Source organism: Blautia sp. TM10-2 (assembly GCF_003480845.1).
In the GTDB taxonomy this organism is placed as follows: domain Bacteria; phylum Bacillota; class Clostridia; order Lachnospirales; family Lachnospiraceae; genus Fusicatenibacter; species Fusicatenibacter saccharivorans.
In genome coordinates this window covers 1-115,343 of sequence record NZ_QUJZ01000008.1, presented here as the reverse complement: position 1 = coordinate 115,343, position 115,343 = coordinate 1, and the positions used below count along the sequence as shown (strand labels likewise).

General features: G+C 47.8%; 105 protein-coding genes, 6 tRNA genes and 2 pseudogenes (1 of these 113 running past the window's edge). 17 read left to right on the top strand and 96 right to left on the bottom strand.

Translation table 11 applies throughout. From position 1 onward, the window contains the following. From DXD92_RS09720 to DXD92_RS09630, 21 genes are all read right to left on the bottom strand, one after another. Window positions 1–712, bottom strand: partial view of an iron-containing alcohol dehydrogenase family protein gene (locus tag DXD92_RS09720; protein ID WP_118594888.1) — the 5' portion only. 473 nt of this gene lie to the left of the window's left edge; the window shows 712 of its 1,185 coding nt (coding positions 1–712); the start codon lies at window positions 710–712; the stop codon falls past the left edge of the window. 78 nt (window positions 713–790) lie between these two features. Next, window positions 791–2,314, bottom strand: coding sequence for an APC family permease (locus DXD92_RS09715; protein ID WP_118594860.1), 1,524 nt, complete (start codon window positions 2,312–2,314; stop codon window positions 791–793). A 3-nt stretch (window positions 2,315–2,317) separates the two neighbouring features. Beyond that, window positions 2,318–2,938 (bottom strand): cytidylate kinase-like family protein, encoded by a 621-nt coding sequence (locus tag DXD92_RS09710; RefSeq protein WP_117509835.1) that lies wholly within the window; start codon window positions 2,936–2,938, stop codon window positions 2,318–2,320. Between the two features lie 163 nt (window positions 2,939–3,101). Further along, the gene (locus DXD92_RS09705; RefSeq protein WP_118594859.1) at window positions 3,102–4,319 is read right to left on the bottom strand and encodes an aspartate aminotransferase family protein; all 1,218 of its coding nucleotides are present in this window, start codon (window positions 4,317–4,319) and stop codon (window positions 3,102–3,104) included. A 4-nt stretch (window positions 4,320–4,323) separates the two neighbouring features. Next, complete coding sequence (locus DXD92_RS09700; protein WP_118594858.1) at window positions 4,324–4,563, bottom strand: hypothetical protein; 240 nt, start codon at window positions 4,561–4,563, stop codon at window positions 4,324–4,326. Between the two features lie 93 nt (window positions 4,564–4,656). After that, window positions 4,657–5,211 carry a helix-turn-helix domain-containing protein gene (locus tag DXD92_RS09695; protein ID WP_117509833.1) on the bottom strand — a complete coding sequence of 185 codons (555 nt, stop codon included), beginning with the start codon at window positions 5,209–5,211 and terminating at the stop codon, window positions 4,657–4,659. 193 nt (window positions 5,212–5,404) lie between these two features. Next, a complete protein-coding gene (locus tag DXD92_RS09690) occupies window positions 5,405–6,121 on the bottom strand; it encodes a SigB/SigF/SigG family RNA polymerase sigma factor (protein ID WP_055220004.1) in 717 nt (238 codons plus the stop codon). 33 nt (window positions 6,122–6,154) lie between these two features. Then, the gene (gene spoIIAB / locus DXD92_RS09685) at window positions 6,155–6,625 is read right to left on the bottom strand and encodes an anti-sigma F factor (RefSeq protein WP_270423031.1); all 471 of its coding nucleotides are present in this window, start codon (window positions 6,623–6,625) and stop codon (window positions 6,155–6,157) included. A gap of 38 nt (window positions 6,626–6,663) precedes the next feature. Next, window positions 6,664–6,987: an anti-sigma factor antagonist gene (locus DXD92_RS09680; RefSeq protein WP_022461763.1), complete on the bottom strand. Its 324-nt coding sequence runs from the start codon at window positions 6,985–6,987 to the stop codon at window positions 6,664–6,666. A 207-nt stretch (window positions 6,988–7,194) separates the two neighbouring features. Next, window positions 7,195–8,610, bottom strand: a complete 1,416-nt coding sequence (locus DXD92_RS09675) for a tetratricopeptide repeat protein (protein WP_022461762.1) — start codon at window positions 8,608–8,610, stop codon at window positions 7,195–7,197. Window positions 8,611–8,619: 9 nt separating this feature from the next. Further along, a complete protein-coding gene (locus tag DXD92_RS18725) occupies window positions 8,620–8,793 on the bottom strand; it encodes a hypothetical protein (protein WP_022461761.1) in 174 nt (57 codons plus the stop codon). 26 nt (window positions 8,794–8,819) lie between these two features. After that, window positions 8,820–10,115 carry a bifunctional folylpolyglutamate synthase/dihydrofolate synthase gene (locus tag DXD92_RS09670; RefSeq protein WP_055220006.1) on the bottom strand — a complete coding sequence of 432 codons (1,296 nt, stop codon included), beginning with the start codon at window positions 10,113–10,115 and terminating at the stop codon, window positions 8,820–8,822. 182 nt (window positions 10,116–10,297) lie between these two features. After that, on the bottom strand, window positions 10,298–12,514 hold the full coding sequence (locus DXD92_RS09665) for an LTA synthase family protein (RefSeq protein WP_070100823.1): 2,217 nt from the start codon (window positions 12,512–12,514) through the stop codon (window positions 10,298–10,300). Continuing rightward, window positions 12,515–15,166 (bottom strand): valine--tRNA ligase, encoded by a 2,652-nt coding sequence (locus tag DXD92_RS09660; RefSeq protein ID WP_118594857.1) that lies wholly within the window; start codon window positions 15,164–15,166, stop codon window positions 12,515–12,517. It abuts the gene before it with no gap. Between the two features lie 426 nt (window positions 15,167–15,592). Continuing rightward, entirely contained in the window at window positions 15,593–16,393 is an 801-nt protein-coding gene (locus tag DXD92_RS09655) for an MBL fold metallo-hydrolase (protein ID WP_055220012.1), read from the bottom strand. Between the two features lie 72 nt (window positions 16,394–16,465). After that, window positions 16,466–16,906, bottom strand: a complete 441-nt coding sequence (locus DXD92_RS09650; protein ID WP_226906325.1) for an SseB family protein — start codon at window positions 16,904–16,906, stop codon at window positions 16,466–16,468. An 83-nt stretch (window positions 16,907–16,989) separates the two neighbouring features. After that, complete coding sequence (locus DXD92_RS09645; protein WP_118594856.1) at window positions 16,990–17,949, bottom strand: hypothetical protein; 960 nt, start codon at window positions 17,947–17,949, stop codon at window positions 16,990–16,992. An 18-nt stretch (window positions 17,950–17,967) separates the two neighbouring features. Further along, window positions 17,968–18,540 carry a M48 family metallopeptidase gene (locus DXD92_RS09640; RefSeq protein ID WP_118594855.1) on the bottom strand — a complete coding sequence of 191 codons (573 nt, stop codon included), beginning with the start codon at window positions 18,538–18,540 and terminating at the stop codon, window positions 17,968–17,970. Window positions 18,541–18,697: 157 nt separating this feature from the next. Next, window positions 18,698–18,835, bottom strand: a complete 138-nt coding sequence (locus DXD92_RS18550; RefSeq protein WP_156327580.1) for a hypothetical protein — start codon at window positions 18,833–18,835, stop codon at window positions 18,698–18,700. Between the two features lie 22 nt (window positions 18,836–18,857). After that, entirely contained in the window at window positions 18,858–19,613 is a 756-nt protein-coding gene (locus DXD92_RS09635; protein WP_238046220.1) for a transglycosylase domain-containing protein, read from the bottom strand. Window positions 19,614–19,905: 292 nt separating this feature from the next. Next, complete coding sequence (locus DXD92_RS09630) at window positions 19,906–20,466, bottom strand: biotin transporter BioY (RefSeq protein WP_022461328.1); 561 nt, start codon at window positions 20,464–20,466, stop codon at window positions 19,906–19,908. A gap of 278 nt (window positions 20,467–20,744) precedes the next feature. On the opposite strand from DXD92_RS09630, the gene DXD92_RS09625 reads away from it, so the two are divergent. Further along, a complete protein-coding gene (locus DXD92_RS09625) occupies window positions 20,745–22,118 on the top strand; it encodes an MATE family efflux transporter (protein WP_118594854.1) in 1,374 nt (457 codons plus the stop codon). Between the two features lie 206 nt (window positions 22,119–22,324). Here the strand turns inward: DXD92_RS09625 and DXD92_RS09620 are convergent, their stop codons facing one another. Then, entirely contained in the window at window positions 22,325–24,754 is a 2,430-nt protein-coding gene (locus tag DXD92_RS09620; protein ID WP_118594853.1) for a glycoside hydrolase family 3 protein, read from the bottom strand. Window positions 24,755–25,159: 405 nt separating this feature from the next. Here DXD92_RS09620 and DXD92_RS09615 point away from each other — a divergent pair, with 405 nt between their 5' ends. The 3 genes from DXD92_RS09615 to DXD92_RS09605 are packed head-to-tail and all read left to right on the top strand — an operon-like array spanning window position 25,160 to window position 28,181. Continuing rightward, window positions 25,160–26,275, top strand: coding sequence for an MGDG synthase family glycosyltransferase (locus tag DXD92_RS09615; protein WP_055220026.1), 1,116 nt, complete (start codon window positions 25,160–25,162; stop codon window positions 26,273–26,275). 6 nt (window positions 26,276–26,281) lie between these two features. Continuing rightward, window positions 26,282–26,938 carry a glycerol-3-phosphate acyltransferase gene (locus tag DXD92_RS09610; RefSeq protein WP_243037969.1) on the top strand — a complete coding sequence of 219 codons (657 nt, stop codon included), beginning with the start codon at window positions 26,282–26,284 and terminating at the stop codon, window positions 26,936–26,938. 55 nt (window positions 26,939–26,993) lie between these two features. Continuing rightward, complete coding sequence (locus DXD92_RS09605) at window positions 26,994–28,181, top strand: pyridoxal phosphate-dependent aminotransferase (protein WP_118594852.1); 1,188 nt, start codon at window positions 26,994–26,996, stop codon at window positions 28,179–28,181. Window positions 28,182–28,452: 271 nt separating this feature from the next. Here the strand turns inward: DXD92_RS09605 and DXD92_RS18545 are convergent. The 31 genes from DXD92_RS18545 to DXD92_RS09465 form a co-directional block, all read right to left on the bottom strand. After that, window positions 28,453–28,571, bottom strand: a tRNA-Phe gene (locus DXD92_RS18545). 280 nt (window positions 28,572–28,851) lie between these two features. Beyond that, window positions 28,852–29,541, bottom strand: a complete 690-nt coding sequence (locus DXD92_RS09600; protein WP_117814101.1) for a hypothetical protein — start codon at window positions 29,539–29,541, stop codon at window positions 28,852–28,854. A 97-nt stretch (window positions 29,542–29,638) separates the two neighbouring features. Further along, window positions 29,639–31,126 carry a DUF2828 family protein gene (locus DXD92_RS09595; RefSeq protein WP_243030547.1) on the bottom strand — a complete coding sequence of 496 codons (1,488 nt, stop codon included), beginning with the start codon at window positions 31,124–31,126 and terminating at the stop codon, window positions 29,639–29,641. A 189-nt stretch (window positions 31,127–31,315) separates the two neighbouring features. Beyond that, window positions 31,316–31,438 (bottom strand) — tRNA-Phe (locus DXD92_RS18540). A 345-nt stretch (window positions 31,439–31,783) separates the two neighbouring features. Then, window positions 31,784–32,410: an HD domain-containing protein gene (locus tag DXD92_RS09585; protein WP_055228058.1), complete on the bottom strand. Its 627-nt coding sequence runs from the start codon at window positions 32,408–32,410 to the stop codon at window positions 31,784–31,786. A gap of 198 nt (window positions 32,411–32,608) precedes the next feature. After that, complete coding sequence (locus tag DXD92_RS09580) at window positions 32,609–34,675, bottom strand: AAA family ATPase (protein ID WP_055228059.1); 2,067 nt, start codon at window positions 34,673–34,675, stop codon at window positions 32,609–32,611. Between the two features lie 103 nt (window positions 34,676–34,778). Then, window positions 34,779–35,270: a DnaB-like helicase C-terminal domain-containing protein gene (locus tag DXD92_RS09575; protein ID WP_055228060.1), complete on the bottom strand. Its 492-nt coding sequence runs from the start codon at window positions 35,268–35,270 to the stop codon at window positions 34,779–34,781. Beyond that, entirely contained in the window at window positions 35,267–36,091 is an 825-nt protein-coding gene (locus tag DXD92_RS09570) for a hypothetical protein (RefSeq protein WP_055228061.1), read from the bottom strand. The genes DXD92_RS09575 and DXD92_RS09570 overlap by 4 nt, the downstream gene beginning before the upstream one ends. 14 nt (window positions 36,092–36,105) lie before the next feature. After that, window positions 36,106–37,416, bottom strand: coding sequence for a hypothetical protein (locus DXD92_RS09565; protein ID WP_055228062.1), 1,311 nt, complete (start codon window positions 37,414–37,416; stop codon window positions 36,106–36,108). A 49-nt stretch (window positions 37,417–37,465) separates the two neighbouring features. Then, the gene (locus tag DXD92_RS09560; protein ID WP_055228063.1) at window positions 37,466–38,032 is read right to left on the bottom strand and encodes a hypothetical protein; all 567 of its coding nucleotides are present in this window, start codon (window positions 38,030–38,032) and stop codon (window positions 37,466–37,468) included. Continuing rightward, window positions 38,022–38,612 carry a GNAT family N-acetyltransferase gene (locus tag DXD92_RS09555; protein ID WP_055228064.1) on the bottom strand — a complete coding sequence of 197 codons (591 nt, stop codon included), beginning with the start codon at window positions 38,610–38,612 and terminating at the stop codon, window positions 38,022–38,024. Before DXD92_RS09555 ends, DXD92_RS09560 begins: the two co-directional genes overlap by 11 nt. A gap of 54 nt (window positions 38,613–38,666) precedes the next feature. Further along, window positions 38,667–38,771: transfer RNA gene (locus DXD92_RS18535), tRNA-OTHER, on the bottom strand. 12 nt (window positions 38,772–38,783) lie between these two features. Continuing rightward, window positions 38,784–38,945, bottom strand: coding sequence for a hypothetical protein (locus DXD92_RS18530; protein ID WP_156327583.1), 162 nt, complete (start codon window positions 38,943–38,945; stop codon window positions 38,784–38,786). A 197-nt stretch (window positions 38,946–39,142) separates the two neighbouring features. Beyond that, the gene (locus DXD92_RS09550) at window positions 39,143–39,577 is read right to left on the bottom strand and encodes a hypothetical protein (protein WP_117814087.1); all 435 of its coding nucleotides are present in this window, start codon (window positions 39,575–39,577) and stop codon (window positions 39,143–39,145) included. Between the two features lie 103 nt (window positions 39,578–39,680). Beyond that, window positions 39,681–40,169 (bottom strand): HAD domain-containing protein, encoded by a 489-nt coding sequence (locus DXD92_RS09545; protein WP_118640475.1) that lies wholly within the window; start codon window positions 40,167–40,169, stop codon window positions 39,681–39,683. 128 nt (window positions 40,170–40,297) lie between these two features. Further along, window positions 40,298–40,579: a hypothetical protein gene (locus DXD92_RS09540; protein ID WP_117509814.1), complete on the bottom strand. Its 282-nt coding sequence runs from the start codon at window positions 40,577–40,579 to the stop codon at window positions 40,298–40,300. A gap of 90 nt (window positions 40,580–40,669) precedes the next feature. Beyond that, on the bottom strand, window positions 40,670–41,800 hold the full coding sequence (locus DXD92_RS09535; protein ID WP_158565894.1) for a WYL domain-containing protein: 1,131 nt from the start codon (window positions 41,798–41,800) through the stop codon (window positions 40,670–40,672). A 249-nt stretch (window positions 41,801–42,049) separates the two neighbouring features. After that, window positions 42,050–42,871 (bottom strand): hypothetical protein, encoded by an 822-nt coding sequence (locus tag DXD92_RS09530; protein WP_118640474.1) that lies wholly within the window; start codon window positions 42,869–42,871, stop codon window positions 42,050–42,052. Window positions 42,872–43,049: 178 nt separating this feature from the next. Then, entirely contained in the window at window positions 43,050–43,304 is a 255-nt protein-coding gene (locus tag DXD92_RS09525; protein WP_118640473.1) for a hypothetical protein, read from the bottom strand. A 45-nt stretch (window positions 43,305–43,349) separates the two neighbouring features. Continuing rightward, the gene (locus tag DXD92_RS09520; protein ID WP_173815206.1) at window positions 43,350–44,111 is read right to left on the bottom strand and encodes a hypothetical protein; all 762 of its coding nucleotides are present in this window, start codon (window positions 44,109–44,111) and stop codon (window positions 43,350–43,352) included. A gap of 276 nt (window positions 44,112–44,387) precedes the next feature. Next, on the bottom strand, window positions 44,388–44,909 hold the full coding sequence (locus tag DXD92_RS09515; protein WP_118640471.1) for a L,D-transpeptidase: 522 nt from the start codon (window positions 44,907–44,909) through the stop codon (window positions 44,388–44,390). 494 nt (window positions 44,910–45,403) lie between these two features. Further along, window positions 45,404–45,649: a hypothetical protein gene (locus tag DXD92_RS09510; RefSeq protein WP_118640470.1), complete on the bottom strand. Its 246-nt coding sequence runs from the start codon at window positions 45,647–45,649 to the stop codon at window positions 45,404–45,406. Window positions 45,650–45,684: 35 nt separating this feature from the next. Next, window positions 45,685–45,963 (bottom strand): hypothetical protein, encoded by a 279-nt coding sequence (locus DXD92_RS09505; protein ID WP_118640469.1) that lies wholly within the window; start codon window positions 45,961–45,963, stop codon window positions 45,685–45,687. Continuing rightward, window positions 45,906–46,259, bottom strand: a complete 354-nt coding sequence (locus DXD92_RS19680; protein ID WP_369123055.1) for a hypothetical protein — start codon at window positions 46,257–46,259, stop codon at window positions 45,906–45,908. Before DXD92_RS19680 ends, DXD92_RS09505 begins: the two co-directional genes overlap by 58 nt. After that, window positions 46,198–46,641 carry a response regulator gene (locus DXD92_RS18990; RefSeq protein WP_147399299.1) on the bottom strand — a complete coding sequence of 148 codons (444 nt, stop codon included), beginning with the start codon at window positions 46,639–46,641 and terminating at the stop codon, window positions 46,198–46,200. The genes DXD92_RS19680 and DXD92_RS18990 overlap by 62 nt, the downstream gene beginning before the upstream one ends. Window positions 46,642–46,956: 315 nt before the next feature. Further along, entirely contained in the window at window positions 46,957–47,805 is an 849-nt protein-coding gene (locus DXD92_RS09490) for a TIGR02452 family protein (RefSeq protein ID WP_118640467.1), read from the bottom strand. 24 nt (window positions 47,806–47,829) lie between these two features. Next, window positions 47,830–48,120: a hypothetical protein gene (locus tag DXD92_RS09485; protein WP_055228085.1), complete on the bottom strand. Its 291-nt coding sequence runs from the start codon at window positions 48,118–48,120 to the stop codon at window positions 47,830–47,832. Window positions 48,121–48,242: 122 nt separating this feature from the next. Then, window positions 48,243–49,985, bottom strand: a complete 1,743-nt coding sequence (locus tag DXD92_RS09480; RefSeq protein ID WP_118640466.1) for an AAA family ATPase — start codon at window positions 49,983–49,985, stop codon at window positions 48,243–48,245. Between the two features lie 239 nt (window positions 49,986–50,224). Next, a complete protein-coding gene (locus DXD92_RS09475; RefSeq protein ID WP_118640465.1) occupies window positions 50,225–51,250 on the bottom strand; it encodes a hypothetical protein in 1,026 nt (341 codons plus the stop codon). Between the two features lie 278 nt (window positions 51,251–51,528). Continuing rightward, window positions 51,529–53,448, bottom strand: a complete 1,920-nt coding sequence (locus DXD92_RS09470) for a hypothetical protein (protein WP_118640464.1) — start codon at window positions 53,446–53,448, stop codon at window positions 51,529–51,531. A gap of 124 nt (window positions 53,449–53,572) precedes the next feature. After that, window positions 53,573–57,421: a PEGA domain-containing protein gene (locus DXD92_RS09465; RefSeq protein WP_118640463.1), complete on the bottom strand. Its 3,849-nt coding sequence runs from the start codon at window positions 57,419–57,421 to the stop codon at window positions 53,573–53,575. Window positions 57,422–57,936: 515 nt separating this feature from the next. On the opposite strand from DXD92_RS09465, the gene DXD92_RS09460 reads away from it, so the two are divergent. Further along, window positions 57,937–58,128, top strand: coding sequence for a YlcI/YnfO family protein (locus tag DXD92_RS09460; protein WP_055220177.1), 192 nt, complete (start codon window positions 57,937–57,939; stop codon window positions 58,126–58,128). A gap of 111 nt (window positions 58,129–58,239) precedes the next feature. Here DXD92_RS09460 and DXD92_RS09455 read toward each other — a convergent pair whose 3' ends face one another. The 11 genes from DXD92_RS09455 to DXD92_RS09405 form a co-directional block, all read right to left on the bottom strand. After that, complete coding sequence (locus tag DXD92_RS09455) at window positions 58,240–58,929, bottom strand: metallophosphoesterase family protein (protein WP_118640462.1); 690 nt, start codon at window positions 58,927–58,929, stop codon at window positions 58,240–58,242. Between the two features lie 125 nt (window positions 58,930–59,054). Beyond that, window positions 59,055–60,884: a vWA domain-containing protein gene (locus tag DXD92_RS09450; RefSeq protein ID WP_118640461.1), complete on the bottom strand. Its 1,830-nt coding sequence runs from the start codon at window positions 60,882–60,884 to the stop codon at window positions 59,055–59,057. Window positions 60,885–60,902: 18 nt separating this feature from the next. After that, entirely contained in the window at window positions 60,903–61,958 is a 1,056-nt protein-coding gene (locus tag DXD92_RS09445) for an AAA family ATPase (protein WP_118640460.1), read from the bottom strand. A 136-nt stretch (window positions 61,959–62,094) separates the two neighbouring features. Beyond that, window positions 62,095–62,877: a metallophosphoesterase gene (locus tag DXD92_RS09440; protein ID WP_118640459.1), complete on the bottom strand. Its 783-nt coding sequence runs from the start codon at window positions 62,875–62,877 to the stop codon at window positions 62,095–62,097. 18 nt (window positions 62,878–62,895) lie between these two features. Next, complete coding sequence (locus DXD92_RS09435; RefSeq protein ID WP_118640458.1) at window positions 62,896–63,552, bottom strand: metallophosphoesterase; 657 nt, start codon at window positions 63,550–63,552, stop codon at window positions 62,896–62,898. Between the two features lie 195 nt (window positions 63,553–63,747). Beyond that, complete coding sequence (locus tag DXD92_RS09425; protein ID WP_118640489.1) at window positions 63,748–64,467, bottom strand: metallophosphoesterase; 720 nt, start codon at window positions 64,465–64,467, stop codon at window positions 63,748–63,750. A 62-nt stretch (window positions 64,468–64,529) separates the two neighbouring features. Beyond that, window positions 64,530–64,649, bottom strand: a complete 120-nt coding sequence (locus tag DXD92_RS19675; protein ID WP_416388126.1) for a DUF6783 domain-containing protein — start codon at window positions 64,647–64,649, stop codon at window positions 64,530–64,532. Window positions 64,650–65,123: 474 nt separating this feature from the next. After that, window positions 65,124–66,611, bottom strand: coding sequence for an FGGY-family carbohydrate kinase (locus DXD92_RS09420; protein ID WP_117509783.1), 1,488 nt, complete (start codon window positions 66,609–66,611; stop codon window positions 65,124–65,126). Between the two features lie 319 nt (window positions 66,612–66,930). Beyond that, on the bottom strand, window positions 66,931–67,863 hold the full coding sequence (locus DXD92_RS09415; RefSeq protein ID WP_117509782.1) for a transketolase family protein: 933 nt from the start codon (window positions 67,861–67,863) through the stop codon (window positions 66,931–66,933). After that, window positions 67,860–68,693 carry a transketolase gene (locus DXD92_RS09410; RefSeq protein WP_117509781.1) on the bottom strand — a complete coding sequence of 278 codons (834 nt, stop codon included), beginning with the start codon at window positions 68,691–68,693 and terminating at the stop codon, window positions 67,860–67,862. The genes DXD92_RS09415 and DXD92_RS09410 overlap by 4 nt, the downstream gene beginning before the upstream one ends. Before the next feature lie 5 nt (window positions 68,694–68,698). Further along, window positions 68,699–70,099 (bottom strand): L-fucose/L-arabinose isomerase family protein, encoded by a 1,401-nt coding sequence (locus DXD92_RS09405; protein WP_118640456.1) that lies wholly within the window; start codon window positions 70,097–70,099, stop codon window positions 68,699–68,701. A gap of 351 nt (window positions 70,100–70,450) precedes the next feature. Between DXD92_RS09405 and DXD92_RS09400 the strand changes: the two genes are divergently transcribed. The 4 genes and pseudogenes from DXD92_RS09400 to DXD92_RS09395 all read left to right on the top strand — a co-directional run bounded on the left by DXD92_RS09400 (window position 70,451) and on the right by DXD92_RS09395 (window position 73,396). Further along, window positions 70,451–71,464, top strand: coding sequence for a LacI family DNA-binding transcriptional regulator (locus tag DXD92_RS09400; protein ID WP_022462682.1), 1,014 nt, complete (start codon window positions 70,451–70,453; stop codon window positions 71,462–71,464). A gap of 10 nt (window positions 71,465–71,474) precedes the next feature. After that, window positions 71,475–71,564, top strand: a pseudogene (locus DXD92_RS19670) (DUF6783 domain-containing protein); the annotation flags it as partial. Window positions 71,565–71,586: 22 nt separating this feature from the next. Continuing rightward, window positions 71,587–71,712 (top strand): DUF6783 domain-containing protein, encoded by a 126-nt coding sequence (locus DXD92_RS19665; RefSeq protein ID WP_416822207.1) that lies wholly within the window; start codon window positions 71,587–71,589, stop codon window positions 71,710–71,712. After that, window positions 71,696–73,396, top strand: coding sequence for an ABC-ATPase domain-containing protein (locus DXD92_RS09395; RefSeq protein ID WP_118640455.1), 1,701 nt, complete (start codon window positions 71,696–71,698; stop codon window positions 73,394–73,396). The genes DXD92_RS19665 and DXD92_RS09395 overlap by 17 nt, the downstream gene beginning before the upstream one ends. A 109-nt stretch (window positions 73,397–73,505) precedes the next feature. On the opposite strand, the gene DXD92_RS09390 is transcribed toward DXD92_RS09395, so the two are convergent. The 7 genes from DXD92_RS09390 to DXD92_RS09360 form a co-directional block, all read right to left on the bottom strand. Continuing rightward, entirely contained in the window at window positions 73,506–74,915 is a 1,410-nt protein-coding gene (locus DXD92_RS09390) for a Sapep family Mn(2+)-dependent dipeptidase (protein WP_118640454.1), read from the bottom strand. 107 nt (window positions 74,916–75,022) lie between these two features. Then, the gene (locus tag DXD92_RS09385) at window positions 75,023–76,585 is read right to left on the bottom strand and encodes an ABC transporter substrate-binding protein (RefSeq protein ID WP_117804875.1); all 1,563 of its coding nucleotides are present in this window, start codon (window positions 76,583–76,585) and stop codon (window positions 75,023–75,025) included. A gap of 71 nt (window positions 76,586–76,656) precedes the next feature. Then, window positions 76,657–77,424 (bottom strand): ABC transporter ATP-binding protein, encoded by a 768-nt coding sequence (locus DXD92_RS09380; protein WP_243002065.1) that lies wholly within the window; start codon window positions 77,422–77,424, stop codon window positions 76,657–76,659. Further along, entirely contained in the window at window positions 77,417–78,253 is an 837-nt protein-coding gene (locus DXD92_RS09375) for an ABC transporter ATP-binding protein (protein ID WP_118640453.1), read from the bottom strand. The genes DXD92_RS09380 and DXD92_RS09375 overlap by 8 nt, the downstream gene beginning before the upstream one ends. Before the next feature lie 36 nt (window positions 78,254–78,289). After that, window positions 78,290–79,096, bottom strand: a complete 807-nt coding sequence (gene nikC / locus DXD92_RS09370; protein ID WP_118640452.1) for a nickel transporter permease — start codon at window positions 79,094–79,096, stop codon at window positions 78,290–78,292. Beyond that, the gene (locus tag DXD92_RS09365) at window positions 79,093–80,034 is read right to left on the bottom strand and encodes an ABC transporter permease (RefSeq protein WP_118640451.1); all 942 of its coding nucleotides are present in this window, start codon (window positions 80,032–80,034) and stop codon (window positions 79,093–79,095) included. Before DXD92_RS09365 ends, nikC begins: the two co-directional genes overlap by 4 nt. A gap of 10 nt (window positions 80,035–80,044) precedes the next feature. After that, a complete protein-coding gene (locus DXD92_RS09360) occupies window positions 80,045–81,706 on the bottom strand; it encodes a class I SAM-dependent methyltransferase (RefSeq protein ID WP_118640488.1) in 1,662 nt (553 codons plus the stop codon). Between the two features lie 144 nt (window positions 81,707–81,850). Between DXD92_RS09360 and DXD92_RS19660 the strand changes: the two are divergent. Then, a pseudogene (locus DXD92_RS19660) lies at window positions 81,851–82,006 on the top strand (electron transfer flavoprotein subunit beta); the annotation flags it as partial. 120 nt (window positions 82,007–82,126) lie between these two features. On the opposite strand, the gene DXD92_RS09350 reads toward DXD92_RS19660, so the two are convergent. The 4 genes from DXD92_RS09350 to DXD92_RS09335 all read right to left on the bottom strand — a co-directional run bounded on the left by DXD92_RS09350 (window position 82,127) and on the right by DXD92_RS09335 (window position 87,015). Beyond that, entirely contained in the window at window positions 82,127–83,401 is a 1,275-nt protein-coding gene (locus DXD92_RS09350) for a transglutaminase domain-containing protein (RefSeq protein WP_118640450.1), read from the bottom strand. Then, entirely contained in the window at window positions 83,298–84,089 is a 792-nt protein-coding gene (locus DXD92_RS09345; protein ID WP_330410121.1) for an N-acetylmuramoyl-L-alanine amidase, read from the bottom strand. Before DXD92_RS09345 ends, DXD92_RS09350 begins: the two co-directional genes overlap by 104 nt. Window positions 84,090–84,171: 82 nt before the next feature. After that, window positions 84,172–85,254: a hypothetical protein gene (locus tag DXD92_RS09340; protein WP_118594798.1), complete on the bottom strand. Its 1,083-nt coding sequence runs from the start codon at window positions 85,252–85,254 to the stop codon at window positions 84,172–84,174. 60 nt (window positions 85,255–85,314) lie between these two features. Then, complete coding sequence (locus DXD92_RS09335) at window positions 85,315–87,015, bottom strand: glycosyl hydrolase family 18 protein (RefSeq protein ID WP_022461618.1); 1,701 nt, start codon at window positions 87,013–87,015, stop codon at window positions 85,315–85,317. 695 nt (window positions 87,016–87,710) lie between these two features. Here DXD92_RS09335 and DXD92_RS09330 point away from each other — a divergent pair. Then, window positions 87,711–88,460, top strand: coding sequence for an adaptor protein MecA (locus DXD92_RS09330; RefSeq protein WP_022461617.1), 750 nt, complete (start codon window positions 87,711–87,713; stop codon window positions 88,458–88,460). Window positions 88,461–88,528: 68 nt separating this feature from the next. Here DXD92_RS09330 and DXD92_RS09325 read toward each other — a convergent pair whose 3' ends face one another. Then, window positions 88,529–88,699: a DUF362 domain-containing protein gene (locus tag DXD92_RS09325; RefSeq protein ID WP_022461616.1), complete on the bottom strand. Its 171-nt coding sequence runs from the start codon at window positions 88,697–88,699 to the stop codon at window positions 88,529–88,531. Window positions 88,700–88,905: 206 nt separating this feature from the next. Between DXD92_RS09325 and DXD92_RS09320 the strand changes: the two genes are divergently transcribed. Further along, a complete protein-coding gene (locus tag DXD92_RS09320) occupies window positions 88,906–89,109 on the top strand; it encodes a DUF1858 domain-containing protein (RefSeq protein ID WP_022461615.1) in 204 nt (67 codons plus the stop codon). A gap of 63 nt (window positions 89,110–89,172) precedes the next feature. Here DXD92_RS09320 and DXD92_RS09315 read toward each other — a convergent pair whose 3' ends face one another. From DXD92_RS09315 to srtB, 10 genes are all read right to left on the bottom strand, one after another. After that, window positions 89,173–89,769: a MerR family transcriptional regulator gene (locus DXD92_RS09315; RefSeq protein WP_118594796.1), complete on the bottom strand. Its 597-nt coding sequence runs from the start codon at window positions 89,767–89,769 to the stop codon at window positions 89,173–89,175. A 157-nt stretch (window positions 89,770–89,926) separates the two neighbouring features. Further along, the gene (gene dnaB / locus DXD92_RS09310; RefSeq protein ID WP_022461614.1) at window positions 89,927–91,261 is read right to left on the bottom strand and encodes a replicative DNA helicase; all 1,335 of its coding nucleotides are present in this window, start codon (window positions 91,259–91,261) and stop codon (window positions 89,927–89,929) included. A 4-nt stretch (window positions 91,262–91,265) separates the two neighbouring features. After that, on the bottom strand, window positions 91,266–91,712 hold the full coding sequence (rplI, locus tag DXD92_RS09305) for a 50S ribosomal protein L9 (RefSeq protein WP_022461613.1): 447 nt from the start codon (window positions 91,710–91,712) through the stop codon (window positions 91,266–91,268). Between the two features lies 1 nt (window position 91,713). Further along, window positions 91,714–93,759, bottom strand: coding sequence for a DHH family phosphoesterase (locus DXD92_RS09300; protein WP_118594795.1), 2,046 nt, complete (start codon window positions 93,757–93,759; stop codon window positions 91,714–91,716). A gap of 189 nt (window positions 93,760–93,948) precedes the next feature. After that, window positions 93,949–94,197, bottom strand: coding sequence for a 30S ribosomal protein S18 (gene rpsR / locus DXD92_RS09295; protein ID WP_022461611.1), 249 nt, complete (start codon window positions 94,195–94,197; stop codon window positions 93,949–93,951). Between the two features lie 20 nt (window positions 94,198–94,217). Then, entirely contained in the window at window positions 94,218–94,679 is a 462-nt protein-coding gene (locus DXD92_RS09290) for a single-stranded DNA-binding protein (protein WP_055220137.1), read from the bottom strand. 11 nt (window positions 94,680–94,690) lie between these two features. Continuing rightward, window positions 94,691–94,978, bottom strand: coding sequence for a 30S ribosomal protein S6 (gene rpsF / locus DXD92_RS09285; protein WP_022461610.1), 288 nt, complete (start codon window positions 94,976–94,978; stop codon window positions 94,691–94,693). A 147-nt stretch (window positions 94,979–95,125) separates the two neighbouring features. Next, window positions 95,126–95,317, bottom strand: a complete 192-nt coding sequence (locus DXD92_RS09280) for a DUF951 domain-containing protein (protein WP_022461609.1) — start codon at window positions 95,315–95,317, stop codon at window positions 95,126–95,128. A 32-nt stretch (window positions 95,318–95,349) separates the two neighbouring features. Further along, window positions 95,350–96,084, bottom strand: coding sequence for an NAD-dependent protein deacylase (locus DXD92_RS09275; protein ID WP_117761939.1), 735 nt, complete (start codon window positions 96,082–96,084; stop codon window positions 95,350–95,352). Window positions 96,085–96,110: 26 nt separating this feature from the next. Continuing rightward, complete coding sequence (gene srtB, locus DXD92_RS09270; RefSeq protein WP_117802324.1) at window positions 96,111–96,962, bottom strand: class B sortase; 852 nt, start codon at window positions 96,960–96,962, stop codon at window positions 96,111–96,113. A gap of 207 nt (window positions 96,963–97,169) precedes the next feature. On the opposite strand from srtB, the gene DXD92_RS09265 reads away from it, so the two are divergent. After that, the gene (locus DXD92_RS09265) at window positions 97,170–98,234 is read left to right on the top strand and encodes a PTS transporter subunit IIC (RefSeq protein ID WP_117509767.1); all 1,065 of its coding nucleotides are present in this window, start codon (window positions 97,170–97,172) and stop codon (window positions 98,232–98,234) included. A gap of 87 nt (window positions 98,235–98,321) precedes the next feature. On the opposite strand, the gene DXD92_RS09260 is transcribed toward DXD92_RS09265, so the two are convergent. From DXD92_RS09260 to DXD92_RS09230, 7 genes are all read right to left on the bottom strand, one after another. Beyond that, entirely contained in the window at window positions 98,322–100,190 is a 1,869-nt protein-coding gene (locus tag DXD92_RS09260; protein WP_158581775.1) for a serine hydrolase domain-containing protein, read from the bottom strand. Between the two features lie 177 nt (window positions 100,191–100,367). Beyond that, entirely contained in the window at window positions 100,368–101,990 is a 1,623-nt protein-coding gene (locus tag DXD92_RS09255; RefSeq protein WP_118640447.1) for an extracellular solute-binding protein, read from the bottom strand. A gap of 21 nt (window positions 101,991–102,011) precedes the next feature. Continuing rightward, window positions 102,012–102,911 (bottom strand): carbohydrate ABC transporter permease, encoded by a 900-nt coding sequence (locus tag DXD92_RS09250; RefSeq protein WP_118640446.1) that lies wholly within the window; start codon window positions 102,909–102,911, stop codon window positions 102,012–102,014. An 11-nt stretch (window positions 102,912–102,922) separates the two neighbouring features. Next, window positions 102,923–103,879: an ABC transporter permease gene (locus DXD92_RS09245; RefSeq protein WP_117509885.1), complete on the bottom strand. Its 957-nt coding sequence runs from the start codon at window positions 103,877–103,879 to the stop codon at window positions 102,923–102,925. Window positions 103,880–104,162: 283 nt separating this feature from the next. After that, window positions 104,163–105,875, bottom strand: coding sequence for a sensor histidine kinase (locus tag DXD92_RS09240; RefSeq protein WP_118640445.1), 1,713 nt, complete (start codon window positions 105,873–105,875; stop codon window positions 104,163–104,165). Next, the gene (locus DXD92_RS09235) at window positions 105,853–107,349 is read right to left on the bottom strand and encodes a response regulator transcription factor (RefSeq protein ID WP_118640444.1); all 1,497 of its coding nucleotides are present in this window, start codon (window positions 107,347–107,349) and stop codon (window positions 105,853–105,855) included. Before DXD92_RS09235 ends, DXD92_RS09240 begins: the two co-directional genes overlap by 23 nt. Before the next feature lie 66 nt (window positions 107,350–107,415). After that, window positions 107,416–109,047 carry a glycoside hydrolase family 13 protein gene (locus tag DXD92_RS09230; RefSeq protein WP_118640443.1) on the bottom strand — a complete coding sequence of 544 codons (1,632 nt, stop codon included), beginning with the start codon at window positions 109,045–109,047 and terminating at the stop codon, window positions 107,416–107,418. Window positions 109,048–109,148: 101 nt separating this feature from the next. Between DXD92_RS09230 and DXD92_RS09225 the strand changes: the two genes are divergently transcribed. The 3 genes from DXD92_RS09225 (at window position 109,149) to DXD92_RS09215 (ending at window position 110,408) form a co-directional block, all read left to right on the top strand. Beyond that, a complete protein-coding gene (locus tag DXD92_RS09225) occupies window positions 109,149–110,111 on the top strand; it encodes an AraC family transcriptional regulator (protein ID WP_022461721.1) in 963 nt (320 codons plus the stop codon). A gap of 150 nt (window positions 110,112–110,261) precedes the next feature. Continuing rightward, window positions 110,262–110,333: transfer RNA gene (locus DXD92_RS09220), tRNA-Glu, on the top strand. 3 nt (window positions 110,334–110,336) lie between these two features. Beyond that, window positions 110,337–110,408 (top strand) — tRNA-Cys (locus DXD92_RS09215). Between the two features lie 110 nt (window positions 110,409–110,518). Here the strand turns inward: DXD92_RS09215 and DXD92_RS09210 are convergent. After that, window positions 110,519–111,403, bottom strand: a complete 885-nt coding sequence (locus DXD92_RS09210; RefSeq protein WP_118640442.1) for an SH3 domain-containing protein — start codon at window positions 111,401–111,403, stop codon at window positions 110,519–110,521. A gap of 197 nt (window positions 111,404–111,600) precedes the next feature. Next, window positions 111,601–113,796, bottom strand: a complete 2,196-nt coding sequence (locus DXD92_RS09205; RefSeq protein WP_118640441.1) for an alpha-galactosidase — start codon at window positions 113,794–113,796, stop codon at window positions 111,601–111,603. 244 nt (window positions 113,797–114,040) lie between these two features. On the opposite strand from DXD92_RS09205, the gene DXD92_RS09200 reads away from it, so the two are divergent. Then, window positions 114,041–114,898: an AraC family transcriptional regulator gene (locus DXD92_RS09200; protein WP_117802316.1), complete on the top strand. Its 858-nt coding sequence runs from the start codon at window positions 114,041–114,043 to the stop codon at window positions 114,896–114,898. A 158-nt stretch (window positions 114,899–115,056) separates the two neighbouring features. Here the strand turns inward: DXD92_RS09200 and DXD92_RS09195 are convergent. Then, a tRNA-Asn gene (locus DXD92_RS09195) sits at window positions 115,057–115,128 on the bottom strand. Between the last annotated feature and the right edge of the window lie 215 nt (window positions 115,129–115,343).

The window sequence follows — 115,343 nt, the reverse complement described above, 5'->3', positions numbered from 1 at the left end:
CGAGATCGGTTCTGCGCGCCACGAAACGGCGGATATTTTTACCGATCAATTCCATCGCTTTTTCTGCCATGGCATCGGAAAACGGAGATGCAGCTGTAGAAATATAAGCCTCCTCCGCATGGATAAAAGCATCAATACCGCACGCTGCCGCAACGGATGCCGGAGCGGAAGTTAAAAGTTCCGGATCGAGAATCGCGTACTCTGGAAGAAGTTCATAGCTAAATACGGTCAGCTTGTAATCTCTGCTGTGGTCGGTGATCACGGAAAATGCGGTCACCTCGGAGCCGGTTCCCGCAGTCGTCGGAATGGCAATCAGCGGGACAATTTTTCCCGGCACTTTGTGTGCGCCTTCGTATTCCGTGATGCTTCCGCCGTATTTTGCCGTCACACCGACGGCCTTTGCTACATCCATCGGAGAACCGCCGCCGAGTGCTACGAGAAAGTCTGCGCCGGAAGCAAGATAGCTCTCGGTTGCTTTTTCTACTGTCGTCACAGACGGATTCGCCTCAATATCTGTGAAAATATCGGCTGCGATGCCTGCCACTTTCAGGCTGTCCGCTGCTTTGTCCACAACGCCCATTTTTTTCAGGGTAGGACCGGAAAGAATCATCGCATGGGTTCCGCCCATCTTCTTGGCACACTCCGGCAGTTTGGCAAGCGTTCCTGCTCCGACAATAATATTCTGTGGAATCGAAAATTCGAATGAATTCATCTTATTTTTCCCCTTTCTTTCAGAAAGCGTGCCGAAAATTTTTCTTTCCGACACGCTTTGTTTTATCCTATCTCAGCTTCAGCCAGCCATTTTGGCAAGGACACGGTCGATTGCTGCATCGATGACAACGTCGAGTTCCGCATCGTCTGCCTCCGGCATCAGGGACGCTGCGTCCTCGTCGGAGATCAGCTCGATCAGGCTGCCGAACTTCTCTTTATATTTGAACTTGCAGACTGCAAAGAATACAACACCGAGGAGGCTCCAGCCGCCTACCATCAGCCACTCCTGCCATACCAGCGTTCCGCCGGAACCAGGAATGCAGTAAACAAGCACCATGCATCCGGACATCAGAACCGCCATCGTTCCAACAAATTTGTATGCCGGAACACGGTACGGACGCGGCATATCCGGTTCTTTCTTCCGCAGGATCAGGAAGGAAAGAGATACCATACAGTAGGCAAGACAGCATCCAAAGTTACCTGCATCACAGATCCACACCATCATGCCTCGTCCTGCAAACGGAGCCAGCATAGTCAGCGCGCCGATCAGGAACAGGGCGTTGATCGGAGTTTTGTGCTGCGGATGAAGCTTTGCGAACATCGGCGGAATCATGTAGGATTCAGCCATAGAGTACAGAGCACGGGAACCGCCGATCATAAAGGAGTTCCAGGATGTGATGATACCGCACATACCGCCGACGATGATGACTTTTGCCATAACCGCTGTACCGAACGCTTTCGCCATCGCATCTGCTGTGACAAGTCCGGTTCCTGCTTCCGAGCTCAGGATTTCGGACGGGTTCAGCACATAGCCGACAGCCAGGATAACACAGGAATAGAAAACAACAGCGAGTACAACGGAGAGAATCATCATTTTACCGATTTTCTTTAACGGAACGTTGATTTCCTCTGCTGCCTGCGGGATAACGTCAAAGCCGATGAAGAAGAACGGGGTAACAACAGCAACTTTGATGATGTTCTGGAACATCGTTCCGGTGCTCTCGCCGACGAACATCTGTCCCTGCAGATTGCTGGAATCTCCGTTGATCACGGATGCCACAATCAGAAGGATACCAGCGCCGCCGATGATACAGGTAAGGACCGTCTGCAGAACGGCTGCTGTTTTTGCGCCCAGCACATTGATCAGTGTGATGAGGAACGCTACAATAACGGCTACGGCTACCCAGGAAGCATAGATATCAAATCCTGCCACGCTGTACATATAGCCTTTCAGGAATCCCGGCCACAGATACGTGATGATGGTTGGGAAGGCGCACGCCTCGAAACACGTAACACTGACATATCCTAAAATAATCGCCCAGGTACAGATGAACGAACCGTTCGGGCCCATCGCCTTGTAGCTGAAGACGTGCTCGCCGCCGCACTGCGGCATCGCTGCAGTCAGTTCTGCGTAAGTCAGTCCGATGAAGAAGATCATGACACCGCCGATCACAAACGCAATTGAAGCTCCGACAACGCCGCCCTTCTGAATCCAGCTTCCTGAGGATACGACCCAGCCCCAGCCGATCATGGCTCCGAAAGCGATGACGAGAATATCCCATGCACCTAATACTTTGTCAAATTCTGATTTTTTCTGTTCCATGGCTTATTCCTCCCCGCTTCCGTATTTCTTCTGAATCAGTTCCTCGAGATATTCCGCTGTGCCCTCCACACCAAGGAATGCACTGTTGATCAGAATGTCTCGGTTGTGCCGGTCTCCGCGGTTGCTGCCGGTCAGCGCCAGATGACGCTTGTGATACCGTTTGTCCTTCTCGAGCAGCAGAATTTTTGCATCGCTCTCGGAAAGGCTGTGGCTCTTCATGATATTCTGAATGCGGATCTCATCCGGTGCATAGATAAAAGCCCGGAGGAGCTTGATATCTTTGCTGTCCTTTAAGATGTAATCCGCGGATCGTCCGATGATGACGCAGGCCTCTTTTTCTGCCAGTTTCCGGATGATCTGCTTCTGTACATGAATCGCACGCTCGGTCAGGTCCGCATATTTTGAGAAGGATCCACGGACATCGCCCTCGGCTCCTTTTCCGGCAATCGTACCGCCCTCTTCTACACGGTTCATGATGTCTTTCGGAATTCCGACTTCTTCAATAATCTGATCCACCAGATCGCGATCGTAGAACTTAATTCCGAGATCCTCCGCAATTTTCCTGCCGATGGCATTTCCTTTGGCTCCGTACTCGCAGCCGATTGTGATAACCAGATGTCCCATACCGTTTTCCTCTCACATTTAATTTCTCTGTTTTACCTGTTGTTTCCGATTCACAGAATGAAAAGAAAAACAGGACAGGGGCGAAGCATGGTTCTTTGCTTTTTGACGTCCTTGTCCTGTTCTTTTCACGCTATGAGATTTTCTTTGTTTCTATAAGAATTCTTTATTTTTCCAGAGCTTTTACGGTTTCTTCGATGATAGCAACTGCCTTGTCGCAGTCCTCCCCGGTTACGATAAGCGGAGGGATCAGACGAATGATGTGCGCCCCGATGGCTGTGATCAGCAGATGGCGGTCAAGGCAGCCATGTTTGACTTCTACGCCGCTGATGGTATCATCAAACTCTACGCCGACCAGCAGTCCCTGATGTCTGACTTCTTTGACATGCGGCAGTTTTGCTAATTTTTCTGCGAAGTAATCACCGACTTTCTTTGCATTTCCGGCAAGGTCGCGGTCGATCAGTTCGTTGACTTCTGCCAGTGCTGCTGCACAGCTGACTGGATGGCCGCCGAAGGTAGTTCCGTGAGATCCCGGGGTAAAGGCTTTTGCTACTTCAGCTGTTGCGCAGATTGCGCCAATCGGCATTCCGCCGCCAAGACCTTTTGCCATGGATACGATATCCGGTTTGATGCCGTAGTTCATGTAAGACATTACCGCACCGGTTCTGCACCAGCCGGTCTGTACTTCATCAATCAGAAGCAGCATGTCGTTCTCATCACAGAACTTCCGGAGTCCCTGCATGAACTCTTTCGTTGCCGGATGAACACCACCTTCGCCCTGTACCGGCTCAACCATGATGGCGATGGTGTTTTCGGTACATGCATCTTTGAAGGCCTGCAGATCATTGTACGGTGCGTAGGAGAATCCGTAGGTCATCGGTCCGAATCCAACCTGGCATCCGTTGCCCGGCTGACCGGTTGCAGACATGGCACCGAAGGTTCTTCCATGGAAGCCCATCTTTGCGGTTACGATGTGGTAACGGTTCGGGCCGTATTTCTCGATGCCGTACTTTCTTGCCATTTTGATCATGGCCTCGTTCGCCTCGGTACCGGAGTTCTGATAGAAGATCTTGTCCATGCCGATGGTCTCGCAGACTTTCTCAGCAAGCAGTGCCTGCGGGATGGTGTATGGATAGTTGAAGGTATGCATGATATCGTCGAGCTGCTCTTTTGCTGCTGCAACAACTTTCGGGTTTCTGTTTCCGGCGTTGTTTACGGCGATTCCTGCGTAAAAGTCAAGATACGGCGTTCCGTTTTCGTCGTACATGTACATCCCCTCTGCGGTTTCTGCAAGGAAATCGAAACGCTCGTAGGTCTCGATCATGTACTTGTTTACTTTGTCTTTGATGTCCTGAACCGTTAATCCTGTGTCTTTTAATCTCATAGTGTTATCCTCCCATAGCGTTGAAAAGATTTTTTAAATAAAAAACAAAAAAGCAAAGACTACTCGTTGGTAAGCGTCTTTGCTTTGTTTTTCGTTTATTATTTTGTACAACCATACAATAGCACCACTCCCTATATTTGTCAATTACTTTTTTAAAAAAGTTTTTTATTTTTGCTTTTTCTTTAACACCCGCTTTTCCTATTCTTTTTTGATGTTTTTTCGTCTTCCACCGTATTTTTTTCATATCCGTTGTTTTTTATTCTGATGTTCCAGTGGACTTCTGTCCATTATATTGAACAGTTCATTCAAAAAAAGAAAGCCTGTTATTCTGCGGCTTTTAGTGATAGTCGAGAAAGAAACACATGCAGCTCGTCTTCTCCGTCCCTCTGTTGCGGTAGATGTGGGTCTGGTCTGTCTCGAAACGGAATGCCTGCTTCAAGTGGATCTCATGCTCTTTTCCATTGCACTCCACGGTCATCACGCCGTCTGTCACCACCAGGTACTCTCTTGTTTTCTCTCCGTGGCCGCCGCTCACATACGTTCCGCCCGGTTCGATGTCGATGCGGTAGATTTCCACAAGCCGCGTGTCCTCATACGGAAAGAACGTCCACACAGTGTACTGCCCCTCCAGCTCTTTCGTCGGAACCAGATCCTCCGGTGTCACAAGATAACTATCCACCAGCGGCGTTGCAATCAGCTCCTGAAATTCAATCCGCAGGCCGCTCGTAATCTTCCCGAGCACGCCAAGCGACGGGTTCGCCGTTCCCTTTTCGATCTGCGAGAGCATACTCTTGCTGACCCCGGTCTGCTCTGAGACCTGGTCGAGACTCATCCCTTTCGACTGCCGGATCCGTTTCAGATTGACCGCCACATTTTCTGTCAGATAATCCATGTTCTTCCACCTGCCTTTCTTCGTATTTCGCTCATTGTAGCACACCTTCCTCCGATATTCCAGTGAATATTTTTAAACTTTCTGCCGCCTTTCCCCGCTTCGCCTTTCTTTTCTTCCTTTATCCGCCCGGGTTTCAGGCACTTTTCTCTGCCTTTCCCAGGAAAAGCGCCCTTCCGCCGGATTTGTATTTTTGTCAGACCTTTTCCATCCGCATCTGCCGCAGAATCTTCTTTTCCATCCGCGACACCTGCACCTGCGAAATCCCCAGTTTTCCGGCGATCTGCGCCTGCGTCATGTCCTGAAAATAGCGCATGTAGATGAGCTGCCGCTCCTTCGCGGGCAGTCGTCCCAACAGCTCTTCCAAGAAAATCCGGTTCAGCAGCTTTTCCTGCCCGTTCTCTTTTTCCGGAATGCGGTCCATCAGAGAAATATCGTGGTTTTCCCCCTGATAGATGGTCTTCTGCAGCGATTCCACCTCCGCGCCGGACTCCATCGCCTCCACGATTTCCTCCACGGTAACATCAAGCTCCCCCGCTATCTCCGCCAGCGTCGGATCGCGCCCGTTCTCCCGCTCCAGCCGCTCCCGCACCGCATACGCTTTCCACGCCAGTTCCCGGATCGGGCGGCTCACCTTCACCATCCCCTCCGACCGCAGAAACCGCCGGATCTCCCCCGCAATCATCGGAACCGCATACGTCGAAAAACAGACTTCAAACGAAGGATCAAATTTATCAATCGCCTTCAACAGCCCAATGCTCCCGATCTGGCACAAATCCTCCATCTCCACCCCGCGGTTTGCAAACCGCCTCACCATGCTCCAGACCAGTCCCATATTTTCCTCTGCCAGTGTATCCCTTGCCGCTTTATCCCCTTCGTGTGCCTTTTCGATCAGGGCAAGCGTATGTTCCATGCATTCTGACTCCTATGACTTCCGATCCGGCCCTTACATTTCCGGATGCACACCGATTTTCCGTTTCATCACCACTTCCGTCCCCCATCCCGGATGCGACCTTACTTCCAGCTCATCCATAAACGCCTCCATAAACGAAAACCCCATCCCCGACCGCTCCAGCTCCGGGCAGGTCGTAAACATCGGCTCCATCGCCTTCTCCACATTTTCGATCCCGACGCCGGTATCTTTTACCGTCACCTGAAACACCTTCTCCTCCAGATCCAGCACACACTTCATCTGAATTTTCCCTTTTTCCTGCCGGTATCCGTGAATCATCGCATTCGTAACCGCCTCCGAAATCGCCGTCTTGACATCCGCCACTTCCTCCACCGTCGGATTCAGCTGCGCCAGAAACGCCGCCGCAGACACCCGCGCAAAACTCTCATTGCAGGGACGGCTCTCAAATTCCAGCGTCATCGTATTCCACCGCATCTTCTCTTCTGTTTTCATCCTTTCTCGCATCATCCCATTCCCCTTTCTGCCCACTCCCCGTCCAAAACCTACTTCCACGTCTTCTCCTCTTCCACCTCAATCACCCGCGTCACCCCCGACATCACCAGAATCCTCCGCATCCGCTCTCCCACATGCACCGCTCTCACCTTCCCGCCAATCAGCTCCATCTCCCGAAACCTCCCCATCACCAGTCCAATCCCCGAACTGTCCATAAACACCGTCTTCCGAAAATCAAACACCACCTCCCTCACATTCCTCTCCACCAAAATCTCCCCCGCCTCCTCCCGAAGCCGGTCAGCCACAAAATGATCCACCTCTTCCGGAAGCCGAATCGTCATCACCGCATCCTTCACCCAAACACGATTATCCATTTCCTATCCTCCCTCTTTCCTGTCATAAAATAAAAAACACAAAAGATTTTTCGCCGTAAAGCGAATTTCATCTTTTGTGTTTTATCTTCTCACTTTTATACTTTTTTGCCCTTCGTCCCACGCAACCTCCGCGTAGTCAGTGGTATCAGCCCGACGAAACAGCGCCGCATCTCCTGCGGCATTCTGCCCCGTGGGCATCCGTCCTCACTATTCCTCCGTCTTCACAGTCCCCCCCAGCGCCTCAATCTGCTGCTCGGCCTTAGTAGCCTTCTGGGTTCCCGGGAACTTATCGATGATCTCCTGGAACACCGAAATCGCATTATCGGTATCCCCACTCAGCCGATACGCATGCGCCAGATAGTTAAGCACCGTATAGTCACTGTCGTTGATATTCTTAGCCTTCGAAAGCTTATCAATCGCCTCAGTGTAATTCGCATCGTCAAATGCATTCACACCCGACTGCGAAAGCTCCTGGAACATAGACGACTGCATGCTCTTGTAAATAGTGTCATACACAGCCTTTGCGTCCACAGAAAGCACCTCCGGGTTGACCTCGGTCAGTGCGTTTGTTGCGTTGCTCGTGTTGCCCTGCTGCTGCGCTTCCACAGCCTTTAAAAGGTTCTCGTAGGAAGCCGCCGTATCCTGTGCCGTCTGGATCTGCTGCTGCGCAGAAGCCGTCGTTTCGTTCAGAGAATCCACCTGGCTCTGGAGCTGGTTCAGCTGGGCCTCCTGGCTCGCCATCTTGCCGCTGTATTCCACAACCTTCTCGTCCGCCTGCCGGTTAATTCGCTGCGTATTCGCAGGCCCGATCAGGAACCACACAACCAGTGCGCCAAGCACCAGCCCAATACCGATATTCAGCATCGTTGCCGCTGTAGACGTCTCGCGGAACGTCGGCGGAATAATCACCGTATCCCCGCTTACCACGCGCTCACGCTCGTCCTCGCGCTGCTCCTCCGTACGCTCCCTGCGGCCGAACCGCCGCGGCTCCAGCGACGTCTGCGTACCCGTCTGGAAATCAACCTCCTTCAGGAAACGAAGCGTCGTCGAGTTCGTCTTGTCAATTTTCGCCGCCTTTTTCAGAATCTTCCGCGCTTTCTCATACTCACCCTTGTGAATATAAATCAGCGCCAGCAGATGATATCCCTTGATCAGCTTCGGATTCTGGTTCAGAATCTTGCGCAGCTGGATCGCAGCCACATCCTCATTGTTCTCGCGGCAGCATTTCAGCGCACTGTTGTATTTCTTGATCGTCTGATTGATCATATCCAGCTTCGCCTGCTCCGCCTGCAGCGTCGCAATATACTCCGTCGCCACATTATTCTCCGGCATAATATTCTTGCTGATGATCCACTCACTTAACGCCGCAACCGCTTCACCCGTCTCAAAATAGACAAGGCCTAACAAGTTCCGCGCATGGATATTGTATTTGTTAAACTTCAGGCTCCGCCGCAGCATATCGATCGCTCCGGAAAGATCCCGGATCTCCGCCTTGTCGAGGCCCAGATTGTAGTACATATTCGAAAGAGAAAAACATTTTCTCTGTACTCTCAGGTTAAAACCACAGTTGGGACAGATCTCCATTCCGACGTCCACAACCGATTTACAATTCATACAGTTCATTCCGGCACCTTACTCTTCCTTTTCCGCTTCTGTCTCGTTTTCCTGTTCCGGCTTGTCGTTTTTCATCATTTCTTTCAAAATGTCGATCACATCCGTCAGATCACGGCTGTAAATCGCATCCTCCACCTCATCCACATCGAGACACGGTTTAAACTTCTTCAGTTCTTCTTCGTAATTTAACATAAACAAAAAATTCCTTCCTGTATTCACTAACCATTCCGCTTTGCAAGATATGCTTTCAGTTCGCCCGCCAGATACAGAGAACCCACGCAGAACAGCATGCCGCTGCCCTTTTTGCCCAGTGCCTTCTCATACGCTGCCCCGATCTCCGGTTCCGCGCAGACATCCGTGCATCCTGCTTTTCTGAAGTCCTCTGCAAGCACTTCCGCCGGTACGACGCGGCTTCCGTCGATCTGCGTTGCAACAACATGGGACGGATGAATTCCCTCGCAGATTTCACCGATCATCTCATGATAGTGCTTGTCTGCAACTGCCGTGAACAGAATCGTGATCTCGTTTTCTTTCGCAAAATAGCCTGCCGTGCTGACAAACTGTGCAATGCCGTCCTCGTTGTGCGCGCCGTCGATGATGACGCCCGGCGCAGCCATTTCCATACGGCACGGCCATTTGATCTTCGAAAGGCCTTCCGCAAGCACGTTCTTAGGAATGTCGTGCACGTCCTGCAGAATATGCATCATGTAGAACGCAAGGCTTGCATTCATCATCTGGTATTTTGCCACATACGGAATCGCAAGCTCTGCTTTTTCGCCGCCCGGATATGCAAAGGTAAAGGTGATACCCTCGCGGCTCTGTGTTTTCATCTCATAGAACGACGGCTCCATCGGCCATGCCGGGCTTCCCATCTCTTTCGCCTTTGCGGCAATGACAGAAGCCGGACCTGGCTGGCTGGCGTCGTAGATTACCGGGACACCGGCTTTGATGATGCCGGCTTTCTCTCCCGCAATCGCCTCGAGGGTGTCGCCGAGATACTCGGTGTGGTCGCGGCTGATGGACGTGATGATGCATGCCAGCGGCTTTTCGACCACATTTGTCGCATCCAGCCGTCCGCCAAGGCCGGTCTCCATGACCAGGTATTCCACGCCGGCTTCTTTGAAAATCAGCATTCCCATCAGGAACAGCGTCTCAAAATAGCTCGGATGGCCTTCGCCCTCCGCCTCGTATTCTTTGGCTGCTTTTTCCACTTTGAGAAATGCGTCGAGAAACTGCTCATCCGACACATCTTCCCCGTTGATCTGGAACCGCTCGTTGATGCGTACAAGGTGCGGGGAGGTAAAAAGTCCTGTCTTTTTGCCGCCTGCAAGCAGCATCGCATTCAAGTACGCGCAGACGCTTCCCTTTCCGTTCGTGCCCGCCACATGGATAATTTTGATCCCTTCCTGCGGATTCCCAAGGCGCGAAAGAAGCTCCCTCGTATGTTCCGGCGGATGCTTCACCGTAAATTTCGGTATTGTTTCGATATAATCAACTGCTTCTGTATAATTCACTTTATTTCACCATTCTTCAGTATTTTAGGGCTGCTTTCAAACCCTAGTATCATTATAATCGAGTGACCGGATATGTCCATAGCAATTTTCAAAATTTTGTCCCGACTTTTCGACTTTCCCCGTAAAAAGATACAGTGGGACGTCAAAATCCGCCCCACTGTATGATCTTTCGGACACTCTTTTTAATTCTGCAGACCGCCGTCTTCGGCCGGTTTATCGCTGTTTTCTGTTTTTGACGGCTCAATCTTGTCGCCTTCGCCCTCCGGCGCACCGGACGGCGCTGCCGTCAGTTCATCCTGCGGCGCAGTGCTCGTATTGGCATTTTCCTGCGTCACATCTGTTTTCGTGCTGTCCGGGTTCGGCGTCGGCGTCGGTGTAGATACCGTTTTTGGCTCTTCATACATCATCGGCTCTGTCCTTGTCAGCACCTTCTTCGTCGAGCTGTTGCTCTGCTGCGCGATTGTAATCTGATCACCGTCTTCCAGGGTCAGACTATGCACCATCAGAATCGACGGGCTGACATAAACGGTATCCTGTATCTCCTCGTTGACTTCCACACGGCTCGATGCCGTAAAGTTTTCTCCGTAAAAATACCAGGTATCTTCTCCGGATTTTTCGATTCGTTCCAGTGTTACCGGCAGAGCACCCATCTGCAGCTTCACACGCTCATACGGTGTCTCTCCGTCTTCTCCGTAAACGTACCGTTTTCCATACAGCATATCATACTGCAGCACCTCGAGATCCACCTGATAATTCTTCGTATTCCGTCTCGTCTGATGATACCGGAAAATGGTTCCGTCATGAATTCCCACACGGTTCATAACCTCTGCTGCAATCTGGTAGGAAGCAATGTTTTCCTGTTTTCTTTTCAGTCCCATATTATCCCAGATTACGTATTCGGTCTGATACAGATAGCGGTTCTCCAGATCTTCTACTTTCAGTCCCATCGTTGGCAGATGGTCCCCGTACATCACAAGTACCACCGGCTCCGGATAATCCGCAAGCTTTGTCGTCAGCTCTTTGACAAATTTGTCCATCTCATGGATCTGATTTACATAATATTCCCAGGAGTAATTATTTTTTTCCCGGTCTTCCGCGCCTGTCACTGTAATCTCCGGATCGTCAAGCACCGGCTCTGTCGGATAATCACCGTGGCCCTGTACCGAAATCGTATAGATATAATCCGGTTCGTCTGTCGCATCGAGCGTTTTTATGATCTCTTTTGTCAGAATATGGTCTTTTACCCATCCTGTCGCCGTCACATCCGAGATATCCGGCATATATTCCTCCGAGGTAAAGGTATCAAAACCAAGACGTGAGAATACACTTCTTCTGGAATAGAAGTTTGCTTCATTGTTGTGGATCGCATGGGTCGCATAGCCAAGATTCTTTAAAACATACGGCGCACTCTCACAGGTCTCCTCTGAAAGCACCGATTTGTACGGATACTCACCCGCTCCGAAATACCGGAGGCTCATGCCGGAAATAGTTTCAAACTCTGTGTTTGCTGTTCCGGCTCCCACCACCGGCACGCGGAGATAACCGGAAGAATAATCCTTCATCAGCTGCCGGTAATACGGGATCGGATCCTCGGAAATGTTGAGGAAATTAACCAGCTCCGGATCGAAAAAGGACTCCAGCTGCAAAAAGATAATATTCGGTTTTACCGTATCATCCTCTTTTTGTTCGCCTTCACTCGTCTCAATCTGTTTCACGAGCTGTTCGGAATAGCCGTTCGGCTCTGAAATTCCCGTATCAAACAGGGTGACTGCCAGACAGTACGGATAGCCGTAATCCTGGTAGGCAAATGCGATGTTGACGAAATAGCTGGAAAGCACACGCTTTGCAAGCGCCAGATTTGTTGCTCCCGTAAAGAGTACAATTACCAGAGCAATCAACGGCACATTCAGATACCAGCGGATTTTCCCCTGAAATTTCGGTCCTTTGATCCAGACCCATACAAAAAATGCCAATAATGCCACAAGGGCTGCTACGACGAGGATCATGGTACCTTTCGACAGATACTTCGTCACGACCTTTGCGCCGTCACTTAAATTCCGCAAGTCCGGTCCGGTAAACGGCGTGACGCGGTTTGCCAGAATCACACCGTTAATGATGCCGAGCAGCAGCCAGAAACAGCTCATCACCAGCCGTACCAGCACACGTCTGCGGAACAGATAAACTACCATAAAAGTAGTGAAGATCAAAAATGCATTGTACAAAAAGACCCATGGGCTTTCCACCATGTAGCTCCATGCAGATGCCAGCGAATGGCGGGAAAATGCTTCAATCACCAGATACAGAATACAGCATCCCAGGGCCTGCAGCGGCAAAGAGAGCCAGTTGCAGACTTTCACTACGGTTTCCTTGTTTCCATGCAGTTTTTTTCCTTTTTTCATTTATTTTTTCAGCTGCTCCAATCTTGTCTGAACCTGCTCCATCATCTGCTGATAGTTCGCCAGTTTTTCTTTCTCTGCCTGAACTTTTGCTTCCGGAGCTTTGTTAATAAAGTTCGGGTTGCCAAGCATGCCGTTGGAACGTGCGATCTCTTTTGTCAGACGCTCTTCCTCTTTTTCAAGGCGGGCGATCTCTTTTTCAAGGTCAACCAGCTCGGCAAACGGGATATAGATCGTCGCCTGCGGGATCACTGCGGATACTGCGTCGTCTGCAATACCGGCTTTATCTGCCTGTACGTGAACTTCGCTTGCACCTGCCAGTGTTCCGAAGAATACGGCGCCGTTTCGGAAGGTTTCCTGTACAGCAGCATCTTCCGTTACAACGAATACGCTTGCTTTCTTTGACGGCGGTACGTTCATACTGGTGCGGACACCACGGATGCTTCTTACCGCCTCTTTCATCATCTCAACGGCTGCCTCATCCTCTGCGTATGCAAAGTCTTCGGTCTCTTTCGGCCATGCGGCGATCATGATGGAATCCTCGTCCGGATTCAGTGTGCAGTAGATTTCCTCTGTGATGAACGGCATAAACGGATGCAACAGCTTTAATGCATTGCCAAGAACGGTTTTTAAGGTCCACAGTGCAGCGCCCTTCGTCTCGTCGGTCTCGCTGTACAGACGCGGTTTTACCATCTCGATGTACCAGTCGCAGAACTCCTCCCAGATAAAGTCGTAAACCTTCTGTACGGCGATACCGAGCTCGTAGCGGTCCATGTTGTCCGTTACTTCCGTTGCCAGCGTGTTTACCTTAGAAAGAATCCATTTATCTGCCAGTGTCAGTTTGTCTTTTGGCATTTCAGACGGAACTTCTGCTTTTTCCAGGTTCATCATGATGAAACGGGAAGCGTTCCATACTTTGTTTGCGAAGTTACGGCTGGCTTCTACACGCTCCCAGTAGAAACGCATATCGTTTCCAGGTGCATTACCGGTCATCAAAGTCAGACGGAGAGCATCTGCACCGTATTTGTCAATGACTTCGAGCGGATCGATACCGTTTCCGAGGGATTTACTCATCTTGCGACCCTGGGAATCACGAACGAGTCCGTGGATCAGTACGTGGTGGAACGGAACCTGTTTAGTCTGCTCCAGTGCGGAGAATACCATACGGATAACCCAGAAGAAGATGATGTCGTATCCGGTTACGAGTACGTCGGTCGGATAGAAGTAATCAAATTCCGGTGTTTTCTCCGGCCATCCTAAAGTGGAGAACGGCCACAGAGCGGAGCTGAACCAGGTATCCAGGGTATCCGGGTCCTGGGTGAGATGGGTGCTGCCGCATTTCGGGCATTTTTCCGGCATTCCACCTCTTACAACCGTGATCTCGCCACAGTCATCACAGGTATAGGCCGGGATACGATGACCCCACCAGAGCTGACGGGAAATACACCAGTCGTGGATATTGTTCAGCCAGTTCTGATAAATCTTGCTGAAACGATCCGGGATGAAGTTTACTTCCCCGTTCTTCTCTGCTTCGCTGGCAGCGGCAGCCATATCCGCCATTTTTACAAACCACTGTGGTTTGATCATCGGCTCTACGGTTGTCTTACATCTGTCGTGGGTTCCTACGTTGTGAACGTGATCCACTACTTTTACAAGAAGGCCAAGCTTCTCGAGATCCTCTACCATGGCTTTTCTTGCCTCGTAGCGGTCCATGCCGGCGTATTTGCCGCACTTGTTGTTCATGGTTCCGTCATCGTTTAAGATGTTGATCTCTTCGAGGTTGTGGCGTTTTCCTACCTCAAAATCGTTCGGGTCGTGTGCCGGTGTAATTTTAACGCATCCAGTTCCGAACTCTTTGTCTACGTAAGCATCTGCGATAACCGGGATTTCACGGTCGGTCAGCGGCAGTTTCAGCATTTTTCCTACAATATCGGTGTATCTTTCATCCTCCGGATTGACAGCTACGGCAGTATCGCCGAGCAGAGTCTCCGGACGGGTCGTTGCGATTTCTACGAAGCGGCCTTCTTCTCCAACTACCGGGTAGTTGATGTGCCAGAAGTGGCCTGCCTGCTCCTGATATTCAACCTCTGCATCGGAGATGGAAGTCTGGCATACCGGGCACCAGTTGATGATGCGGCTTCCTTTGTAGATCCATCCTTTTTCATACAGACGGCAGAATACTTCTTCTACGGCTTTGGAGCATCCCTCGTCCATGGTGAAGCGTTCTCTCTCCCAGTCTGCAGAGGAGCCGATCTTTCTTAACTGGCTGTTGATGCGTCCGCCGTACTCTTTCTTCCACTCCCAGCAGTGCTCCAGGAATTTTTCGCGTCCGATTTCATCTTTGTCGATGCCCTGCTCTTTGAGCATATTGGTAACTTTTACCTCGGTTGCAATCGCCGCATGGTCGGTTCCCGGCTGCCAGAGGACTTCATATCCCTCCATCCGTTTGAAACGGCAGAGAATATCCTGCATGGTGTTGTCGAGTGCATGGCCCATGTGAAGCTGTCCGGTTACGTTCGGAGGCGGCATCATAATGGTAAACGGTTTTTTGTTCGGGTTTACAGTGGCGTGGAAATATCCTTTATCCAGCCATTTCTGATACAGTCTGTCCTCGAGTCCCTTCGGATCGTAGGTCTTTGCGAGTTCTTTGCTCATGAGATCCTCCTTTTATGTTTGGTGTATTGTGGTATTTATTCCCGCAGAGGCTTGTCTTAAATCAAAAACGCCCTTCACATACACATAACATGCATGCAAAGGGCGAAAATTCCGCGGTACCACCTTAATTTGTATCTCGTTTCGGAGTCTGTAACGTGACTCATGCGTGAGAACCTAATCATCACATCTTCTGTGCTTTTCAGCTCTCCGGTTCAGAAGCTACCTTCCATGACCACCTTCCCGGACAGCCTTTCAGCCGGTGAACCATCCTCTCTTTTGGGGCCTGCCATGTACTCCTCTTCCTCATAACCTTTTCTTTTTCTGTTGGAATAGAAACTGCATTTATCATAATCGCGTTTTTTTATTTTGTCAAGCCGCCGCGGGCAAAAACCTTTCTTCTTATGGAAGTTTTAAGATTTCACGCGCTTATTTTCGGTGAATCCGCGATGCACAGTACTGCATTTCTGCGCGGCCGTACGACGCGTAGCGGACCTGTTCTTTCGAAAACGGCTTCGCATTGCTTGGCCGTCCCAGGTTTTCGCCGTGGATCACCTGATCCACAAGGTCGATGAGATCTGCGAGAACGCCGAGGCTGAGCGGATTGTAAACCGGATGCGCCGTCGATTCAAACACCTGCGTGTGATGACCGCCGAAGAATTTCATGCGGCCGCCCCTCTTCACAAGCCACACCATCAGTCCGACCAGCCCGTCGTAATACTCTTCCAGGCTCGTTCCGCCCGGCACCTGCATCCAGACACCGCAGCCGCTTCCGATCGCATCTCCGGTGAACAGGTAATTCTGTTTCGTCTCAAGCACAACGACGCTGCCCGGCGTATGGCCCGGTGTCTGACAGACGGCCAGCTCTGTGCCGCCGAGCGGAATCACGGAATCGGTACGGATGTCATGAATCTCCTCCCACGGTTTTAATTTTCCCGCTGTCAGCATCACAAGCGTCTCTGGATCCATCTTCTTTTCATCGTGGCACATGTACACCTCATCAAACTCATCCATGTGATACATGTGATCCGGATGCGCATGCGTGATGACCAGCAGAAGCGGCTTGTCCGTCAGCTCACGGATCACCGGCAGAATCTTTGTGCCTGCCGTAATGCCGGTATCAATGACAGCCGCTTTTTCTTCACCTTCTACTACATAGAACGATGAATTTCCTGCGTCCAAAATACAGTAAATTTTTTCCCCGATTTCTGTTACCTGAAAACCCTCCATGATGTAAAACCTCCTTAAAATAATAATGTACCCTCGGAGTCTTTCTGTGCTTGCTTTTTTCCTTTCGGCAATTCAGTGCCCCGCATTCTCTTCCCCGATGATAATCGAAAGCAGCGTATGATCCAGCATGATCGTGCGGTTCCACGGATTGAAAATCACACCGCTGATCTCCTTTGTTTCGGATGCCATGTGGATCAGCTGTTCCAGACTCACGAGAAACGTAGATTTCACGCTGCTGCTCCCCTTTAATTCCTCATCAAAGCTCGTAAACGCGGCCCACCAGACTTTTCCGTCTGCGCTCTTTACCGTTCCGATCCGGATCTGATCGTCGCCGGATGGCGGTTCCACGGAAAGAATCGCCTGTCCGCCCTCTTTCATTCTGCGGCGGATTACCGTCAGCACATGTGCCAGCAGTTCCGGCGTCGGCTCCTTTTGCAGTCCCAGAATTGCTTCCTCTATCGTTTCATTCCCCTGCAGCCCTTCGTCCTTTAGAGTTTCCATTTCTTTTGCCATTGCTCTTGTCCTTTCTTTTTCGCTTTTCCCACACAGAATCTGTGTACCATCATCCCCGGCAGCTTCGGCACTTCCGATGACCTTTACTCTGCGCCTACCCAGATGCCATCTTCCCCGCAGAATCTGCACTCTTTTGATACATCCAAAACGTTTTCCATCCGCTTTAAGATCTGATCGTACTTCCCTTCCCGCATCAATGCAATCGTCACCTGATCCGTTCCGATCTGCAGATGGCGGAAGCCGCGTTTTCCTTCCTCTGTCCACGGCAGAGTCAGCTCCAGTTCAAAGCCGCCGCTGCTTCCGTACAGCTCACCCGGCTGTTCGTCCGCAAACAGCTCGAAAAGCGGCTGATAATATGCTTTGAAATAATTCTCCTCTGGAAACCAAAGTGTCCCGTCCCCGGTCCGCTCCGGCTCTTTTACAACGGCATTCAGATAGCCTCTCTCGTAATACGTCATGCACGCCGCGCTCTTCGCCAACGGATTTTCATTGATCTTCTCGATCTCCGACGCCGCCCGGCATCCATTTCCAAAGGCCGCCTGGCTGTTCTCGCTCCTGCCGACCGGCTCCCAGACGCTCCATGCGTTCTGCTTTCCGTATCCGATCAGATCCTGGCGGTATGCACCGTTGTATTTTACAAATTTTTTCTCCCCCGGCTGCTCGATCAGGTTCAGCGGTACCATACAGTCAATTCCGTACAGCTTCTGCGCAATCAGCCGCGTGTAGATGATGCCGAGATAATGACAGATTGCACTGCGCTCCGCCGTGTCGAGATACATAATCTGCTCCGCTTTTGCCAGCTGGTCGCCGCGTGTTTCGAGCACACTCTCCACCATCGCAATCCGTGACTGCAGCTCCGCCTTCCGTTTTCCGCGGTAGCGCGCCGACAGACGGCCGTACGGCATCGTGCTTGCAAGAACCGCGTGCAGCAGCTCCAGATTCGTGTATTCGATCATAATATCTTTCTTATTTAAACCGAGCTCCGCGTCGGTATCGACTTCCGTCACATTGATGATATATGTTTTTTCTTCGGTCAGTATCATTTGTTTTGCCTCTCTTTTTCAGTACTCTCTTCCATGCTCCTTCAGCCAGCTCTGCCACACTTTGTAATCGGGCATCTGCTGTGCCACCACCGCGTAAAACCGTGCGGAATGGTTCATCTCTTTCCGGTGCGCCAGCTCGTGGATAACGACGTAATCCATCACGCGCTCCGGCATCAGCACCAGTTTCCAGTTGTAGTTCAGGTTTCCGGCGCTGCTGCAGCTGCCCCAGCGGGTTTTCTGCTCACGAATTGTGATTCTGCCATACGTTACGCCCATCTCTTTTGCAAAATGTGCCGTCTTTTCCGCCAGCATCTGCGCCGCACGTTTAACCACCGCTTTTCGCTCTGCTTCCGTCAGACGGTTCGCTGCTTTCTGCTCTGCGGCCGCCAACGCTTTTTCCCGGTGTGTGTGAATCCAATCCTGTTTTTCTTTTAAGAATGCTTCGATTTTGTATTTTGCCATCCGTTTCGGTGCGCGCACCACCACGCTTCCATCCGCTTTGACCTGGACGGCGAGCGTTTTGCGGGCGGAATACACGATCTCATAGGGAATCTGTTTTAAAATCCGTTCTGCGCTGTCTTTCTGTTCCATTTATTTTTCCTCAAAAGCTGTCTGTTTTACCATTTTTTTGCCTGTTTTTCATTATACCTTTTTCCCGGCGGAAACGCAATCGGATTGCTCACAGAAAAAAAACGCGAGCAGAATCACCGTTTTTCTTCCGGCAATTCTGCTCACATTTTTCTTTCTCTTATTTCAGCTCAATTTTTTTCTGCTTTCTTCGGATGCACAGCCTCACAAATAAAATCGCCGCCTGCACACAGAGAATCATCACCAAAATTCCAATCATGGACAGCGCTGTTGCCCCCAGTCTGATCAGTTTTCCCATTCTTTTTTCCTCACTTTTCTTTCTATCGTGCCAGAACCGGATCGGCTGCCGCATCCCACAGCAGGCTGTCCGTCTCACTTTGTTCCAGGTATCCATATTTTACCATTGCCGCCAGCACCTGCTTTTCCCGCTGCAGCGCCAGATCCGCGTGGCGCGACGGTGCGTAGGCGGACGGTGCATTCGGGATTCCGGCGAGGAGAATGGCTTCGCTGTCGGTCAGATCCTGCGGCTCTTTTCCGAAATAACCACGCGATGCTTCTTTGAGTCCGTAATAGCCATCCCCGAAATAAATAGTGTTGATGTACAGCTCCAGAATTTCTTCCTTGGAGAGCTGTCGTTCCACATAGAGTGCTGTCCACGCCTCTGCCGCTTTTCTGGCAAGTGTCTTATTCTGATCGTAATACATGTTTTTTACCAGCTGCTGTGTGATAGTACTGCCTCCCTGCTCCGGTTTCATCACGCGGATGTCATGTACAACCGCGCGCGCCATGCTGATCCAGTCTATCCCGTGATGTGTGTAATACCGGTGATCCTCGACAGCAAGCACCGCTTTTTTGTACAGCTCCGGCACCTGTTTCAGGGGAACCCACTGTGCTTCGCTTCTGATTTCCTCTACCGCCTGCGCGAGCGGCTTTTCCTTCACTGCCTTCTGATAGGAAACATATCCCTGGATTGCCCAGAACATTCCGGCCGTCAGCAGGATCAGGCAGAAAAATGCCAGAAAACCTCCAACCATTTTTCCCGCTGTTCCCCGGTGTTTTCGTGTTCTTTTTCTCATAGTTTCAAACCCCTTTGTTGTTCTTTCCTGCTTTCTATCCTACCATATCTCCCTTAACGCCTTCTTGCCTCTTTCTTAGGAATTCATTAAAATTTTGAAACTGTATGAAATGCATTTTGCACGTTTTTTCAAATAACCGCTGCTGCTGCGGAATACTTTAACCGAATCAGGCAAGTAGCGAAGCGGATTGCGAATATCCGCTTGACAAAACAGAAAAAGACAGACACCTGGCAGATTGTCAGGATGCCTGTCTCTTGTTTTTATCTTTTGGTTTTTCAGAAACGCTCTGTGATTATGCTGCGGTTCCGTAGTTCATTACATGAGCTGCTGACAGTGCTTTTCGAACGGCTACACCGAGAATTTCAGCTACTACAACGGAAATCACATCTTTTACGATGTACGGAACGGAAACTGCAAGGAACGAAGCCGGGATCGTGTTTCCTGTTACAATGGAAAACTGTACCACACCGAATGCGTGACATACCGCAAGACCTGCGATTCCAAGAACGAATGGTTTGCCCGGGAAGCCTTTTTTAATTCCGGCACCGCAGAGCATTGCCATCGGAATAAATCCGAAAATAAAGCCGCCGGCCGGTCCGAGAAGAGCGCCGAATCCACCGCTCATGCCGGCATAAACCGGAACGCCGATCGCGCCGAGGATCAGATAAAGAGCGGACGATGCACCTCCCAATTTCCAGCCAAGCACGTAGCCGCAAAATGCCATTGCAAAGGTCTGCAGCGTCACCGGAACGCCGGTCGGAAGCGGAATCGTCACAATGGACAGTACCGCAAGCACTGCCGTCATCATGCCGGTCAGTACAATCTGTTTTGTGGTAAGTTTTGATTTTTTCATGAATGTAAGTCCTCCTCGCAGGTTCTTGTATCCAATTCTTTCTGCTTTCGAATTGTTAACCTTGTTTCAATATAGGTTAATATTTCATTTTTGTCAATCCCTTTTTTAAAAATGCAGAGAGTTCTGCTACGATTCTGTTACACTTCCTGAAAATAGCGGTCACCCTCTTGTTTTCTGTTTTCTTTCTATGGTATACTATATAGTCTCGGAGTTTTTCCGGGAATGTTCACCCGATACAAACGATGAATTTTTATTCCATTTGAAAGGAGATACCCTCTATGAAACCTTCCGAAAATCCTCTCGGCTCGGAACCGGTCAGCTCTCTTTTGCGGCGTTTTGCGATTCCGAGCGTCATCGCGATGCTCGTCAGCGCCCTCTATAACATGGTAGACCAGCTCTTTATCGGTCACAGCATCGGCGTGCTCGGAAACGCAGCGACCAACGTAGCGTTCCCACTCAGCATGGTCTGCACATCCATCGGTCTGCTCTGCGGCATCGGCGGTGCTGCAAACTTCAATCTCTGCATGGGCAGAAAGGATCCGGAGCACGCGAAATCCTATGTTGGAAATGCCATCTCCATGCTGGCAATCCTCGGTGTGATCCTCTGCGTTGCCGTTCAGCTTTTTCTGCGTCCGATGATGCTTCTCTTTGGTGCGACGCCGGATGTCATTGATTACGCCTGTACTTACACCAGAATTACCTCCATCGGCTTCCCGTTTCTGATCGTCACAATCGGCGGCTCCAACCTGATCCGCGCGGATGGCAGCCCGAAATTTTCCATGCTGTGCAACCTGGTCGGCGCGATCGTCAACACGATTCTCGACCCGCTGTTCATCTTCGTTTTCCACATGGGCATGGCAGGTGCAGCGCTCGCCACGATCACCGGACAGATTTTATCATTCGCGCTCGTTGTCTTCTATCTGCGCGGTTTTAAAACGCTGCCGCTTTCTCTTTCCGATCTGAAGCCAAAAATAGCCTGCTGGGCACGGATCGCTGCGCTTGGTGCAACTCCGGCATTCAATCAGGTGGCAATGATGGTTGTTCAGATCGTTATGAACAACACACTGACCTACTACGGCTCCAATTCCGTCTATGGAAGCGACATTCCGCTTGCATGCGCCGGTATTATTTCAAAGGTGAATATGCTGTTCTTCTCCTTTGTCATCGGCATTTCCCAGGGACTTCAGCCGATTGTCAGCTTCAACTTCGGTGCACAGAAATATGACCGCGTGAAGGACGCTTATAAAAAAGCAGTTTTTGCGGCGACTGCCATTTCCATCGTCGCCTTCCTCTGCTTCCAGCTCTTTCCGCGCCAGATTATCGGCATTTTTGGTTCCGGTTCAGAAGAGTACCTGCATTTTGCAGAGCGGTACTTCCGTATTTTCCTGTTTTTCACATTCCTGAACGGTATCCAGCCGGTCAGCTCAAACTTCTTTACCTCAATCGGAGCACCGAAGAAGGGTATTTTTCTTTCGCTGACGAGACAGATTATTTTCCTGCTTCCGCTGCTGCTGATTTTTCCGTATCTCTTCGGCATTGACGGCGTGATGTACACTGCACCGATTGCAGACCTTGCAGCCGCATCAGTCAGCATCGTTATGGTCGTGCGGGAATTTAAGATCATGGCAGAGCTACAGAAGGCTACTGCCTGAAAACAGGTTTCTTTCCCGGAGCGTTTCTGCAAAAGACTTTTCGTGAGCTGCGGTCGCCAGAGTCTTGCTACAGATCATTGCCGTGTAAACAGGAAAGAATCCTGTCCGGAAAGTAAAAAATCGTATGCTGTTGCTTTTTCCACAACAGCATACGATTTTTTTATGCGTTATCTACACTTTTCTTTATTTATTCACATGCATCCACATCAGTCCATGCGAAGAATCATGGTCAGGATTCGTTTTGCACAAAGAGCGATTTCGTCGCGGGTGATGTATCCCTTCTCAAATGCCTCCTGTACGCGCTCCTCGTATCCGTTTGCCATCTTGATATCATTTCCGGCTTTTGTCTCGCGGTAATGCTCGCCGTGTGTCCACCAGTCGGTCGTTACCATTCCCTTAAAGTCCCACTCACCGCGCAGAATACCGGTCAAAAGATCCTTGTTCTCAGATGCCTGAACGCCGTTGATCAGGTTGTAGGACGACATGATTGTGTATGGATCTGCCTCTTTTACGATGATCTCGAAGGCTTTCAGGTAAATCTCACGCAGCGCACGCTCGGAAACGCGGGAATCGCTGTCTTTTCGGTTTGTTTCTTTGTTGTTGCAGCAGAAGTGTTTCACACTTGCCCCGATATGCTCGGACTGCATACCGCGTACCATTGCCGCACCGGATTTTCCGGCTACAAGCGGATCCTCGGAATAATACTCAAAGTTTCTTCCGCAGAGCGGGCTTCTGTGAATGTTGACAGCCGGGGTCAGCCAGATGCCGATGTTGTTTTCTTTGACTTCCTCTCCGCCGGCTTTACCGATCTCTTCGATCAGCTCCGGATCCCAGGTGCAGGCAAGCAATGTTGCGCACGGCCATGCGGTCGTGTTGACGCCACACTGCGGCTGAATGCGAAGGCCTGCCGGTCCGTCTGCGGTCATGATATTCGGGATGCCGTACTCAGGCAGATTTCCCATGCCAAACGTGTTGGCAACTCCTGTGTTCGGCTGACCGCCGAGCAGATGAATGAGTGCTTCTGTCGGAAGCTTATCTACAAACTCGTCGAGCGTTTCTTTTCCCTCGGCCACATTCATCAGGTTCGGATTCGTCTTTGCTGCTTCCATAAGCTCGCCAAAGCTCTTTCTCTCCTGTGCTTTGACTGCCGGGAGGAAACCTTCCAGAGTCAGCTTATCCTGACGCTCCAGTCCTTCTTCCTCGACAGGGCCGTTATCGGTCGGAAGCGCTTCGTAGGTTCCATCCGCAAGGAGACGTTTTTCCAGCTTATGCGGAGCGGCAAGGCTGGTGTACTGTGCAGTCACTTCTGCCTCTGCCAGATCGTAGGTGAAGTCCAGTTTCTTCGCATCTCTTACATTGTTTCCAACGTAGAAGACGTAGCTTCCTGCCTCAAGAACATAGGCAGATTTTGCAACCTTTCCAAGATCATCAAAAGATGCCATATCTTCCACTGTAAAGGAAAGAACGACTCTCTGTGTCTCGCCTGGCTGCAGCAGTCTTGTTTTCCGGTAAGCGCCGAGCTCTTTGGCCGGTTTGCCAAGCTTGCCCTGCGGTGCGCCATAGTAGAGCTGTACAACTTCTTTTCCGGCACGTTTTCCGGTGTTGGTAACAGCTGCTTTTACAACAATCTTTCCATCCTTCTCTTCTGCCCCCAGAACTTCTGTCTCAAAGCTGGTGTAGGAAAGACCGAAGCCGAACGGATAATTGACCTTCTCCGCTGCGCCCGGAATCGTCTCGAAATAACGGTAACCAACGTAGATATCCTCGTTGTAATCCACGTAATAAACGGATTTATGGAAGTTCTCGGTGGATGGATAATCCTCGAGGGTTGCTGCGTAGGTATCAACCAGTTTACCCGATGGGTTGACGTCGCCTGTTACAACGTCCGCTGCCGCGAGGCCGCCTTCCATGCCGCCCTGCCATGCCATCAGCACCGCCGGAATCTCTTTGCAGTCTTTGAACCAGCTGGTATCAACCATACCGCCGACGTTCATGACAACGATGACATTTTTAAAGTTTGCTTTTACTTTTTCTACCATGGCTGCTTCGCCGTTTGTCAGGCAGAAGTCGCCGTTTTCGAAGATGCTGGCGCTCAGCTCGATCTGTTTTTTCTCATCCTCAAACAGCTCATAGCCTTCCTCGGTGATCTGGCATTTGCGGTCCCAGCCCTCGCCGGAGAAGCGGCAGATGGTGATGATTGCGGTATCGGTATATGCTTTTGCTTTCTGTACCAGCTCGTCCGGTACTTCCGGCTCTCTTGTCATGCCCGGTACAGCACCTGCAGCATACTGTTCTTTTACATTTTTCTCATAGAATTCCGGAAGTTCATGGAACAGAGAAACCTCCCCCTCGGCCTCTTTGATCTTCATGCCTTCGTAGAAGTTGCGGATATACGCAACGGTAACGTCACCGCTTCCGCCGCCGCCTTTTACGTAATCAATCGTTCCTTTTCCAAATAAAGCTACTTTTGTGCCTTTTGCGAGCGGCAATGTCTCGTTCTCGTTTTTCACCAGAACCATACCCTCGCCTGCTGCTTTTCTGGAAAGTGCGATATGTTCCGCGCTTCCTGTTACCCTTTTTCCGTCTTTTCCCAGCGGCAGAACCGGCTGGTAAAGACTTCTCTGCCATTTACCCATTTTAAGCTTACCTCCTGTATTTTCCGGTGCGCAGATCGCTTTCCGAACGCGCCCCATTCTGTCTTTATGATACGAAGTTTTGGAATAGATGTCAATTGATTTTTCAGCATTTTATCCTGTTTTTCGTTTCTTTTTCTTTTGATTTTATTCTATTTTGCCAATTTTTCAGGCATCCGTTGTTTCTTTTCTTTCTCTCAATATCTTGATCCGCAGGTGGATGCTACCTCTGCGTCTCCCCGGTGTTTCTGCAGCTTGTCGCTTTTCTGTTATATCAGACACTTTTCTCATTTTGTGGATTGTCCGAAAAATAACAGCGTTCTATACTAAAGCGTGTCTGAAAACAAATCATCGGCATCCCCTTTTTCAGGTTCTCTTTGGGATACAACAAAAGAATGGAGTTTTCTTATGAAGGTACTGATTTTATCCTGCAATACTGGCGGTGGCCACAATGCTGCGGCCTCTGCATTAAAAGAAAGTCTGAATTTTTATCACCACGAAGCCGAGGTTCTGGATCTGATGAGCCTCGGACGAAAGCATACCTCCGCACTGGTCGGCGGAGCTTATGTGAAGCTCGTCTCCGTTTTTCCGGCCGGCTTCGGCGCACTCTATCAGCTTGGTGAGCTGGTACGGAAATTTCCCTGGAAATCCCCCGTTTACTATGCAAATGCGCGGCTTGGAAATGCGCTTGCAGATTATATTGATCAAAACCATTTTAATGCCGTTGTCACCACACATCTTTATCCGGCGGAAACACTGACCTGGATGAAACAGAAAGGACGGCTGACGATTCCCTGCGTTGCCGTTGCCACCGATTACGCGTGCATTCCGTTCTGGGAAGAGACGAACTGCGATTACTATGTGGTTCCGCACAAGGATCTGATCCCGGAGTTTGCATCCTGCGGCATCCCGGAAGAAAAACTGCTTCCTCTCGGTATTCCGGTGCGGCCCGCATTTGCGCGCCCTGCATCCAAAGAGGATGTGCGCCGCCATCTCGGTCTTCCCGAGAATGCTCCGCTGTTTCTCGTCATGAGCGGCAGTATGGGATTCGGCAAAGTGCATCTGCTCGCACATGAACTCGTTTCCCGGCTGGAAAACGGCGAACAGGCTGTGATCATCTGCGGAAATAATAAAAAACGGATGCGTTCGCTCCGGCTGCAGTTCCATAAGAACCCAAATGTACATATCATCGGTTTTACACGCCACGTTGCGGAATATATGGCCGCTGCCGATGTGCTGTTTACAAAGCCCGGGGGCTTAAGCAGTACCGAGGCCGCTGTGCGGCGCGTTCCGCTTGTCCACACTGATCCGATTCCGGGTTGCGAAACAAAAAACCGTGCTTTTTTTGTCTCACGCGGAATGTCCGTGACCGGCGCACATCAGAAAGAGCTGGCAGAGGCCGGTATTTCGCTTGCCCGCGATGATGCACGTCAGATTGCGATGCGCGATGCCCAGCATCAAAACAGCCATCCGCAGGCGGGAACGTCAATTACACACCTTTTGGAAAAATTAATTTCGGAGTAACTGCTTATGATGCTTACTGCTTATCTGTTTTATAGTTTCTTCGGGTACCTCTCGGGCAGCGTACTGTATTCGTACCTGATTCCAAAATACTTCTGCCACGTGGATGTCCGAACTGTGAATGAAGATCAGAATCCCGGTGCCTTCAACGCCTTTTCAGTGGCCGGACCGCGGATTGGACTGCTCTGCGTCCTGTGCGATATCGGGAAGGGATTTCTGCCGGTGTTTCTGGCGGCGCACAGTTCCGCTGTTTCGATGGGTTCCTGGATTTTCGCCCTGATTCTGCTCGCCCCGGTGGCCGGACACGCATGGCCGTTTCTGCAGCCTGCGAAAGGCGGAAAGGCGATCTCTGTCTCGTTCGGCGTGCTGCTCGGCCTCCTGCCGGATCTGCGGCCGGTGCTTCTTCTGGCGGCGTTTTATCTGACGTTTTCGTTGATTCTCATTATCCAGCCACACAGTCTGCGCTCGATCGTTTCGTTCTCCGGGTTTGCCGTTGCCGCACAAATTTCCCGCTTTCTTCCGTCCGTGCGGCTCGGCAGTCTGCTGATATCACTCGTGGTGTGCTTCCGCCATCTTTTCAGCCTGCGGGAGCATGAGACCGAAAATGCTGCATTTACAATTCAGTCTTTGTCTGCTAAAATAAGGAAAAAGCAGAAAAAAGAATAATATTTACAGTTCATTTAAAACAGCGGCAAACAATTTACTTCAGGAGGATTGACACATGATTTCAGAAAAAATGGTAACTCTCGGCACAAAAAAATCGGTAATCCGCGAGATTTTCGAATACAGTAAAAAACGCGCTGCCGAGATCGGATCAGAAAATGTCTTTGATTTCAGTATCGGAAATCCAAACGTCCCGGCTCCGGTCTCCGTTCATGAGACCATCAAGGAGCTGCTTGATTCCAAAGACGATTACTATCTCTTCGGCTACACCTCCGCGCAAGGCGATGCCGATACCCGCGCCGCCGTTGCAGCCGACCTGAACAAACGCTTTGGTACCGCGTTCCATGCCGACAACTTCTATATGACCTGCGGTGCAGCCGCTTCGCTCCGCATCGTCCTTGGCGCTTTAACCGTTCCGGGCGACGAGTATATCGTATTTACCCCGTACTTTCCGGAATACCGTGTTTTCATCGAATCTGCAGGCGCAGCCATGATCGAAACGCCGGCTGATTCTTCCACGTTCCAGATCGACTTTGACCGCCTCTCGGCCGCTGTCACAGCGCACACCAAAGGCGTTTTCGTCAATTCTCCGAACAATCCGTCCGGCGTTGTCTACACAGAAGAAAGCATTCAGAAGCTCGCTGCTTTTCTGGAAGCAAAATCTGCCGAATACGGCCATCCGATTTATCTGATCGTTGATGAACCGTACCGCGAGCTTGTCTACGGAGACGTGGAAGTTCCGTATCTGACAAAATATTACAAAAACACGCTGGTCTGCTACTCCTACAGCAAATCCCTCTCCCTGCCGGGCGAGCGTATCGGCTACGTTCTCGTTCCGGATGAGGTCGATGATGCAAGAACCATCTACGCAGCCGTCTGCGGTGCCGGACGCGCCCTCGGCTTCGTCTGCGCACCAAGCCTGATCCAACACGTCATCGCCAAATGCGCAGGACAGGTTTCTGATCTTTCGGTCTACAAGAAAAACCGCGATCTGCTGTATGATTCATTAACCGCCTACGGCTTCACCTGCGTTCACCCGGACGGCGCTTTCTATCTCTTCATGAAAACTCCGGAACCGGATGCGTATGCGTTCTGTGAGAAAGCGAAAAAGTACGAACTTCTTCTGGTTCCAGGCGACGATTTCGGTGCACCGGGATTCGTGCGGATTGCTTATTGCGTTACTACTGCGCAGATTGAGCGGGCACTGCCGGCGTTTAAGGAACTGGCGGGAGAGTATTTTGGATAATTTTTCAACTGTCAACTTTTCTTAAATAGATGTTGGGGTCAAAAGGCTTTTTGACCCCTTTGACCCCGGTATCTTACATATAGTAAAAAACAGACACTGCTTCATCTTTGAAACGCAGCGTCCGTTTTTCTTTTATTCTCCTACATCCTGTTTTCCAATCACAACTTTACATCTTTTCTTCCACATCCCTGTTCTGACACACGCATACCGCTCGCTTTCGATGATCTGTTCCATCGCTGCCGCTCCTTTCTTTTGAGCTATCTCAATCGCATAAGGCGGGCAGGACTTGAACCTGCATTCTGTGCCTTATCCTCTACGAAAAATTTGCTGTACGTTCCACAAACATGAAACATTTTTCTGCACAGGTTTTGCCCGTTAAACTACCGCCTTATTTTCAGCCACATTTTTTGTGGATACTGATGTGTATCAAATGCTGTTCCACTCTGACTTGCTTTATATCATCGGTGGAGATGCTATTTTCCTGCCTCAGCCTTCTCTCTAAAGCTCAGGATTTCCTTCAGAGACCTTGGTTCATAATTCATCCATGGCTTCATACATCCCACATTGTATGCCTGCGGTCTGCACTCATAAATGTGTCTGCTGCATTCCTGCTTTCTGCACGTCTCTGTTCTTTTTGTGAATGTCCGTGCTTTGTTCTGTATATACTATATTACATATTTTCGATTTTTGCATTTAACTTCTGGTTTAATTTTTCATGTGATATGTTTTCTGGTTTTTCCCAGCTCCACACAGTACTGTCCAGACCTGATTTCCCTTTGGACAGTGCCTTTAGCTCTTCCACGCAGAATTCCGTCGCGCGTACGATGTACTCGTTGGCCATTTGTCTGGTAAGGATGGACAATTTCTCTTCTTTTCTCTGGACGAATTCCCCGCGGACTTCTTTTATAAGACCTTTCACATCGAATTCAGCAAGCTGTGCCAATGGCTCTTCTGTAAGATCCAGCTCCTGGATCATTTCCTGGAAAAGTCCATATTTTTTCGAAACATATTCATTTAATATCTCGTAGTCACGATGCAGTTTTTCTACATTTCCAGGAACGCTCGAATTCCAGCCATGCTCCCCATACATAAATCTCCGATACAGCATATCCTGGATCAGATGAAGATAATAGCCGAGATATAAATCATCCTTCTCCATGTATTTCCCGTATCTGTCGCGGAAACATTCGAGATCGTATGTGTATCTGGTATTTTCGCAGATTTTCTTCTTTAAATGGCTATTTCCCGCCACCGCCCCATCCGGCAGAATCACCCCAAGGAACAGGCGGTTGATATCTCGAAACGAGACTTTCTTTCTCATCTCCTGTACAATTGCCAAGTGAATCATGCTTGATGCCATAGTGTCCTCTTTTCCTTTATTCTTCTGCATTCTTTTTTTCAATATCAGCTTTACATCTTTTGAAAGCTTTCTATCCATACTGCTAACTTTAACATTTTTATGCCGCATTTCCAATTCTGACGCATGCGTACCGCTCGCTCTCAATCACTTTTTCCATCGATTTAACCGGCGTGCTGTCAATATTGTTCAGGAGATTCTGGAATGTCGTAACCGACTGGCCGCTGTATAGCTGGACACCTTTTCTCCGACTGTCGGCATGGAAAATATCGTTTCGACTGTCTACATTCCAGAAAATAATATTCGGTAATTGGTAGCCGCAATACTCGTACTTTTCTTTCATATGATCATAAAACATCCAATTGCGGTCTCCGCATCTGTCGATCTCCATGTCAGATACAACGATCAGCGCTTTCGGCATTTCTTCCGGCGGTACATCGTGATCCATCGCTGTTTCCAGAACCCGCTCAAATGCAGCCTGAAGATTAGTATTCATCCCCCATTCCGTACGCTCGACGTATTTGATTTTCTGCAGCAAGGTTTCCCCTCTCAGAGAAACAAATTCCGGCTTCTGGCTGAACGTCATGAAAAGATTGTGGTAAGCGCCCCGGTTCCGCTCTGCAAAGTAAATAGCAAGACCAATGGATGTCGCCAAGGGTCTTCCACTCATGGAACCGGAAACATCTGCAATGACAATTGCATTCGTTTCCTGCGCCACATAATCCGGCAGCTGCCTCCACTGCGCCTCCAATACCTGATTCCATTGACGTCCATACAGAACTTTTTCCACGAGATCGTACGGGTACAGCGTCTCCGCATGAATCTTTTCTTTTCCATCCAGTGCCTTCGACAGATACTGGTTAAAACGCTTTTCATCATGTTTTCGAAATGCGCTCCTGTAAATCATCATGGCTCTTCCGGAGACCTCCGGGTAAACGATCTCCTCCCACTTTCTTTCTGACATTTTCACTTCCAGCACACCGATATATTTCCGCAGAGAACGGACGATTCTTTTGAAGTTGTAAACAGGATAGCCGAGTTTCTGCGCCGTCAGAATGCCGAGTTTTCTCGTCTCCGTATTTTTAGAGTCTGCCGTTTTGATCCATTTAGCAAGCAGGGAAACGCTTTTTCTCTCCTGAAAGTTTTTCAGATCTGCTTCCAGCTGCTGCTTCATGGCACTCCACATCTCGTCCTCAACGCCAGTTCCGATCAGGCAGTACCAGTCGTCAAAACGGCCGAAAACACCAATCAGATCAAGGTTGGCAATAACTGCCTGCGGATGGTACTCGGCAAGATACTGTAGTAGAATCCGAAAGACACGTCTCTCGCCGAGACCTTCCCGGATATCACGCGCATAAAACAGGATTTTCAATGCGAACAGCGGGTCTGCCTGATATGCTTCCGCAAACAGAAGCTCAATTCTTTCCGGATCCGCTCTGCGCAGGGATCCAATTGTCGCAAACAGATCCAGCCGCGCATCGCCGGTTGTGTTCCGTGCTACTGCTCCATTTTCTGTATAAGTTTTTGTCGCCTGCTCCCGTATCCATTCTGCAAAATCCATCGCTGCCGCTCCTTTCCTTCGTTCCACTGTTTTCTCCAGACATCCTTTTCTGGATCTATGGACTCCATTCTTTCTCGTTTGCTCTTCTGTTTTTTTCTGAGTGAGGGCCGGATTTGAACCGGCATCTTCGCCATTACCACTGGAAAAAAGTTTGCCGTTACGGTCACGCACATGACCGTTTTTTCGCGCTCTTTCTTTTAAGCTACCTCACTCGCGTAAGGCGGGCAGGACTTGAACCTGCATTCTGTGCCTCCCTATTCTCCTCAAAAAGTTGCTGTGTGTTCCACAAACATGAAACCTTTTTTTCTGCACAGGTTTTGCCCGTTAAACTACCGCCTTATTCTGTTATTTTAGTGTTTCTGTCTTCTGTCCCCAGCTCAGGATTTCCTTTCGGGATCTTGGTTCATAATTCATCCATGGTTTCATGCATCTTTTCCAGATCATTTTCTGTAATAGCATTTTTCCCAGTGATTTTTTTCTTCCCGATTCGGATTCCAGGATCTCTCACCGTAAAATTTCCAGTCGCAGATATCCCATGTCTCAGAAATTTTTCGAAATGCTTTTGATTTTCCCCACAGTGTTTTCGCCCGTCGAACCCTCTTATTTGCCGCGCGCTTTGCCCAACGGAAATTTTTGCATCGGCCTTTGCTGACGGGCGTTTTTTTACAGCTTCGGCTCATCAGCCTACTCCCCATCCAGAATTTTCTGATAGAGAAGTCTGCCTTCCTCCCCGGCAAGCCGTCCGCAGATTTCTGCCCGTTCGGCGATAACAGGGATCTGGATATGTGCTTTGGCATCTGCCAGCTGTAGCAGCATCAGGTTTTGAAACATCGCAAAGCTGGCCATTTTCGTATGGCGTCTGACGTGCTTTAATTTCACACTGACGTGGTCATCATGATACTTCACATAATACAGGAGCTCCTGTACATCGAAACACGGAATCACATACCCCTGCCGGTCCAGCTCCGGGATCACGATATCGCGCACGATTTCCATGCTTTTTTCGGGATGACCGTAGTAATGCATGTCCGGATCACCCTCGCGTTTTCCCCTGCACTGAGCTTCAGGCTTTCCGATATCGTGCAGCAGCGCCGCCAGATAGACCATATCATTTTCCATCCTCCGCGGAAGATTGCAGACCACATGGAGGGAATGCATCCATAAGTCATACTGATGTGCACTGTTCTTCTGATCATAGCCGAACATGGTTCGTACGGCCGGAATCAGTGCTGCGATTTCTTCTCGTCTCATATCCATCTCTTCCACAGTTTCTGCTGTTTTCAACACATTCAACAGCTCGCTTAACTTCATGTGTTCATTCCCCCTTTCTGGTCTTTTTATAAATATCCGTGTTTTGTTATGTATAGATGTTGGGGTCAAAAGGTTTTTTGACCCCTTTGATACCAGATTGCTACGTGCTTTGCACTCCCGCAATCTTCATGCATATACTGTATCACATGCTTTCGTTTTCTGCACTTAACCGCTGGTTTAATTTTTTTTGCTGATTTTTTATGCTGTTCGCCCGGCACAGAATCCGATCTGCCGACTCTGCGGTTTCTTTTTCAGTCCGATCATCTCGAAATCGTCCGCCGTCAGAAGACAGGCCTCCTCTTTTTCCAGCGTACCATTCTGATGTTCCCGAATGAGGCGGTCTGCCTGGCGCATGATAGCGTGGTCCAGCAGGTTTCTGACAAACCGTCCATTGCCGTAATTTTCTTCCCGACAGGCATCGGCGCAGATGGAAAAGCATTTTTCCCTTGTTCTTTCGTCCATCCGGTATTCCGATTTTTCCAGCATCAGATCCAGAATCTGCGTCAGTTCTACCGGTGAGTAATCCGGGAAATTCAGGTGAAAGGCAATGCGGCTTGCAAGACCTTCATTCTGCTCCAGAAACTCCTTCATCTTCTCCGGATATCCTGCAAAAATGACAATGACCTCATCCCGGTAATTCTCCATCTCCTGCACAATGGTATTGATCGCCTCGGCGCCATACGTGCGGTTGTCTTCTACAAGAGAATACGCCTCATCGATAAACAGAATGCCGCCACGCGCCGCCTGAAATTTACTCTCAACAATCTGTGCCGTCCAGCCGACATATTTTCCGACCAGATCCTGTCTGCCGCACTCTACAATGTGGCCATATTTCAGCACTTCCTCTTCCTTCAAGACCTGGGATAGCAGACGCGCCACGGTTGTCTTTGCTGTCCCTGGATTTCCGGAAAACAGCATATGCATGGATGACTGAACCCCCGGAAGACCCATCTGTTTCCGCATTTTCTGCATTTTGGCCGCCGCCAGAATCTCATCTGTCACTTTCTTTACATCCGACAGGCCTACCATTTTCTGCAGCTCCACATACGGCTTGTCTGTCTTCTTTTTCAGTTGAATTTTGACGAGGTCTTTTTGTTTGTAGGCCTTGTAAATATGCGTTTTTAATCCGCTTCCGTACCATCTGTTGTAGGCAGAAAAGATATCCGATACAGAATACAATTTCTTTTCTTTCGGAAGATACCGCGTCAGCTCTTCTATCGTGTAGTCGTGATACTCTGTCTTATCCGCCAGACGTTTCAAATAGCCCGTCGCCCGTTCCAGATCTCCCTGGCCTTCCTGAATCTGAATCAGATCCGCGTTGGAAAGAATTTCCGCTATCGTCTCATCCGATACGCTGCGGCTTCCGGAAATGTCCACAAAGATAAACAATGTAGAATTTCCATACTCATTCAGTTTCTTCCCAAGTGTTTTCGCCAGATCATAATTGCCGGTGGCATACATTCCTGTACTCTTTTCACCTTCCAGATTCAGAATCACTGTTCCGCCTCTAGCACTGGAGAAAATATTGTCAAAATTATCTTCCCGCTCTGCCTTGTATGTCATCTTCTGCACATCGTAAACTCTGCCGCTCAGCAATCGTTGATTCTCCAGCAGTGCCGGAATCAGAAGATCTATCATATCATCCGCAGCCGCTTTGTCACCGGCTGTGATCAGATAATGAACCGGATGCCCAACAAAACGTTTTTCATTTTCCGGGGCGTAAATCCGCTCCATTTCGTCATAGAAGCTTTCCGATGCCATAATTTCCTGCATCTGCTCCGCCTGCTTTTGTCTGGTCATATTTTGAGCGGTATAAATCCGTTCACTTACCTGATACGCAACAGGTTCAAAAAAACTGTGATGTTCTGGTTCTATCGCAAGTTTTAATTTTTCCTTCAGCGACCCGCTGTAACACTCCGTCCAGTTATTCCGTTCTGCCCGAACCAGTTCTTTGCAAAACGCATCATTTGTGATCTCCTCATACGCAAGCAACTCAATTTCCGGCAGTATCTTCTGAATACAATCCACACATACCCGGGGAACCACTTCCATCTCAAGTGCAGCCACAATCGTCATCTGACCATTCAGAATATCACTGATCATAATGAAAAACTTCTTTTCTGTACGGTAGGCAGTGTAAAACTTGCTGTTCCATTCCGCAGCATCACTCCGTCTGGAATAGAGACGCTCATATCCTTCCTTCGTTGAATCCTCCTGTTCCAGATTCAGTTTTGAACAGTCTGCTGTGTATTTGTAAAGAATCATTCGCTGCTACCTCCCTTGGAGCTTTTACTGGTAATCCTTCTGTTGTCTCTTTCTACCTGCTATCTTACCACCTGCCGTATCCCATATGTGGACAGGTTCTTGTCTATACGAAAACCAGACAATTTTCTGGTTTTTCTATTTCTCCATAACAGGTACTTACTTCTTTTTTCTTCTGCATTTCTGTACAGTATTTCGACACTGGAATAACGGCTACAATCACAACATGTTCTTTTTTCTCGCAGTTTCCCAGCAAGCCAATCATATACCGCAGCTCTTCTTTTCTGTCGGCAAAATTTTTTCTGCTTGTCATCATCGGCACTTCATCAATCACAAAAACAGAAATTGCTCCATTCTCTGCTTTCTGCGCTATGATTTCTGCCATTCTCTCCACCATCATCGCTGGTGTATCATCAATTTCTATCTTGGAAAGCTCCTCCTGCCCGTACATGCTCTGCAGAATCTTCCACATCTCCTTCTTTTCATGCTGCAGTGAAAAAAGGAGAACTCCATCCTCGCTGGTTTTTCGCTCTTTCCAGCCATATGCAACCGCTTTTTTCGTTTTTCCGCTCGCCGCAGATCCCGCCAGGAAAATCATCCTTCTGCCCCTCCCTCATCTTTCAGAAAAATTTCAAGCATACGTCCAATTACCATATTGTCTCGTTCTACCAGATCTCTGGCTGTTCCAAACATGAATCGAAATCTCAAATCGAAAATCATTCTGGCCTGCTGTTCATCCAGTCCATACTGCTTTTCCAGTGCCAACGCTGCAATCCCCTCATTTGGGTAGTCCGCTTTCATGATCTGGCAAAGTTCATCTTCATGGCATTGTGCCCAGCTTTGTGCTTCCAGCGTGTGTTTTCTTTCCAGAAGCATGTTCTTTCTTCTTACCAGATACTCTGCAAAATACTCCAGCTCTTCCTGGCTGTATCCGATCCACTGACCCGAAATATCCCAAAGTGGTTCTATTTGTTTCATTTCCCGAAGAAGATGCTCTTTTTCCTCCAGAAAAGCTTTCCATCTCCCCTGTTTTTCCCGTTCAAGCGGCTCTTTTTCTTTCTCAGGAGCTTTTTCCCACTTCTGCAGTATTTCATTATAGTCCTCCGCTTTTTCCACCATGGTAAGAAATACCTGTTTTGCTTCAGAATTTTTTCTCATAACAGAATACAGAATAGCCAAAAGTGCATCCAGTACATATATTTTATTTTGCCCGCACTTTTTCTCCAAATATTCCTGTTTCGAAACAAACAGCCTAATCACGCCATCTCTGTTGTTTGTGCGAGACGGAACGATGATATAGGCCTTATCCTTTTCTTCAGGAAAATCTTCTGCCCTTCCTTCAAACACGACTTCCGTGGCATCTTCAACGCAGATTTCCGTCAGTGGATCAAAACATTCCAGAAATTCTAAAATACCCATATTGCACCTCTCCTTTATTTCCCGATCTGATCTGCGGTTCTTTTCGTTTTCCCGGGTTTCCGCTTTTTGGCCTTTCGGATATAATTTTCACTGAACTGCTTTTCCCGTTCAATCCAGTCCTGCGTTCTCTTCTCAATCACAAATGGAAGTTCTCTCCAGATCATCCTGAGCTGTTCTTCTGTGATCTCCGGCACTTTCTTTAAAATTGCCTCCCGCAGATATACACCGCCTCCGCTGCAGGAATCCGGGAAACAGTTTTCTTCGCTGATAGCATCCAGAATTTCTTTATAATATTTTCGATACATCTGATATGCTTCGTAATGTGCAATACGGTTCACATGATCTTCGATTCTGGATTCCTCCTCCTGTTTCAGAATTGTTTTCTTGTTGATTCCGCCGCTGTTCACATTCGCATAATACATCGCATATGCTTTAGCTTCTTCCAGACTTTGGAATGTGCGGAGAAATCTGCCGAAGTTATGAATATCACCATCTGAAAACGTAATCCAGTCATAATATGCCAATTCCGGCGGAAAATGATTTTCTTTTCCGTAAAGCTCTGCACATTCCTGTCTGCTGACAGAATGATAATCCCACGGACCGATGATATCATCGTAATCCGCGTAGAAAAGAATATAGGCTTCCACCTTTGCATCACTGTATATCAGCATCGGGCTGTGCTCCTCGTACTGATACAGAATCGAGTATTTTACACCCTTGATTTTTCCGTCATTCCTTCTCATCAACAGTGCGTAAACGCCCATCTCAGAATTGTCCGGAATATTGTTCACATGCATCGGCTTCCAGTTAAATTCGTTCTCCGTCAGTTTCTCCTTCTCGCGTTTTTTCCGGCGTTCCGCCATTTCCCGATCCATTCTTTCCCTGTACAGAACGCTTCCGATGTAATCATATCGTTCCAGATGCTCCACGCCAATTGCCCGGCCGGCCAGATCGATGGCATAAAAATGCCAGAAATTTTCCTTTTCCCGTTTCGCCTCCGCAGCCGCTTTGCTGTACTCATCCAGAATGTCTTCCCGGATCAGTGCATTTTCTTTCTCCAGATATTTCCAGCCGTGATCTTCTGCTTTATATTTATGACGATAACCAATTCTTTCATCGGTCGTCTCAAAGATCGGGAAAAGCTCGGTACTTTTGTAAAATGGTGTCTCTTCAAATCCGAAAATATACTCTTTTCCCTCTTTGCTGAGCAGACATACACATCCCGGGCCGCCCATTCCAGAAGGGGGATCCTCCTGTGCAAACACAACGGTTTTCCAGAAGTCTTCTGTTAAATCTGGTAAATCAAACGTGTGATCTCTATCCATATCTCTGGCTCTCTTCCTTTCCTTTTTCCGTTGCATAAAAAGTTCTCTTTTATTCTGTTCTCAGATCTTCTCTCGGCTGATTGGAAAGCACAATCACCATCTGCTTTCTGTGAACCGTTTCATACTGAACATCCATCCACATTTTCTCAACATGTGGACACTCTTCCATTCCGATGCCGTACACATACATATCATCGTATTTCTCCGGTATCTCACTCCGATATTCATAGTATTCAGATGACCAGTCATTTCGATTTACGATAGAAAAATGTCTGCCGATCTGCAGATACGGTTTTAGATCCCGGAACAAAAGCTTCTGTTCCACACTCCGTTTGATATCCCGCGGTTCTTCCGAAATCATAAGTTCCATCGCCGGATTCATTGTATCATCTTTACTGCACCAACATTCTCCTTCCGGTTCCGGCAAAGCCGTATAGACATCTCTGTAAAATTCCACATCCACCATTCCGACTCCATAGATGTAAAAGCCGGCATATTTCTGTTCCGGAATGTCTGACATCATCAGATAATCGTGGTAATAACCATCCTCAAAACAGATGGATAAGCGGACATTGCGTGCAACATATTTTCTCAGTTCTTCAAATTTAATTGCCATCAGAAAACTCCTCCTTTGTCAGTACCAGTTTTACTACTTCGTGTGCGAAAAAATTATCTTCTTTTTCGAAAATGTTACCCAGCACAACCATGACCGGGCCGTCCTCTACTTCTCTGAACCCCAGCTTCCGCAGCAGGCTGATCGTTGGTTCATTTTCTGTCTGGGTTGTCACATACAGCTTATCGATGAAAAGATTCTTTCCGTTTGCAGAAACCCCATCACCAAAGAGCTGATTAATCAGCTCTCGGCTGGCTTCTTCACAGTAGCCGTTTCTTCGGTATTCTCTGGCGATATAAAATTCAATTTCGTATTCGTCTTCCATTTCTCTATGTACGCCTACGTAACCAATAAACTTGTCTTTCTGCTGTTTGGGAAAAATGGAATAGGTGCAAAGCTCATGATCGGTTCTCTCAAAGTAGTTGGCAAACCCCATCACATGTTTTTCGGATGGGCTGACTCCGCAGAATATGTAGAAGTCGCCATCATCCCGCAGCATTTGTAAAAATGCCTCGGAGTCTCTGTCCGTCCGGCTTGGGAGAAGGAATAATCTTTCAGTTTCGATTGCAGATCCTGTGTTCATTTGTGATCTCGTCTCCATTCTTTTGTACGTTGACTGTGAGTTTTCATGTTTCAGGAGTGAGGGCTGGAATCGAACCAGCGACAATAGATCTTTTGCTGTACCGACCACACCCATGATCGGCTTGGTTTCTCTGCTCTACCATGGCTGAGCTACCTCACTCATATTTCTCTTTTAACTTTTGTATTCCTTATGTGATTCCACTCTGTCAGGAACCAGCCTGCTCCGCCGGAATATCTCCGCCGGTTCTTCTGCGATCTCACTCCAGCCGGCTTTCAACAGGAATTCTTTTGTTACGTCTGCTTCCTGAATTGCGAAAAGTTCGTTCAACGTCATATCGAGTTGTTCCTCCTGATCTGTCCTGTATTCTGATGCATCCGCCGGAGCTCTTATGTACTCCTATTATTCCACGTCTCTCCGTCGTTTGCATTGAACTTGTGGTTTACTTTCCGGGTATGCCTTATCTTATCATGGAACCGTTCCTGCATGTGGACACTCTTTTGGCCACTTTTCTGTTTCACAGGATTTTACTTTCACTGTTCCCGAATCTTCAGATACTGCTCTGCCATGCAGCTAAGACTCTCTTCATCGATAATTTCAAGGAACGCATTTTGATTCCCGTACAGCGCTTTTCCAATCCGTTTAATCGCCTGAATTCCGACCACAAGCTTCTCATCTGGATATTCACAATAATTGAGTAATCTGCGAAGCGTCTTAAGACTTGGAATCTCTTCTTCCTCCACATACTCTGATAATTCGATGTCTCTCATCATGCTTGAAACTGTAAAGTTGTATTCTTCCGCTGTCCGCAGAAATCTCTCCGCATTGAACCAGTAATTTTTCCCATCCTCGCGGAGAATATTGGTGAATTTCTGAAGCAGATGCTTTTCCTGCAGGGTCACAGCACTTTCTCTCTTCACATCAGCTGGGATACGATAGACGGTTTCTTTTGTAATTTGATTTTTCATTTTGCTCCTCCTTCAGTATCTGGCGCAGAAAAACTTTTTTGTCACTTTACAATATATTTCCTATCATTCTGCTGATTCTCTTTCTCATTTGAGTACTCCTGTTTCAAAACAGCTTCAGATAATCCCTAAACACGATTGCCTCCACCGCCGGGGTTTCCGATGCAAATTGTGCGTTTTCGATTCCATTGGTGAGCAGCAGATGTTCCCAGAGTTTTCGGTCCTTTTGAAAGTCAAATCTGCAGTCATCCAGAACTACATACTCTTCAATCTCCGGATGTGCTTTCAGGTATTTCAAAATCCCTTCTCCCCTTTTGTACATCTGATCCTGTGTCTGCCCATCGATCGACAGCCCGCACAAAGCAAGTTTAGAAATGAGATACACATAATCATCATCTGTCGGTTTCACTTCTTTCCAGTCGGAAGACAAAACAAGATCTGCTCCACCAATTTTTTCAATTGTCTTTGCCAGGACTTCCACTCGTGCATCATCAATCCCCGTATATCCATCCGGGGTTTTCTGGACTGTGGTTGTGGTATTCAGCACTCCGTCAACATCCAGAAATATCACAAAACGTTTATGTCTTTTACACATGTATCTTTCCTCCCTGACCTTGGATCTGAAACAGCTTTTTGTTATGTGCCTATTCTATCCGCAATAGGCGTTGTTTGTGTAACGCTTCTTGCGGAACAAAAAAATAATTCATACTACAATTCCATTTTTCATTTCTGCAGATTTTCTTTTGACTGGAGATGGTATCGCCATCTCCCCGTCGTTTCCTCAAAGCTGTGAATCTGGATTTCTTCACGCATGGCAAGCTGCATAGCCCGTTCGCCAAAGGTTTCCAGATCTCTCGCCTTTTCTCTTTCCAGCGCAGCATGTTCTCTCTCATATGCAGCAATTGCATTTTCCCAAGTGGAATAAATTCCAAGCCACTCATCCTCATCATGAAATTCCTCATAGCCACGCACCAGTAGATAATGAACCTTACCTTGTTCTGTCATCGTAACAAACGCCTCCTTACGCACCCTGCAAAAATTTTTATATTTCCCTATTTTTACACACTTTCCAGAATTTTTCATTGAACTTCTGGTTTATTCATTGGTCTGATAAAGCCCTTCCAGTTCTTTCATTTTATTTCGGATCAGTTCCTGTACAGACGGCGTCTCCACGATGACATCCCTTGAATTCATCATCGCCCAGTTTGCCATAAAATACGCGGTTCGATATACCAGCACCCGATCATATTCCTCTGTTCCACCCTTTAGGAAATAAAACTCATCATCAAACGTATGATACATGATCGTATAAGCATTTGGCGTTTTCCGCACCCGTAAAATGATGGGTTCCACACTGCCATAGCTGCCACCCTGGTGTTCTGCTACATAACGATACTTATCCAGCTTCTTGTTCTCGTCTTCCAATTCAGACATCGGACGGTATCTTCCCTCTCCCGGCTCAAGCACCTGAATTTCGTCCATGCGTTCAATCGGATAATTGGACAAACCCTGATACGGCTCATGGTTTCCAACCAGCCACAGTTTCCCATTTGAACTGCTGATGAAATAAGGTGAAATGACATAGACCTTTCCACCATCGACATAAGCACGCTCCCCTGATTTCGTATACTGTATGAGTTTAAATGAGATTTTCCGAAAAAACTGTCCTGTCTGATTGCTCAGTGCTTCAAAGATTCTGCTCATATTCTCATGCAGATTTGTATAGTGGCACGGTTCTGCCCGGCGGACGACCTCTTCGCCTTCCATCTGCGGTATTTTCGGATATTTCCGTTCTTTTGAAACCTTCGCTTTTCCCACATCATCTAATAAATATTCCGGGGAAAACCTTTCCAGATAGCAATGATATTTCTTAATATTTCCTACTCCGGCACAGGTGATCAGATCTCGAATAATTTCCTGTTTTTCCTCCATCGTTGCTGTCATGGTAAAAATATGTTCAATCAGAAATGGCAGTTTTTTCTGACTCAATGGATGATTGTAATAGATAATATTCTTTTTATTATCTATCTTTCCATCCTCATCCATCTCGGTGATCGTAACAATGCCTTCCGCTTCCAGTTCAAAGACATCCTTTTTTACAGTTCTGATCTGGTTATCGCGTTTGTTCTTTTTCTTCTCTTTGTCTCCCTCTACGGAAATTTCCCCATAAACAGCATCGCGCAGTTTCCAAATGGATATTGGTCTTTCTATATTTGTCTCTTGCATTAGCTCCTGTAAAATTTTAAATTTTATATCGTTCTTTAAGCCCATTGTTTGTATTCCTCCACTTAATCTGAGTATCCAGTTGCTGGATTTTTCCCTGGCTACATTTAATTTTCGATCTTTTCCTTTGTTGAGGTCATTCTAGCAGTTATAAGCGTCATTTGTATAACGCCTTATACATTTTAAAAAAAATCATGCTGCCCATTCATTATCTGGGCAGCATGTACAGCATCGTCAGATCGCTTTTTCATATTATGCAATATGGTTACTAAAATCCTCTTTATATTGTTCTTTTTGTATTATCCATTTATTAGATTTATCATCATAGTAATTAGGTCCACACCCATTAATACCGTTTCCCAGTTCAAATGCTACTTTTTCTCCATCATATTTTGTAAAAAAACCTATGTTTGTAATATACATTGTTTTATAATATAAATAGTTTTCTTTGTACTCGTATTTGAGTAAAGAATATCGCATATAATGTCCCGATCTCCCATGTGATGAATAATCTTTTACATTTTTATAAAATTCATTACTATTCATAGTATTTTTAACACCTTGCACAGTGTTATTTTTAATATTATCAATAAAATTATCTAAGATTTTGTCATCATAAAACACAGGTGTTTCAATTAATGGCATCCACCCATATTCGCAATATGGTTTTCCTCCAATCATTTTATACTCGACGATTCCCTCTTTATTTCTATTAGATCTACTCAAAGTTTTTTCACAAAATCCAAAGCAATCCCAACCATCTTCTTCTATTTTTTTCCATACCTGAATCGCTCCTGGTAGAACATGTATATTACCAGATCCACAGTCGAAGTCTTTATAAAACATGGTAATTTTAAATTGTTCATTTTCTATTTGATATTCACACCAATAATAATTTAAATAATCATGTTTTTCTTTATCTTCCAAATTCATTATATTAAATGTATTATTTTCATTTTCAAAATAGCCCACATAATAATGCTTTTTTTTTGCTTTTTCCCCTAATTCATCAATTATTTTAATCAAACTTTCTTTTTGCTTACAATTAAAATTTTTCACTCTATCTTCTACCATTTTTCTCTTTCCCTCATTTCTTGCATTTAATTATACAATCTCTTCTTCGATTTAGCACTTTACTTAAACTTTTTGCTCTCACTATTCAAGCTTCTCAATTAGTTACATCTATTCCGACTGGTCCATTTCATTCACCTCAGATATTCGAAATCTCTCTAAATTTTTCTGCAACAACTTTTTAATTTTTTTGCTTGAAATACAATACTAAGCTAATACATAAAATACCACTCACAGCACCAATAAATCCCCCAATCATCACCCCTCTCCCTGAACTCAGGTAATCTAATATCTGTAACGCCGCCGCGATAATGGAAACGAATCCAAATACCGCAATAATCATACTCACTCGTGATTCCCGCTTGCTGTCGATGTGATCCTGTTCTTCGTTTAACAGTTCAATTTTTTCTTTGATCTCATCCAGTGCTTCATTCACGCCATTTTCTTTCTGCAGCGCTCGATATGTCTCACAGACATTATTTCATTTTGACACCTGGGATGGTGTCAATGTTCCGTATGCGATGAATTCTAATGCTTCTTTTTTCAGTCCTCGAATACTCTGAGCTGAAATCCCCTGAAATCTCTCATGGATTTTTTCGTTCAACAGCATACAAGTATATTTTTGATACATTACAATCATCGTTAGTGCCAGATCGTCTTCTGCTCGTTCTAGCAATGCTTCCGCTGTAAGTGGAACTGTTTTCCCCGGTTTGGGACCATACGCATAGGCAATCTCCTGTGATGTAATTGCACATGCCCATCCATAATGGCTGTCATTTACATCCCTTGCCCCAGATGCATACTCAACATCTTTCTCCGATAAATCGGAAAACTCCTTCGTTACATCAATCAGCCGATGTTCATTATAGGCAATTTTCTCCGCAATCTTCCGTTCTTCAAAACGTTTCGGAAGTGCCGCCACATTCAGTCGGTAAGCTTCTTTCATCATGTAGATTTTTGTTTTTTCGCTTTGTCCGAACCATTTTAACTGAACGCCATATTCCTTATGCCATGATTCAAATACTTCCTGTTCTAAAATTGCTAACAGGCTGTCCTGAATTTCCTGTTTTTTATCATCTATGTATCCCGGATTGATTAACTGATAAATTTCCTGGACGTCTTTATTTTTATATGCCAGATACACGGTTAAAAAGGCAATTCCATTGTTGAAAGAAAATACCTGCAATTGCGTCAGATCATACGGAAAGGAGATCTTTACTGCTTCTTTCCATTTTTTCTGCACCGTTGCAGCCTTCTCCTCCAGCATACACCTTTTGACAAATTCGCCAGAACGGCATTTTATGGATAGAATTTCCAGAAAATCATCGGAATCAAATCCGGAGCGATCCTTTTCTTCATCGGATTGATCTTTCTGGTTTGTATTCATTTTTTTCGCACTAAACGGTATCTACTGAAAATCCCCTTGATATCGAAGAGGAAGTATGATATACAAACCTCGATCTATTTCTTCCGTATTTTTAACGTCTTCCCAGTATTTTTCCATCGCTCCCCCACTTCATCAAAGGATTACCGTAGTTCCTACTTCTATATTTTCCAGCAACCACTCTACATTTTTCTGGCTGACCCGAATGCAGCCTGCCGTGCCGGTATCTCCGTTGCTGATTGGCTCTGCCTGCTCAAATGTTTCAGATGTCACTCTGTCCATATAAAGATCACTGTGAATAAAGTAGTCTTCGAAAATCACCAGATAGCCAAAAAATTTTATCCGTTCATACTTTTTATGATAGCCGCTGATATATTCTTCTTTTACCTTTGATTTTTTTACAATATCAAACACACCATAAGGAGTTGGGGAATCTTCGCGGCCGAACAGGCATGGCATTTCCTTGATTTTTTCATAAATCGTATATTCACACGGGACAAAATCCTTTCGGATGCTGTAGTTCTTCCGCAGAGCCTGCCCATCTGCTTTTTTATAAACTTCAAGCTGATGTGCCTGTCGATTCAGTTTCAACAAAAAATTTTCTGTACTGATTCTCTTTTGGGCGATATAAATGTCATTTTCCATTACTTTTTTCATTCTCTTTTATACTAACTTTATTGATTTTTTGTTACACATTTTAATTGTTTTTATTATAACGCAATCCACTTTCTTTTACCATTCTTTTTTATTATTTTTGATATGAATTTGCTTTTTTTCTTATTTGTTTACCTATTATCTGACAATTCGTTTTAGCCGCAACCATGCACTTTTGAAAGAACTATCTATATTCTTGCTTTCCATCTTCTACCACAAGAATTTTTCCAGGCATGTCATACACAAAAACATCATGGATAAACTGTGCCAGCCCGCACTCTTTAAGTTCTGTCAAAATCTGCTGCCACCCCTCCTGTGTCATTTGTCCATGATATAGGTATCCAATATGAACCTCATAAGAAAATCCCCTCTTCCGGAAGAAATCCAGCAGTCTCTTCTGTACTTCCCGCTTTTCTCATCTTTGCTATATCTACATTCATCTTTACTCTTGATCGTTTCTGGCTCATTCGTATTCCTCTTTTCTTTGAAGATTTTCCTTACTCCGCTGTAAAAACTTCATCTTTGAAAAGTTCCGCCCATGCGACAGCCTCTTCCTCTTCAAGAACCATTCCTCCCATGCCAAAATTGACATAGAACTGATGCTCCGCTTCTTGATAGCCTCCGATGGCCCATTCATATTCGCCTGTGCAGTTTTTCCATGCCACAAAACACCAGGTTCCGTCCTCCGGCAGTCCTTTTTCTGATACAAGATTCCATTTATCTAAAATCAATTTAAAATTCATTTTCATACTCCTCCCTATTTCGTTCTTTACAGCATTTACCGTGCATAATATTCTTCCCCGGTATCCAGACAGATTGCCGCCAGTCTTCCATTGATTTTCCCTGCTCCACAGTCGATCGCAATGTGATGGTTTGCTTTAAAAATATACCCTGGGTGGCTATTCCCAAGGATATTCTGTGTCGGTGTATGTCCGCTGACTACAATGATATCATCGAAATATGGAATTTCGTAGTCAATCCGCGTCCATACCAGATCATCTACCGAATATTCTTCCAGATGTTTTGTTTCTGAAAAATGATCCAGTCCGGCATGCACCAGCCAGTATTCCTGCCATTAACAATTTCCTTTCCGTATGGGCGGAATGATTTCATGTATTCTACTACCTGGTGCCGTTCTTCCTGCGGCAGTTTGCGAAAATCCTGGATTGTACTGGTACTGCCGTTCTGCGTCCAGTTGTCAAAATCCCGATACACCTTCGGCGGCAGTTTATCCAGAAAATTTCTCGAAACTTCCAGCACCAGAAGTTTGAGATTCGGTAGCGCCATAACTTCATGATTTCCTATGATCGGAATGATATTGGAATGTGCCATCATGTATTTCAGGATTTTCATTGGCTCTGGTCCACGATCGACTACATCGCCTAAGATATAAAGAGTATCTTCTTTCCGAATACCAGATACAACCATACACTCCGGGAAGCTTCATATTTCTGGATGAGCATACGATAACCTTTGTCTGTTTGCCCTGCTCCTGCAGGAGCTGAACCAGCTTTTCTCCCGCCTCCGTATCACTGACAGCTCCCTGCTTCATGGGATAATGCATATCTGTGATAATCAAATCGAACGGTGCCCCAGCGTCTTCTGCATTCTTCAGCATCTGCAGACCATCCTCGACATTTGACACCAGTTCAATTTTAGCCACGCCGCATTGGTTCAATACCTTGCGGATTGCATTTGCTTTGTAAACGCTGTCTTCAAAGTTCAGAACCTTCATTTATCCTCTTCCCCTCTCCTGTTTGTCATAGCCTATTCTACTTATTACAGGCGATATTTGTATAACGCTTTTTATTCTTAAAAAATTAATCTTGTCTGCCTTTCATGAAGTCATATTTTTTGTTCGCTTTTACGTTCTTTCAGAGCCCAGCTTATAGAAAAGCCCGAAAATAATGAAAAAAAGACAATGCTGCAAAATGCGAATCGCAAGGAACAAATTTTAAAGCGTACCAGGGTACGACGAAAATCTGTGACACAATAATTCACACTCTGTGGTACTGAATTTTTTGCATTCTTTTCGGGGTTGCTATAAATTTTATTTTCTACCTCCAAGCGCCTGATTGAATGTATCATAATTTAACGTATCATTTTTGCCGCAGAACACCGCATATTCTATCGTTTCAAAATAGGATGCATATTTTTCCTGTACGCTCCGAAATGCACGTGCTACAATTCTCGGCGGGTTACAGAAAGCGCCACAGCCAAACGCGCCTAAAATCAGAACTTCCGCTCCGTTCGATGCTGCCGCCTGAAAAACACGTTCCATCCTTTGCATCTGAAGTTCGTACAGTGCTTTCTCACTAATCTTAACCGGCGCATTTCCTGCGGACGGATTCATGGCATTGCTTGGTTTCTTTCGGAGATTCGGGGCCGCGCAGGTAATGATGTCTACCTGATACCAGTCTTTTTCTTCCATTCGTTCCGGCGCAGAGGTATCGGTCTTAAATACGACGACTTCTGGTGTATATAGCAGATCATCATTATAGCGTGGATCGCCTGCTTTCCGGTGCGGTTGATAGAACTGATGCCACATCGTTTCTGTGTCCAGGCATGGATAAAGTGTGCTGCATCGGCAAAGACATTCTTCCTGTGCTGTGCTTCCCCGTGTTACACCGCCGCCGGGGTTGGTTGCAGAGGCGAAATTCAGGACACAGACTCGTTTTCTGGCTTTTGCGTATGCAGAGGCGGCTTCGAAGCTTCTTTTGGATGAAACAATCGTTTTGCAAGGTGATTTTCCAGATTCAGGAAGTGCAATCGCCTGAGATGGAACATACAGTTTTTGGTTCTGAATTGAAAGCTGAACTGCCTGCTGAAGCTTCTGGCTTGCTTTTATCATATCCATGGAATCCTGAAATATCGCGATATTATTACTTCTTCTATCCATTACACTTCTCCTCCCGTATTCCTATCATACAATGCTGTTCTGTTGAAAATCATACACCTTATCCTCCAGCTTCGTCCAGGCTTTTACATAGTCCGCATCGATAAAGCAGCCCCTTGCCTGTCGGAATGCACCTGGCTGCTTGCCGCCTTCCGTGGCATACAATCCTGTATCCCAGCAGCCTGCTGATAAGCTGTTGTCTTTCAGGATCAGTAAGCATACCTCGAAGTCATTTGGATAATCGCCATCCTTTATGTAGTGAAATCCGGTGAATGTAACGCGAATATTCTCTGCCATGTTTGCTGTCTTTTCTTCCATCTTTTTCTCCTCATGGTAGGCTTTTTCTTTTGAATATTACCATTTTATCTCATATCGAACGGAAAATATTGACAGAAACTTGTCCGTATATAAAATTCAGGGCAATATCTCTGCCCTGAATTTTATAACAAATTGTAACTATTCAGAGCCCCATTCCGATTCCGCTTACGCTGCATCTCTTCTTCCATCACACAACACTGTTTTAAATGAAATGCAATCCCATACTGCACCATTTTTTTATAGCCCTCCTGCCACAGTGTCTGCGTATAATCTTTATCCCGAATCTGCTCCAATGCCTTCCGGCAATCTCTTTCCAGATCTTTTTTCTCATCTGTATACTTCACTTCTATCACAATTCCTGTTTCTGCATTTCCCATTTCAATCACAATATCGCTGAATCCTTCTCCCGATTCTCGATTGGAAGATGCACGCCAGTCATTTTTATAGCTTAAGATTCCAAGCAGAATTCCATGATAGAAATTTTCTTTCAGTGATTTCCTCACAAAGGTATCGCGTACGCTAACTGTCTTCTGCAAATACAAATTCAAAAGGCTTTCCACCTCTGCTGCTTTTCCGTCAAAGAGTGCCTGGCAGAACTGTTCTGCCATTTTCCCGTCTTTTTTCACTTCCTGCTGAAACAGTGTAAGAATCCGTTCTGTTATGATATTTCGAATTTCCCGGTTTGGAATTGCAAGGCAATAGCGGCCATCGCTTTCTCTTCCGCGCTGTGTCAGGTATCCAGTCATGAAAAGTGTACTCCACAGATGATCCATGGTCGAATACAGGTCATTGTAGGTAACCATTTCATCGATTTGTTTGATCACTGTTTTTCCATTTACCAGCCATTCCAGTTCTGTTTTTGTGAGCATATCCGGTTCATTGATGCTGTCGATAAAATGATGAATCACACTGTTCCCGCTTGTATTCATCCAGTAATTTTCCGGCTCGGCCTCTGGATTATGGATATGATCATTGCAGTAATTCACAACATCCCATGGACAGTACACATCTGCTTTTCCGAATCGGTATCCGTCATACCATTCTTTTACCTCGTCATATCGGTCATCCATTTCATAGTCATGCAGCATGGTCTTTACTTCTTCATCTGTAAAACCGAAGGTTTCATCAAATTCTGTATTTGTAATCGAATATACTTTGAAATTGTTCAGTCCGGTAAAGATGCTTTCTTTTGCAATTCGCAGGTAGCCCGTCAAAACAGCAAAGGCAAGACTGCTGTTTGTCTTTAAAACATTTCCGAACATATTTCGAAGCAGCAATACCATTTCATCATAATATCCATTTTCATGGGCTTTTGCCATCGGAACATCGTATTCGTCAATCAGGACAACCACTTGCTGTTCATAGTGAACTTCCAACAGTTGTGTCAGTTCCTGAAGACTGCTGGTAATGGTGTCTTCTTCCATATTTCTTGTCAGAAGTTCTGAAAAAAGTGCTTTATCAACCCGGCTCAATTTGTCGCTTTCCAGAAGAAATTGAAATCTTCTTGCCTCACGATTGATTGTTTTTATGAGCTGCGCACGGGCTTTTTCATAGGAATCGGCATCAATTCCTTTTAAGCTGATGGAAATAACGGGATATTTTCCCATATATTGTTCACAAATCTCTGTATTCTTAGAAATCTTCAAGCCGTCAAAAAGTGCTGGATCCGTTCCAATTTCAAAGAAATGCTGAATCATACTCATATTCAGGGATTTTCCAAAACGGCGTGGGCGCGTAAAAAGCGTGACCTCACTTCCGTTATTTAAAATCTGTTCTATGAGGGAAGTTTTATCTACATAATAGTAATTTCCATTGCGAATCTTTTTAAAGTTGTCAATCCCGGTCGGGAGTTTTGGATTTCTCATCTTGAAACCTTCCTTTCCAACTTTTGCGGCTTTTGACACCAGCAGCTGTGCTTATGTTCTGATCTCTATTTTAGCTGGTTTTATTTGCTTTGGCAATGGTTCTTATCGGTTTCTAATCTATCCAATTTTTTATGATCTTATATTGGCTCCTGTCACTAAAAAGAGCTGAATAGGAAAGCAAAATAAAAGCATTAAACTTTTCCTATTTAAATAGTTTAATTAATATTTAATTTAAAATATTAATCCCAAAGCCAATCGTTCATATTTCCTTGATAATTTCCATTGGAATCATATGAATTTCCTGTATTTGGATCGTAATAATCATTATATTCATTGCCTTTTTCATCAGTCCATCCACCATACCATTCATTATGAATATCACTTGAGCTTCCGCCAGATGAGCTTGACCCACCACTGTAATCATTTCCAGAACTAGAAGATCCAGAATCACTATAGCTAGAACCACCTGAATAATCAGAGCTTGAACTTCCACTACTATAACTATAATCATTACTATCATCATAACTATAGCTAGAACCACCTGAAGATGATCCAGAACTCTGTTCAGCAGCTTTTCTTTCTGCTTCTTCCTGTGCAGCTTTAGCAGCAGCCTCTTCCTCAGCCTTTTTCCTTGCTGCTTCTTCTTCAGCCTTCTTTTTAGCCTCTTCTTCAGCTTTCTTACGAGCTTCTTCCTCGGCTTTTTCAATAGCAGTTACTCTATCATTGTATTTTGTTACATAATCATCAATCGTACTGTTATATTTGTCAAAGCTGTCCTGCTCAACGGTATTATAATTTTCGAAGTCATTTTTCAAGGTATCTTTGAATGTCGTAAATTCGCTGGTAGCGTTTTTGAGTGCTTCCTTATCATCCACTTTTTCAACATCATCACCAATTTTATCCGCAATTATTTTGATCGTGTCGTCATATTCGGATACAAAGGAATTCTTCATCTGCGCAATGATTTTTTCATAGTGTACAGAGCATTCCTTATAAGCGCCTTCTGTCTTTTTATATTTTTCCGCACTCTCCATCTCTTGTTTCAATGCTTCCAGTTTTTTATCTCTGTCTTCTCCTTTTTCAAATCTCTGATATTCCTCATCAATCTCACTGTTTTTTGTTTCAATCGCCTGTAAACGAAGCTCCTCCTGATGGCGGTCATACGCTTTCTTTGCAAAAACTCCGATGACACAAATGCAGACAATCGCAATACCAATTACAGCAAGCATGATGGCTTTCTTTTTGTTTTTGTTCTTTGTTTCCATCTCGAAACACTCCTCCCTTTTTCTTTTTGTTTCCCGAAAAATCCATGTTTTCTATGTTCTTTTCCATATTTTTATTGATTCTTCGTTACTCATTTTTCATCACATTCATTATATCGCAGCTCGTTTCTCTTTACTATTTCTTTTTATGTAATTTCCAAAAAATCCCCACTCTTTGATCTCACAAGATTTTAAAATAGTACTTTCCTTCCATCTTATCTTACGTGATGTTGAAATACCCCGGAACACAGTTCATCTCTTCCTTCCCTCCGGGGTACCTCTTAATCTAATTCAGCCACTTTAAAGCTCTTCAAAATGCGAATCACCTGTTCTTCTTCTTTTTCTGTAAATGTACCGTCTGGTGCTTCTGCGATAAATGCAACTGGTGTCGGATAGTCAAAAGAAAATTCGTCTACGTCCCCAGCCTGACCTGCAAATTCAATCTCGCCAAGACGGGATGTCGGTATCACTGCGAACAACGTGCTGTCTACAGGAACATAATCATCATCAATACCAGCCATCATCTCGCCTGTGATATGTACTCGTGCTACCATAAATTCGCCAAGATCTGAACAGTCACGATCGGTTCCCCATGGATATCCAGGCACAAAATTAGAAGTGTCTGCCTGTGAAACCTGTGCCTTCAGCATATCACGCGAATAGCCGCCAAGCGCGCCTTGGCAGTACCAAAACGAAACGGTAACACCTCTATCGTTTGTCAGAACAACGTTTTCTCTGACCGCATCCATGGAACCGCCAACTTCCTCCGTCTGAATTTCCCAGCCTTTTGGGATTTCAAACTGGAATGCCGTGCTGTCACACTGATTTACTTCTCCATACCGTGTAACATAGATATCTCCCTGCTCCCCAGTTTCCGTCCATTCCATATCCTTCTGCCAGTCTGCACTTGACTCCCAGTGTTTTGACCAGATTGGATCAAAGGTCCGGTCAAAAAGATCTGTTTCCTGCATTTTTTTATCAATGACCGGGATATCAACCACTGCTTTTCCTTTGATTCTCGGGCTGATGGAAAGCTCCAGTGAGCCCGCATATCCACCCAGGTCGTCCTTCATGGATACCTTTGCCTGGCCTTCTGCTTTTCCAACTGCTCCGCCGGAAAGATTCAGGCCAGCGCTGTCATATAATTTTGCGCTCAGCCGGATGGCAATGTATGCTTCCAGCCTACCGTTCACCTCAACCGTACTCCACTCAAGTCCGTCTGAATTCAGATTTCCTTCTTTGACTTCTTCTACTTTGCCTGTTCTGCTGTCATACTGGAATCCCAGGGTGCTGTCGGCTGTTGCACCGTAAGAGCTGTGAATGCCGCCCTCCAGACTTCCCGCTGCCCCGACAACGGCTTCCAGATGATTTGTAATAACAATCGGTACAATACCGGCGTTGAACTCGATATTCGGCAGTTTTCGTTCGTAAACGGTTTTTTCCTTTTCAAATTCTTTCTCGCTGTTTGCGCCGCATTCCAGGGCAATACCGGCTTTGCTCCTTACTGCAATTCCACACTGGACTTCACCGTCTTCGATATCAATCTGAAGTTCCAGCCAGCATCCCCATCCTGCCTCTCCGGAAAACTGAACGGGTTCTTCTTCAACATTGATTGAGACACTGTAATCGTAATCACTGTTTTCTTCCTCTGTCTCTTCTTCCGCTTCATCTTCGGACAGTCTTTTAATGGTATAAGCGCTGTTATTTCCTGTTTCACTTGCACCATCCTCCGTCAGCCGGAACTGTTTGATAATATGTGCCTTTTCGAATACATCCAGCAGGGTCGCCGGCTCTGTTTCTACCCGGTAACCCTGATTCGTTTTTTCTTTCTGCACTACTTTTCGAATAAATCCAGAAGGCGCTGCACTGATTTCTCCCGCAACAAGAACATCTCCGGTCTGGTAACCAGGATCTTTTTCAAAGGTGAGACTGTTGTCAGAAACTTCCGTTGGCTGATCTTCTGATTTCATCTCATTGGTAATCACCTTTACATTGTCTTTTACAATGATGTCAGGATCATCCGTACTGTTTTCTGCTGTGTTCTCATCCGATGTGCTGTTTTCCGATACACTTGTATTCTGTTCTTCCGGATTCTGTTCCGGCTTTGTACTCTTCTGTGTATTTTGAGCAGCAAAAATTCCAAACAGAATCAATGCCAGAATGATTGTGCCTGCCAATACTGCGCGGATCCATTTTTTCATCTGTACCTGCTCCTTATTCTGCCTGTCAAAGCGAATATTCGCAATCCGCTTCGCTACTTGCTTGATTCGTTTAAAATGTGGTGCACCAGATTTACTGATTCACCACATTTTAAGCTTCTTTGTATTACGGAGTTACCGTTTCATCTTCTGCCACGTTTTCATCATCTGGCTCTGATTCTGATTTGGATACTGCTTCACCAGGTTTTTCTGCTTCCGACTCTGAAATCACGCTCTCTGATGTTGTTTCCGGTAATGGAGTTTCCTCAACAACCACTTTCTGCTCTGGCTGTTTTTTGTTTCGTACCTTTCCAGCGTACATTTCAATCTCTTCTGTGTCATCCACATCATCCATTTCCTGATCAATTCCGCCGATGGTGTATGGGTCATTCTGATATTCAAGCGTGTTTACAGATTTAATGGTTTTGGTCGCTCCATCGAAATCGAAAACATGCCATAAGGTTCCTGGCTGATTTGTCGGAATCGTGTATGTTACAATGTTTTTGCCTTCGAGGTAAACCTGAACTTTTGCTCCGGAAAGAGACATTTCATTGGCCACTTCACTGTAACTGTTGGTATAATCGTGTACGAAATAGCTGAACTTTTCGTCTGCTTTTACGTTACGTACTGTAATGGTTTCCGGACCATAACTACTTGTATCATCTACGTCTAAGTTTCCAACAGAATTTCCTTCGAAATCTGTCTGTCCGAACCAGATATGATACGGTTTGTCCGACGAGTAGCATGCAAGATGAGAATCCAGATCCCACGGCTCTTCGCCCCAGGTTAATACGATGCGGAATTCTCCTGCGGTTTCACCGTCCCCATCTCCCGGTACAAGAACAATATTTGCTGTTTCAATCTGGTCTCCCGCTACTGTGATATTTTTGTAATTCGTCACATAGCCTTCTTTGCTGATTTCAAGCGTATAATTTCCATTTTCCATTGAAAGAGTATAGTCTGCATTTTCAAATACTCCTTCTGTCACAGCATCACCCGTTTGATTGTTCCAGCCTTTGCGTACAATGTAGGCTGTTTCTGTAATACCATCTCCCGTGACTGCATCGGTTATCGTTCCCTCTACAGAGCCTGTATTAAAATCATCATGGCGCTCCACCATATAGATATCTTCTACATATCTGATTTCACTGTTCTGAACCAGAACTTCCGCAACCTTGTACGTCTGATAAGACGTTGCGGATACTGTAATTTCATAAGTTCCATCCTGCAGATTTTTGGTGCTGTACTTGCCAAACACATCGGTATAGAGAATTCTTTCTGTTTCTGTTCCTTCCTCTCTCCAGGCTCCAGCTCCTCCTGAAAAAACAGCAATTTCATTTTCTTCTGTTTCAAGGCTCCAGGCTCCATGGCTTCCGCCTCCACTGCCGCCTCCGGCTACGCTGTTTCCACCATTGCCGCTGCCTGCTCTGACTTTTCTGGAAATTCTGACTCTCGCGTTTTCTATCGGCAAACGTGTTTTGCCCGAGTAAACATATCCTGTGATACCGCCGCTGGCGTACGTACATTTTTCAACGCGGACTCCATTTTCCTTATGCATTTTTATTCTCAAGTTGTTGTTTTCATCATTTTGAAGCGGTTTGAATTCCAGATCAAAATCGAAATATTTCTTCAATACATCTCCAAGCAGGGAATCTGTATCGAGTCCATTTGTTGAGTATGGATATACCTTGATATCCTCGCATGCGAGACTTCCATTTTCTAAATCATGGTATGCAAATTCTGCCTCAACGCCTAAGCCTAAATCTGCATAATAGCCTGCTAAATCAAAAACACTGTACAAAGTCAACAGACCTTTTATGCCAATACCGCCTTCCATATTTCCCTTTACCTCAAGGGTATCAACACCATGATGAAAATCGAAAATGCCTCTCCATGTTCCATCTTTATATTCAAATCCCTGTGTTGATTCAACGCTATATGAAATATGTAAGGATCCATCTGCTTTGTATGAACAGAAAAGTACAACATCAAAGGTAAAACCGGTAGCCCCTATTGTAATTGGAAAACGCATTAATTCTACCTGACCACTGTCAGCAAATTCTTTTTCCGCCGTAATATCTTCATTTGCATTTTCCGTGACAGCAAGTTTAAGTTCATTTACCGAAACACCATTTACTCCAACGTCAACATTTACAACACACAGAATTTCAGGAATTTCAAAATCAATTTTTCCTTTTCCTTCATCATTCGAACCAATATTAAATTCAAAATTCTTTTCGTAGCCAACATCAATAACACCACCTGCTCCTATATTAGCCTGTGTTGCAATTCCGTATTCATCCGTGTCAGCAGCTCCTCCGATAAGTGCTGTACCGCCTCCGACAAAATCAATTTTGCTGACCACTTCCCATAATTCTGGCTTTATGCATGTCAGAATCAGTTTCTCGCCATCCTCTGTTACCGTAGTTGCTTTGAGCGCGATACCTGAAATATAAACTTCATTCGCAGGAAGGATCATAACACTTCCTTCTCCGATTTTTTCTGTCTCGGTTGTTTTCGGAAGTGTAACTGTATAGGTTCCATCCGCATTCTCTACAACTGTATAATCTGTGATATTTTCCAGTTCTTTTTTCAATACACCATCTACGTACTGTGTATTATCATGCGGCTCTTCACCAATTGTTGTGTCTTCCTGTCTGATTTCATCAATTTCATAGAAAATCGATTTAACATCTTTCTTGGAAAGCAACGCATGCGGCTGGAACTGGTTTTCTGTATTTAATTCCAAAAATCCTTTCCCTACTGCAATTGCTGCTTCATTTTGATATGTAATACTATCCCAGTCCGTCCAACTGTTCGTATCATACGAATGTATTCCATTGAATCCCATTGCATGTACTGCCGTATAAGCCGCAAATTCGCGTGTTGCCGGTTCATCTGGATAGAAAAACGGGATATCCTGCTCCAGATCTTCGATATCCGGTGGCGGCAGGATTCCATATTTCTCTGCGATTTCGATTGCTGCTTCATACGCATTTCCTGCCGTATCCGCATAATAATGGTTTAAGGAATCCGGATCTGTATCCAGGTTCATTTCAACCTTTTCAGCGAGCATCTGCACCCACTCACCGCGTGTATATGTTTTGGTATCGTCCGATGGATCATCTGACTTCACGTAGGTATATTCAACTTTTGCTTTCAGCTCCGCGGTAGTCTGATCCACAAGAATATTCTTGGAAAGCTCCATGACCTTTCCTATGTTTACACTTTGTGCTTCTGCTCTTGCCCGTTCCGGAAATACGCCTGCAACAGTACTTCCCGTCATAATCAGGCACAGAAACCACGCCAACATTTTATTTCTTCTGTTTTTTTTCTTCAGTGCAACAACAATGGCTGCTCCTGCCAGCACCAGCAGTACAACCCAAACAATAATTTTGGTGTTGTCACCCATTTTCGGTGCAGATTTCAGTTTCTCAGCCTTTAAGGACTGGCCATTTTGCTTTGCGTTTCCAGTTCCCTGATCTTTTGTTAATGTCGTTCCGGAATCCTTGCTGCCCGTTGTCGTACCAGGATTCTTCGTGTCATTTGCTACGTTTCCATTTCCTGGCTTTTCATTATCTGTCGGATTCTTTTTGTCATCTCCAGAAGGATTTTCCTTATTTTCATCATCCTTCTTGTCATCTGATGCTTTTACCGTACAAACCGTTGTCAACGTAACGGTTTCTCCAGCCTGCAGAGATTCCATCTTTTTTGTTGTCTCCGCATTTTCGGCCAGCACAAAATTTTCCGGCAAAATATTTTCCAGTGACAGATTCGTTACTGCTGTATCATTTGTATTGGTTACAGTTAAAGTAACTTTGATTTCTTCACCCTGCTGGTAAGTTTCTTTGTCTGTTGTCAAGGCTGCTTCGATTCCATCCTGAAGCAGCGATGCTGCAAGAGCAGGCTGTGTCATCATTCCGGTGCATAAAAGCAGTGCCAGAAAGACAACTTGTAATTTCTTCCACACTTTCATACGTCTTCTCCCTCGTAAATGTAAAATTTCGATCCTTTTTCTCTGAATATCTGCCGCTTATGCTGTCTTCAGGATCCCTGGTGCCTTCCGTCAATGGAAAGGCGGCTTTTCTTGCTCTACATCTCAATCATTAGCCGAGCAGAGCAACGAACATTTCATTTTCCTCCTTCTTCTATTGTATTTCTTTTAGTGTAATACATCCTCCCTTTATTTGCAATATATTTTGTCATGCATTTTGCAATGCATATTTCATTATCATTATGCAATACAATAAAACAGACTGGGCTTCCAGTACTCTTTAAAATCAGAATACAGCCAGAAAAAAGCGCACTGAAATAAGCTGTCCCCAAAACAGCTTTTTCTTCATTTTTCGATTTCGCAGATTCGAAAAATTTATTTTTTGTCGAACTTTTTTTGAAACACCTTTGTTATGTTTTATGCTGCCCGTAGTTTCCACATAAGATCCGGAAGCATGCTCCGTTCTTATATTCTCCGGCAGCAGAATGGAGTTTGATATGGCATTTCAGTTAAAAGGCAACCGCAAGGAAACGGAAAACAAAACCATCCGTTTCCCCATTCACCTGATCGATCAGATCGAACAGGCAATTTCCGATTCTGACCAGGACATTACCTTTTCCAGTTTTGTGATTCAGGCGTGTGAGTATGCGCTGGATCACATGGACGCCCCGTCAGAAGAACACAATTAACTTTTCTTTTTTCAAAGCAGATTTTTATGGTTCGACGTGCATTTTCTGGCTGTTCTCTGCTTCTATTTTATCTTACCATGCTTCTTATTTTTTTCAGGACAAGATCCTGTCCTAACTCAACTCCACAACCTCATCATACAGACACACAAACACCTCTTCCACTTCCGCATCTTCATGAAAGTGTCCGAAATACCATTTCTGAAATTCTGTCTCATCCGCCACGCGCTGCAGGTACTGGCGAAGTTCCACCTCATCGTCAGACAGCTCTCCATACCCCATTGCCGCGGTCACATCTCTTGGGGCTGTGTGGGTCAGTATGTAGTCCACCTGAAAATCTTCTTTTTCCATATTTTTCCATCCTTCTTCGTACTCTTCCCGTGACGGAATTTCTTCCGGGAACCACGAAATTCCCTCCGCGCGGGACATTTTGTCGATGCTGTAAGCACCTCCGAAGGTAAAGAATTTCAGCCCGTCAATCGTAAAGATCTGGCCGCGCATCAGATGGATCATGTTGTCCTCAATGATATGCACCTTTCCGCCGTTCCACTGCTCCACGGCGTAGGAGTTCAGCTGTTCGAAGTTCTCATGATTTCCGTCGATAAACAGTGTCGTCACCGGCAGACTTCGGAAAACGGCTCTCGTATTCGCTTCGTATGCTGCAGAAAAGCCGCAGATGCCGACATCTCCGCAGATGATCAGATAGTCATCCCGGGTGTACTCGTCTTCGTGCTCGTTAAAATAGCGTACAACTTTTCCAATATCAAAGGTGCCATGGGTATCGCCTGTAATGACAATGCTCATTCTCAGCGTCTCCTCTCGTGTTCTCTGTTTCTGTTCTCTAAAGTATCGCAAAACATCATCCGCAAATTCTGTCCGCTTTCTCTGCCGCTGCTATCGCTTCTTGCAGAGACACAGACTACGCCGCACTATTCCCGAAAATAAAACACTTCTCCCCGTGCCCGGAACGGCAGCCGGTTTCCTCTCGGAAGCAGAAATGCATGCTCTCGTCTTACCTTCAGGTCATTCTCAATCTCCCCGTCCGTAATAATCAGAATCGGCCCGTCCTTTGGAAAATCGTTCGCCTGTTCCAGACAATCCACGCCCGGCTGCAGTATGGTTCCTCCTCGTCCCGTGACTTTTACCCGTCCGGCAATATCTTCCGGTGCCAGATATCCCGCATCCGTCGCTTTGGCATCACAGAAAATGATTCTCACGAACGGAACATCTTTCGCCGCGGCATAGCTGGCGATGGAGCCAAGTGCCATACCGATCTGTTTTGCACTCATGGAACCGGACGTGTCCACGACCACACCGAAGGTCCGGCTCTCCAGATCCTGCTCGTAATACGCATATCCTGGTCTTGGAATGTCCGGCGTGGCACCCTGCCGTCTGCTCGGCCGCGCATAGGTACGGTGTTTTTCCAGCGGTGGAAACTGTACGTCAAACCACTTCGTCAGCGCGGCATCCCAGGGAATGACCGGCATCGCAAGCGCCCTGATTTCCTGCACCAGCCCGGCCGGCAGGAAACCACGATTGTGCTCCTGATGGTAATCCAATCCCTCCCGCAGTGCATTTTTCAGCAGTTCATCCAGGCTGACCCCGTTTTCTCTTCCAGTAAAATGCGGTCTGTTTCCGTTAAACATATCACCTCTGCCAAAGCCCCGGAAGGTGTTTAGCTTTTTGTACTTTCGGATCTCTTTCACGATCAGATCATAGATACTTTCTGCCGATTTGTTGTGAAGTGTTTCATCATACAACAGCCCATCCGGCGGCATTCTGCCGATCTCCATTTCGTGCAGCCAGTCGTTGATGACGTAGTCGCAGGCGATGTTCCACAGAAAGAAGTCACGCCCATTGCACCGTTTCTGGTGCTGCAGTCCGGCATGGAGATATTCATGCGCGAGAACAAAAATCCACTCTTCCTCCGAAAATCCGCACGACGGATTGGCATAAATGATTCCCTGCTCTGCGTCAACCGCTGCAATATGGATTTCATACCGATGGCACATTTCAATGTCCTCCACAATTTTAAATGTAGCTGCAAGACCTCCAAGCAGCGGATAATGGGACAGGAACCATTCTGCTGCTCTGGAAATGACGGTATTCTTTTTCGTTTTAAGATCGTATCCTCCCGCATCGCAGAGTGCAGATTTGATGGAATGAGTGACTGCATAGGAAAATTTTTCAGCATATGCATTTCTTTCTCCCTTTTTATAAACGATCGGCCGTTCTACCCCGATCATATCCTTTAATTTTTCAGAGTTTGTCCCGCAGATCTGCGCACCATTATCCTGGTGCTTCAACAGATATTCATAAATTTTCTGCTCGCTGTTCAGTTTGATCGGATATGCTTCCGCCGGATCTGCGCAGATCGGCTCGCCGAGGCGGATGTCATAAAGGAATCTGGTGATGTAGATATCACAGGCTTTGTTCCAGAGTGCCGGGACAAATTCGCAGTCGGAAGGGATGCTCGCTTTGTCAAAGTGGCCGAACGCCAGGTGCAGAAGGTTGTGTGCCATCACATAGCACCATTGTTCCGGCGACAGGTTCGCCCGCATGTTGACGTAGATATCTCCATCTTTCGTAACACAGGCCAGACTTCCTTTTGCATTCAGATGGGAGGGCTTTGCAGTGATGTACCCATCCAGTTGATGGAACAGTGTATTTTTTTCCAGCAAACCAAAGCCGGCCTCCACTCTGCGGTACCCGGCCGGCTTTTCTTCTTCGCGGTAATACCTGCTTCGAACGTATGGCATCCTTTTCTCCTTCCTTTTTCATCCGACGAGCCGCGGCAGATCACGGATGATTTCCATCATAAACCAGTCCGGCAGTGCCTCCGCCCCATCAGCTGCGACGATCATCTGGGCGATTTCGAAATTGATGACTGCGAGTTCTTTGATCATGCCCTTGGCGCGGTACGCAAAGGAAAGCATGCCGCCGGAAATTCCCTGCTTGCTTTTCGGCAGTTCTGCAAGCAGTCTGGCGCGGAAGGACTGTGCGAGAAAATACAGCACATCCCGATTTTCCGGCTTGTCCGGCCATTTTGCTTTCTGCGCGATAATGTCATCCAAGAGATGTGTGTTGCGCAGTGTTTTTGTGTAAGCAAGAAACATCCCCGCATGCTGTTCCAAGAGGCAGGCGTACGCCATCATTTTTAATGTTTCCTGCGAAATATCCTGCTCCCCGGCCCGGTATTCCTTCAACGCATCGCTCAGCATGTGCCAGGAACGCGGGGTGGAAAACGGTTCTTCGGTTTTCGGCGGTTCGGAAAAGAGGTGATCCGGCCGCTGGATGATATAGTCAATGACCCACGGATGGAGTCCTTCTGCCTGCGCCCACTTGATCCACTGTCCCACATCCGCTTTCAGCTGCACATGGAACATACGGTTTAAAAGGGCGGACGACATCGTTTTTACGATCGCGCTGTCCTCGGCACGGTTTCCTGCTCCGATCACAATGCTTCCCTCCGGAAGATGGTATTCTCCGATCCGCCGCTCATGGATCAGGGAATAGAAGGCTTTCTGCACTTCCTGCGTACAGGCGTTGAGTTCGTCCAGGAACAGGACATATGGCTCTTTTCTGGCGATCATTTTCGGCGGAAGGAATTCCGATGTCTCGCCCCGGATCTGCGGAATGCCAATGATATCCTCCGGCGCGAGCTGGCTTCCGAGGAGCGACACGCACGGCAGGCCGACTTCGTCTGCGAATTTTTCCACTAACGCGGATTTTCCGATGCCGGGTGCACCCCAGATAAAGACCGGCCGTACCGGCGCAACCTGAAGCAAAACTTCTAATAATTCATCCTGTGTCACACTGATTGGTAAATGCATCTGATGTACTCCCTTCTGTTTCGATCCTGTATCTTTTCAAAGCGGATATCCGCAATCCACTTTACCACTTGCTTAATTTGACTAAATCACTTTTTCTGCCCTGCCGTGATCTTACTGTACTGCATTACAACGTGTCTCACCATATTTCTCTGTATTTTTCAGTTTCACTGTCATATTCCAGCACCGGAATTTTTCCGCTCCGCCAGGTGGTTCCATCGAGATAATAGTGGCTCTGACCGTCGTGCCAGATACCGTCATATGTCCTGTTTCCGCTGATTTTTGCCGTGGAAATGTGGCCTGCAATCACATCCTTATGGAATGCTCCGCGGCTTACCGTTCTTTTCCCCACCATCAGCTCCCTGCTGGTCACGCACAGCCAGTCTTTACCGCCCCATTCGGCAATTCCGGCGTGCACCAGAATCTGGCGCTCTGTTTCATAAAAATAAGGAAGATGGCACATCCAGGTAATCAGTTCCCACGCATCTTCGAGCATCAGCCGTACTGCTTCTGCATTTCTGGAATCCTCTGAGAGGTGTGCTTCTTTTTCCAGAAACTCTTGAAAATGTTCTTCTTTCAGAAAGCTGTGCAGCGTTTCATAGTCTCCATCTGCATCCGATGCCAGCCATTCCCGGCTGCGATATTGTTCCACACTGCCGATATGCCGGTTGACATCCGCATATTCTTCCAGCCAGTCCAGCAGTGCTTTTTCATGGTTTCCCATCAGGGCAATGACTTTTTCCGAACTATATTTTTCCTGCAATGCCCTGACTTTTTCCAGCACCGCCCGGCCATCTGGCCCATAATCTATGTAATCGCCCAACAGAATCAGCTGGTTTTTCCCCGAAAGGTCTGTTTTTTTCAGAGCTGCCTCGAATGCCTCCAGAAATCCGTGAATATCTGACATCATATATCGCTTCATTGCTTTTCCTCTGTTTGTTTATACATAGAAAGTTTCCTTCGTTTCCAGGCAAAGGCATCCCAGTCTTCCATTCTCAAAACCGCAGCCGCAGTCACACAGATAAACGTTTTCTTTTTTATTCTTCCAGATGGATCCATTTCCCATGTTCTGATGGCCGCAGACGGAAATATATCCATGCACTCCCTCATGAAGAAAAACCTTGTACCACAAATCCCCCATCAGATAATAGTTGTCCAGTTTCCATTTTCCCGGTTCTGCCGTACAGGCATGGGCAAGCAGATACGGCTGACCGTCCACCTCGATTTCCACCTGTACCGGCCAGGAAAGGATGCGCTCTGCGAGCTGCTTTAAATCAACTTCCGTCAGGCGTTCCTGTAAAAGATGGAAGGAATTGTACGGATACGACTGCAGGAGGACGCGGTCTCTCTCATCCATCCCGTAATAGCGGAAAATGTAATTGGCAAGCCAATGATCGTGGTTGCCGCGGATCACAGTACATTTTTTCCCCAGCTTCAATACCTGAAAATACACGCCCGCCGGGTCTGGATGATCCATGCAGCGGTCAAACAAATCACCAAGCAGATACAGGTGATCCTCCTCTTTGAGATCAATTTTTTCCAGCAATTTCATGAACCGCCAGCTGTCGTTATGTATATCGGTAATAATATAGTGCATCCAAAATCTCCTTTTCTTTCGCAGCTTTCATGTCTGCTCCTGCAATCTTCAAAGCTTTCGTTATCCGCTCATTTTTTCCAAAACGGCTTTCCTGCTTGTGTTTTGGCATGTCCTGTTTCAAAAATCTTCCCGCTTGTTCTGCTGGTTCCGGATCCCGGTCTTCTGATGCTGGCATCATGGAACGTCTAAAATCTTTCACCCATTGTTGTCCGAACTGTAAAACTCTTCCCCCGTTTCCAGACAGATTGCTGCCAGCCGCCCTCCCGGGAAGCATGCGCCGCAGTCGATCGCAATGTGGTGATATTTTTTATAAATATACCCGGGATTGTCATTGTCAGGAATCGTCTGCGTCGGTGTATGTCCTGTTACCAGATTTGTATCCGCAAAGTATTCCTTCTGATAATCTGGTCTGGCCCATACAAGATCGTGCAGGGAATATTCCTCGATCCTCTTTTCCGGTGTAAATCCCCCCAGCCCTCCATGCACCAGCAGATACTGTTTTTCTCCCACTGTAAGCTCCTCATACAGACTGAAATCCTCCAGAAAATTCAGTACTTCCTCCCGCATCTCGGGATCCAGCGCCCGAAATTCCCGGATCGTAGCATCACCGCCGTTATACTTCCAGCGAACCAGGTTGTCCAACAGTTCAGCATCCACTTCCTCGATGGCAAGATCTGTGATTTCCTGACAGAGAAACCGCAGACATTCCAGCGCCATCACCTCATGGTTCCCCACGATACAGAACGCATTCGGCATTTCCATCAGTTTCAATACCACCTTAATCGGATGCTCACCCCGGTCTAAAACATCACCCAGAACATAGAGCGTATCTGTATCTTTCAACTCAATTTCTTCCAGCAGCTCCATAAATTTCTCATACTCACCGTGAATATCAGAAATAACGTAAGTAGCCATAAACAGAATCCTCCCTTTTTCATCCATACGAATCTGCATACGTTCTCCATTACCAGCTTATCTTACCATACTTCCTGTTTTTTACCGGACAAACTCTTGTCCCTCCTTTTTTGCATAATGTACACTCTAGAGCGTGTCTGAAAAAGGCTTTTCGCAAGCTGCGAGTCCCAGTTTGTGGAAATGATTTTTCAGACACGCTCTAATACATCTTCTATTGAAATTTCCTTCATGCGAAATCCCTTTTTCTTGATACTATACCACATCTATTTTTTTCTTCATTGAACTACAAGTTTAATCCTCTTTTTCTTGCTGTTTTCTCGCATTCTATCAGCATTACGCGCTGTTTATACAGCGCCTTTTATTTCTGTACAATTTATTCTCTATATGCAAAAAAGGAACGTTCTATCCAAATCGTTCCTTTTTGTTTGTAGATTATTTTATTTTTCAAATTTCTCAATCACGCACGTATGCGTCTTCGTTTTCTTATCGCAAACGCGTATTTGCCGAGTGCACAGTAATGCCCGCGTCCCCCCTTCGTCATCCCACCGTCAGGCGCAAAAAATCTCCCGCCGCACAGAGCCTCTTGCCCTCCGAAACAGTGCCTGTCCGGGGACTTGTGCTCTGTGGGGCGGGAGGCCTTTTACACCGTCCGTCCCCTATTTACTTAATACCCCGTCGACCGCCGCTTTCCATCCGGCATATTTTTTCTCCCGGATTTCATCGTCCATCTTCGGTTCATACACACTTCGTTTCATATTTCCCGCGAGCTTCTCCAGATCATACACACCTGCCGAAATACCCGCCATATAAGCCGCTCCAATCCCGGAAAGCTCCTCCGCGTCCGGAATATTTACGCGTTTATTCGTAATATCACTCTGGAACTGCATCAGATATCCGTTTCGTGTCGGGCCGCCGTCTACACGGAGTTCCTCGATCCGCATGCCGGTATCCTGCTCCATCGCACGGACAAGGTCGGTGATCTGGTAGGCAATGCAATCGAGTGCCGCTTTTACCACCTCAGCTTTTCCTGTGGTGCGGGTAATTCCGCTGATCGATGCCGTTGCTTTCTCATCCCAGTACGGCGCGCCAAGCCCGGTAAATGCCGGAACCAGATACGTGCGGTCTGCCGGATTTGCCTCCCCTGCCAGTCCTTCCGTCTCTTTTGCCGAAGAAATCAGCTTCAGGTCATCCTTCAGCCAGGTAATCACAGCTCCGGTGTAGTTCAGGTTGCCTTCCAGCACATAGTCCACCTTGCCGCCTCTTCCCCACGCAAGCGAAGTCACAACGCCGTGGCTGCTCTGAATCGGCTTGTCTCCAATGTTCATCATCAGCGAAGAACCCGTTCCGTACGTCGCCTTGATCATGCCCGGTTTTAAACAGCCCTGTCCGAACAGAGCCGCATGAGAGTCGCCTAATACACCACAGATCGGAACCGGCTCGGAAAACAATCCTTCCATCGTCGTGGTTCCATACACCGCATCGGAATCACACACCCTGGCCAGCGCACAAGCCGGAATCCCGAACATCTCGCAGATCTTCTCATCCCACGCCAGTGTTTTCAGATTAAACAACTGCGTTCTCGACGCATTTGAAAAATCCGTCTTAAATGCATGATCCCCCGTCAGCTTGTAAACCAGCCAGCTGTCGATGGTGCCAAGGCAGAGCTCCCCGTCTGCAGCACGTTTCTGTCTTTCTTCTCCGCCGTTTCGAAGCAGCCACGCCATCTTTGCAGCAGGAAAATAAGCCGAAAGCTGCAGACCCGTCGCCTCGCGGATCTCCTCTGCGTGCCCCTGCTCCGCAATCTCCTGCGCAATCCCGCTTGCGCGTCCGCATTGCCATACAATGGCCTCTTCCAGCGGTTTCCCGGTCGCCTTGTCCCAGATCGCCGTCGTCTCACGCTGATTGCTGATGCCGATTCCGGCGATTGTTTCCGGTGCAACACCGGACTCTGCCACCAGCATTTTTACCGTCTGTACGGTATTCCGGTAAATCTCATTCAGATCATGGGACACCCATCCCTTTTCATTGACAATCTGCCGGTGCGGCAGGTCGGTACGGCGGAGTAAATGTCCCACCCCGTCAAAGAGCAGCGCTTTCGTTCCCTGCGTGCTCTGGTCAATTCCGATGATATACCTTTTCTCCATTTTTTCAGCTCCATTCCTAAAATTTTATAAATATCCAGATTCCCATCTCGAATAACGCTGAATACACCCTGTTTTTCAACACACCATGCGTCATTTTCTATTGTCGCAGCATTCACCCTGCCCCTATAGGCAAGATCTTTGGCGATTACCACACATTCCAACATCTTCCGCAGAACGATTTATTCCTGATTATATAGAAAAAGTTCCTGCGTTCCCGGATTTTCTTCCGCCCGGGCACGCAGGAACATGGCATACGCAGACCTGCGGCAGTTTACAGTTCCCTGCGGGCTATCACATTCACCGCTGATTCCATTTCTGGTTAAGCCAGTAATTCTTTCGCTTTTTTTGCAATGCCCTCGGCATTCAGTCCATAATAGTCAAATACTTCTTTGGAAGTTCCCGTGATCACCGGCGCATCCGGCAGAGACATAGGAACGACTTTGCGCGGGCACTCCGCACCGACCACCTGGCTCACCATCGATCCAAGACCGCCGAATGGAGCGTGCTCTTCGATCGAAATGACAACTTTTGCCTTCTTTGCAGCCTCTACCAGACCCTCTTTGTCCAACGGCTTCACACAGTACATATCGAGCAGTCCTACGCTGATTCCCTCTTCTTTCAGCATAGCAGCTGCATCGAGCGCCGGGCGGACCATCTCACCGCAGGCTACCAGTAAAACATCGGTGCCTTCCGAGAGAGCCGTTGCCTTATCCATCTCAAACGGGGTATTTTCTTCGCTGTAAATATCCGCAACGGCATTTCTTCCCACTCGGATATAAGCCGGTTTTTCATCGGTAAGGAGCGCCTCAACCAGTTTTGCTGTCTGGAAACGGTCGCTTGGCAGATACACACGCATATTCGGAATGGCTGCCATTGCTGCGATATCCTGTGCAGAATGATGGCTCATGCCAAGCGCACCGTAGCTCACACCGCCGCTGATACCGATCAGCTTTACATTGGTGTTGGAGTATGCACAGTCAATTTTCGCCTGCTCATAGCTTCTGGTGGAGAGGAAGCACGCCGGAGATGCCGCAAATGCTTTCTTGCCGCATTTTGCAAGACCGGCAGAAACGCTGACCAGATCCTGCTCCGCAATACCCATCTCCACAAACTGCTCCGGATACGCATTTGCAAACGGTGTCAGGGAAGCACTTCCCCTGGAATCGCTGCAGAGCACCACGATATCTTTATCCGTTTCGGCATGTTTCATTAAAACCTCGCAAATGGCCTGTCTGTTTGGAATCTTATTCATGACAGTGCCTCCTTTCTCTCATCCAGATCCTTCATAATCTGTTCTACTTCCTCCGGTGTCGGCACTTTATGATGCCACTCCGCCTTATTTTCCATCACGGAAGAACCACAGCCCTTCGTTGTGTTTGCAATAATAACCGTCGGTTTTCCCTTGCAGTGTTTCGCCAGCTCAAACGCATGAACGAGCGCGTCCATATCGTTGCCCGGTACGGAAAGAACATTCCATCCGAACGCTGCCCATCTCTCCTCCTGGCTGTCCTGTTTCATGACATCCTCGGTATTTCCGGAGATCTGCAGACGGTTGCGGTCTACGATCGCACAGAGGTTGTCCAGCTTGTAGTTTCCTGCGGACATTGCGCCCTCCCAGACAGAGCCTTCTGCCAGCTCGCCGTCACCCATAACGGTGTAGACACGGTAATCTTTTTTATCCATTTTTCCTGCCAGCGCCATTCCCACGCAGACCGGAAGTCCGTGGCCGAGAGAACCGGAATTCATCTCGATGCCCGGCAGTTTATTATTCGGATGGCCGATGTACGGGCTGCCGAATTTGGAGAATTTTTCAATGACCTCTTCCATCGGGAAGAACCCCTTTGCCGCAAGTACTGCATAATATGCCTCAACGGAATGACCTTTACTCATCACAAAACGGTCGCGGTCCGGGTCGTCCATGTTCTTAGGGCTGATGTTCATCTCTTTAAAATACAGCGCTACAAGCACATCAATGACACTCATGTCACCGCCGATGTGGCCGCCCTTGCCGGAAACTACCATTTCCACTACTTTCTTCCGCAGATCATACGCCAGACAACTCAATTCCTTGTATTCACTCATGATTTTCATTCTCCTCTTAAATATGCTTTGACATCTTCCTCGATCGGATCATATAAATCCGGGGCAATGCCGATGTATTTGCATGCTTCATACAGAACCGGCACAACGTTCTCGTGGATACCGACACAGTGGTGGATGTACGGTCCTTCCACGATTTTTGCCTCCAGGCGTTTCAGGTTCTGTACCTCAACCCATACGTAGGTTCCCTTCGTGTAAGGTCCCTCGACACCTTTTGCATTTCCAAGCAGCAGAGAGTATTCTCCGTTGTCTCCGTCGAAACGTGCCAGTGTCATCTCGCCTAATTTTGCCTGTGCCTCTACAGCGCCCGGATGGCTGAATGCCAGAGGATAACCGATCGTCGGTTTTTCCTGTGCAACAGAAATCGGCCACGGTCCGCAGTGCTGCAGCAACTCGCCGTTCTCGTTGTCCGGGTGGCGCACCGTCCAGTCGGCAAAGAAGCTTCTCTTATCGTTTCTGCCGGCAGCCTCCACCATCAGAGCGGTGATGGCGCCATGGATATCGGTCTCACAGACAACCGGAATTCCCTCTTCGTTCAGCAGGGAGTTTGCCGCACACGGCATGATGCCGATCTCACCCTGCAGTGCGTTCCAGCACTGGATCGCGATAGCATTGCAGGAATATTTTGCAGCCAGATTCTTCATCGCAACCTTCAGAGCCGCTACATTTTCCAGCTCTTCCGGTTTGATCTTTACACACATATTGGTGTTGCAGTAAGCAACGACTTTTTCCACCTCGCTACCCTCTGCTTTTACTTTTTTCATCTCCGCAGTCAGTTCCGGAAGCGGAATCGGGGAAAGCTGAATGTTGAATTTTTCCAGCAGCTCGCCCTCATTGCACATGGTGGACCAGAAGTCGAACGGACGCGGTCCGATCTGAAGGATTCTGGTGTGACGGAAGGTATCTACCACATTACATACGGCGAGGAAATCCTTGATGCCGCGCTCAAATTCCGGATCGGTCAGGCGGCAGTTCGTCATGTAGGTGAACGGAACGCCAAAACGGCGCAGCACTTTTCCGGTTGCGAACAGACCGCACTGGCTGTCACGGAGACGCACACCGTTCTCATCCGGTCTCTCATCGCGCGGTCCCCAGAGGAGTACCGGAAGCCCCATTTCCTTTGCCAGTCTTGCACAGACATATTCCGTTCCGAAGTTTCCGTGCGGGAAGAAAATTCCCTTTACGTTCTCACGGCGAAATTTCTCCTGGATTTTCTCACGGTCCGCCTCATCGTAAAACAGACCCTCCTCGTTGATATCTGTGATGTCGACAAATTCAACACCGAGCTCTTTTAAATGCTCTCTCGTCAGGTTGGCGTATTTTACGGCATCCGGGGCACTGAAAATGCTTCTTCTCGTAGGTGCAAATCCGATCTTAATTGATTTCATATTCATTTCCTCCACTTAATTTTCTTTAAATTCCGCTAAATTATGTCTTGAATTCCCCTGCTCTTTATGGCTCTTATATTACTAAATTCTTTTGAACTTGTCAACATCTATTCAGCTTTATTAAATCTTTTTTAGTAATTTATACAAAAAAGAATGGATGTTTTTATGCATTTCTTCATATTTCATTTTTTTACAGTTCAGAAGTTGACTTCTTTTTTAATTCATATTAAAATCAATGCATAAGTTTAATATTTTTCAAATAAATACTGAAATAAATTTCAACACCCCGCATGCACAAAACAAACGAAAGCACCGTGCGGGCTGATTTTATCGAACAGGAGCTGAACTCTTATGAATATTTCTGCGAAAGAACTGGCAAAGCTGATCAACGTATCGCCTGCCACGGTTTCTATGGTTTTCAATAACAAACCCGGCATCAGTGATGCCACAAGAGAGCTGGTTTTAAAAACTGCAGCCGAGTATGGCTATGCGCCGAAAAAAAATGAAGCCTCCGGCGCTTCCTCCCGCATTATTCAGCTGGTCAATTATAAGAAGCACGGAAAGGTTGCTGCCGACACGCCGTTTTTCTCCCAGCTGACCGAAGGAATCTCCACCGAATGCACCCGCCAGGGCTGTGCGCTTCATATCTCCTATTTTTATGAGACCATGGATATTGACAGCCAGCTCGATGCACTCCGCGCTGTGGACTGTGAGGGCATTCTTCTTCTTGCAACCGAAATGGCTCCGTCCGATTTCCGCAAGTTCCGCGATTTTTCTGTTCCGATCGTTGTCGTGGACTGCTATTACGATGAGCTCGATTACGACTGCGTTCTGATCAACAACATCCAGGGGGCGTTCAACGCCACGAATTATCTGATTCAGTGCGGACACAAAAACGTGGGCTACTTTCACTCGAGCCTCGACATCAGCAACTTCTCCGAACGCGCCGACGGCTACTACAAAGCGCTCCGTGCAAACGGTATCAGCACCTCACATCCATATGTCCACCCGGTTTCCCCGACCTCGGACGAAGGCTACCGCGACATGCTGCGCCTTCTCGAGTCGAAAGCGCCGATCGCGGATGCTTACTTTGCCGATAATGACATCATCGCGGCGGCCGCCATGCGTGCACTGCGTGAAAACGGCTACCGCATCCCGGAGGATGTCTCCATCATCGGCTTTGATGACGTTCCGATGTGCGATATGATGGTTCCGCCGCTTTCCACCATGAAGGTCAGAAAACGCGAGCTTGGCGCCACTGCCGTCCAGCGCCTGCTTGACCGCGTGGCCGATCCGAAACGCGAATGTCTGAAAATGTGCATGGCAACCAAACTGGTGAAGCGCCAGAGTGTTTCCAGACGTTAAAGCTTTTTGGATGAGGCTGTCGTCCAGCGCGTGTCTGAAAAATCATTTCCGCAAGCTGCAAGCCCCACTTTGTGGGAGATTTTGCCCTCATTCGGTTGCCGTAGCGGGTTTAATCCGCCCTCATTCGGACAAAATCTCCCACCACCTGGAACTCGCAGCTTGCGAAAAGCCATTTTCAGACATGCTCTGTACGGCAGCCTCACCTTTTTTATTTTGAAAGGAGTTTTTTTCATGCAATCTGCAAATGACCTGAAACAGCTTTTATTCAGTATCAATCACAAAAGCTATCCCGCCTATAAATCTACCCGCGGTGCCTATCAGTTTCCGCGCTACACACTCTCCATCGACCACGTGCAGGGCGATCCGTTCGCCGCTCCATCGCGCGTCAGCGTTCATATCAGCGGCAAAACCGCTGCGTTTCCGGCTTTTCTCTACGACACATATGAAAAGCGCGTCGCCCTCCAGGATTACCTGCTGCGCCAGTTTGCGCGCGCCATCGCACCGTATTCGTTCCGCGCAAAGGGTTCCGGCAAAAGTGGTCTGCTGGGGATAAGCCGCTGCGGACAGGAAATTCTTGAGCGTACTGCCTATGTTCTGAATCCTTCCGACGGCAGTCTTATCGTCAACATGGAAATCGGCTTTCCGGCTAACGGCCGCACCATCGCCTCGCAGGAGCTGATCCGCATTCTTTTCGACTTTCTTCCCGGCTGCGTAGAAAAATCACTGTTCTACCGTGCTCTGGATCCAAAAGCATGTGCCAATGTCGCCTATCTCTGTGAGGATCAGCAGGCGATCCGTTCCGCATTAAAAGAAAAAGGGCTTACTGCCTTCATCGCCGACGGCTCCATTCTCCCGCGCGAGACCGGTGTTTCCGATCTGCCGATGAAGCACGCCGTTCCGTTTACCTCACCGGAATCCCCGCGCGTTACCCTCGATCTTCCAAACCGCGGACCTGTTTCCGGCATGGGAATTCCACTCGGTGTCACACTGATCGTAGGCGGAGGCTTCCACGGAAAATCTACCCTTCTGCAGGCTCTTGAGCGCGGCGTATACAACCACATCGCCGGGGACGGCCGTGAATATGTCATCACCGATGCAAGCGCCGGAAAGCTCCGCTCCGAGGACTCCAGAAGCATCAGCAACGTCGATATCTCCCTCTTCATCCACAATCTTCCCGGAAAGAGTGATACGACTTCATTCTCGACCGCCGATGCCAGCGGAAGCACCTCGCAGGCTGCCAACGTGATCGAGGGCATCGAATCCGGCACGAGCCTCTTTCTGATCGACGAGGACACGTCCGCCACCAACTTTATGGTGCGCGATGAGCTGATGCAGCGCGTCGTTGCCGACAGCGAGGAACCGATCACACCGTTTATCAGCCGCGTGCGGGATCTGTATGAGAAGCTCGGCATCTCGTCGATTCTCGTTGCCGGAAGCTCCGGTTCTTACTTCCACGTGGCAGACACTGTCATTCAGATGAAAGAATACGTTCCTTATGACATTACGGATCGCGCAAAAACCACAGCCGCGGAATTTCCGCCGTTTACTGCCTCCGTACGCCCTTTTTCCGTTCCAGCCTTCCATCGCTGCCCGCAGCCGGGCAAAGGCCTGACGGGAAGTGACCGCACGAAAGTCAAAGTGATGGGACGGGAATCCATCCTCATCAACAAATCTCTGACGGATCTGCGCGCCGTGGAACAGCTCACGGACAGTGAACAGCTGAACGGGCTGGCTGCGCTTCTTTTAGAAGCAGCGGAGCACAAGATGGACGGTAAGAAAACACTGGTGCAGGTAGTGGATCTGCTGGAAAAACAGATGGATGAAAAAGGCCTCTCTTCGCTTCTCGCCCCGGGAAGGCCAGGCGACCTGGCACGGCCAAGACGGCAGGAAATCTTTGCATTCCTGAACCGGTGCAGGGAACTGCGGTTCTGAGAAAATTTGTAACAATTCAGAGCCATAAAAAATCTTCAGGCAAACCTTGTTCTTTTCAGAATCTATCGGTTTGGCTGAAGATCTTTTTTATCTTTTATTTTTCAATTATTTATTCCCCGCAGATCCGCAGAATCGCCTCCGCGAAGATCACAACGCATTCTTTCAGGCATTCGATTTCCACGAACTCGTCTGCTCCGTGCATACAGTTGTCGACTTCAAGGTCTGCGCATCCAAATGCAACACCGTTTTTCAGATGATGCACATACGTTCCGCCGCCGATCGCAAATGGTTTGCCTGGTTTTCCAGTGACATCCGTGTAGCACTGCAGCAGGGTCTGGACAAACGGGCTGTCGGCCGGGACGTGGTGTGGTGGGAACATTCCGCTGCCTTCCATGGAGAAGCCGCCTTTTTTCATGTTCTGCCCGGCGGTATCGTACAGGTTTTCTTTTGTCGCGCAGATCGGGGCGCGGCAGTCGTAGGAACCGGTCAAGGTTTTACCGTCGTAGTTCATAAGGTCGAGGCTTAAGGTGAGCTCGCCGGACTCTTCATCTGACATGGCGACACCGAGGCCTGCGCCTTTGCCGTCGCCGTGCGGGTAAACTTTTGCAAGGAAACTGATGTCGTTTTTCAGTTCACTCTCTTCCATTCCAACGGATGCGAGAAGCTGCAGCAGTGCGGTCAGTGCGTTGTTACCCATTTCCGGGGTGGATGCGTGGGCGAAGGCACCGCAGGCGGTGATTTTTATATTGCCGTTTTCGGTGTCTTCCAGAACGAAGGAAACGCCGGTCTTCTGCTCAGTCTCGTCAGCGCAGGTTTTCAGGTCTTCTTTTGCCATGCCGGCAAGCTCTGCATATGCTTTGCCTGGTACAACGTTCAGTTTGGTGCCGGCCTGTAAGGATACGAGGCGCACGCCTGTCGTTCCGGCATCGGATGTTTTTTCGAAGTGGCCGCGCATGCCGCCTTTTTCAATGTTGATGACCGGGAATTCGGCATCCGGTGAGAAGGTGCATGGTGCTTCCACTTCTTTCTTATAATAATATTCGAGGTCAGAGCTTCCACACTCCTCGTCGGAACCGAGGACAAGACGGACATTTTTCTTTAATGGGTAACCGAGTTCTTTGACAGCGCGCATTGCGTAGATAGCTGCGATCGCCGGTCCTTTGTCGTCTGCGGTTCCGCGGCCGAACATTTTTCCTTCTTTGATGAGCGGGGTGAATGGATCGGTCTCCTGCCAGCCTTCGCCTGCCGGTACGACATCGAGATGGGCGAGAATATCAAGGCCCTTTTCTTCCTGATTAAAGTCAGCTGCAATCGCGTAGTTGTCGTAGTTGGTTACGGCAAAGCCGTATTTTTCCAGAATTTCGATTCCCTGCGCCAGTGCTTCTGCCGCCGGTGCGCCGAATGGTTTGCCTGGCTCTACCGCCTGTTTTTCGCTTGGAATCCGGATCAGGCTTTTCAGGTCTTCGATCATTTCGGATTCGTGGTTTTCAATATATGTTCTTAATTCTTCTTTCCGCATCGTAACTTCTCCTTTTCTCTTCTCTGGCACCGTCGCAGTGCCGTTCTTTTCCTATCATAGCGCAAAAAGAGCAGAAAATCCACATTTTCTGCTCTTTTTCCAAATAATCATTTGTTTTTGTCCAAATTGACTGTAATTTCATAATAATCACACGGATGCGCCGTAAGCCCCGTCACGCCCTCGCCGGATACCATCGACATTTTGAGGTGTGATGCGAAGAAAAACATGTGGTCATCCAGCAGCGTCTGCGTCATCTCGATGGCCAGTTCGGTTCGTTTTTCGGTATCAAACTCGCCGCTTAACTGCTGCTCCAGCATCTCGAGTGTCTCACTGTAATAACCGCCGCGGTTCTTGGAGGAATCCTGCAGGCAGTGCGTTGTAAAGAAATACTCGGGATCGCCCGTCGGTGCGCTGACAAATGCGCTGACATAAACATCCCAGTTTCCTTTTTTCAGCAGTTCCAGATGATTTGCCGTGCACTGGATCTGTACTTCGATTCCGATTTTCTTCAGCGATGCCTGTGCACTCTCCGCGAGAAGCGGCAGTTCCTGGCGGCTCGGATACGTGAGCCAGCAGATGGTCAGGTGTTTTCCGTCTTTTTCCACGTAGCCGTCGCCGTCCTCATCGGTCCAGCCTGCTTCAGCCAGCAGTTCTCTGGAATACTCAAGATCATAGGACTCCTCCTGCACTTTGCTGTCGCCGAATGCAAAGTAAGAGGGGAACGGGCCTTCCGCCACGCTTCCGTTTCCTTCCATCAGCGTATTCACAAAGCCCTCCCGGTCGATCGCTCCGATGACTGCCTCGCGCACGCGGTCGTCCTGCAGCACCTCGGATGATCCGTTGAACTGTCCGAAGAAGGTACGCGACGTATCCGCCGAAGAAATCGTGTATGGTTCATCGCGGAACAGGATCAGATTGGAATATGGCAGGCCGTACGCCGCGTCGAGCTCGCCTGACTGTAACGCCATCGTCATCGTATCGCCGTCGCGGATCGTTTTGACTTCGATCCGGTCGAGCTTTGGCGTTCCGTTCCAGTAATTGTCATTTTTCATGAGCGTCAGTCCCTGATCCGTCTCCACCTGTACTGCGCGGTACGGGCCGGTTCCGGCGACATTGCCGTCATCCGTCACACCTGCCTGCATATCAATGATGCATCCATATGGGTCAGACAGATAATTCAGAAGCGCCGGGACAGGCTGTTCGGTGTGAATCGTTACGATCAGGCCGTCTGCCTCGATGCTCTCAATTTTCAGATCCCCGCGTGCACGGTCATGTACTGCGATCAGATCCTCGAGACATTCTTTGACCGCCTCTGCGTCGAGAGTGCGCCCACTTGTAAAGGAGATGCCTTCATGCAGTGTAATCCGCCATGTTGTATCGTCCACAATCTCATAGCTTTCTGCCAGCCATGGCTCGATCTCCATAGAATCGGAATAATGAAACAGCGTCTCACCGATCCCATAGCGGATACACGCCCAGCCGGAATAGCCGTTGTGCGGGTTGACATCGGACTCGTCGTTTTCGGCGTTGAATGTCGTGTCGCCGTATACGAAAACTTTTTCATCTGTACCATCTGCCGCTGTGCTCTGACAACCGGAAAACAGTACCACCGCCAGAATGCCGCACAAAACATATGCAATTTTTTTCCTTCTGCCGTTCTTTCTCTGCATTCTGTACTTCTCCTGTTTTCGCAAATGGCACCACCATTTCCGCTGTCTGATTTTCTGTTTCAACAGTTTTCTCACAGACTATACTCCATCAACAGTTTCGTATATTCCTCTTTCGGGTACTCCAATACCTCCCGCGTCTCCCCCTGCTCCACGATTTTTCCCTGCCGCATGACAATCACACGGCTGCAGAGTTCCCGCACCAGCGCAAGGTCGTGGCCGATCCACAGCATCGCAAGTTCTTCTTCCCGCTGCAGTTTTTTCAGCAGTTGAACGATCTGCGCCTGTACCGCCGCATCGAGCGCACTCGTTGCCTCGTCGCAGATCAGAAGAGACGGCTGCACAGCAAGAGCCCGCGCAATTGCGGCTCTCTGGCACTCTCCGCCGCTCGTCTCGCGGGGATAGCGTTTCGCCGTTTCCGGGGCAAGCTCCACTTTTTCCAGCAGTTCCGGCAGACGAAGACAGGCTTCTTTCCGGCTCATTCCCTGATTCCGAAAAGCTTCCAGAATCCCGGTTTCGAGCGTCTGCATTGGATCGAAGGAATCCTGCGGGGTCTGGAAGACCATCTGTATTTTCCGGTAAACTTCGCGCTGCCGCCTGCCTTTTCTTCCGAGGATTTCCTCGCCTTCCAACAGAACGCTGCCTGCATCCGCCTGGACCAATCCGGTGATCAGACGGGCCGTCGTGCTTTTTCCGCATCCGCTCTCCCCGATCAGGCCAAGACATTCCCCCGCATCCAGTGTGAAGCTGATGCCGTCCACGGCGGCAAATTCCGTTTCCCGGCCGGTTCCAGCAAAGTTTTTGCTTAAGTTGTTTACTTCCAGCATGTTATGATTATGCATCGTTCTTCCCTCTTCCCGGCACAGCCGCAAGGAGATTTTTTGTATATTCGTCCTTTGGGTGATCGAAAACCGTCCTTGTCTCCCCCTGCTCCACGATGTTTCCATCCTTCAAAACAGCAACCCTGTCTGCCATCTGCTCGAGAACCGCAAGATTGTGCGTCACCAGCACCATCCCCGTCTGCTCTTTCTGCTGCAACGCCTGAAGCTCCCGCAGCACCTGCGCCTGCGAAACCACATCGAGTGCACTCGTCGGCTCGTCCGCCAGAAGAAGCGACGGATGCAGCAGCATTGCGAGCGCAATCCCGACGCGCTGGTTCATGCCGCCGGAGAGCGACGATGGATAGCTGTTCCAGATCGTCTCGCCATCCGAAAGCCCCATATCCGCAAATCGCTGGAGCGTCATATCTTTGATTTCTCTGCGGCTTTTTCTGCCAGACATTCCCCCAGAAATCGGGGTGATGAATCCGCAGCGTTTCTCATGGGCGCGCACGCTTTCACAGATCTGTGCTCCGATTTTCCGGGTCGGACAGAGTGATGCCCCTGTATTCTGGAAAATCATACCAATTTCTGAACCGCACAGACTCCGCAGCTTCTTTTCGGACATGCCCGTCAGCTCCTCTCCGCGAAATGTGATCTGCCCGCCGGTGATGGAACCATTCTTTCCCATCAGCCGCAGGATCGCTCGCAGCAAGGTACTTTTTCCACTGCCCGACTCCCCGGCGATGCCGACGGTTTCTCCTTTTTCGACGGAAAAACAGATGTTATTTAAAATTTGCTCCCCTTCATAACAGACAGAAAGGCCGCTGATTTCCAGCAGTTTTTCGCTCATGTTTTTGCTCCCTTTGTTTCCATTTTCGTTTGCCCCTTATCCCTGATCCACCGTTTTCCGTACCGCCTCACCAAGCAGATTGCAGACAAGAACGGTCAGAAAAATCGCCAGTCCCGGCGCCAGAATGACCCAGGGCGCGGTCTGCAGCATACTTCTTCCGTTGCTCATCATCGCTCCCCACTCCGCCGACGGCGCTTCCGCACCAAGGCCGAGGAAGGACAGACCTGCGATTTCCAGCATCATCGTTCCGATATCGAGCACCGCTGTGACAATCGTCTGCCCCGCAAGATTCGGCAGAATATGGCGTCCGATCATCTTCCATGTTCCGTTTCCTGTAAGGCGCGCCGCCGCGATGAACGGCATGTGTTTCAATGCCAGCACACGGTTCCGCGCAAGCCGTGCATATTTCGGCCAGGAAACAAGGATCAGCGACACAACGGCTCCCGTCATGCCGCTCTGCAGAACGCCGGAAAATGCGATTGCAAATACCATACCCGGAAAGGCCAGAAAAATATCGGAGATCTGCATCAGAACCGTATCCGTTTTGCCTTCCAGCCAGCCGCTGAAAATTCCGGCGAGTGTTCCGATCAGAGCGCTTGCCGCAACGACAAGAAGTGCTGAAAAAATGCTGACCCGCGCGCCGGAGAGAATCCTTGAAAACAGATCTCTTCCATAGCGGTCCGTCCCCATCCAGTGCGCCGCGGACGGCGGAAGAAGGGACAGTTCCAGATTCTGCTCATACGGATCGTACGGTGTCAGATGGGCCGCACACGCGGCAAACAGCAGCAGCGCACCGGCGAGGATGCCATAAAAAAGGATCTTTCTTTTCTGTTCTTTTTTCATCGCATTCCCTCCAACTTCGCCCGCGGGTCCAGTGCACCCATCATCAGATCAGCAATGAGATGCAGCAGCAGATAGATCGCCGCCATCCACACCAGATATGCCTGAATCACGGGAATATCGTGCATGGAAACGGCATCCACGGCCATTTTTCCGACACCATTCCACATGAAAATCGTCTCAACGATGGCGGTTCCTCCAAGCAGCGAACCGGCGGATAAGAATAGCAGCGTGACCATCCGAAGCAGCACGGATTTTAATACATTTCCGAGCAGAATCCGGTTTTCACTTAACCCACGTGCCCGTGCACCCGCCACGTACTCCTGCTCCAGCTCTGCAAGCACGGCAGAACGCACCTGACGGGTGTATTTTGCCGTCATCGAAACCGCAAGCGTCGCCGCCGGAAGCACACAGCTTTTCCATCCCTTTCCCATACTGAGAACCGGAAAAAGATTCCATTTCAGCGAAAAGAAATACAAGAGAAGAAGTGCAGTGAAAAACCCCGGAAACGAATTACCTGCAAAGCAGAACAGGCTGATACCGCGGTCCGCCCACGTATTCTGATATTTTGCACTTAAGATACCGAGCGGAAACGAAAGACAGACCGTCATGGCAAGCGCCAGCGCCGCAAGTGCAATCGTTGCGGGCAGTTTTTCGCAGAAGCTTACAAGCACCGGTTTGCCGGAAACGTACGACTCCCCGAAGTCACCGCGCAGGGCGTTTTTCAGCCATTGCAGGTACTGGACAGCTTTCGGCTCATTCAGTCCCAGCTCCTCCCGCATCGCTTCTTTTTCCGCCTCCGACATCACGCCGCCGCTGCTGCTCTCTTTTAAATCCACCGCATCGACCGAGGAAAGTCCCGTCAGCAGAAAAGCGAGAATCGTCACGCCGAGGAATACCGGAATCAGGCGAAGCAGTCGTTTTAACAGATATGTTTTCACAAATACTCCTTTACTGCTTCACGGCACAAATCGAAAACATCGGTGCCGGGTTATAGAACTCGTCTTTTTCCAGATAAATGCGTTTTCCAAGGCTCGTATCAATGCGGATTTCTCCCTCTGTGTTTTCGCACAGCACCGCCACATCGTACGCCGGCCGGTTTTTGCGGCTGATCGGAAGCTGTGCTTTGATCCGTTCGCACTCTTCAAGCATTTCATTTCCAACTTTAAAATGGGCATGCTGTTCCGGCAGATCTTTCGCGTCAGAAGCATCGTCTTTTCCGTAATTGGCATCGAAGTTCAGCAGCACACCGCCCGTTTTCAGCACACGCATCCATTCGCCGTAAGCATGCTCCGCATTCGGCAGCGTCCACGTCAGGTTTCGGGAAATGACAACATCGAACGTTTCATCCGCAAACATCGGATTTTCCGCGTCCATGACCTGGAAGCAGCAGTCGGCATTCTCTTCTTCGGCAAGCTGGATTGCATTCTCAATCATCTCCGGTGTCAGGTCGATGCCGAATACCTCGTGGCCCTCTTTTGCCAGCAGGATCGAGAAAAATCCGGCTCCGCAGCCGACATCAAGGATTTTTAACCGTCTCTTTTCCGGAATCTGTTTTTCGATCTCTTTCATCCAGCGCTTCGCAATCGGGTTGGCAAGTTCGGAGCGTCTCTGCTCTAAAAAGCTCTCGCTCCGTTTCTCCCAGTAATGGACAATCTGCTCTTTGCGGTCGTCGTACTCCGGCTCGCGCACAATTCTTCCGTAAGCAACGACAGGGCCCCCTTCTGTTACCATATCGCCCGGTTTTGCCGCCGGATACCAGAGGCCGTCTTCGGAAGCCGCCTGATATTTTTCGCCGCGGCGGACGGTCACATCACCAAGCTGGAAGGGCTGCTCTGCGCTTTTTTCCGCGCGCACCAGAAACATCGGTGTCGATGCATAGTTCAGTCTCTCTTCCTCGCTCCAGACGCGCTTCCAGATTTCGGAATCGGTCTGGATGGAACAGACGCCGAGGGATTCGAGCACCTTCGTATCCCACGCCGGCCGTTCCATCGCAGAGAGCGGCACCTGGCGCGCAATGTTTTCCATGCGGTCAATGTCCGTGCACAGATAATGGTCGTCGAGCTGCTGCTCTTCCACTTTCTTCCGGTCTGCCTCGTACGCTTCTTTTTTCTCCTCGTCATAGAGATAACCGTACCAGTTCGCATCAAAATTGAGCAACACGCCGCCCGGTTTCAGGACACGCATCCACTCTTGGTATGCCTGCTCCGGCTTTTCCAGATTCCAGGTCAGATTTCTGGAAATGACAACATCAAAGGTCTCATCCGCAAACTCCAGATTCTGTGCATCCATCCGCTGCAGCGTCACGCGCTCCAGACCGTATTTCGTATATTTTCCCAGATTCTCTTTCGCCTTTTCCAGCATCTCCTCCGTGTAGTCAACAGCCGCCACCGTATAACCTGCCTCCGACAAAATCATCGGGAAGAATCCCGGGCCGGTTCCGATATCGAGAATCTTCATCTCTTCTTTCTTTTTCTCTGGAAACTGCTCCTCTAATACATGCAGCCACGCTTCTCTCTGGCTTCCCGCCAGTTCTTTTTCATTGACCTCAGAATACCCCTCCGCACGGGTTCCCCAGTAGGAGGCAATTTCCTGTAATAATTCCTGTTCCATATCTTCCGCTTCTTTCTTCTTTTTCTTAATTTTCCCGGCGCGGTCGTTCTCCAACCGCTCAAATATCCCTTTACTCTACCAAAAATCGGCCTTTTTCACAAGCCCCCACGGGGGATATTCTTAACGCCGGCGCAGGGTATTCAGGTGATCGGCGGCGCGGATCTGATTATCTGCGGACGTCAGACAACCGACGGCGATACCGCGCAGGTCGGCCCTTTGATTGCGAAACATCTGACGATCCCGCATGCCGCCTGGGTCGCAGAGGTTACCGATGTCACGGATCATTCCATCACCGTCCGTCAGGATCTTGTGAGTGTTTCCCAGGTTTCCGAACTCCCTTATTCGTGCCTGATTACCATCGAGTTTCTCGAGCGCGAGCTGATCGACATTTTGTTTCCGGATATTTTTAAAGGAGAACCGTCATTCACTCGGTTCTCCTTTATATTGCCAGAATACCATCAGCTTTCTTGTCGCCGTATCCTCGCTGTATGTATATTTTACGGACCCGAGTCCGTAATAGCTGCAAAGATAGCCGGAAGCCTTATCGAGAAGCTCCGGTCGGGCTTCCATGACCTGTGCCATCAGATCATCGGTGGCAAATTTAAATTCGGAATACTCTTTCGTCTCTTCAATATCCGTCTCCATTTCCCACAGAATCTGTTTTGCATCAAATGTATCCATGTACCGGCCGATCTGGCGGTAATACTCGAGGTCATCTGCATTGCACGCCGGGAGCGGCAGATTCGCATCCGCCTGATGCGTGTCCGAAAATTCCGCATCGGAAACGCAGAGAAAATCGTAGTAGATCAGGTCGTCCGGCAGATTGTACTCGCCGCTCTCGCCCTCTGCGAATACCGGATCGCCCCAGGTTACATCGACGTTGTAATAATTGTCTCCGCACTTTACGATATTCCAGCCGTGCGCCTCGCCGGTGTCTGTCGTTCCCGTCACATAAATGACCGGGATGTCCAGGCGGTTCATCAGATACTGGAACGTTCTGGCATAGCCTGCGCAGACCGTCTGTCCGTTCACAAGTCCGCTGTAGAGTGTCTGATTCTCCGGCGCATCTTTCACATAATCAATCTGCCGGATACATTTTTCAAAGACAGCCTTGATCTTCCCATAGTCATCCATCGAACGGTCGATATCACTTAAGAAATCGTTTCCCGCCCCTTTGATCTGGGTCTGGCGGCCTGTGATCTCCTCCGCAGGAATCGTGTATTCCGGAACTACCTCGCAGTAGTTCTTCGGCTCGCCGTATCCCGTGACATGTGATGCTCCGTTGATCCAGCAGTACTCCGGGTAATCCATATAGACCCATCCGTAAACCTCCGCCGTCACATCGGGATCGCCGCCTTTTGTGATGATGGTTTCCTGGTGTTCCGCGATTCCCTGCACCAGTTCGCGGTAAATCATCTGTCTGTTTTCATCGAGCTGGCTGTAATAATACCGCTTCGCCAGCTCCTCCTCATCTGTATTTTCCGCCTGAAACTGTGTTGCGCCATTCTCTGACAGACCATTGTTTTCGTCTGCCGTCTGTGAAGCAGTGCTGCTGTCCGCTCCGCTTCCGTTCTGCGCGGGATCGCTCTCATCAAATTCTCCGAATACCAGATAAGCCGCCAGCAGGGCAAGCATAAGCGGAAGCAGCGCCCGCAGCGGTCTCTTCCGTCTTCGTCTGTGTCTTCTCTTTGCCATTCTTCTTTTCTCCCAGATACGTTAAAACGCCGTCACACAGTGCATCCGCCACCTTTTTCTGGTACTCCTTTGTGTTCAGGAGCGCTTCCTCCTCCGGATTTGAGAGGAATCCGCACTCGCAGATCACCAGCACTGCGTCTGTCTTCTTCAGCATGTAATACGTTTTGTTTCCCTTGGCTTTCCTGTGATTCGCCGGATCGAGCCCCGCGACCAGTGCAGCCTGCATGCAGAGCGCCAGTTTTTCGCCTTCTTTTGAATCCGTATAATAAAACACCTGCGCCCCTTTGACCGCCGCATCCGGGTAGCTGTTCTGGTGAATGCTGATCACACAGTCCGGCTTTTTTTTATGAATCAGCTGCACGCGCCGCTGCAGATCCTGCACTTTCGCATTCACGGCTCCCGGATCGGAGAGATCATCCTCCCCTTCCCGCGTCATCACCACAAGGATTCCCTGCTTTTCCAGCTTCTTTTTCAGCAGACGGGCAATCGCAAGGTTGATGTCCTTTTCTTTGACACCGTTTGCCCCGATTTTGCCGGGATCGTCGCCGCCGTGGCCGCTGTCCAGCACCACTACTTTTGTGGCTGCCTTCTGTGCTGCCACCAGCCGTGCGCCCTCGCGGGACAGAACATACGCCGCCGAAAGCAGAATCACCGCCATCAGCCATTCCAGTTTTTTCCCTTTTTCCAAATGAAAAGCCCCCTGCTGCAAATTTCCTTTCTTGGTCATTTTATGCAGCAGCGGGGCAGGTTACAACTCTTATTGCTTCCGGTTACTCTTCCTCATCTTCTTCATCATGCGCGCGATTCGGGATTTCATCCTCTTCTTCGTCGTTGTCATCATCGAGATAATCCGGCTCATTTTCGAAATCGATGACTGCGGAATTTTCGACGATTTCGTCTTCTTCCTCTGCTTCTTCTGCGGTATCTTCACTGCCTGGCTCTGCGGCTGTTTCTTTTGCCTCTCCGGGAAAGATACTTTTTACCGGATCTTTCATGAAGGTTTCCACTTCCGACGCAGAACGTTTCATCTCCTCACGCATTTTTTCGATGCCGGCAAAGGTCTCCTCAAAAATTCTGCGGTTCTTCTCGAGTACACTTGTCATGGTTTCCATCTCGGCGTAAATCTTCTGGTATCTGGTGTTGGCTTTCTGCAGTTCCGCGTCCATATGGCTCTGGATTTCTTCTGCTTCGGCCTGCAGTTTTTCTTCATAAACAGCAGCCAGTTCCTCGCCCTTCTGACGTGCGCTCTCTACCATGTATTCGCACTGTTCCTTCGTCTCGCGGCGCTGCTTTGCACAGGATTCCTTTGTCTCCTCCCTCTGTTTCCGGCAGGACTCGTTTGTCTCCTCTTTCTTTTTGCAGCACGCCTCATCCGTTTCCTCCGTTTTCTCGCGGCAGGACTCGTCCGTTTCTTCGTTTTTCCGGCGGCAGGCTTCCTCGGTCTCTTCTTTTAGCTTTCTGCAGCTCTCCTCCGTTTCCTCCGTCAGCTTTCTGCACGCTGCATCGGTCTCTTCCGTTTTCTCGCGGCAGGCATCTTCTGTTTCCTGTGTCAGTTTTTTCGCTTTCACCTGTGCCTCAAACACAAGGCCGCTGATGCTGTCATAATTGTCGATATAGCTCTGGTATTTCTCATGAATATTTTTTTCGAGCTCCTCGATTTTATCCTCACGCTCGCGGATCTTGCGGTTCAGCTTCTCGATTTCCTGCTCTTTTTCCTCGATCTTCGCTTCCAGTTTCTTCTGAGCGGCATACGCCTGATCTTTCAGGTTCTGCACTTTCGTCATGACATCGTCCTTATCGAAACCGCCCATCAGCGTTGTTTTAAATAATTCTTCGTGATTGTTTTCTGACATGTATACTCCTCCTTCGTGCCCGGGCTTTTATCATTCCCCTTATCCTTCCCGGACTCCTCGTCAACTGTTTGTTTCAATATATTCTGAAATCAGACTCCAGACGTCTGCGCACTCGAATCCGAGCTTCCACTCTGCCACTCCGGCGAGATCAGCGCTTTGGATCACTTTCAGTTTTTCCTCCATGGACTGCTCATCCTCCATCCAGATCGTGTATCTGGCATCGGAAGTTTCTACCGTTGCCACATTCTGGCCAAGGGATGCATCCCAGGTTTCTGTCATCTGATTCTCTTTGGCATAGTTTTTGGCGCCATCCATGCCCAGCACCTCGCTGGTAATGGCGCTCTGTCCGAACTTTTCCGTCCAGACACGGGTATAAAACGGGATTCCGCAGATCACCTGATCGGCAGGCATCACCCGCGTCATCTCCTCCACGGCCTGCTGTACGAACGGGAGGGATGAAACAGAGCCTGCCTCCTCGCTTCCCGCGAAATGCTCGTCATAGGCCATGACAATCATATAGTCCACAAATCTTGCCTGCTCGCCGCGCTGATAATACATCGTGTAAGCCTGCGGTACCGGCGTATCGACCGACACCACAAGATTCTGTGCATGCGCCGCGCTCGTCAGTTCCCGCAGAAACTGCAGGTAATGCGGGATTCCGGCCTCTTTCAGATTCTCGAAATCCACGTTGATGCCGTCCATGCCGCACGATGCTGCCTCGGCGAGCAGCTGCTCAATGATTCTACTGCGCACGGATGCGTAGGCAAGATCGGTTGTTTCGTCAAATGCTTCATTAAAGTTATCAATCAATCCCCAGACTTCCCGTCCCGCTTCATGCGCCAGTTTCACGTAATCGGCGCTCGCAAGGCTGGAAATCGTACCGGTTTCGTCTGTCACGGAAAACCAGGTCGGTGAAATCACGTTCACGCCGGTCATTTCTGCTGTCATCTCTGCCATCGCGTCGTTCGACTCGGTCGATGTGCTCTGATGCCAGACCAGATTGATTTTGTGATCCCGTGTAATTCTTTCATAGGAATCTTTCTTTGCCGTCCGCGCTTCGATGGCCTCCGGCTCGGAGATATCCTCTGTCTGGATGTAGCCGGTATAGCCGTCCGCCGTCATGACTTTGCACCAGTTGTCCAGATTTTCCAGATACAGCAGGGTGTCACCCTTCTGTACATCCGCAAGAATCAGACTCTTGATGCCGCCTTTCTGGCGCACCTGCGCGGTGTCTGACTGTACCGTCGCCTGTTCCACGCCGTCCCATTCATTCCGGATTACAACACGGTTGGGATCGCTGTAATATGCATAGTCGAGATCTGTGTATTCTTTTACGACATCCAGCGAAATGTAAACCGTTCCGTCGCTCTCCTGCTGTACGGCAGGCTGTCCGCCCGGTGTTTTGGCAACGGCCGCATCGCCCGGAAGCAGTGTCTGCACGCCGCCGCTCGTTGTAAGCAGGATTCCTTTTGTTTCTTCATCCCAGTAGAAGCAGCTGTTCAGCTGGGATTCTACATATGTGTACGCCGCATACGGCTCTCCTCCGATAAGGACGGCCTGCTCTTCCAGAAGTTCTCCGTTCTGGATCAGCGCAACGCTGTTTTCGTCTGTCAGGTTAAAATATTCGTTCCCGGCCATGTATTCGGTTCCGGGTTTATATCGGTTTATCAAAAATGAAACAACGCCTGCTGCACCGACTAGCACGATCAGAATCAGTACGACCAGTACCGGCGCTGCTTTTTTCTTCTGTTGCTCCTTCATGTGTTCTTTTCCCCTTTTCTTCGCTCTGAAGATCTCCCCACTTGCGCCCATTATAACAAAAAAAATACCCAATAGCAACCGTTATGCGCAAGGGAACCGCATGCGAGTCAGAAAGTATCGTTACAGTTCACTGGTTCCCAGCGAACTGTAACATTCGCAGCCCTCATTTAAAGTTTTGCTTCGCAAAAGGAGGGCTGCTCACACCTGAATCATGTTCTTACGCAGCGAAACAGCAGGTGTTTCACTGCTGATTGAACAGTAACGAACGTATCGTTGCTTTTTGCTATTGGGTATTTTTCAGAAAATCTGTTTAAAAAGTTTTGTCGATTGTTTGTTTCATGGCTTATTTGCAGTTGTGACGTACAAAAAAGAAAGCCCCATAGATCCGTATGAAATACTTTTGTTTTTAGTTTCAATGATCATGTTTCAAGGGGACGCCTTCTTATCCGATCCGTTTTTTCTGTGCCTGCTTCCGGCCGGAGTATGCACCCTCCGGGCAGAAGCAAAGGTTTCCCCAACTCCTATTATACTTCAAACCGGGGGAATTACAAATAAAGTTTGTCCCTTCATTTCTGAAAAAATTATGCGAAATGTAAAAAAAATCTTAAGTTCTTTACTTCTTTCCGTGATGTGTTATACTATATCGTAAGCAGCCCTATTTATATAAGTAAAGAGTAATTAAGGACGTGAGAGTTATGAAAATAGAAAAAATCAATGATAACAAGATCCGCTGCACACTGACCAGCGCCGATCTTGCCGAAAGAAATTTAAAGCTCAGCGAACTGGCTTACGGCACGGAAAAGGCCCGCAGCCTGTTTCAGGATATGATGCTTGAAGCCAACCAGCAGTTCGGCTTCAATGTGGATAATGCCCCGCTCATGGTCGAGGCCGTTCCGGTGGCTCCGGACAGCATTGTCCTCATTATCACCAGAGTCGAGGATCCACAGGAGCTCGACACCCGCTTCGCCAAATTTGCTCCATCCGGCGACGATACGGACGGACCGGAACCGGTACAGTATTCCGGCGCGGACGACATCATCGACCTGTTCCACAAGCTCTGCGATGTGAAGAACAAGGCACAGGAAATCGCAAAGAAAGCGGCACAGAAGGAAAACGAAAAAGAGCCTGCAGCATCCGAGGAAAAGAATGTGGATCTGGTACGCACCTTCCACTTCTCAACCCTCGACGATGTCATCAGCTCCGCAAAAGCGCTGAACCAGTATTTTACCGGCAGCAATTCCCTCTATAAGAACACGGCAGATGCCAACTATCAGCTCGTTCTGCACCAGTCCGGCTGCAAACCGGAGGAATTCAACAAGGTCTGCAACATTCTTTCCGAGTACGGCAGACAGGAATCCTTCTCCCTGGCCGCTGAAGCATTTCTGCTGGAACATGGAAATGCAATGGTAAAAGAGAATGCTCTGCAGGAGCTGGCTTCTCTGTAAGTTTTGAAACGTATGCATAAAAAAAGGAAGTCTGTGAAAGACTTCCTTTTTTGTACGTTCCGTACAAATTACTCTTCTGTGATAGCCTCGGTTGGACATACGCTTGCGCATGTTCCGCACTCAACGCATACATCCGGGTTGATTTCGTAATGGGAATCTCCCTCAGCGATAGCCTCTACTGGACATTCTCCAGCGCAGGTTCCGCAGCTTACACATTCGTCTGTGATTACATATGCCATGATCTTATCCTCCTTGTAGATTTTTTGGCCCTTTCGGTACTATCCACATTGTAAACGATTGCCCCCTGAAATACAAGTACAAAATTATAAACATTCTATAATCTTATGAATTTGTTCTTGCATTCCCCCCGGGGGTACGCTATAATCAAAATAGCCGTCAAAATCGGAACGACGGGTATATACACATTTAAAGGAGGAACTTTAAGATGGCAAAGATCTCGAAAGACATGACAATCGGCGAGTTAATCGCAATGGATACAAATATCATCGGAATCCTGATGGGAGCCGGCATGCACTGCATCGGCTGCCCTTCTGCACAGGGTGAGTCCCTGGAAGAAGCAGCTATGGTTCACGGCCTGGACGCTCAGGTTCTGGAAGACCAGATCAACGATTATCTGGCTGCAAAATAAGCCGGATTTCCGCGTGGATCCAAAAAGAACGCCTCTCACAGGCGTTCTTTTTTTCTGTCCAATTTACCCTTTGGTTCGATGGCTCCGTTTTGCTTTCGTCCGTTTTCCTTTCTGCTCCAGCGTCGCCGCTGCTTCTCTCCGGCTCTGCTGGTGGCGGCGGATCGCCTCGTCCACGCGGCGGCTCCGTTCCTCCTGACGCCTCTTCTGTATCATCTGGTCAAGCAGACGGCCGAGCACGCGGTAAAATTCCGTCTGACGCTCCTCCTCTTCCTGCCGCATCACGGTGTCCGCCAGCTGTTCTGCTTCCCGCTCGGGCAGAAGATCGACAACCACCTCCGGCACTTCGTCCGCTTTTCCCGGTATTGCCGGATCCGGCTTCTCCTTTGCCGTCTCTGCCGCTTCCGCCGGAAACGCTTTGATCTCCGCCGTTGCCTGCACCAGCTTCGGCATCAGCTCGCGGATCGCTTTCAGATGAAGCCCCTTTTTCTTCAGTTCCCGGATTCCCAGAAAAATCTGAATGTCCTGCGCAGTATAGCAGCGGTGTCCCAGCGAATTGCGGTGGATTTCCATGCCGAGCTCGTCCTCCCAGTACCGGAGCACATGCGCTTTCTCCCCGGTCAGCTTCTCCGCCTCCGTGACCAGATACGTTCTATTTTCCATACGGCAGCCACTCCCTTCTTCCCTTTATTATAGGATCTGTTATCCCCTGCCGCAAGAAAATCTCATCGTAATATTCCGACAATTTCATACAATTATACACAAAGAACGTGCCGCAGGACTATCCCACGACACGTTCTGACACATAAAATATTTTCTTTTATCTCTCTGCATTCGCAAATTTCGTATAATCCGGCAGCCAGACCAGATTGACAGTTCCGATCGGGCCGTTTCGCTGTTTGGCGATGATGATTTCCGCGATTCCCTTATTCTCGGAATCCTTATTATAGTAATCATCTCGATAGATAAACATAACAACGTCGGCATCCTGCTCGATCGCTCCCGACTCACGCAGGTCGGAAAGCATCGGACGGTGGTCGGTACGCTGCTCAACAGCCCGGGAAAGCTGGGACAGTGCAACAACCGGCACATTCAGCTCTCTCGCGAGTGCTTTTAAGGAACGGCTGATATCCGAAATCTCCTGCTGACGCGATTCCGAGGAGCTCTTTCCGCTTCCCGACATCAGCTGCAGGTAGTCAATGATGATGATATCAAGACCGTGCTCCAGCTTGTATTTGCGGCATTTCGACCGCATCTCTCCGATCGAGATACCAGGTGTATCGTCAATCATCAGTCGGGATTCACCGATCATGCCGGCGCTCTCGATCAGCTTGCTCCATTCGTCGTCTTTCAGGTTTCCGGTTCTCAGATGCTGGGAATCTACTTTCGACTCCATCGAGAGCAGACGGTTCATCAGCTGCTCCCGCGACATCTCGAGACTGAAAATCGCAACGGCTTTGTCTTTCTTAAACGCCATATACTGCGCAATGTTGAGGACAAACGCCGTTTTACCCATAGACGGACGTGCCGCAATCAGGATAAAGTCAGAGTTCTGCAGACCCGATGTCTTGTAGTCCAGATCCGTGAATCCGGTCGGAATACCCGTGACATTTCCCTTCGTCTTCGATGCACGCTCGATGTTCTCCAGCGTATTGATGACGACCTGGCGGATCGGCATGAAGTCTCCGGAATTCCGCTGGCCCAATAACTGGAACATCTTCTTTTCCGTCTCCTCCATGATGACTTCCACCGGCTCTTTGTTCAGATAGCAGTCATTCTCTATCTCTTCTGTCAGCTTAATGAGACGGCGCAGCACCGCTTTCTCGCTGACGATGTTCGCATAATGGCGCACATTCGCCGAAGTCGGCACCGCATTTAAAAGATCGCGGACAAACTCCATCGAACTGATCTCCGGCGGAACATCCTTTTCACGCAGGCGGTTCTGCAGGGTGACCAGATCGACCGGTTTTCCCTCATTGAACAGCTCCACCATGGCATCAAAAATGACGCCGTACTGGTGCTGGTAAAAATCGTCGCTCGTCAGGATTTCCGATGCCGCCATGATGGCTTCGCGCCCCATCAGCATGGAACCGATGACCGACTGCTCCGCCTCGATGCTGTGCGGAAGGATTCGTTTAATCAGTGCTTCTTCCATAGAATTATGCTTCTTTTACGATAACTTTCAGCTTTGCAGTTACTTTGGTATGCAGGCGGATCGGCACTTCTGTCGTTCCAAGAACCTTGATCGGGTTCGGAAGCTGCATTTTCTTTTTGTCGATGTCGTATCCGAGCTGCTCTTTTGCTGCCTCAGCGATCTCTTTTGCCGATACGCTTCCGAATACTTTTCCGCCCTCGCCGACTTTGATTGCTACGGTAACCTGTTTGTCCTCAATCTCTTTCGCGAAAGCCTGTGCCTCAGCGAGCTGCTCTGCTGCCACTTTGTCCTCGTGTGCTTTCTGGAGTTTCAGCTCATTCAGGTTTTTTGCGGTTGCCTCGATGCCGAGTTTTTTCGGCAGAAGCATGTTTCTTGCATATCCGTCACTTACGTTTACAGTCTGTCCTTTTTTACCAAGTGCTTTTACGTCTTCCAGTAAGATAACTTTCATATCAGATTTCTCCTCCATCCTGCATTTCTGTTAAGGTTGATTTCAGAAGGTTTCTCGCCTCCTCCATGTTGACGGTCTCGAGCTGGCATCCCGCCATATTCAGATGACCGCCGCCGCCCATCCGCTCCATGATGATCTGTACATTGACCTCATCGATCGCGCGGGCGCTGATATAGATCACGCCTTTGTACTCGGTCAGTACAAAGGACGCCTTGACACCGACAATGTTCAGCAGCTCGTTCGCCGCTTGTGCTCCGACCACCGTCGGGCTGTCCACATAGTCGCTCGGGCATTCGGAAATCGCGAACTGGCCGCGGAACAGCTCCGCATTGCGGATCGTCTCTCCTCTTGCCTTGTAATCGTTCATATCCTCACGGAACAGCTTGCGCACACGCGTCACATCCGCACCGCAGCGGCGCAGGAACGCTGCCGCCTCGAACGTGCGGACACCTGTTTTCTGCATAAAGTTGTCGGTATCGATCATGATGCCGGCATAGATGCTGTCCGCCTCCACGTTCCGGATGCGGATTCCCTCGGTAAAATACTGGAGAATCTCGGCAACCATCTCGCTCGCGGATGATGCATACGGCTCAATATAGGAAAGCACCGAGTTGCGGATCGTATCGCTTCCCTGCCGGTGATGATCCAGCACGACGATCATTTTCGCCATGTACAGCAGATCCTCACACTGTGTGATGCTCGGCTTGTTCGTATCGACCACAACGAGCAGCGTGTTGTCGTCCATGATCTCTTTCGCCTCATGGTTGTTGACAAACATGTCCGCCTCATAATCCTGGTTGTCGCTGAACGTATTCATCAGCGGAATGATCGAGCTGGTCGGGTTGTCGATGACGATGTACGCTTTTTTATTCAGCGTTTTCGCCGCACGGTAGATACCGATGGCCGCACCGAACGAATCGGCATCCGGCAGTCGGTGTCCCATGACAACGACCTTCTCTTTCGTGTTCATAAACTCTTTCAGCGCGTGCGCCTTGACGCGGGCTTTGACTCTCGTATTCTTTTCCACAGCCTGCGTTTTTCCGCCGAAATACTGAATCTTCGAACCGTCCTTTAAAACGACCTGATCGCCGCCCCGGCCAAGAGCCAGGTCGATCGCGATTTTCGCATACTCGGAGTTTTTCGCAAACGATCCAGCATCTGCTCCGATACCCATACTGATTGTGACCGCCATCTCGTTTCCGATGTTGATGGTCTTGACGTCCTCGAGGATATCGAACTTTTTCTCTTTCAGTTCATTTAACGAACTCCGGCGCATGACCACGATGTATTTGTCGTTCTCATACCGCTTCACCAGTCCATCGAGATCGTTGAAATATTTGTTGATCTTTCGCTCGACCAGTGCGGTCAGAAGGGAACGGCGGACCTCCTCGACGCTCTCCAGCGCCTCGTCGTAGTTGTCCAGATACAGAAGACCGGTGACCATCGTTTCGTCCTCGAATTTCCGCATATACTCGCGGAGCTCCGTCTCATCGAACAGATACAGTGCCTGAATAAAATAGCCTTTGATATCTGTGTTGATCATCTCCGAATTCTGGATCAGCTCGTCGATGCAGACGCTTTTTACATGGGCACGGAAATTCTTTTCGCCGTAAGCCACGTTGATGTCGGTCTCCTCCTCATTTTTCGGCAGCCGCTCGACCGTCAGCTCCGGAAAAATGGTGGCGATACATTTATGATACTGTGTATCCTTCCCTGTGATTTTTGTAAACTCTTTGTTGACCCAGAGAAGTTTTCCCTGCGAATCCATAACGGCATAGGGCAGCGCCAGTTCCTGGATCAGATGCTTCTGAACCTGGCCGTATTCGGTCGCAAAGGTAATCAGCTCGTTGATCACCTGCGGACGCTGTCTGTAATAGAGAACTGCGGCTGCGATCACATAGACTGCAAAAAACAGCGTGAACCACATTCCTGCCATCACATCCACAAAATACATGCCGATATTCATCACAAGCATCAGGATGGACAAAATCAGCGGCCATCGAAGATAGCTCCGCAATTGGCCGCTCAACTTCATTTTGCTTTTCATTTCCTAACACCTTTCCAACGTTGCGTGTTGTATTTCGCTCCTGTCCTTCCGATTATACCACTTTGACCTGTACTTTGGCAACAAGATACTTCTGGATACAAAAAAGGTACCCGCCCTTTTCGGGCAGATACCTCCATTTATTTACCGATTCAAAATGAACGTTCGGACAGTGCTTAGCGCAAGTCAGAATCAATCATCTACGTACGGCATAATAGCCATATGTCTTGCTCTCTTAACGGCTACTGTTACTGCTCTCTGATGTTTTGCGCAGGTTCCAGTTACACGTCTCGGCAGGATTTTACCACGCTCGGATACATATTTTTTCAGTTTAGCTGCATCCTTGTAGCTGATCTCTTCTCCACCACAGAAAACACAAACTTTTCTTCTTCTGCGGGCCGGTCTTCTGGAAGCTGGTCTTTCACTATTATTATAAGCCATGATCAATCTCTCCTTTTCTATCAATTAAATGGCAATTCTTCGTCAATGCCATCGGGAATATTCATAAAACCATCGGCGCTGCCCAGGTCAGATGTATTCGCGGACGGAGCCGGATTGTTATGCTGCGGTGCGGAGTATCCTCCGTTGTTTCCACCTGCATTTTTGCTCTCTGCAAACTCCTGCTCTTCTACAACTACGTCTGTCGTGTAGACCTTCTGGCCTTCACGGTTGGTGTAGCTTCCGGTCTGAATGCGGCCGGTGATGGCGATCTTCGTTCCCTGACGCAGGTATTTCTCTGCAAATTCTGCCTGGCGGCCGAAAGCAACGCATCCGATAAAGTCTGCGGTTGCGGAATCGCCGTCTCTGCGGAATCTGCGGTCAACAGCCAGTGTATAACGGGCTACCGCTGTGGAGTTCTCTCCAGCAGAGTATCTGACATCGGGATCTCTGGTCAATCTTCCCATCAATATAACTTTATTCATTCGCTTACCTCTTAAGCTTCCTTTTTAACGACTAAGTATCTCAGTACGTTATCCATAATACGCATATGGCTCTCGATCTCTGCCGGAGCTGTTGCGTCTGCTTCAAACTGAATAAAGTAGTAATATGCTTCACGCATATGCTGAATTTCGTATGCAAGGCGTTTTTTGCCCCACTCTTCTACTTCGCCAACTGTTCCGCCGTAACGGGTTACATAACCTTTGGCTTTCTCAACTACAGCTGCGCGTTCCTCTTCTTCAAGTTTTGCATTCACAACCAGTGCTAATTCGTACTTGTTCATGCTTTACCTCCTTTTGGACTTTTTGGCACCCCATTTTCATTATGGGGAGCAAGGAATTATTTTTATACGTCACAATTTGTTATTTTAACATAAAAAAGGGCTTATAGCAAGCCCTTTTTCGCGTGTTTTCTTGTTTTTTTCACGATATTACGCATCTTTTTTTCGTAATCCGCGGGTGTTTTTCTCGACCAGCTTGCGTGCTACCATGATCTGGTGGCCGCAGCCGGTGCATTTGAGACGGAAATCTGCGCCGACACGCAGGATTTCCCACTCGCTGCTGCCGCACGGATGCGGCTTTTTCAGTTTTACAATATCGCCTACTTCGTAATGTTCTGCCATGTTTCTTCCGCCTTATATTTTCTAATTAAAATCTATCTTACTTTGATGCTGCCGAGCACCTGCCCGATCGGCTGCTGGATCAGAAGATCCGCGTTTTTATCCATCGGCGTTGCGCCCTTGTTGATGAGAACCAGCGCATCGCCCTCAAAATACTGGAGAAGGCCTGCCGCCGGATAAACCGCAAGTGACGTTCCGCCGACAATCAGAAGATCTGCCGCCGCAATCGAGCGGATCGCACCGTCGAGCACTTTCTCATTCAGACTCTCCTCGTAGAGTACGACATCCGGTTTGATCATGCCTCCGCATTTTTCACATCTTGGAACGCCGCTGCTCCTTCTCACCAGCTCTGTATCGCAGAATGCCCCGCATTTCATACAGTAATTGCGGTGTGTGCTTCCATGCAGTTCATACACTACTTTACTTCCCGCCGCCTGATGCAGTCCGTCAATGTTCTGCGTCACAATCGCTTTTAATTTTCCCGCCGCTTCGAGCTCTGCAAGTTTCTTATGCGCCGCGTTCGGTTCTGCGCCGACCGGAAGCATTTTGTCGCGGTAAAAAGCATAAAACTTTTCCGGGTACCGCAGGAAATAGCTGTGGCTTAAAATTGTCTCCGGCGGAACGTCATACTTCTGATGATAAAGGCCATCCACGCTCCGGAAATCCGGAATCCCGCTCTCCGTGGACACGCCCGCGCCGCCGAAGAATACGATATTTTCATGCGTATCAATCAATCTCTGCAGTTCTTCGATTTTTCTTTCCTCTTCCATCTGTCATTCCTCCTCCTGACCAATCATTACCGGTTCCGCCGCACGCCCAGAACGACGAACCGTCCAGTCGTATCGCTCGCCGCACAGGTGGACAGCACAATAATATGGCTGTTTTCATCCATCTCCGGCTGCTCCACCGGGATCTCTGACCGCGCCGCCATGGTATTCAGATACTGTACAAACGCTTCACCCCCGCCGGAATACAGCGTGTAGACATCACTGTCTGCCTCCGTATAAAAAGCAGAAAAAATCTGGTACACATCGTTTGATTCCGGCGTCAGCATCCAGAAATAGACGCTGTCCCTATATTTTTCCTGCTCCTTCATCTGTTTCAATTTTCCGAACATGGAGAGATTCTTCATATTATGACCGTAAACGATTGTGTTTCCATCACTGAAATCATCCTGATTCTGGTAATCGAGGAAAATGGAACCCGCAAAGTTGCTCGTTCCCTCATACGTCGTATGAAGATACGCAACATTGTCCGGCCCCTGTACGACCGGGTAACTGATGTCGAGAGCTTCGATATAAAGCCATCCCTTCACATCCGGGTTAATCGCTTTTAAGGATTCAAAATCGACGGCAAGCGGCGGTTCTGTCGGATACGACAGTGGTTCCGGCTCCGGTTCGGAAGGCTCCGCCGGTTCGGATTCCGCCTGTGGCTCCTCTGTTTTCGTCGTTGCCGGTGTCTCTGGTGTTTTTGTAATTTCCGTCGTATACTGCTGCAGATCCCGGTATTCATCCGTGCCGGTCTTGTAATCCAGGTAAATGCCGATCAGCTTGTACCCGGAAAAGCAGAAAACAGCAAGTGCCGCTAAAAATACCAGAGTCCAAAGCGGATTGCCGCGTTTTTTCTGTTTCTTTTTCTGTTTTCCCATGCGTCTCCTTTATCACTTTTTTACTGTCTGAGCTGTTTTCTCGAAGCGCTCTGAATTTGTCTCAATTATAAGCGTGCCCCTTTCTTTTGTCAACTTATGCCCCCGGAAAAGGATTGCACCCGCCCCCATCTTATGATAGACTAAAAGTCGACTGACAAGTCACTTGTGAATACAGTAACACACCACATACATGAGGAGGAATTCCATATGCGAACAATCAAAAAAGTCGCCTCGCACATCTTCATTGATGGCTTCGGCGGCATGACGCAGGGTCTTTTTGCAACCCTGATTATTGGTACGATGATTCAGCAGATCGGTCTTCTGATCGGCGGTTCGACCGGAAATGTGATCTATCTGCTTGGAAAAGCTGCCGCAGCCCTGACAAGTGCCGGTATCGGTGTCGGCGTGGCAGTGAAATATGGGGAAAGCCCGCTTGTCACGGTTTCTGCAGCCGTCGCCGCCATGGTCGGCGGTTATGCCGGCAAGATCACCGGCGGCACATTCTTTGTGGACGGAAATGCCGTTCTGGCAGGACCTGGCGAACCGCTCGGCGCTTTCATCGCAGCTTTCGCAGGCATCACCTGCGGCCATCTGGTTTCCGGCAAGACCAAGGTTGATATCATCGTGACACCGGTCATCACCATCGGAGCCGGTTCCGTTGTCGGACTGCTCGTCGGACCGCCGATCTCCCAGATGATGACAGGCCTTGGAAGCATCATCAACTGGGCAACGGAACAGCGGCCGTTCATCATGGGCATCGTTGTTTCGGTCGTCATGGGTATGGTTCTGACACTGCCGATCAGCTCCGCTGCACTCGGCATCATTCTGAATCTTTCCGGTCTTGCCGCCGGTGCCGCAACGATCGGCTGCTGCTGCAACATGGTCGGATTCGCGGTTGCAAGTTATCGGGAAAACAAATTCGGCGGCCTTGTCGCACAGGGTCTTGGAACCTCGATGCTCCAGGTGCCGAACATCATGCGTCATCCGCTGATCTGGCTGCCCGTCATCTTCTCGAGTGCGATTTTAGGACCCGTCTCCACAATCCTCGCCAATATGCAGAATAATGCAACGGGAAGCGGCATGGGTTCCGCAGGTCTTGTCGGACAGATCACAACGTATCAGACGATGATCGCTTACGATGATCCGAAGCTCGTCATCATCAAAATTATTCTGCTCCACTTCGTGCTTCCGGCTGTGATCACCTTGTTCTTCTCAGAGGTATTCCGCAAGGCAAACCTGATCAAATCCGGCGATATGGCTTTGAATCTGTAATCTGTATTTTTAAAAGGGAATGGAACTGCGCATCCGGCAGCTCCATTCCCTTTTTTATCCACATTTCTCTTTTGATTTTTTCTGTTTTTACACCGTTTCTTCTGCGTTTTCCGCATTTTCCACTGCCGCGGCCGATTCAGCTTCCGCTGCCGTTTCTTCCCCCGGCCACACGCGGTGTGCCTCTACCATTGGCTCAATGGTCTGTGCCATCAGCAGATGGATCATGTCAAGGCTCCGCTCGCGGAACCGCGACGGCAGAAGCGGCGCGATCGCCACATCCGTCACGAGGGATTCAAGTCCCTCAATAATCAGATCCTTGCCCGGCGTCTCATTCCACTCCAGTCTGATCCGCTCGAAATCACGCTGGAAAATGATTTTGACCCTCCGTCTTGCGGCCTCTTCCAGAAATGCAAACTCAAGCTTCAGCACCAGTTCGCCGTCTTCATTCTCCGCAAACTGTCCCGTCGTTCCGAGCAGATACGATTCCTCGTTTTCCACCCATTCTACAACTTTGGACCCCGTAAGACCGATCGCAATGCGCTGTGTTTTTTCTCCCTCGGTCAGCTCGACAAAGAAACGGCCTTTTTCATAGAAGAAACCGATGCGGCGGATGCCGTCGGAAAAGTTGTTGTGGAAGACCTGCAGCGTCAGCGGAAACATGCCGACATGCGTGTCCTCCATTTTATATTCTTTTCCGTGCAGAAGCTGCGCCATGTCGATCTGACGCGGTGTTCCGCTGTTCCGCGGCCCCGGTGTTCTCCGCTTCCAGCCGCCGCGCAGGATTCTTCCCGGTGTCTCTTTCGCGCCCTCCAGATCACAGCAGGTCTGCACCAGCTTCCGATATGCCATCGGGCTTTCCGCCTCGCCGGATTTCAGCTCTGCACCAAATTCCGCGCCGAAATACTTCCGCACAATGTCGAGCATCTCACACGTCTGGAACAGCTCGTTGCTGCCCGCATTCGTCACAATCACCACGCCGGTATCCGGGTAACCGAGTACGTTCTGCCCCAGCATGCCATTGAACGCAAAGCTGCCCGGCCGCTCCTCCATCCAGACCTGGTAACCATAGCCATATTTTCCCATCTTTTCCGGCGGTGTCGCATGAACGGAGGTGGACGCTGCGACCCATTCCGCCGGGACGATCTGTTTTCCTTCGAATTTTCCGCCGTTCACGTACATCACCCCGAGCTTGGCCGCGTCCTCCGGGCACAGGAAGAGGCCCCAGCCGCCTTTCGTAATCCCTGCCGGGCAGCTCTCCCAGAAGACTTTCCGGATGCCAAGAGGCTCAAACAGACGCGGCCGCAGGTAATCTACCATTTTCATGCCGGTGCGCTCCTGTATGATTGCAGACAGCAGATACGTGTTCATACTGTTGTACTCAAACGCTTCGCCCGGCGTTCCCTTGACCGGCGCATTTAAGAAGCTGTCCACCCAGTCGTTGCCGGAAACAACGCCCATCTCATTGAACTGTACGCCGCTCTTCATCGTCAGAAGATGCTCCACGGTCAAATTCGGGCGCAGGATCTTCTGCAGCAGACCGTTTCGTTTTTCAAAAATATCATAGACGTTCTCGTCCAGGGAAAGTTTTCCTTCACTGATCAGAAAACCAGCCGCCATGCCAGTGATGCTCTTACACATAGAATACGTCGCATGCCAGATGCCGCTGCGGTATGGGGCGAAATTGCATTCGCAGATGACATGTCCATTCCGCAGGACCAGCAGATGATGCATGTCCGTATGGCGCGCAGCGGCGAGCTCACGAAGCATCTGCGTCAGCTTTTCCGATGAGATGCCTTCGCTCTCCGGCACCACGCGCGGAAAATACGTTTCCGGAGATGCAAAATCCCCGAACGCTTCCTTCTGCGGCGCAAAGTCCGTCTTTCCCATATGTCCTGTCGTCCCACTCATAAATCCCCAGATCATTTCCATTGCGGTTAACTGTTCTTTCGCTGCCATGTACGATGCCTCCTGTCTCATGCGGTTGGATTTCCCTGTTTTTCCAGTTTTCCTCATTATATCCAGATTCCTTGAAAATCGCAATGCTTCTTCTGATAAAAAAGAACCGACATAGAAATCTGTATTTCGATTTCTGCCGGTTCTTTTCCGTGTGTGATTTTTTTATTTTACTTTAGCTTACTCATTCCAGAGTTTCATACGCTCCTGATAATTCTGTGTGATAACTTTTTCTACATCTTCCAGTCCTGCGTCATTCATTTCGGAAATCATCTTGTCGTACTCTTCCATTGCCGCATCGTGGCTGTCTGCATTCACAATCTTCGGATATTCCTGATCGTAGATATCCTGGATTTTCTGCCATTTCAAGCCATCCGGAGTGCTTCCTGCCGGGGCAAGGCCTGTAAACTCTGCGGTATCCCATCTGTCGTTCTCACCAAAGTGATTCATAGCCACCTGCCGGGTCTCTTTTACTTTATACTGTGATACATCGTATGGAGTTCCGTCTGTACCATTTCCGTTCTTTACAAACCAGGTCCATTTGCGGACGCCGGTATCCAGTTTTGTTTTGTCAAAATCCGTCTGGAATCCTTCAATCAGATCATCGTTCGGAACGTGTTTTCCATCTTCCATATTCCAGTTGGTTCCCTCAATACCCCACATCAGAAGATACTGTCCTTCTTCGCTTGCAAGGTAGTTGATCATCTTCATGGCTGCTTCCGGATTTTTACAATTCTTGGTGATCGCGATTGCATCCCAGCCAAGTGTACTTCTTCCGGAGTAAGTAGTTTCATCTGCACTGATTCCGTTTCCAAGGATTTTATAGGAATAGAATTTTGCATCTTCTCCTACAGAAGAAGCAAGTGCTGTATTTGCTGCATCGGTATCCCAGTAGGAAGCAAAGGTACTGAATACGTTGCCTGCAGACAGTTTCTGCGTCCACTGATTTTTCTTGTTGACAACCCACTCTTTGTCCAGAAGGCCTTCGGTATACAGTTCATTGGCAAAGGACATCATCTCTTTGAAGTTTGGTGCTTTGGCAACATGTTCCAGATTGTCCCCATCCTGATAATATGTTTTCAGACCATACATTCCTTTTAATGTTCCATCGTAGTTTTTGGATTCTGCATCAAAGGTAATGGCAATACTCTCTTTTCCGTCAATGGTCGGATGAAGTTCTTTGAATTTCTTACAAATGTCAATATACTCTTCCTGTGTAAATGGCTCATCGCTGTCTGCGCGGTCTTTTCCAACGATTTCGCACAGATAATCATAGCGCATCAGAACACCGGCTACCGGATCCGGATCTTCTCCGTACCAGTTATTCAGATAGTAATTCTTTCCATCGGTATAACGACTCTTGTTTAAGGTTTCCCCGTACATCTCTTTTACATCCGGGCCGTACTCATCGATCAGATCATTCAGCGGAAGCAGTGCGCCTGCCTCAATGTAACGGTTTACAATATCATTTCCACGATCCATCAGGACGATATCCGGGTAATTCTGACCGGTCAGCATCAGGTTCAATTTTTCCAGCGGATCTCCGGTTGGATTTTCTACCTGAATTTTGACACCTGTTTTTTCCTCAATTGCTTTTGCAACTGGATCATCAAAGGTATTGCTTCCGGAGTTTTTGTCAAAGATAGAAATCGTAACTCCGTCTGTTGATACCTCGCCCGATGCAGATGATGCACTGCCGGATGCAGTACTTGATGATGTACTGCCATTTGATCCGCATCCTGCAAGCATTCCCGCTGCCATCAGGACACTCATCGCCATTGCGATACTTTTTTTGAACTTCATTTTCTTTTCCTCCTTCTATCATCAGCTCTTTACAGATCCGAGCATGATTCCTTTAACAAAATATTTCTGAATAAACGGATAAACCATGATAATCGGAATTGTCGCAATCATCGTAGCAGCCATTCGAATGCTGTCCGGTGTAATGGTCTGTGACGCCTGATTTGCCGCCTGGTTCGCTGATGAAGTCTGATACTGATTCAGAATTTCAACCAAAATGGACTGCATTGTTTTTAAAGACTGTGCATTCGTAAACAAATATGCATCGAACCAAGAATTCCAATGTGTAATTGCAACAAACAGTGCAATGGTCATAATAATCGGCTTGGACAATGGAATTACCATTTTAAAGAAAACTATCAGATCGTTTGCTCCGTCAATTTTCGCCGATTCAAAAATCTCTGCCGGCATTCCCTCTATATAATTCTTTACCAGAATCATATTATAAACACTTACCAGGTTCGGGAAAATAAATACAATGAAATTATTCAGCATTCCAAGGCTCTTTAATACCATATAATACGGAACCATTCCGCCGCCAAAATACATGGTGAAGATAAAGAACAGGTTCAGCTGTTTCCGGAACAGCAGCTCTTTTCTGGAAAGCACATAGGCAAGTGCTGTCGTGACAAGGACCGCCAGCGGTGTACCAATTGCAGTACGAAGTACAGTGATCAGAATGCCATGCAAAAATGTGGCACGTCCCAGAATATCTTTATAACTTGCCAGACTCAGTTTTCTCGGCAGAAAGTAGAGCCCGCCGCGCAGTGCATCGGTTGCATCGTTAATGGATACCACAAAAATGTTCCAGAACGGATACACACAGATCACAGTAACTAACACCAGAAAAACCACTTTGAAAATATCAAGAAACCAGTCACTGGCACAACGTTTTCTTTTGATTTTAATTGCTTTTTCTCTCATTTTCCTTCCTCCTAAAACAGTGCCGTATTATCATCACTGAATTTCTTCGAAAGTGCATTTGCACTGATGACCAGAATGAAGGAGACTGCGGATTTAAAGAATCCTACTGCAGTACCGTAAGAATACATTCCGTTTTTCAGACCATAGCGGTATGCATACGTATCAAGTACATCAGAATAATTTAAAATAGCATCATTAGACATCAACAGCTGCTGCTCATATCCTGTATTCAGAACACCTCCGATTGCCAGAATCAGAAGAATCATAATGGTCGGCTTTAATGCCGGAAGTGTGATATGCAGAATCTTCTGCATTCTCGTCGCACCATCCACATCCGCTGCTTCATACATATCCTGGCTGATGCCGGAGATTGCCGCCATATAGATAATCGCATTGTATCCAAGTACCTTCCACGCATTTGCGATCGCGATGATCCACCAGAAATATGGTCCTTTCTGGAAAAACAGAATCGACTCATCGGTTAATCCGAAGAATTTTAACAGATTGTTGATGACGCCGTCTGAAGAAAGGAATGTAAGGAAAATGTTTGCCGCAATAACCCAGGAAATAAAATAGGGAATATAAGATGCGGTCTGTACAAATTTCTTTGCCTTCTGGTTTCGAACTTCATTCAGGCAAAGCGCCAGAATGATTGGCAGCGGGAATGAGAATAACAGTGTCAGTAAGCTGGTTGCCAGTGTGTTTCTCATGATTTTTGTGAAATCTGTGGAAAAGAAATACTTGAACCAGTCAAGACCGACAAACTGCGAATTCGCCATATCCGCAAAATAGCCGCTACCCTGCGGCGTGTAGTTGATGAAGGACATATATAGTCCTGTCATTGGTGCATAGCAGATCAGAATGACCCATACCAACGATGGAAGCAGCAGTAAAAACAGATATTTCTGTTTCCAGAACCGTTCCGCGAGGCTTTTTTTGTGCTTTGCATGCACGTTTTCTTTTTTCATGCCTTCTCCTTCTTTCTTCTTTTTGTTCATCTTGTACACTCTTGCTGTCTATGTTTCCATTCTAATGGATAGTCTGTCCTGCAACAATCTCACTTTTTTATGATTTCTATCTCGATTTAACGGAGTTTTATAATTCTCTTTTTTATTCTGTTGTTTTCTTACGATTTCTGTCAATATCTAACGAAACAGAAACCGGCTGACGGGCAAAATCACCTTTATCAGCCGGTTTCTGTTTCCTCTTCTATGCAAACAATACGAAGTTATTTCTGCTTTGTTTGATTTTTTATTCGTTTACTGGAATTCTGACAGAAACTGTCGTTCCATATCCTTCCTGGCTTTCTATTCGGACACCATAATCCTCTCCATAAGCCAGACGAACCCTGTTTGCAACATTTCTCAGTCCATATCCTTCCTCTGAGCGCCGCAGAGAACTTCGCAGTTTAATCAGTTTTTCCGCCTCGATTCCACATCCATCATCTGTCACCTGGAATACCACATCCCTTTCTTCTTTTTGAATTCTGACCGCAATGTGGAGAACTTCTTCCTCTTTTCTCGCATGGTGAATGGCATTTTCAACCAGCGGCTGCAGAAGAAGTTTAATGGTTCGATATGTCAGTACTTCTCTTGCAATTTCATACTCCACCTGTACGCTGTCCCGAAAACGCATCTGCTGGATTTTCAGATAGCTCTGCAGCAGTTCCACCTCTTCCTGGATGGAAAGCACCTGTTTTCCCTTATTCAGGGAAATCCGGTAGAAGCTGGACAAATTTTTGACCGCCTGCATCGTCTGTTTTCCACCTTCCCGCATCGCCAGTGCTGAAATAACCGCAAGTGCATTGTAAAGAAAGTGCGGATTGATCTGTTCCTGCAGCAAATTCAGTTCGCTCGTCTGAATCCGGATTTTCTTTTCGTAATTTTCCCGAATTAACTCCTGAATCTGATCACTGAGCTGATTAAACGCCAGCCCGATCTGTCCGATCTCATCTTCTCCCATATTTTCCAGACGGTAATCAAATTCTCCCTGTCCCATCCGTTTTGCTGCATACACCACTTTCTGCACCCGCGCGGAAATCCATCTTGTGTAACAGATAATGCAGAGAAATACCATAGCCGCGCTGCAGAGGATCAGGAACATCATCCTTCTTGAAACAGCTTTTGCGTCTTTTAAAACCGTCTCCTTATCCGAAATCACAAGAATTTTTGTTCCGAAAACTCCGCTCTGGATATTTCCGATTTTTGAAATGCCGTCACGCTCAAACTCAATCTGCGCTTTCTGCTCCAGATCCTCTTCCGGCATTCTGGTCCGGATCGGAAGGCCTGCCATTTCCGGTTCGGAAGCAGCCAGAATATATCCTTTTTGATCCACCAGATAAATTTCATCGGTGGAATTTATTGTTTCGAGGAGGGGCTGTATCTGCTGATTTTCAATCTGTAACGACAGTACGCCCTTCATCCCGCCCTGTGGATAAAAATTCATCAGACGATTCATATGAAATGCTTTTCCGTCTCCAGATGTCCCACAGAATACCGTTTCCCCTATCGCATCAAATGTCAGCACACATTCCCTCCGATCTAGATCCTGCATGGAATAAAAATAATAATTATCCTGCGGAAGCGTTTCATTGTTGCTGTAAAAACAGATTTTGTAAATTCCTGCATTCATCAGACAGATTTCGCTGAGCTTCTTATCAATATAGTAAAACATATCTTCATAAGAATCGTTGCTGTAATCCTGAAACAAATATCCGCTCAGCATCTGATCCACATACAGCACATCCAGAATTGTTTCGTAAGGCTCGACCATCGTAGAAAAATTTTTTTCAATTCGTTCTGCTTCCTGTTCTGCACTCTGATATGCTTCAGTAAGAAGCACATTCCTTGTTTTTCCATAACTGTACCAGGTAACACACAGCATTGGAATCAGTGCCAGTACCAGATAGCCGATCACCAGTTTAAACTGAAAATTCCGATTTTTATACCATTTTACGATATTCATTTGGTGTCACTCCAAATCTTTTCTGAAAAACAACGCCAAAGTAAGAAACATTTTCATATCCAACCGCCAGACTCACTTCCCGTACTTTATTTTTCTTATTCTTTAACAGTTCCGCCGCCCTCTGCAGACGCATTTCCGTATTGTATTCCAAAATCGTTTTTCCTGTTGCCTCTTTAAACAGGCTCCTCAGATAATTCGGAGACAAACCGACCTCCGCGGCCAGCTTCTCGATATCTGCGCTTTCCGAGCAGTGCTCCTGAAGATATGTTTTTACCTGATAAACGGCATAGTAATTTGGATTTTGATTCTGTTCTTCAAAAAATGCCAACATCCGTTCCAGATACTGCTTCATCTTTTCCCGCATCTGATAACTGTTGTTTGCTTCAAAAATTTCATTTTCTCTCAAAATTTTTTCTGCTTCCATCCAGTTTTCCAGCAGTTCATCGCTCAAAACAAGACGGTTCCATAGATACATATAGAGATTGTAAACTTCTCCCGCAAATGTTTTCGGCGCAAGCCCCTTTAGCTGTTGAAAATAATCTTTCATGGTCTGCAGCGTTTCCTGCTTTTTCCCGTTGCTGACCAGACGACAGATTTCTTCTCTCCGCTCCTTCTGTTCCCGGAAATGATACGCTTTTTCCTCTTCCGTTTCTTTTTCATCTGCACAGAAAAGTTCCGGTGGATCCATATGAAATGCCAGAACACAACAGTTCCGAAGTTTTTCCGCCTTTTCGTACAGGCAGTCAGCTGTCCATGCTCCACTGCACCATCCAACGGCTCTCGGTGCGTCTTCTTTCAAATCATTCCAGATCTGAAATGCCGTATCTTTCACCGACAGATACCCCGCCAGCAGCAGAATGCTGATCCGTTCCGTTTTGCTGATGTAACGGATGCCCTTGTATTTTTCCTGAATTTGGCTACAGATGTTTTCTTCCGTTTTTCCATAAACCGCTATGATTCCAAACCTGCACTCTTCCAGTTCTTCTCCAAATACACCACGGAAATTTTTCCGTAAAAGCTCTGTTTCCTGTTTTTCCCGCAAAGCCATTTCCAGCAACTGCTTCGCCGCCGTTTTCCGCGACCAGTCTGCTATCTCTCTTTTCTCCAGTTCACTTCTCACTTTTTTCAGACATGCTTCTACTTCTTCAATCGTAAATGGCTTTAAAAGGTAATCCACGGCATTCACCTGAAAAGCGGAATGGATATAGGAAAAATCATCATATCCTGTCAGAAAAACAATTTTGCATGGATATCCCCGGCGTACGATCGTCTCTGCCAGTTCAATTCCACTCATTCCTGGCATCTGAATATCCGTAATCACAATATCTGCCATATTTTCTTCCAGGCACTCCAGTGCCCTTCTGCCATTGCGCGCGGTAAATACTCTGGAAATCCCGTTCTTTTTCCAGTCAATATAATCCCGCAATGTCTCCAGTTCAATTTCTTCATCTTCTACAAGAAGAACGCGATACATTTTCTCCCTCCTGTTTCCAGTTGCTCCTGCAGTTTTCTTCTCCTGCTGCTTTTCATTTCTGTCTTTTTACTGCAGAAGTTCAATCATATACGCCTCATACGGCTGTAACTTCCACACTTCTTTTGTGAGGCTTTCTGTATCATTATGAATCAGAACCGTTCCTTTTGTCAAATCATATCGGGCTTTCATCTCTGCCGCGGTATCCCGGACATTGCAGAGCACAATCAGCTTTTTCTCTCCCAGATTTCTCTCATAAGCAAAAATATCCGGATTTTCTTCCTCAATCAGACGGAAATCCCCATAAACAAGAGTGTCATTTTTCCTACGCAGCGCAATTAGTTTTTGATAGAAATAGAAGAGGGAATCCGGATTTTTTCTGCTGTTTTCCACATTGATCTCCTCGTAATTCTGATTTTCCGCCATCCACGGTGTTCCCGCTGTAAATCCGGCATGTTTTTCCGCATTCCACTGCATTGGCGTCCGCGCATGGTCCCGGCTGTTCCGTGCAAGATAGGTACGAATTTTTTCTTCCTCCCAGCCTTCTTTTTTACGGTCTTCGGCAAAATTTACAGACTCGATATCCTGATAGTCCTCGATCCGAAGCCCTGACACATTTGTCATACCGATTTCTTCCCCCTGGTAAATATAAGGAGTTCCTTTCATCCCATGGAGAAGGACAGCCAACATTTTTGCTGATTTTTCCCGATACGGTTCCCTGTCATTTCCAAAGCGCGATACGACACGCGGAAAATCATGGTTTCCCCAGAACAGGCTGTTCCATCCTTTTTCTTCCAGTCCCGTCTGCCATTTTTCAAAGAGCTGCTTCAGTTGCGGCAGCGTATACGGTTTCGGATCCCAGTTTCCACTTCGGATGCCGTCGATTCCCATCAGTTCAAACTGAAAAATCATACTGAGCTCCTGGCTTTCCGGATCAGAATACTGCTGTGCCATTTCTACCGTAGCACCTCCGGTTTCCCCCACTGTCAGGATCTGTTCTGATTTTCCATACGTATTCTGATTCATTTCCATTAAGTATGTATGAATCTGCTCCGAATGAGTATCATTTCCTCCATGTCCATCTTTTACAATATTGTCAATTGCATCCAGCCGGAAACCACGGATCCCTTTATCCATCCAGAACTGGATCATCCGGTACAGCTCTTTCCGAAGCGACGGATTTTTCCAGTTCAGATCCGGCTGCATTACACTGAAACTGTGATAATAATATTCCTGAACCTCCGGCACCCATTCCCAGGTGCTTCCTCCAAAGAATGCTCCGCCGCCTTCTGGCGGCTGCTCCTTCGTTCCTTCCTTCCAGATGTAAAAATCATGGTATTTACTGTTTCGATCCTTTCTGGCTTCCAGGAACCATGGGTGCAGATGGGAACTATGATTTAAAACAAGATCCATCATGACCACAATTTCCCGCTTTTCACAGGCTGCGATCAGTTCTTCCAGCTCTTCCATTGTGCCCGCTTCTTCCATTACTTTATAATAGTCACTGACATCATATCCATTGTCGTAATTAGGAGAATCGTTAAAAGGCGAAAGCCAGATGGCTCCAACACCAAGCTCCTGCAGATAGTCCAGCTTCTGCAGAATCCCTCCAAAATCGCCGATGCCGTCTCCGTTGCTGTCACAGAAGCTTCTGGTGTAAATCTGATATACGGTTAAGCTATGCCACCACTCTCTTTTCATTTTCTGTCCTCTCTTTCTTTTTTCCTATAAGAGCAGTATAATGATATTATCTTATATTTTCTAACCTGATTTTCGTATTTAATGAAAGGATTTTGACTTTTATGAAAAAAGAACGTTCAAAAGAGCTCTTTTCTCCTGAATCTTGTTCCCCTGTTCTTTCTGGCGGAATCCGGGATTTTACCGTGCATGGAACCGAACCTGTTCCGCTCCATATCTATCATCAGGATTATGCGCATGGCGGGCTCTCTGTTCCTTTTCACTGGCATAAAGAATTAGAATGGATCTGGGTTGAAAAAGGTACTCTCACTCTGACACTGAAAACTGAAACCCGGACAATTTCCGAAGGTACTTTTCTTTTCATCAACAGTCACGAACTGCATCAGCTCTGCAGCATTGGAACTACCCCTTCGGTTCACCATGCCCTTGTATTTCTTCCAGAAATTCTCTCATGTGCCTATCTGGATTCCTGTGAAGCAGACTGGATTCGTCCGCTGCTCTCTCATCAACTGCTTCTTCCGGCTTTTCCATTGGAAGAGCTTTCTGCTGCTGAAGCCTCCTCTCAGACACAGAAAACATTTGTACTGACATTATCTGAGCTTTTCCAGGAAATCCTGTATGCATACGATACCAAACCCATCGGCTGGTTTCTTCTGATCAAAAGTGACATGTATCGGATTCTTGCACTTCTGGCGCAATACCAGCTTTTTCTTCATCCGGAACCCCTCTGCACTCGTAAAAAAGAAAGATCTGATCAATGTAAAAAACTCTTACGTTATATTCAGGATAACTATGATTCCAAAATCCGTCTTTCAGATCTTGCTGCTATACTCAATATGAATCCACAATATTTTTGTCGTTTCTTCAAAACGCACTTTCACACAACGCCTATTTCCTATATCAACCAGTACCGCGTAACCCAAGCCGCAGATCTTCTTACCGGCAGCTCGCTTTCTATCTTGGAAATTGCTCTGGATACCGGATTTGAAAGCCCCAGCTATTTTGCCAGCATTTTCCGCCGGACTTTTGGTATGTCACCGGAAGAATATCGAAAAGCCATGCCCTGACCCGGCAAATTTTTTCCTTCTGAATGCACGGCAACACAAATCTCAAAAATTTTTGATTTTTTTTCAAAAAACACTTGCCAAACTCGTTTTCTTATGATAATATACTACTTGTCGCTGAGCAAAAATCACGGCAGACAAAACAAAAACTTCGGCTCCGTGGTCAAGCGGTTAAGACATCGCCCTTTCACGGCGGTAACACGGGTTCGATTCCCGTCGGAGTCATATGGCGTCGTAGCCAAGTGGTAAGGCAATGGTCTGCAACACCAGTATCCACCGGTTCAAATCCGGTCGACGCCTCTTCTTTCCCGGAAACAGATAGTTTCCGGGATTTTTCTTTTTCAAAATTATTTCAAAAAAGCTGCCGGTTCTGTTTGCTTCGGCAGCTTTTTTGAAAATATCATTCTTTTTTAATTTTCTTTTTCTTTCACATAGTCTTCGTACACATACGCCGTTTTTCCCTCATACGAAATCTTGTACCATCCGTTCTCTTTTCCGAGCATTTCCACTTCTTCCCCTGTCGTCAGAGCTCCGATAACCTGGCTTGTGCTGACGTTGGGTTCTGTACGTACATTGACCGGTGAGATACAGGTGACGGTTTTCTTACCCTTCTGCTTTTTCACGCCATCCGAATTATTTTCTGCTTCCAGCGCTCTTTTCTGCTCCTGGCAGGCCGTCTGAAATGTTTCTGTCAGCAGCTCATTGTCCGGGAACTGCAGAGACTCCAGTATTTCCGGCACGATTTGCTGTGTATCGTTGCTGCCGCTTCCTTTTTTCCATATGATCTGATACCCTTCATTCTCCGTTTTCACCCCGCAGAAAAATGCAATCGGAATCTGCAGGGAATTTTTTACCTGGAAACGATAAAAGGAACTCTCGTTATCTTTTCCTTCGTTAGCTGTTTTCACCATAAAATCGCTGATGCTGTTTTCCCCTGTTATTTCATTCGGGTAGAGCAAATTTTCAGCGCTCTCTTCGTCCTCCGGAAAATCCATAAGCGCTACTTTTGCCATTCCTTCCCGATACGATATCTCAAGACTTTCCCCATCTTCCGATATGAAACTACATTGGATTTTCTCATCTCTCATTACATTCCAGCCTTCTGGAAGTGTGATTATAATATTCTGGTATGTAGAAAGAAACTCTTTTTCACCATCTTCTGACTCATCCTGGACATTGGATGCTCTTTCGGAGACAGCCGATGAATTCTCCTTTTCCACCTGCTGGTTGCCACATCCCATTACCACAATAGTTGTCATCAGAAGAACAGCTAAACAGTTTTTTCTGTTTCTCATGTACAATTTCCTTTCTTGACAGTTCCGTCTTTATTTTCTGTCAGAAAATTTCTTTTGCTTATTGTATCACAACTATTTTTGCACTGTAAAGAGTGCGTTCCTTCCCTCCTGCTTTGATTTTCTTTATGCAAAAAAATCTCCAACCAGATTGAGGTTCCCTCCCCCTCAAATCCAGTTGAAGATTTTTCTTATCTTTTTTATTTTACTTCTGTAAATTCGACCCGGATACTCTCATACTCTCCCAGCACCTGATGCAGGGTCAGCCCCGCACGGTTCCAGGTACGGCCAAGGCGGACTTCCTGGTCCAGGCTGCAGCGGTACAGCTTATCCTCTGCCAGTCCGCACACTTTCGTGTGAACCGGAAGCATATTTCCTTCTGCGTCAGTCTTTACGATCGTAAGCAGTGCGCGGCTCTGATCCTTTGCCACGAACTCCCATGCCATGAAATCCTGTTTTTTCAGTCCGGTCAGACGGTAATACAGGCCTTCGTGTGTGAGCTCGTAATATTCATGCATCGCAGCAACCTGCTCTTTTACCATCTCTTTTTCTTCCTCTGAAATCTTATTCAGATCCATCTCATATCCAAAGCTTCCTGCCAGCGCCACATCGCCTCTTGTCCGGAACGGTGTCACACGGCCGGTCTGATGGTTCGGGCATACAGAAACGTGGGAACCAACGGTACTGATCGGGTAGAAGAACGAGCTTCCGTACTGGATAGACAGGCGGTTGATCGCATCGGTATTATCGCTGCACCAGATCTGCGGGGAATAATACATCATACCGGCATCATATCTTCCGCCTCCTCCGCTGCAGCCCTCGAGCAGCAGATCCGGGCATGCGGCAAGGAAACGCTCGAGCAGATCATAAACGCCGAGTACGTAGCGGTGATACAGCTCCCCGTTTCTGTTCTGAGCTGCCATATGGCTGTAAACATCGCAGACACTGCGGTTCATATCCCATTTGACATAATCGATCTTTGCATCATGAACAATGGTTGTCAGACGCTCCAGCAGATACTCACGCACATCCTCACGCGTCATATCAAGTACAAGCTGATTTCTGCTGTGATTCGGCACACGGCCAGGAATTGCAAATGCCCAGTCCGGATGTGCACGGTAAAGATCACTGTCCTCGGAAATCATCTCCGGCTCAAACCAGAGACCGAATTTCATGCCCATCCTATGAATTTTTTCTGCAAGCTGCGCCATGGAGCCATTCATCTTTTTCTCGTTGACGAACCAGTCACCGAGACCACTGTTATCATCCTCTCGTTTTCCAAACCAGCCATCGTCAAGCACCAGCATCTCAATGCCAAGCTTTTGCGCCTGTTCTGCAATTTTCAGGATTTTTTCTTCGTTGAAATTAAAATAGGTTGCTTCCCAGTTGTTGATCAGAATCGGTCGTTTGGCATGCTTGTATGCGCCACGGCAGATATGCTCGCGGATGATCTCATGATACTGCTGTGACAGTTTGGTAAGGCCGGTTCCGGAATAGCTTAAGATTGCCTGCGGGGTATCGAACGCCTCTCCTTTTTCCAGATGGAAGCAGAAATTGGTCGGATGAATACCCATCTGAAAACGGGTCTGATTTTTCTGATCCTTCTGTGCTGCCGCAACAAAGTTTCCGCTGTAAACGAGGCATGCGCCGATGCAGGAACCGTGTGTCTCACCCGCACCCTCCTCACAGAGGATCACAGCCGGATTGTAATGATGGCTCGATGTACCGCGGGTGCTGCCGATCTCGACTTTTGCATGCTGCACCGGAATCCGCTCTGCCGTGCGCTCCATCGCATGACGACCCGAGAAATAAATCATCTCATAATTTTCATACATCAGATCCATGCTGAATGACAGCATTTTTTCCAGCTCAATCGCCGTTTCTCCGTGATTTTCGAGTCTTGCCGCTCTCGTAATTACATTTTCATTTTCAAATACACCGTAAAACAGCTTCAGCACAATATCGGAAGCCTTCTCCGTCATTGTAATAACAAGAGTCTCGCCTTTTTCTTTCTCTGTATCGTACAGCGCCGGCATTCCCGGAATAGCATAGGAATGATCCAGAATTTCGAACGAATCGAAACGAAAATCTGCTGCAAAGCTGCCGTCCGCGTGGCGGATCTCAATCATATCATCACGGAAATCACCGACACCACTTCCCGGAATTTCCTGCGGAAGTGTATCAAGAGAATATTTCCGGTTAGGGCCTGCTTCCTCCGGATTTCCTGCAAATCCCATATCCGTACAGAAAATCAGACCGGAAAGATTTTCCTCACCGATTTTTTCTCCATAGTAGAGATGCAGAAGCACATTTTTGTCATCTGCGAACATCTGGTAACTGCTGTCTTTTGTCTGGAGGGTAAATAACCGTCCATTTTCACTTACTTTGATTGCCATGGTTTTTTCTCCTTTATCTTATCGCATTTTTTCGGGCTGCTCACACCAAAATCACTTTCTTACATACCCGAACAGCAAGTGTTCCGGTGCTGTGTGAACCGCAACGGCTGCTACTCCGGGCCTTTGATTTCCTACAGCGGCTTGCAGTATCCTGCAAAACACGATATAATTTTACTGATATTTCGGAATCTCATCCTTTGTGACATTCCAGCTTTTCTGATGATTCATTTTGTGAGGTATACTTATGGAAACTTCCTGGACACTTCCCGTCCCAAAGCATAAATTTTCGGATCTTTATCTCTGCTTCTGCGGCTACGAAGCCTGCCAGCCGTTCCACAGCTACGGCCCGGCTGTCCGCCCCAATTACGTGATCCACTATATTATTTCCGGGAAAGGCATTTTTACCATCGGAAACCGCACTTACCGCTTAACCGCCGGACAGGGCTTTTTCCTGATGCCAAATGTCCGCACCTACTATGAAGCCGATGCGGATGATCCCTGGACCTATCTCTGGATCGGTTTTGACGGCGAAAAAGCTGCCTCTTATGTACAGGAACTCGGTCTTTCCGAGGAGCACCCTGTCTACCAGTGCAACTTTTCCGGTGAACTGCAGTCCCTCCTGTTTCAGATGCAGAAGCACAATACCTATGACACCTCTGACCAGTATCTTCTGGAAGGCTGTCTATACCAGTTTTTCTCAATTCTTTCCCGCGAAATCACGCTTGCCGACCCTTTTGCACGGGAGAGTGGCAATCTTTACGTGGAAAAAGCCGTTGAGTTTATCCGAAATAATTATTCCAATGAAATCCTTGTCTCGGATATTGCCAGATATGTCTGCATCAACCGAAGTTACCTTTATACCCTGTTTCAAAAATATCTCCATACCTCACCGCAGGACTATCTTTCTTCCTGCCGGATCACGCGTGCGCTCGAGCTTTTATCGTATACGGATCTCTCCATCGAAACGGTCGCTTTTTCCTGTGGTTACCGGAATGCCGAAGTTTTTACCAAAGCCTTCCGCCAGAAGCAGGGCATGACGCCAAGCGCCTATCGGAAAAAGTTCCGCCTGGACACGACTCCGGACTCTGCACATGTTCCGTGATCTGTCTGATTTTATTATAACGAAATCTTTTTTCCATGAACAGGAAGAAATGTTATGGAAAACCGTCAAAATGTTAGATGGCATTTCTTAATGGCTACAGACAGCAAAAAAGCGATACAGCTATGATTTCTCATTTCTGTATCGCTTCTTCATCTTAGCTCCCCGAGTTGGGCTCGAACCAACAACCCTTCGGTTAACAGCCGAATGCTCTACCATTGAGCTATCGAGGAATACCTCAGGAATCTTTTCCTAACAATCGTTACTATAACACAATCTTTTTCGAAAAACAAGTATTTTGCGGAAAATAATTACAAAAAGCCACCGGATTTCTCCGATGGCCTTTCCGATATACCTTCAAAACCGCATACACTACACATCTATCATTCCATTTCTGTGAACACAACCATTCAGGTCAAGCCCTCGACCGATTAGTAACAGTCAGCTC

Excerpts from the sequence above, each read along its gene's own strand:
- DXD92_RS09715 (WP_118594860.1), bottom strand. The coding sequence starts at position 2,314 with ATGGAACAGAAAAAATCAGAATTTGACAAAGTATTAGGTGCATGGGAT.
- DXD92_RS09710 (WP_117509835.1), bottom strand. The coding sequence starts at position 2,938 with ATGGGACATCTGGTTATCACAATCGGCTGCGAGTACGGAGCCAAAGGA.
- DXD92_RS09705 (WP_118594859.1), bottom strand. The coding sequence starts at position 4,319 with ATGAGATTAAAAGACACAGGATTAACGGTTCAGGACATCAAAGACAAA.
- DXD92_RS09700 (WP_118594858.1), bottom strand. The coding sequence starts at position 4,563 with ATGAAAAAAATACGGTGGAAGACGAAAAAACATCAAAAAAGAATAGGA.
- DXD92_RS09695 (WP_117509833.1), bottom strand. The coding sequence starts at position 5,211 with ATGGATTATCTGACAGAAAATGTGGCGGTCAATCTGAAACGGATCCGG.
- DXD92_RS09690 (WP_055220004.1), bottom strand. The coding sequence starts at position 6,121 with ATGGAACATACGCTTGCCCTGATCGAAAAGGCACACGAAGGGGATAAA.
- spoIIAB (WP_270423031.1), bottom strand. The coding sequence starts at position 6,625 with ATGCGAGAAAGGATGAAAACAGAAGAGAAGATGCGGTGGAATACGATG.
- DXD92_RS09680 (WP_022461763.1), bottom strand. The coding sequence starts at position 6,987 with ATGGATAATCGTGTTTGGGTGAAGGATGCGGTGATGACGATTCGGCTT.
- DXD92_RS09675 (WP_022461762.1), bottom strand. The coding sequence starts at position 8,610 with ATGAACTGTATGAATTGTAAATCGGTTGTGGACGTCGGAATGGAGATC.
- DXD92_RS18725 (WP_022461761.1), bottom strand. The coding sequence starts at position 8,793 with ATGTTAAATTACGAAGAAGAACTGAAGAAGTTTAAACCGTGTCTCGAT.
- DXD92_RS09665 (WP_070100823.1), bottom strand. The coding sequence starts at position 12,514 with ATGAAAAAAGGAAAAAAACTGCATGGAAACAAGGAAACCGTAGTGAAA.
- DXD92_RS09660 (WP_118594857.1), bottom strand. The coding sequence starts at position 15,166 with ATGAGCAAAGAACTCGCAAAGACCTACGATCCGAAGGGACTCGAGGAC.
- DXD92_RS09655 (WP_055220012.1), bottom strand. The coding sequence starts at position 16,393 with ATGGAGGGTTTTCAGGTAACAGAAATCGGGGAAAAAATTTACTGTATT.
- DXD92_RS09650 (WP_226906325.1), bottom strand. The coding sequence starts at position 16,906 with ATGGCAAAAGAAATGGAAACTCTAAAGGACGAAGGGCTGCAGGGGAAT.
- DXD92_RS09645 (WP_118594856.1), bottom strand. The coding sequence starts at position 17,949 with ATGATACTGACCGAAGAAAAAACATATATCATCAATGTGACGGAAGTC.
- DXD92_RS09640 (WP_118594855.1), bottom strand. The coding sequence starts at position 18,540 with ATGGAACAGAAAGACAGCGCAGAACGGATTTTAAAACAGATTCCCTAT.
- DXD92_RS18550 (WP_156327580.1), bottom strand. The coding sequence starts at position 18,835 with ATGGGAAAACTGATCAGACTGGGGGCAACAGCGCTGTCCATGATTGGA.
- DXD92_RS09635 (WP_238046220.1), bottom strand. The coding sequence starts at position 19,613 with ATGAGAAAAAGAACACGAAAACACCGGGGAACAGCGGGAAAAATGGTT.
- DXD92_RS09630 (WP_022461328.1), bottom strand. The coding sequence starts at position 20,466 with ATGAAAAAATCAAAACTTACCACAAAACAGATTGTACTGACCGGCATG.
- DXD92_RS09625 (WP_118594854.1), top strand. The coding sequence starts at position 20,745 with ATGAAACCTTCCGAAAATCCTCTCGGCTCGGAACCGGTCAGCTCTCTT.
- DXD92_RS09620 (WP_118594853.1), bottom strand. The coding sequence starts at position 24,754 with ATGGGTAAATGGCAGAGAAGTCTTTACCAGCCGGTTCTGCCGCTGGGA.
- DXD92_RS09615 (WP_055220026.1), top strand. The coding sequence starts at position 25,160 with ATGAAGGTACTGATTTTATCCTGCAATACTGGCGGTGGCCACAATGCT.
- DXD92_RS09610 (WP_243037969.1), top strand. The coding sequence starts at position 26,282 with ATGATGCTTACTGCTTATCTGTTTTATAGTTTCTTCGGGTACCTCTCG.
- DXD92_RS09605 (WP_118594852.1), top strand. The coding sequence starts at position 26,994 with ATGATTTCAGAAAAAATGGTAACTCTCGGCACAAAAAAATCGGTAATC.
- DXD92_RS09600 (WP_117814101.1), bottom strand. The coding sequence starts at position 29,541 with ATGGCATCAAGCATGATTCACTTGGCAATTGTACAGGAGATGAGAAAG.
- DXD92_RS09585 (WP_055228058.1), bottom strand. The coding sequence starts at position 32,410 with ATGAAGTTAAGCGAGCTGTTGAATGTGTTGAAAACAGCAGAAACTGTG.
- DXD92_RS09580 (WP_055228059.1), bottom strand. The coding sequence starts at position 34,675 with ATGATTCTTTACAAATACACAGCAGACTGTTCAAAACTGAATCTGGAA.
- DXD92_RS09575 (WP_055228060.1), bottom strand. The coding sequence starts at position 35,270 with ATGATTTTCCTGGCGGGATCTGCGGCGAGCGGAAAAACGAAAAAAGCG.
- DXD92_RS09570 (WP_055228061.1), bottom strand. The coding sequence starts at position 36,091 with ATGGGTATTTTAGAATTTCTGGAATGTTTTGATCCACTGACGGAAATC.
- DXD92_RS09565 (WP_055228062.1), bottom strand. The coding sequence starts at position 37,416 with ATGGATAGAGATCACACGTTTGATTTACCAGATTTAACAGAAGACTTC.
- DXD92_RS09560 (WP_055228063.1), bottom strand. The coding sequence starts at position 38,032 with ATGGCAATTAAATTTGAAGAACTGAGAAAATATGTTGCACGCAATGTC.
- DXD92_RS09555 (WP_055228064.1), bottom strand. The coding sequence starts at position 38,612 with ATGAACACAGGATCTGCAATCGAAACTGAAAGATTATTCCTTCTCCCA.
- DXD92_RS18530 (WP_156327583.1), bottom strand. The coding sequence starts at position 38,945 with ATGACGTTGAACGAACTTTTCGCAATTCAGGAAGCAGACGTAACAAAA.
- DXD92_RS09550 (WP_117814087.1), bottom strand. The coding sequence starts at position 39,577 with ATGAAAAATCAAATTACAAAAGAAACCGTCTATCGTATCCCAGCTGAT.
- DXD92_RS09545 (WP_118640475.1), bottom strand. The coding sequence starts at position 40,169 with ATGTGTAAAAGACATAAACGTTTTGTGATATTTCTGGATGTTGACGGA.
- DXD92_RS09540 (WP_117509814.1), bottom strand. The coding sequence starts at position 40,579 with ATGACAGAACAAGGTAAGGTTCATTATCTACTGGTGCGTGGCTATGAG.
- DXD92_RS09535 (WP_158565894.1), bottom strand. The coding sequence starts at position 41,800 with ATGCAAGAGACAAATATAGAAAGACCAATATCCATTTGGAAACTGCGC.
- DXD92_RS09530 (WP_118640474.1), bottom strand. The coding sequence starts at position 42,871 with ATGGTAGAAGATAGAGTGAAAAATTTTAATTGTAAGCAAAAAGAAAGT.
- DXD92_RS09515 (WP_118640471.1), bottom strand. The coding sequence starts at position 44,909 with ATGAAAAAAGTAATGGAAAATGACATTTATATCGCCCAAAAGAGAATC.
- DXD92_RS09510 (WP_118640470.1), bottom strand. The coding sequence starts at position 45,649 with ATGAATTTTAAATTGATTTTAGATAAATGGAATCTTGTATCAGAAAAA.
- DXD92_RS19680 (WP_369123055.1), bottom strand. The coding sequence starts at position 46,259 with ATGAAAATCCTGAAATACATGATGGCACATTCCAATATCATTCCGATC.
- DXD92_RS18990 (WP_147399299.1), bottom strand. The coding sequence starts at position 46,641 with ATGAAGGTTCTGAACTTTGAAGACAGCGTTTACAAAGCAAATGCAATC.
- DXD92_RS09490 (WP_118640467.1), bottom strand. The coding sequence starts at position 47,805 with ATGGATAGAAGAAGTAATAATATCGCGATATTTCAGGATTCCATGGAT.
- DXD92_RS09485 (WP_055228085.1), bottom strand. The coding sequence starts at position 48,120 with ATGGAAGAAAAGACAGCAAACATGGCAGAGAATATTCGCGTTACATTC.
- DXD92_RS09480 (WP_118640466.1), bottom strand. The coding sequence starts at position 49,985 with ATGAGAAATCCAAAACTCCCGACCGGGATTGACAACTTTAAAAAGATT.
- DXD92_RS09475 (WP_118640465.1), bottom strand. The coding sequence starts at position 51,250 with ATGGAAACAAAGAACAAAAACAAAAAGAAAGCCATCATGCTTGCTGTA.
- DXD92_RS09470 (WP_118640464.1), bottom strand. The coding sequence starts at position 53,448 with ATGAAAAAATGGATCCGCGCAGTATTGGCAGGCACAATCATTCTGGCA.
- DXD92_RS09465 (WP_118640463.1), bottom strand. The coding sequence starts at position 57,421 with ATGAAAGTGTGGAAGAAATTACAAGTTGTCTTTCTGGCACTGCTTTTA.
- DXD92_RS09460 (WP_055220177.1), top strand. The coding sequence starts at position 57,937 with ATGGCATTTCAGTTAAAAGGCAACCGCAAGGAAACGGAAAACAAAACC.
- DXD92_RS09455 (WP_118640462.1), bottom strand. The coding sequence starts at position 58,929 with ATGAGCATTGTCATTACAGGCGATACCCATGGCACCTTTGATATTGGA.
- DXD92_RS09450 (WP_118640461.1), bottom strand. The coding sequence starts at position 60,884 with ATGCCATACGTTCGAAGCAGGTATTACCGCGAAGAAGAAAAGCCGGCC.
- DXD92_RS09445 (WP_118640460.1), bottom strand. The coding sequence starts at position 61,958 with ATGCATTTACCAATCAGTGTGACACAGGATGAATTATTAGAAGTTTTG.
- DXD92_RS09440 (WP_118640459.1), bottom strand. The coding sequence starts at position 62,877 with ATGAAGCGATATATGATGTCAGATATTCACGGATTTCTGGAGGCATTC.
- DXD92_RS09435 (WP_118640458.1), bottom strand. The coding sequence starts at position 63,552 with ATGCACTATATTATTACCGATATACATAACGACAGCTGGCGGTTCATG.
- DXD92_RS09425 (WP_118640489.1), bottom strand. The coding sequence starts at position 64,467 with ATGGCTACTTACGTTATTTCTGATATTCACGGTGAGTATGAGAAATTT.
- DXD92_RS09420 (WP_117509783.1), bottom strand. The coding sequence starts at position 66,611 with ATGGAGAAAAGGTATATCATCGGAATTGACCAGAGCACGCAGGGAACG.
- DXD92_RS09415 (WP_117509782.1), bottom strand. The coding sequence starts at position 67,863 with ATGAATAAGATTCCAAACAGACAGGCCATTTGCGAGGTTTTAATGAAA.
- DXD92_RS09410 (WP_117509781.1), bottom strand. The coding sequence starts at position 68,693 with ATGAGTGAATACAAGGAATTGAGTTGTCTGGCGTATGATCTGCGGAAG.
- DXD92_RS09405 (WP_118640456.1), bottom strand. The coding sequence starts at position 70,099 with ATGAAATCAATTAAGATCGGATTTGCACCTACGAGAAGAAGCATTTTC.
- DXD92_RS09400 (WP_022462682.1), top strand. The coding sequence starts at position 70,451 with ATGAATATTTCTGCGAAAGAACTGGCAAAGCTGATCAACGTATCGCCT.
- DXD92_RS09395 (WP_118640455.1), top strand. The coding sequence starts at position 71,696 with ATGCAATCTGCAAATGACCTGAAACAGCTTTTATTCAGTATCAATCAC.
- DXD92_RS09390 (WP_118640454.1), bottom strand. The coding sequence starts at position 74,915 with ATGCGGAAAGAAGAATTAAGAACATATATTGAAAACCACGAATCCGAA.
- DXD92_RS09385 (WP_117804875.1), bottom strand. The coding sequence starts at position 76,585 with ATGCAGAGAAAGAACGGCAGAAGGAAAAAAATTGCATATGTTTTGTGC.
- DXD92_RS09380 (WP_243002065.1), bottom strand. The coding sequence starts at position 77,424 with ATGCATAATCATAACATGCTGGAAGTAAACAACTTAAGCAAAAACTTT.
- DXD92_RS09375 (WP_118640453.1), bottom strand. The coding sequence starts at position 78,253 with ATGAGCGAAAAACTGCTGGAAATCAGCGGCCTTTCTGTCTGTTATGAA.
- nikC (WP_118640452.1), bottom strand. The coding sequence starts at position 79,096 with ATGAAAAAAGAACAGAAAAGAAAGATCCTTTTTTATGGCATCCTCGCC.
- DXD92_RS09360 (WP_118640488.1), bottom strand. The coding sequence starts at position 81,706 with ATGGAACAGGAATTATTACAGGAAATTGCCTCCTACTGGGGAACCCGT.
- DXD92_RS09350 (WP_118640450.1), bottom strand. The coding sequence starts at position 83,401 with ATGGCAAAGAGAAGACACAGACGAAGACGGAAGAGACCGCTGCGGGCG.
- DXD92_RS09340 (WP_118594798.1), bottom strand. The coding sequence starts at position 85,254 with ATGTCAGAAAACAATCACGAAGAATTATTTAAAACAACGCTGATGGGC.
- DXD92_RS09335 (WP_022461618.1), bottom strand. The coding sequence starts at position 87,015 with ATGAAGGAGCAACAGAAGAAAAAAGCAGCGCCGGTACTGGTCGTACTG.
- DXD92_RS09330 (WP_022461617.1), top strand. The coding sequence starts at position 87,711 with ATGAAAATAGAAAAAATCAATGATAACAAGATCCGCTGCACACTGACC.
- DXD92_RS09325 (WP_022461616.1), bottom strand. The coding sequence starts at position 88,699 with ATGGCATATGTAATCACAGACGAATGTGTAAGCTGCGGAACCTGCGCT.
- DXD92_RS09320 (WP_022461615.1), top strand. The coding sequence starts at position 88,906 with ATGGCAAAGATCTCGAAAGACATGACAATCGGCGAGTTAATCGCAATG.
- DXD92_RS09315 (WP_118594796.1), bottom strand. The coding sequence starts at position 89,769 with ATGGAAAATAGAACGTATCTGGTCACGGAGGCGGAGAAGCTGACCGGG.
- dnaB (WP_022461614.1), bottom strand. The coding sequence starts at position 91,261 with ATGGAAGAAGCACTGATTAAACGAATCCTTCCGCACAGCATCGAGGCG.
- rplI (WP_022461613.1), bottom strand. The coding sequence starts at position 91,712 with ATGAAAGTTATCTTACTGGAAGACGTAAAAGCACTTGGTAAAAAAGGA.
- DXD92_RS09300 (WP_118594795.1), bottom strand. The coding sequence starts at position 93,759 with ATGAAAAGCAAAATGAAGTTGAGCGGCCAATTGCGGAGCTATCTTCGA.
- rpsR (WP_022461611.1), bottom strand. The coding sequence starts at position 94,197 with ATGGCTTATAATAATAGTGAAAGACCAGCTTCCAGAAGACCGGCCCGC.
- DXD92_RS09290 (WP_055220137.1), bottom strand. The coding sequence starts at position 94,679 with ATGAATAAAGTTATATTGATGGGAAGATTGACCAGAGATCCCGATGTC.
- rpsF (WP_022461610.1), bottom strand. The coding sequence starts at position 94,978 with ATGAACAAGTACGAATTAGCACTGGTTGTGAATGCAAAACTTGAAGAA.
- DXD92_RS09280 (WP_022461609.1), bottom strand. The coding sequence starts at position 95,317 with ATGGCAGAACATTACGAAGTAGGCGATATTGTAAAACTGAAAAAGCCG.
- DXD92_RS09275 (WP_117761939.1), bottom strand. The coding sequence starts at position 96,084 with ATGGAAGAGGAAAGAAAAATCGAAGAACTGCAGAGATTGATTGATACG.
- srtB (WP_117802324.1), bottom strand. The coding sequence starts at position 96,962 with ATGGGAAAACAGAAAAAGAAACAGAAAAAACGCGGCAATCCGCTTTGG.
- DXD92_RS09265 (WP_117509767.1), top strand. The coding sequence starts at position 97,170 with ATGCGAACAATCAAAAAAGTCGCCTCGCACATCTTCATTGATGGCTTC.
- DXD92_RS09260 (WP_158581775.1), bottom strand. The coding sequence starts at position 100,190 with ATGGCAGCGAAAGAACAGTTAACCGCAATGGAAATGATCTGGGGATTT.
- DXD92_RS09255 (WP_118640447.1), bottom strand. The coding sequence starts at position 101,990 with ATGAAGTTCAAAAAAAGTATCGCAATGGCGATGAGTGTCCTGATGGCA.
- DXD92_RS09250 (WP_118640446.1), bottom strand. The coding sequence starts at position 102,911 with ATGAGAGAAAAAGCAATTAAAATCAAAAGAAAACGTTGTGCCAGTGAC.
- DXD92_RS09245 (WP_117509885.1), bottom strand. The coding sequence starts at position 103,879 with ATGAAAAAAGAAAACGTGCATGCAAAGCACAAAAAAAGCCTCGCGGAA.
- DXD92_RS09240 (WP_118640445.1), bottom strand. The coding sequence starts at position 105,875 with ATGAATATCGTAAAATGGTATAAAAATCGGAATTTTCAGTTTAAACTG.
- DXD92_RS09235 (WP_118640444.1), bottom strand. The coding sequence starts at position 107,349 with ATGTATCGCGTTCTTCTTGTAGAAGATGAAGAAATTGAACTGGAGACA.
- DXD92_RS09230 (WP_118640443.1), bottom strand. The coding sequence starts at position 109,047 with ATGAAAAGAGAGTGGTGGCATAGCTTAACCGTATATCAGATTTACACC.
- DXD92_RS09225 (WP_022461721.1), top strand. The coding sequence starts at position 109,149 with ATGAAAAAAGAACGTTCAAAAGAGCTCTTTTCTCCTGAATCTTGTTCC.
- DXD92_RS09210 (WP_118640442.1), bottom strand. The coding sequence starts at position 111,403 with ATGAGAAACAGAAAAAACTGTTTAGCTGTTCTTCTGATGACAACTATT.
- DXD92_RS09205 (WP_118640441.1), bottom strand. The coding sequence starts at position 113,796 with ATGGCAATCAAAGTAAGTGAAAATGGACGGTTATTTACCCTCCAGACA.
- DXD92_RS09200 (WP_117802316.1), top strand. The coding sequence starts at position 114,041 with ATGGAAACTTCCTGGACACTTCCCGTCCCAAAGCATAAATTTTCGGAT.